At 66.5% G+C, this 111,697-nt stretch carries 109 protein-coding genes and 4 tRNA genes (2 of these 113 only partly in view); 63 read left to right on the plus strand and 50 right to left on the minus strand.

The annotated features are described in order from the left end of the window. The 14 genes from KVT32_RS15740 to KVT32_RS15805 all read left to right on the plus strand — a co-directional run. On the plus strand, nt 1-961 hold the final stretch of the coding sequence (locus KVT32_RS15740) for an acyl-CoA dehydrogenase (RefSeq protein ID WP_217618484.1). It extends 1,388 nt beyond the left edge of the window; the window shows 961 of its 2,349 coding nt (coding positions 1,389-2,349); its start codon lies beyond the left edge, outside the window; it ends in the stop codon at nt 959-961. A gap of 12 nt (nt 962-973) precedes the next feature. Then, nucleotides 974-2,266, plus strand: coding sequence for an acetyl-CoA C-acetyltransferase (locus KVT32_RS15745; RefSeq protein ID WP_175155902.1), 1,293 nt, complete (start codon nt 974-976; stop codon nt 2,264-2,266). Beyond that, nucleotides 2,263-4,230, plus strand: coding sequence for a 3-hydroxyacyl-CoA dehydrogenase NAD-binding domain-containing protein (locus KVT32_RS15750; RefSeq protein WP_217618485.1), 1,968 nt, complete (start codon nt 2,263-2,265; stop codon nt 4,228-4,230). Before KVT32_RS15745 ends, KVT32_RS15750 begins: the two co-directional genes overlap by 4 nt. Nucleotides 4,231-4,291: 61 nt before the next feature. Further along, the gene (locus KVT32_RS15755) at nt 4,292-5,614 is read left to right on the plus strand and encodes an OmpP1/FadL family transporter (RefSeq protein ID WP_152384976.1); all 1,323 of its coding nucleotides are present in this window, start codon (nt 4,292-4,294) and stop codon (nt 5,612-5,614) included. A gap of 52 nt (nt 5,615-5,666) precedes the next feature. Then, on the plus strand, nt 5,667-8,057 hold the full coding sequence (locus KVT32_RS15760) for a 3-hydroxyacyl-CoA dehydrogenase/enoyl-CoA hydratase family protein (RefSeq protein WP_152384977.1): 2,391 nt from the start codon (nt 5,667-5,669) through the stop codon (nt 8,055-8,057). A gap of 16 nt (nt 8,058-8,073) precedes the next feature. Beyond that, entirely contained in the window at nt 8,074-9,273 is a 1,200-nt protein-coding gene (locus KVT32_RS15765) for an acetyl-CoA C-acyltransferase (protein WP_152384978.1), read from the plus strand. Nucleotides 9,274-9,289: 16 nt separating this feature from the next. Further along, the gene (locus KVT32_RS15770; protein ID WP_056323642.1) at nt 9,290-9,835 is read left to right on the plus strand and encodes a DUF4442 domain-containing protein; all 546 of its coding nucleotides are present in this window, start codon (nt 9,290-9,292) and stop codon (nt 9,833-9,835) included. Continuing rightward, on the plus strand, nt 9,799-10,386 hold the full coding sequence (locus tag KVT32_RS15775) for a chalcone isomerase family protein (RefSeq protein ID WP_062839181.1): 588 nt from the start codon (nt 9,799-9,801) through the stop codon (nt 10,384-10,386). Before KVT32_RS15770 ends, KVT32_RS15775 begins: the two co-directional genes overlap by 37 nt. Nucleotides 10,387-10,415: 29 nt before the next feature. Next, the gene (locus KVT32_RS15780) at nt 10,416-12,179 is read left to right on the plus strand and encodes an AMP-binding protein (protein ID WP_254636893.1); all 1,764 of its coding nucleotides are present in this window, start codon (nt 10,416-10,418) and stop codon (nt 12,177-12,179) included. A 277-nt stretch (nt 12,180-12,456) separates the two neighbouring features. Then, nucleotides 12,457-14,574 carry a TonB-dependent siderophore receptor gene (locus tag KVT32_RS15785; protein ID WP_371825590.1) on the plus strand — a complete coding sequence of 706 codons (2,118 nt, stop codon included), beginning with the start codon at nt 12,457-12,459 and terminating at the stop codon, nt 14,572-14,574. Nucleotides 14,575-14,767: 193 nt separating this feature from the next. After that, complete coding sequence (locus tag KVT32_RS15790) at nt 14,768-15,754, plus strand: 2-keto-3-deoxygluconate permease (protein ID WP_056323637.1); 987 nt, start codon at nt 14,768-14,770, stop codon at nt 15,752-15,754. Continuing rightward, complete coding sequence (gene dtnK, locus KVT32_RS15795) at nt 15,751-16,968, plus strand: D-threonate kinase (protein ID WP_217618486.1); 1,218 nt, start codon at nt 15,751-15,753, stop codon at nt 16,966-16,968. The genes KVT32_RS15790 and dtnK overlap by 4 nt, the downstream gene beginning before the upstream one ends. Next, nucleotides 16,965-18,017, plus strand: coding sequence for a 4-hydroxythreonine-4-phosphate dehydrogenase PdxA (gene pdxA, locus KVT32_RS15800; RefSeq protein ID WP_152384981.1), 1,053 nt, complete (start codon nt 16,965-16,967; stop codon nt 18,015-18,017). Before dtnK ends, pdxA begins: the two co-directional genes overlap by 4 nt. Before the next feature lie 5 nt (nt 18,018-18,022). Beyond that, nucleotides 18,023-18,913, plus strand: a complete 891-nt coding sequence (locus KVT32_RS15805) for a GntR family transcriptional regulator (protein ID WP_175155906.1) — start codon at nt 18,023-18,025, stop codon at nt 18,911-18,913. A gap of 66 nt (nt 18,914-18,979) precedes the next feature. Here KVT32_RS15805 and gudD read toward each other — a convergent pair whose 3' ends face one another. Continuing rightward, nucleotides 18,980-20,326 carry a glucarate dehydratase gene (gudD, locus tag KVT32_RS15810; RefSeq protein ID WP_152384983.1) on the minus strand — a complete coding sequence of 449 codons (1,347 nt, stop codon included), beginning with the start codon at nt 20,324-20,326 and terminating at the stop codon, nt 18,980-18,982. Nucleotides 20,327-20,372: 46 nt separating this feature from the next. After that, nucleotides 20,373-21,344, minus strand: a complete 972-nt coding sequence (locus tag KVT32_RS15815; RefSeq protein WP_062839185.1) for a tripartite tricarboxylate transporter substrate binding protein — start codon at nt 21,342-21,344, stop codon at nt 20,373-20,375. 203 nt (nt 21,345-21,547) lie between these two features. Between KVT32_RS15815 and KVT32_RS15820 the strand changes: the two genes are divergently transcribed. The 4 genes from KVT32_RS15820 (at nt 21,548) to KVT32_RS15835 (ending at nt 25,889) form a co-directional block, all read left to right on the plus strand. Further along, nucleotides 21,548-22,588: a LacI family DNA-binding transcriptional regulator gene (locus KVT32_RS15820; RefSeq protein ID WP_254607143.1), complete on the plus strand. Its 1,041-nt coding sequence runs from the start codon at nt 21,548-21,550 to the stop codon at nt 22,586-22,588. A gap of 173 nt (nt 22,589-22,761) precedes the next feature. After that, the gene (locus KVT32_RS15825; RefSeq protein ID WP_175155908.1) at nt 22,762-23,637 is read left to right on the plus strand and encodes an RNA polymerase sigma-70 factor; all 876 of its coding nucleotides are present in this window, start codon (nt 22,762-22,764) and stop codon (nt 23,635-23,637) included. Nucleotides 23,638-24,303: 666 nt separating this feature from the next. Then, a complete protein-coding gene (locus KVT32_RS15830; RefSeq protein ID WP_175155909.1) occupies nt 24,304-24,738 on the plus strand; it encodes a cupin domain-containing protein in 435 nt (144 codons plus the stop codon). Nucleotides 24,739-24,884: 146 nt separating this feature from the next. Next, nucleotides 24,885-25,889, plus strand: coding sequence for a LysR family transcriptional regulator (locus KVT32_RS15835; RefSeq protein WP_175155910.1), 1,005 nt, complete (start codon nt 24,885-24,887; stop codon nt 25,887-25,889). 46 nt (nt 25,890-25,935) lie between these two features. On the opposite strand, the gene KVT32_RS15840 is transcribed toward KVT32_RS15835, so the two are convergent. From KVT32_RS15840 to KVT32_RS15850, 3 genes are read right to left on the minus strand one after another with little or no spacing between them, the layout of a single operon-like run. Further along, nucleotides 25,936-26,430: an Ohr family peroxiredoxin gene (locus KVT32_RS15840; RefSeq protein ID WP_175155911.1), complete on the minus strand. Its 495-nt coding sequence runs from the start codon at nt 26,428-26,430 to the stop codon at nt 25,936-25,938. A gap of 20 nt (nt 26,431-26,450) precedes the next feature. Beyond that, nucleotides 26,451-27,206, minus strand: a complete 756-nt coding sequence (locus tag KVT32_RS15845; RefSeq protein ID WP_217618487.1) for an SDR family oxidoreductase — start codon at nt 27,204-27,206, stop codon at nt 26,451-26,453. Between the two features lie 9 nt (nt 27,207-27,215). Continuing rightward, nucleotides 27,216-27,695: a carboxymuconolactone decarboxylase family protein gene (locus KVT32_RS15850; protein WP_056323593.1), complete on the minus strand. Its 480-nt coding sequence runs from the start codon at nt 27,693-27,695 to the stop codon at nt 27,216-27,218. A gap of 203 nt (nt 27,696-27,898) precedes the next feature. Here KVT32_RS15850 and KVT32_RS15855 point away from each other — a divergent pair, with 203 nt between their 5' ends. Then, nucleotides 27,899-28,786: a LysR family transcriptional regulator gene (locus tag KVT32_RS15855; protein WP_175155913.1), complete on the plus strand. Its 888-nt coding sequence runs from the start codon at nt 27,899-27,901 to the stop codon at nt 28,784-28,786. Between the two features lie 29 nt (nt 28,787-28,815). Here the strand turns inward: KVT32_RS15855 and KVT32_RS15860 are convergent, their stop codons facing one another. Next, on the minus strand, nt 28,816-29,484 hold the full coding sequence (locus KVT32_RS15860; protein ID WP_217618488.1) for a FadR/GntR family transcriptional regulator: 669 nt from the start codon (nt 29,482-29,484) through the stop codon (nt 28,816-28,818). 192 nt (nt 29,485-29,676) lie between these two features. Here KVT32_RS15860 and KVT32_RS15865 point away from each other — a divergent pair, with 192 nt between their 5' ends. Together KVT32_RS15865 and KVT32_RS15870 are read left to right on the plus strand one after the other, a co-directional pair. Next, on the plus strand, nt 29,677-30,546 hold the full coding sequence (locus tag KVT32_RS15865; RefSeq protein WP_152384990.1) for a fumarylacetoacetate hydrolase family protein: 870 nt from the start codon (nt 29,677-29,679) through the stop codon (nt 30,544-30,546). A gap of 70 nt (nt 30,547-30,616) precedes the next feature. Then, a complete protein-coding gene (locus tag KVT32_RS15870; RefSeq protein WP_152384991.1) occupies nt 30,617-31,597 on the plus strand; it encodes a tripartite tricarboxylate transporter substrate binding protein in 981 nt (326 codons plus the stop codon). A 44-nt stretch (nt 31,598-31,641) separates the two neighbouring features. Here KVT32_RS15870 and KVT32_RS15875 read toward each other — a convergent pair whose 3' ends face one another. Genes KVT32_RS15875 through KVT32_RS15895 form a run of 5 tightly spaced genes read right to left on the minus strand, consistent with a single transcriptional unit; the run spans nt 31,642 to nt 36,658 of the window. Then, on the minus strand, nt 31,642-33,135 hold the full coding sequence (locus KVT32_RS15875) for a class I adenylate-forming enzyme family protein (protein WP_217618489.1): 1,494 nt from the start codon (nt 33,133-33,135) through the stop codon (nt 31,642-31,644). A gap of 47 nt (nt 33,136-33,182) precedes the next feature. Then, complete coding sequence (locus KVT32_RS15880) at nt 33,183-33,917, minus strand: CoA-transferase subunit beta (RefSeq protein ID WP_056323575.1); 735 nt, start codon at nt 33,915-33,917, stop codon at nt 33,183-33,185. After that, the gene (locus KVT32_RS15885; protein WP_152384993.1) at nt 33,910-34,743 is read right to left on the minus strand and encodes a CoA transferase subunit A; all 834 of its coding nucleotides are present in this window, start codon (nt 34,741-34,743) and stop codon (nt 33,910-33,912) included. The genes KVT32_RS15880 and KVT32_RS15885 overlap by 8 nt, the downstream gene beginning before the upstream one ends. Nucleotides 34,744-34,772: 29 nt before the next feature. Continuing rightward, nucleotides 34,773-35,492, minus strand: coding sequence for an enoyl-CoA hydratase/isomerase family protein (locus KVT32_RS15890; protein WP_056323570.1), 720 nt, complete (start codon nt 35,490-35,492; stop codon nt 34,773-34,775). Beyond that, the gene (locus KVT32_RS15895) at nt 35,489-36,658 is read right to left on the minus strand and encodes a CaiB/BaiF CoA-transferase family protein (RefSeq protein ID WP_180098273.1); all 1,170 of its coding nucleotides are present in this window, start codon (nt 36,656-36,658) and stop codon (nt 35,489-35,491) included. Before KVT32_RS15895 ends, KVT32_RS15890 begins: the two co-directional genes overlap by 4 nt. A 311-nt stretch (nt 36,659-36,969) precedes the next feature. Between KVT32_RS15895 and KVT32_RS15900 the strand changes: the two genes are divergently transcribed. Together KVT32_RS15900 and KVT32_RS15905 are read left to right on the plus strand one after the other, a co-directional pair. Continuing rightward, nucleotides 36,970-37,938 (plus strand): tripartite tricarboxylate transporter substrate binding protein, encoded by a 969-nt coding sequence (locus KVT32_RS15900; protein WP_217618490.1) that lies wholly within the window; start codon nt 36,970-36,972, stop codon nt 37,936-37,938. After that, the gene (locus KVT32_RS15905) at nt 37,935-39,593 is read left to right on the plus strand and encodes an FAD/NAD(P)-binding protein (protein WP_217618491.1); all 1,659 of its coding nucleotides are present in this window, start codon (nt 37,935-37,937) and stop codon (nt 39,591-39,593) included. Before KVT32_RS15900 ends, KVT32_RS15905 begins: the two co-directional genes overlap by 4 nt. On the opposite strand, the gene KVT32_RS15910 is transcribed toward KVT32_RS15905, so the two are convergent. After that, nucleotides 39,502-40,266: an IclR family transcriptional regulator gene (locus tag KVT32_RS15910; RefSeq protein ID WP_175155920.1), complete on the minus strand. Its 765-nt coding sequence runs from the start codon at nt 40,264-40,266 to the stop codon at nt 39,502-39,504. The two genes, KVT32_RS15905 and KVT32_RS15910, sit on opposite strands and share 92 nt — an antisense overlap. Before the next feature lie 81 nt (nt 40,267-40,347). After that, nucleotides 40,348-40,962, minus strand: a complete 615-nt coding sequence (locus KVT32_RS15915) for a cysteine dioxygenase (RefSeq protein ID WP_175155921.1) — start codon at nt 40,960-40,962, stop codon at nt 40,348-40,350. Nucleotides 40,963-41,131: 169 nt separating this feature from the next. Between KVT32_RS15915 and KVT32_RS15920 the strand changes: the two genes are divergently transcribed. The 3 genes from KVT32_RS15920 to KVT32_RS15930 all read left to right on the plus strand — a co-directional run bounded on the left by KVT32_RS15920 (nt 41,132) and on the right by KVT32_RS15930 (nt 43,013). Continuing rightward, nucleotides 41,132-41,956: an NAD-dependent protein deacylase gene (locus KVT32_RS15920; RefSeq protein ID WP_217618492.1), complete on the plus strand. Its 825-nt coding sequence runs from the start codon at nt 41,132-41,134 to the stop codon at nt 41,954-41,956. Nucleotides 41,957-42,066: 110 nt separating this feature from the next. Then, nucleotides 42,067-42,669 carry a helix-turn-helix transcriptional regulator gene (locus KVT32_RS15925; protein WP_217618493.1) on the plus strand — a complete coding sequence of 201 codons (603 nt, stop codon included), beginning with the start codon at nt 42,067-42,069 and terminating at the stop codon, nt 42,667-42,669. A gap of 95 nt (nt 42,670-42,764) precedes the next feature. Next, nucleotides 42,765-43,013: a hypothetical protein gene (locus KVT32_RS15930; RefSeq protein WP_172802127.1), complete on the plus strand. Its 249-nt coding sequence runs from the start codon at nt 42,765-42,767 to the stop codon at nt 43,011-43,013. Between the two features lie 10 nt (nt 43,014-43,023). On the opposite strand, the gene KVT32_RS15935 is transcribed toward KVT32_RS15930, so the two are convergent. Next, entirely contained in the window at nt 43,024-43,908 is an 885-nt protein-coding gene (locus tag KVT32_RS15935) for a LysR family transcriptional regulator (protein ID WP_062839204.1), read from the minus strand. Nucleotides 43,909-44,039: 131 nt separating this feature from the next. Between KVT32_RS15935 and KVT32_RS15940 the strand changes: the two genes are divergently transcribed. Beyond that, nucleotides 44,040-44,636: a short chain dehydrogenase gene (locus tag KVT32_RS15940; protein WP_217618494.1), complete on the plus strand. Its 597-nt coding sequence runs from the start codon at nt 44,040-44,042 to the stop codon at nt 44,634-44,636. Between the two features lie 125 nt (nt 44,637-44,761). Here KVT32_RS15940 and KVT32_RS15945 read toward each other — a convergent pair. After that, nucleotides 44,762-44,838, minus strand: a tRNA-Arg gene (locus KVT32_RS15945). Nucleotides 44,839-45,002: 164 nt separating this feature from the next. Between KVT32_RS15945 and KVT32_RS15950 the strand changes: the two genes are divergently transcribed. Further along, entirely contained in the window at nt 45,003-45,236 is a 234-nt protein-coding gene (locus KVT32_RS15950; protein ID WP_217618495.1) for a DUF3079 domain-containing protein, read from the plus strand. Between the two features lie 247 nt (nt 45,237-45,483). On the opposite strand, the gene KVT32_RS15955 is transcribed toward KVT32_RS15950, so the two are convergent. Together KVT32_RS15955 and KVT32_RS15960 are read right to left on the minus strand one after the other, a co-directional pair. Next, a tRNA-Arg gene (locus KVT32_RS15955) sits at nt 45,484-45,560 on the minus strand. A gap of 136 nt (nt 45,561-45,696) precedes the next feature. Next, nucleotides 45,697-45,773 (minus strand) — tRNA-Arg (locus KVT32_RS15960). Between the two features lie 172 nt (nt 45,774-45,945). Here KVT32_RS15960 and mnmH point away from each other — a divergent pair. Further along, complete coding sequence (gene mnmH, locus KVT32_RS15965) at nt 45,946-46,992, plus strand: tRNA 2-selenouridine(34) synthase MnmH (RefSeq protein ID WP_180098268.1); 1,047 nt, start codon at nt 45,946-45,948, stop codon at nt 46,990-46,992. A gap of 138 nt (nt 46,993-47,130) precedes the next feature. On the opposite strand, the gene KVT32_RS15970 is transcribed toward mnmH, so the two are convergent. The 6 genes from KVT32_RS15970 to cysS all read right to left on the minus strand — a co-directional run bounded on the left by KVT32_RS15970 (nt 47,131) and on the right by cysS (nt 52,997). Continuing rightward, nucleotides 47,131-47,223: transfer RNA gene (locus KVT32_RS15970), tRNA-Ser, on the minus strand. A gap of 89 nt (nt 47,224-47,312) precedes the next feature. After that, nucleotides 47,313-48,578, minus strand: coding sequence for an aspartate kinase (locus tag KVT32_RS15975; RefSeq protein WP_056323526.1), 1,266 nt, complete (start codon nt 48,576-48,578; stop codon nt 47,313-47,315). A gap of 164 nt (nt 48,579-48,742) precedes the next feature. Next, nucleotides 48,743-49,729, minus strand: coding sequence for a tRNA lysidine(34) synthetase TilS (gene tilS, locus KVT32_RS15980; protein ID WP_371825593.1), 987 nt, complete (start codon nt 49,727-49,729; stop codon nt 48,743-48,745). Between the two features lie 146 nt (nt 49,730-49,875). Continuing rightward, on the minus strand, nt 49,876-50,841 hold the full coding sequence (locus KVT32_RS15985; RefSeq protein WP_056323524.1) for an acetyl-CoA carboxylase carboxyltransferase subunit alpha: 966 nt from the start codon (nt 50,839-50,841) through the stop codon (nt 49,876-49,878). A 36-nt stretch (nt 50,842-50,877) separates the two neighbouring features. Continuing rightward, nucleotides 50,878-51,522 (minus strand): DNA-3-methyladenine glycosylase, encoded by a 645-nt coding sequence (locus KVT32_RS15990; protein WP_056324588.1) that lies wholly within the window; start codon nt 51,520-51,522, stop codon nt 50,878-50,880. 20 nt (nt 51,523-51,542) lie between these two features. Next, complete coding sequence (gene cysS / locus KVT32_RS15995) at nt 51,543-52,997, minus strand: cysteine--tRNA ligase (protein ID WP_056323521.1); 1,455 nt, start codon at nt 52,995-52,997, stop codon at nt 51,543-51,545. Between the two features lie 343 nt (nt 52,998-53,340). Between cysS and KVT32_RS16000 the strand changes: the two genes are divergently transcribed. The 3 genes from KVT32_RS16000 (at nt 53,341) to KVT32_RS16010 (ending at nt 55,434) form a co-directional block, all read left to right on the plus strand. After that, nucleotides 53,341-54,024 (plus strand): tetratricopeptide repeat protein, encoded by a 684-nt coding sequence (locus KVT32_RS16000; RefSeq protein ID WP_142054351.1) that lies wholly within the window; start codon nt 53,341-53,343, stop codon nt 54,022-54,024. Between the two features lie 134 nt (nt 54,025-54,158). Beyond that, nucleotides 54,159-54,668, plus strand: a complete 510-nt coding sequence (locus tag KVT32_RS16005) for a peptidylprolyl isomerase (RefSeq protein ID WP_056324586.1) — start codon at nt 54,159-54,161, stop codon at nt 54,666-54,668. After that, nucleotides 54,661-55,434 (plus strand): UDP-2,3-diacylglucosamine diphosphatase, encoded by a 774-nt coding sequence (locus KVT32_RS16010; protein ID WP_056323515.1) that lies wholly within the window; start codon nt 54,661-54,663, stop codon nt 55,432-55,434. The genes KVT32_RS16005 and KVT32_RS16010 overlap by 8 nt, the downstream gene beginning before the upstream one ends. A gap of 88 nt (nt 55,435-55,522) precedes the next feature. On the opposite strand, the gene KVT32_RS16015 is transcribed toward KVT32_RS16010, so the two are convergent. The 3 genes from KVT32_RS16015 to azu form a co-directional block, all read right to left on the minus strand. Beyond that, on the minus strand, nt 55,523-56,386 hold the full coding sequence (locus KVT32_RS16015; RefSeq protein WP_056323512.1) for an undecaprenyl-diphosphate phosphatase: 864 nt from the start codon (nt 56,384-56,386) through the stop codon (nt 55,523-55,525). 19 nt (nt 56,387-56,405) lie between these two features. Beyond that, nucleotides 56,406-57,992, minus strand: a complete 1,587-nt coding sequence (locus KVT32_RS16020) for a TerC family protein (RefSeq protein WP_062839210.1) — start codon at nt 57,990-57,992, stop codon at nt 56,406-56,408. 204 nt (nt 57,993-58,196) lie between these two features. Further along, on the minus strand, nt 58,197-58,646 hold the full coding sequence (gene azu / locus KVT32_RS16025) for an azurin (protein WP_056323506.1): 450 nt from the start codon (nt 58,644-58,646) through the stop codon (nt 58,197-58,199). Between the two features lie 267 nt (nt 58,647-58,913). On the opposite strand from azu, the gene KVT32_RS16030 reads away from it, so the two are divergent. From KVT32_RS16030 to KVT32_RS16060, 7 genes are all read left to right on the plus strand, one after another. Beyond that, nucleotides 58,914-61,166 carry a NosR/NirI family protein gene (locus KVT32_RS16030; RefSeq protein ID WP_152385006.1) on the plus strand — a complete coding sequence of 751 codons (2,253 nt, stop codon included), beginning with the start codon at nt 58,914-58,916 and terminating at the stop codon, nt 61,164-61,166. A 53-nt stretch (nt 61,167-61,219) separates the two neighbouring features. After that, nucleotides 61,220-63,136, plus strand: a complete 1,917-nt coding sequence (gene nosZ, locus KVT32_RS16035; RefSeq protein ID WP_056323503.1) for a TAT-dependent nitrous-oxide reductase — start codon at nt 61,220-61,222, stop codon at nt 63,134-63,136. A 6-nt stretch (nt 63,137-63,142) separates the two neighbouring features. Then, the gene (locus KVT32_RS16040) at nt 63,143-64,456 is read left to right on the plus strand and encodes a nitrous oxide reductase family maturation protein NosD (protein WP_152385007.1); all 1,314 of its coding nucleotides are present in this window, start codon (nt 63,143-63,145) and stop codon (nt 64,454-64,456) included. Next, nucleotides 64,453-65,361, plus strand: coding sequence for an ABC transporter ATP-binding protein (locus KVT32_RS16045; protein ID WP_152385008.1), 909 nt, complete (start codon nt 64,453-64,455; stop codon nt 65,359-65,361). Before KVT32_RS16040 ends, KVT32_RS16045 begins: the two co-directional genes overlap by 4 nt. Then, complete coding sequence (locus KVT32_RS16050) at nt 65,358-66,188, plus strand: ABC transporter permease (protein WP_217618496.1); 831 nt, start codon at nt 65,358-65,360, stop codon at nt 66,186-66,188. Before KVT32_RS16045 ends, KVT32_RS16050 begins: the two co-directional genes overlap by 4 nt. Continuing rightward, complete coding sequence (locus tag KVT32_RS16055; RefSeq protein ID WP_217618497.1) at nt 66,185-66,694, plus strand: nitrous oxide reductase accessory protein NosL; 510 nt, start codon at nt 66,185-66,187, stop codon at nt 66,692-66,694. Before KVT32_RS16050 ends, KVT32_RS16055 begins: the two co-directional genes overlap by 4 nt. 63 nt (nt 66,695-66,757) lie before the next feature. Beyond that, nucleotides 66,758-67,756 carry an FAD:protein FMN transferase gene (locus tag KVT32_RS16060; RefSeq protein WP_217618498.1) on the plus strand — a complete coding sequence of 333 codons (999 nt, stop codon included), beginning with the start codon at nt 66,758-66,760 and terminating at the stop codon, nt 67,754-67,756. 61 nt (nt 67,757-67,817) lie between these two features. Here KVT32_RS16060 and KVT32_RS16065 read toward each other — a convergent pair whose 3' ends face one another. After that, nucleotides 67,818-68,603, minus strand: a complete 786-nt coding sequence (locus KVT32_RS16065) for an inositol monophosphatase family protein (RefSeq protein ID WP_056323489.1) — start codon at nt 68,601-68,603, stop codon at nt 67,818-67,820. 129 nt (nt 68,604-68,732) lie between these two features. On the opposite strand from KVT32_RS16065, the gene KVT32_RS16070 reads away from it, so the two are divergent. Beyond that, complete coding sequence (locus KVT32_RS16070; RefSeq protein WP_217618499.1) at nt 68,733-69,509, plus strand: RNA methyltransferase; 777 nt, start codon at nt 68,733-68,735, stop codon at nt 69,507-69,509. A 119-nt stretch (nt 69,510-69,628) separates the two neighbouring features. On the opposite strand, the gene KVT32_RS16075 is transcribed toward KVT32_RS16070, so the two are convergent. After that, nucleotides 69,629-70,618, minus strand: a complete 990-nt coding sequence (locus tag KVT32_RS16075; protein WP_056323484.1) for a tripartite tricarboxylate transporter substrate binding protein — start codon at nt 70,616-70,618, stop codon at nt 69,629-69,631. A gap of 161 nt (nt 70,619-70,779) precedes the next feature. Here KVT32_RS16075 and KVT32_RS16080 point away from each other — a divergent pair, with 161 nt between their 5' ends. Continuing rightward, entirely contained in the window at nt 70,780-71,541 is a 762-nt protein-coding gene (locus KVT32_RS16080; protein ID WP_056323481.1) for an IclR family transcriptional regulator, read from the plus strand. A 117-nt stretch (nt 71,542-71,658) separates the two neighbouring features. Here the strand turns inward: KVT32_RS16080 and KVT32_RS16085 are convergent, their stop codons facing one another. The 5 genes from KVT32_RS16085 to KVT32_RS16105 form a co-directional block, all read right to left on the minus strand. Continuing rightward, entirely contained in the window at nt 71,659-72,495 is an 837-nt protein-coding gene (locus KVT32_RS16085; RefSeq protein ID WP_056323479.1) for a mechanosensitive ion channel family protein, read from the minus strand. A gap of 148 nt (nt 72,496-72,643) precedes the next feature. Beyond that, nucleotides 72,644-73,753: a DUF1513 domain-containing protein gene (locus KVT32_RS16090; protein ID WP_175155999.1), complete on the minus strand. Its 1,110-nt coding sequence runs from the start codon at nt 73,751-73,753 to the stop codon at nt 72,644-72,646. Further along, entirely contained in the window at nt 73,743-74,843 is a 1,101-nt protein-coding gene (locus KVT32_RS16095) for an imelysin family protein (protein ID WP_152385014.1), read from the minus strand. The genes KVT32_RS16090 and KVT32_RS16095 overlap by 11 nt, the downstream gene beginning before the upstream one ends. Further along, complete coding sequence (locus KVT32_RS16100; protein ID WP_217618500.1) at nt 74,843-76,360, minus strand: di-heme oxidoredictase family protein; 1,518 nt, start codon at nt 76,358-76,360, stop codon at nt 74,843-74,845. Before KVT32_RS16100 ends, KVT32_RS16095 begins: the two co-directional genes overlap by 1 nt. Beyond that, on the minus strand, nt 76,357-77,655 hold the full coding sequence (locus tag KVT32_RS16105) for an imelysin family protein (protein WP_056323468.1): 1,299 nt from the start codon (nt 77,653-77,655) through the stop codon (nt 76,357-76,359). The genes KVT32_RS16100 and KVT32_RS16105 overlap by 4 nt, the downstream gene beginning before the upstream one ends. 201 nt (nt 77,656-77,856) lie before the next feature. Here KVT32_RS16105 and KVT32_RS16110 point away from each other — a divergent pair, with 201 nt between their 5' ends. The 3 genes from KVT32_RS16110 to KVT32_RS16120 all read left to right on the plus strand — a co-directional run bounded on the left by KVT32_RS16110 (nt 77,857) and on the right by KVT32_RS16120 (nt 80,730). Beyond that, a complete protein-coding gene (locus tag KVT32_RS16110) occupies nt 77,857-78,783 on the plus strand; it encodes a LysR family transcriptional regulator (RefSeq protein WP_152385017.1) in 927 nt (308 codons plus the stop codon). A gap of 106 nt (nt 78,784-78,889) precedes the next feature. Further along, complete coding sequence (locus tag KVT32_RS16115) at nt 78,890-79,690, plus strand: class II aldolase/adducin family protein (protein ID WP_056323463.1); 801 nt, start codon at nt 78,890-78,892, stop codon at nt 79,688-79,690. Between the two features lie 80 nt (nt 79,691-79,770). Continuing rightward, the gene (locus KVT32_RS16120) at nt 79,771-80,730 is read left to right on the plus strand and encodes a tripartite tricarboxylate transporter substrate binding protein (protein WP_056323460.1); all 960 of its coding nucleotides are present in this window, start codon (nt 79,771-79,773) and stop codon (nt 80,728-80,730) included. A 26-nt stretch (nt 80,731-80,756) separates the two neighbouring features. Here KVT32_RS16120 and KVT32_RS16125 read toward each other — a convergent pair whose 3' ends face one another. Continuing rightward, entirely contained in the window at nt 80,757-81,425 is a 669-nt protein-coding gene (locus KVT32_RS16125; RefSeq protein ID WP_217618501.1) for a DUF4286 family protein, read from the minus strand. Between the two features lie 112 nt (nt 81,426-81,537). After that, nucleotides 81,538-82,458, minus strand: coding sequence for a LysR family transcriptional regulator (locus KVT32_RS16130; protein ID WP_056323455.1), 921 nt, complete (start codon nt 82,456-82,458; stop codon nt 81,538-81,540). A gap of 242 nt (nt 82,459-82,700) precedes the next feature. Here KVT32_RS16130 and KVT32_RS16135 point away from each other — a divergent pair, with 242 nt between their 5' ends. From KVT32_RS16135 to KVT32_RS16160, 6 genes are read left to right on the plus strand one after another with little or no spacing between them, the layout of a single operon-like run. Then, nucleotides 82,701-83,708: an ABC transporter substrate-binding protein gene (locus KVT32_RS16135; protein WP_056323453.1), complete on the plus strand. Its 1,008-nt coding sequence runs from the start codon at nt 82,701-82,703 to the stop codon at nt 83,706-83,708. A 3-nt stretch (nt 83,709-83,711) separates the two neighbouring features. Further along, nucleotides 83,712-84,566 carry an ABC transporter permease gene (locus KVT32_RS16140; protein ID WP_371825591.1) on the plus strand — a complete coding sequence of 285 codons (855 nt, stop codon included), beginning with the start codon at nt 83,712-83,714 and terminating at the stop codon, nt 84,564-84,566. Beyond that, nucleotides 84,566-85,387, plus strand: a complete 822-nt coding sequence (locus KVT32_RS16145; RefSeq protein ID WP_056323449.1) for an ABC transporter ATP-binding protein — start codon at nt 84,566-84,568, stop codon at nt 85,385-85,387. Before KVT32_RS16140 ends, KVT32_RS16145 begins: the two co-directional genes overlap by 1 nt. Before the next feature lie 27 nt (nt 85,388-85,414). After that, complete coding sequence (locus KVT32_RS16150; protein WP_056323446.1) at nt 85,415-85,597, plus strand: DUF4089 domain-containing protein; 183 nt, start codon at nt 85,415-85,417, stop codon at nt 85,595-85,597. Continuing rightward, nucleotides 85,594-86,982 (plus strand): AtzE family amidohydrolase, encoded by a 1,389-nt coding sequence (locus KVT32_RS16155; RefSeq protein ID WP_217618502.1) that lies wholly within the window; start codon nt 85,594-85,596, stop codon nt 86,980-86,982. The genes KVT32_RS16150 and KVT32_RS16155 overlap by 4 nt, the downstream gene beginning before the upstream one ends. A 42-nt stretch (nt 86,983-87,024) precedes the next feature. Next, nucleotides 87,025-87,732, plus strand: coding sequence for a GntR family transcriptional regulator (locus tag KVT32_RS16160; protein WP_152385023.1), 708 nt, complete (start codon nt 87,025-87,027; stop codon nt 87,730-87,732). Between the two features lie 50 nt (nt 87,733-87,782). Here the strand turns inward: KVT32_RS16160 and KVT32_RS16165 are convergent, their stop codons facing one another. Beyond that, nucleotides 87,783-88,322 (minus strand): antibiotic biosynthesis monooxygenase, encoded by a 540-nt coding sequence (locus tag KVT32_RS16165; RefSeq protein ID WP_062839234.1) that lies wholly within the window; start codon nt 88,320-88,322, stop codon nt 87,783-87,785. A 201-nt stretch (nt 88,323-88,523) separates the two neighbouring features. On the opposite strand from KVT32_RS16165, the gene hpxZ reads away from it, so the two are divergent. Both hpxZ and KVT32_RS16175 read left to right on the plus strand, forming a co-directional pair. After that, entirely contained in the window at nt 88,524-88,898 is a 375-nt protein-coding gene (hpxZ, locus tag KVT32_RS16170; protein ID WP_217618503.1) for an oxalurate catabolism protein HpxZ, read from the plus strand. A gap of 156 nt (nt 88,899-89,054) precedes the next feature. Next, nucleotides 89,055-89,609 (plus strand): NADPH-dependent FMN reductase, encoded by a 555-nt coding sequence (locus KVT32_RS16175; RefSeq protein WP_056323434.1) that lies wholly within the window; start codon nt 89,055-89,057, stop codon nt 89,607-89,609. Between the two features lie 732 nt (nt 89,610-90,341). Here KVT32_RS16175 and KVT32_RS16180 read toward each other — a convergent pair. Continuing rightward, nucleotides 90,342-90,557: a dodecin gene (locus KVT32_RS16180; RefSeq protein ID WP_062842102.1), complete on the minus strand. Its 216-nt coding sequence runs from the start codon at nt 90,555-90,557 to the stop codon at nt 90,342-90,344. Between the two features lie 187 nt (nt 90,558-90,744). Between KVT32_RS16180 and KVT32_RS16185 the strand changes: the two genes are divergently transcribed. Then, nucleotides 90,745-91,263 (plus strand): DUF6496 domain-containing protein, encoded by a 519-nt coding sequence (locus KVT32_RS16185; protein ID WP_217618504.1) that lies wholly within the window; start codon nt 90,745-90,747, stop codon nt 91,261-91,263. Nucleotides 91,264-91,328: 65 nt separating this feature from the next. On the opposite strand, the gene KVT32_RS16190 is transcribed toward KVT32_RS16185, so the two are convergent. Then, nucleotides 91,329-92,231, minus strand: a complete 903-nt coding sequence (locus KVT32_RS16190) for a LysR family transcriptional regulator (protein ID WP_056323427.1) — start codon at nt 92,229-92,231, stop codon at nt 91,329-91,331. 113 nt (nt 92,232-92,344) lie between these two features. Between KVT32_RS16190 and KVT32_RS16195 the strand changes: the two genes are divergently transcribed. Next, nucleotides 92,345-93,139, plus strand: a complete 795-nt coding sequence (locus tag KVT32_RS16195; protein ID WP_217618505.1) for an SDR family NAD(P)-dependent oxidoreductase — start codon at nt 92,345-92,347, stop codon at nt 93,137-93,139. Nucleotides 93,140-93,166: 27 nt separating this feature from the next. Beyond that, nucleotides 93,167-94,180 (plus strand): zinc-binding alcohol dehydrogenase family protein, encoded by a 1,014-nt coding sequence (locus tag KVT32_RS16200; protein ID WP_056323421.1) that lies wholly within the window; start codon nt 93,167-93,169, stop codon nt 94,178-94,180. 64 nt (nt 94,181-94,244) lie between these two features. Here KVT32_RS16200 and KVT32_RS16205 read toward each other — a convergent pair whose 3' ends face one another. The 3 genes from KVT32_RS16205 to KVT32_RS16215 form a co-directional block, all read right to left on the minus strand. Then, a complete protein-coding gene (locus KVT32_RS16205; protein WP_056323418.1) occupies nt 94,245-94,601 on the minus strand; it encodes a hypothetical protein in 357 nt (118 codons plus the stop codon). Nucleotides 94,602-94,668: 67 nt separating this feature from the next. Beyond that, nucleotides 94,669-95,571 (minus strand): aldose 1-epimerase, encoded by a 903-nt coding sequence (locus KVT32_RS16210; protein ID WP_152385027.1) that lies wholly within the window; start codon nt 95,569-95,571, stop codon nt 94,669-94,671. Between the two features lie 123 nt (nt 95,572-95,694). Beyond that, the gene (locus KVT32_RS16215) at nt 95,695-96,159 is read right to left on the minus strand and encodes a hypothetical protein (RefSeq protein ID WP_254636894.1); all 465 of its coding nucleotides are present in this window, start codon (nt 96,157-96,159) and stop codon (nt 95,695-95,697) included. 258 nt (nt 96,160-96,417) lie between these two features. On the opposite strand from KVT32_RS16215, the gene mutS reads away from it, so the two are divergent. The 3 genes from mutS (at nt 96,418) to KVT32_RS16230 (ending at nt 100,702) form a co-directional block, all read left to right on the plus strand. After that, nucleotides 96,418-99,072, plus strand: coding sequence for a DNA mismatch repair protein MutS (gene mutS / locus KVT32_RS16220; protein WP_227741266.1), 2,655 nt, complete (start codon nt 96,418-96,420; stop codon nt 99,070-99,072). Next, complete coding sequence (locus KVT32_RS16225; RefSeq protein ID WP_217618506.1) at nt 99,069-100,262, plus strand: cupin domain-containing protein; 1,194 nt, start codon at nt 99,069-99,071, stop codon at nt 100,260-100,262. The genes mutS and KVT32_RS16225 overlap by 4 nt, the downstream gene beginning before the upstream one ends. Nucleotides 100,263-100,480: 218 nt before the next feature. Then, nucleotides 100,481-100,702 carry an endopeptidase gene (locus KVT32_RS16230; protein WP_081101139.1) on the plus strand — a complete coding sequence of 74 codons (222 nt, stop codon included), beginning with the start codon at nt 100,481-100,483 and terminating at the stop codon, nt 100,700-100,702. 186 nt (nt 100,703-100,888) lie between these two features. Here KVT32_RS16230 and bamC read toward each other — a convergent pair whose 3' ends face one another. The 4 genes from bamC to KVT32_RS16250 all read right to left on the minus strand — a co-directional run bounded on the left by bamC (nt 100,889) and on the right by KVT32_RS16250 (nt 104,368). Then, a complete protein-coding gene (bamC, locus tag KVT32_RS16235) occupies nt 100,889-102,013 on the minus strand; it encodes an outer membrane protein assembly factor BamC (protein WP_128828750.1) in 1,125 nt (374 codons plus the stop codon). A gap of 17 nt (nt 102,014-102,030) precedes the next feature. Further along, nucleotides 102,031-102,936, minus strand: a complete 906-nt coding sequence (gene dapA, locus KVT32_RS16240; RefSeq protein WP_056323399.1) for a 4-hydroxy-tetrahydrodipicolinate synthase — start codon at nt 102,934-102,936, stop codon at nt 102,031-102,033. 88 nt (nt 102,937-103,024) lie between these two features. Then, the gene (locus tag KVT32_RS16245) at nt 103,025-103,672 is read right to left on the minus strand and encodes a site-2 protease family protein (protein WP_056323397.1); all 648 of its coding nucleotides are present in this window, start codon (nt 103,670-103,672) and stop codon (nt 103,025-103,027) included. A 69-nt stretch (nt 103,673-103,741) separates the two neighbouring features. Next, on the minus strand, nt 103,742-104,368 hold the full coding sequence (locus KVT32_RS16250) for an L-threonylcarbamoyladenylate synthase (protein WP_056323394.1): 627 nt from the start codon (nt 104,366-104,368) through the stop codon (nt 103,742-103,744). Between the two features lie 84 nt (nt 104,369-104,452). Here KVT32_RS16250 and KVT32_RS16255 point away from each other — a divergent pair, with 84 nt between their 5' ends. From KVT32_RS16255 to KVT32_RS16265, 3 genes are all read left to right on the plus strand, one after another. After that, nucleotides 104,453-105,304, plus strand: coding sequence for a neutral zinc metallopeptidase (locus KVT32_RS16255; protein WP_128828751.1), 852 nt, complete (start codon nt 104,453-104,455; stop codon nt 105,302-105,304). A 215-nt stretch (nt 105,305-105,519) separates the two neighbouring features. Further along, on the plus strand, nt 105,520-106,056 hold the full coding sequence (locus tag KVT32_RS16260; RefSeq protein WP_056323388.1) for a hypothetical protein: 537 nt from the start codon (nt 105,520-105,522) through the stop codon (nt 106,054-106,056). Next, entirely contained in the window at nt 106,053-106,817 is a 765-nt protein-coding gene (locus KVT32_RS16265) for a DUF1828 domain-containing protein (protein WP_217618508.1), read from the plus strand. Before KVT32_RS16260 ends, KVT32_RS16265 begins: the two co-directional genes overlap by 4 nt. Nucleotides 106,818-106,822: 5 nt before the next feature. On the opposite strand, the gene KVT32_RS16270 is transcribed toward KVT32_RS16265, so the two are convergent. The 3 genes from KVT32_RS16270 to KVT32_RS16280 all read right to left on the minus strand — a co-directional run bounded on the left by KVT32_RS16270 (nt 106,823) and on the right by KVT32_RS16280 (nt 108,851). Continuing rightward, nucleotides 106,823-107,098: a hypothetical protein gene (locus tag KVT32_RS16270; protein ID WP_062842113.1), complete on the minus strand. Its 276-nt coding sequence runs from the start codon at nt 107,096-107,098 to the stop codon at nt 106,823-106,825. A 231-nt stretch (nt 107,099-107,329) separates the two neighbouring features. Further along, nucleotides 107,330-107,986, minus strand: coding sequence for an N-acetyltransferase (locus tag KVT32_RS16275; protein WP_233462065.1), 657 nt, complete (start codon nt 107,984-107,986; stop codon nt 107,330-107,332). A 136-nt stretch (nt 107,987-108,122) separates the two neighbouring features. Continuing rightward, nucleotides 108,123-108,851, minus strand: a complete 729-nt coding sequence (locus tag KVT32_RS16280; protein ID WP_217618509.1) for a helix-turn-helix transcriptional regulator — start codon at nt 108,849-108,851, stop codon at nt 108,123-108,125. A gap of 80 nt (nt 108,852-108,931) precedes the next feature. Between KVT32_RS16280 and KVT32_RS16285 the strand changes: the two genes are divergently transcribed. Beyond that, nucleotides 108,932-110,179: an MFS transporter gene (locus tag KVT32_RS16285; RefSeq protein ID WP_217618510.1), complete on the plus strand. Its 1,248-nt coding sequence runs from the start codon at nt 108,932-108,934 to the stop codon at nt 110,177-110,179. 4 nt (nt 110,180-110,183) lie between these two features. Here the strand turns inward: KVT32_RS16285 and KVT32_RS16290 are convergent, their stop codons facing one another. Then, nucleotides 110,184-110,813 carry an FMN-binding negative transcriptional regulator gene (locus KVT32_RS16290; RefSeq protein WP_056324574.1) on the minus strand — a complete coding sequence of 210 codons (630 nt, stop codon included), beginning with the start codon at nt 110,811-110,813 and terminating at the stop codon, nt 110,184-110,186. Nucleotides 110,814-110,948: 135 nt separating this feature from the next. Further along, nucleotides 110,949-111,143, minus strand: coding sequence for a hypothetical protein (locus KVT32_RS16295; protein ID WP_056323375.1), 195 nt, complete (start codon nt 111,141-111,143; stop codon nt 110,949-110,951). A 225-nt stretch (nt 111,144-111,368) separates the two neighbouring features. Here KVT32_RS16295 and KVT32_RS16300 point away from each other — a divergent pair, with 225 nt between their 5' ends. Next, on the plus strand, nt 111,369-111,697 hold the 5' portion of the coding sequence (locus KVT32_RS16300; protein ID WP_180100511.1) for a DUF3313 domain-containing protein. The gene runs 370 nt beyond the window's last position; 329 of the gene's 699 nt are visible here — the first part of the coding sequence; the start codon lies at nt 111,369-111,371; the stop codon falls past the right edge of the window.

Raw genomic sequence — 111,697 nt, forward strand, 5'->3', positions numbered from 1 at the left:
GACGCGCAGTCTCATCATCTTCGGCCAGGGCGCGATCCGCTGCCACCCCTACGTGCTTGCGGAAATGCAGGCTGCGCAATCGCCGGACCGCAAGCGGGGGCTGGATGATTTCGACGCCGCGTTCTGGGGCCACGCGGGCTTTGTGGTGCGCAACACCTTCCGTGCGCTGGGCACGTCGCTGACCGGCGCGCGGTTTGCCGCCGTGAACGCCGACGTCTCGCCCGCCATGAAGCGCTACTACCAGCTGCTGGGCCGTTATTCCGCGGCATTCGCGATGCTGGCCGACACCTCGATGCTGGTGCTGGGCGGCAGCCTGAAGCGGCGCGAGCGCCTGTCGGCGCGGCTGGGCGACGTGCTGTCGCAGATGTACCTGATCAGCGCCACGCTCAAGCGTTTCGAGGACGAAGGCCGGCAGGCCGCCGACGCGCCGCTGGCGCACTGGTCCATCCAGGACGCGTTGTGCAAATTGCAGGACGCCTTTGACGGCGTGCTGGACAACTTCCCGAACCGTGCGGTGGCCTGGATCATTCGCCGCATCGTGTTTCCGTGGGGCCACCGCCAGATCCCGCCGTCGGACCAGCTTGGCCAGGACGTGGCCCGGCTGCTCATCAGCCCCAGCGCCACGCGCGACCGCCTGACCGCCGGCTGCCATCTGCCCGCCACCGCGGACGAGCCCGTGGGCGCGATCGAGCAGGCGCTGGCCGCCACGCTGGACGCCGAGCCGATCGAAGCCAAGATCCGCGAACTGGAAAAGCGCGGCGTGCTGGACGGAAATCCGCAAGCGAATGTGCGCGACATCGCCGACGCGGCGGTGGCCATCGGCGGCATCACCGCGGAAGAGTACGCGGTGGTCAAGCGCCGCAACCGCTTGCGCGACACCGTGGTGAAAGTGGATGATTTCCCCTTTGACCTCGGCGCCGCCGACGCGGACCGGCCCACGGCCGAACGCAAGGTCGCCTGAGGGAGGTAGCGGATGGCATTCAAACCGGTTTACGTCGTCGACGGTTCACGCACGCCCTTTTTGAAGGCCCGCACGGGCCCGGGCCCCTTCTCCGCCGGGGATCTGGCGGTGCAGGCCGGCCGCGCCCTGCTCCTGCGCCAGCCCTACGCGCCCACCGACCTGGACGAGGTCATCGTGGGTTGCGCGGCGCCCTCGCCCGAAGAAGTCAACATCGGCCGCGTGATTTCGCTGCGGCTCGGTTGCGACGATCGGGTGCCCGGCTGGACCGTCATGCGCAACTGCGCATCGGGCATGCAGGCGCTGGATTCGGCCATTGCAAACATCCAGAACGGCCGGTCGCACCTGGTGCTGGCCGGCGGCACCGATGCGCTGTCGCGCGCGCCGGTGCTGTTTTCGGACGGCATGGTGCGCTGGCTGTCGCGCTGGTACGCCGCGCGCGGCGTGGGCGCCAAGCTCAAGGCGCTGGGCGGTTTCCGGCCCAAGCACCTGGCGCCCGTGATCGGCCTGCTCAAGGGCCTGACGGACCCGGTCGTGGGCCTGTCGATGGGTCAGACCGCCGAGAACGTCGCCACGCTGTTCAATATCGACCGCGCCGCCATGGATGCGTACGCGGCGCGCAGCCACCAGCGCGCGCTGGCGGCCCGCGCCGCCGGCATGCCCGAGGTCACACCGGTCATCGACATGCAGGGCACGCTGCACGCCGCGGACGACGGTGTACGCGAAGACTCCACGCCCGACAAGCTGGCCAAGCTCAAGCCGGTGTTTGACAAGCCGTGGGGCAACATCACCGCAGGCAACAGTTCGCAGGTCACCGACGGCGCGGCCATGCTGGTGCTGGCTTCGGAAGAGGCCGTGCGCAAATGGAACCTGCGTCCGCTGGGCCGCATCATCGATTCGCAATGGGCCGGGCTGGATCCCGCGATCATGGGCCTAGGTCCCGTGCATGCGGCCACGCCGATCCTGCAGCGCCATGGGCTGGGCTTGAATGACCTGGACTTGTGGGAGATCAACGAAGCCTTCGCGGCGCAAGTGCTAGGCTGCCTGGCCGCGTGGCGGGACGAGGCCTACTGCCAGGAAAACTTCGGCACGCCAGCCTGGGGTGAACTAGACCCCGCGCGGCTCAACGTCGACGGCGGGGCCATTGCCATCGGGCACCCGGTGGGCGCCTCGGGGGCACGCATCGTGCTGCATCTGCTGCATGCGCTCAAGCGCCGGGGCGCCCGGCGCGGCATGGCGGCCATCTGCATCGGCGGCGGCCAAGGCGGCGCGATGCTGGTCGAAACCCTGGACGAGGACCGCCCATGACGACATTGGATACGCTTTCCCACTGGCGCCTGGACCGCGACCCCGACGGGCTCGCCTGGCTGACCTTCGACCGCGCGGGCAGCGCGGTCAACGCCCTGTCGGCCGATACCATGACCGAACTCTCGGTGGTGCTTGACGCGCTAGACCGCGATCCGCCCCAGGGCCTCATCATCCAGTCCGGCAAGGCGACGGGCTTCATCGTGGGCGCCGACGTCAACGAATTCGCCACGCTGGACACGCCTGAGCAGGCCCGCGGGCTGGTGTCGCGCGGCTGGAATCTCATGAACCGCCTGGCTGGCGTGCGCTATCCGACGCTGGCGCTGATCCAGGGGCATTGCCTGGGCGGCGGCCTGGAACTGGCGCTGGCTTGCCGCTACCGGCTGGTGGCGGACCAGCCCGGCGCCTCCCTGGCGCTGCCCGAAGTCATGCTTGGCATCTTTCCAGGCTGGGGCGGCATGCTGCGCCTGCCGCAGGTGATCGGCGCGCCGGCCGCGCTGGACATGATGCTGAACGGCCGCGGCGCCGATGCCCGCCGCGCGGCCGCGTTGGGGCTGGTGGACGCGCGCGTGCCGCCACGCCTGCTGCTGGCCGCGGCGCGCCAGACGGTCCTGTCGCGCAAGCCCGCCCGGCGCGCGCGCGGCCTGGGCGCGTTGCTGAACCGCTGGCCGCTGAAAGCCATCGTTGCCAACCGCGCCCGCAAGCAGATTGCCGCCAAGGATCCGCTGGGCCATTACCCGGCCGCGCCCGCCATCGTGGAAATCTGGGAAAAGCATGGCGGCAATGCGCTCAAGGCGCCCGACCTCATCGACCGCATCATTTCGTCCGGCACGGCGCGCAACCTGCTTCGCGTGTTCCGCCTGCAAGAGCGTCTGAAGGCCAACGGCAAGCAGCCCGGCGTTGCGCCCGCGCGCCATGTGCACGTGGTGGGCGCCGGCGTAATGGGCGGCGACATCGCCGCCTGGTGCGCATACAAGGGCATGACCGTGACCCTGCAGGACCAGGAGATGTCCCGCATCGCGCCGGCAATCAAGCGCGCCGCAGCGCTTTATACGCGGCGTTTGAAGGACCCGCGCCTGGCGCGCGCCGCCTTTGACCGGCTGGTGCCCGATCCGGAAGGCAACGGCGTGCCGCTGGCAGACGTCATCATCGAGGCCATCAGCGAGCAGCCCGACGCCAAACGCGCGCTGTACCGGTCGCTGGAACCGCGCATGAAGCCGGATGCGCTGCTGGCCACCAACACGTCCAGCCTGTCGCTTGAAACGCTGCGCGAAGGCCTGGCGCGGCCGGAGCGCCTGGTGGGCATTCATTTCTTCAATCCCGTGGCCAAGATGCCGCTCGTGGAGGTCGTGCACGCGCAAGGCGGCGACCCCGACGCCCAGATCCGCGCCTGCGCCTTTGTCGGGCAGATCGACAAGCTGGCGCTGCCGGTCAAGAGCGCGCCCGGCTTCCTGGTGAATGCGGTGCTTGCGCCTTACATGCTGCAGGCCATGCGCAGCGTGGACGAAGGCGTCGCGCCGGAAACCGTGGACGCCGCGATGGTGGCCTTCGGCATGCCGATGGGGCCGCTGGAGCTGGCAGACACCGTAGGCCTGGACATCGCACGCGACGCCGGCGCGCAACTGGCCGGCGGCGCCGAGCCGCCACGTTGCCTGGCCGAGCGCCTGGCGCGCAACGAGCTGGGCAAAAAGAGCGGCAAGGGCTTTTACACCTGGCGCGATGGCAAGCCGGTCAAGCAGCGCGGCGCGGATCCCGCCGCCGCGCCCGCCGGCCTGGCCCAGCGCCTGATCCAGCCGCTCATCGACGCCACGCGTGAACGTGTCGCGGGCGGCATCGTGGCCGACGCCGATCTGGCCGATGCCGGCGTGATTTTTGGGACGGGCTTCGCGCCATTCACGGGAGGCCCCTTGCATTACGAAGCAGGCAGCACCAAGCAGGACCGCAGCACAGCGGCTCGCGCCGATTAGACCGGCGAAACCAGGCCGGCAGTGGAAGAGAGACACACATCCAACTCGAGGAGGCAGTACCATGCGCAGACGTCCATTGTCCCTGAGCACCCTGTCGGCCATCCTGGTCGGCCTGGGCGCATCCGCAACGTCCTACGGCGCCGGTTTTCAGCTCTTGGAGCAGAACGCCAGCGGCCTGGGCAACGCGTATGCGGGCTCGGCGGCAAACCCGGAGAATGCCAGCATCATGTATTTCAACCCGGCAGGCTTGACCTATCTGCCGGGCCTTAATTTCTCCGGCGGGGTAAACCTGATCAAACCGTCGTTCAAGTTTTCGGACAACGGCAACAGCCGCAACCCCAGCGCGCCGGGCATTGCCGGATCGGGCTTGAACGGTTCGGCTCCCACCGGCGGCAATGGCGGGGACGCGGGCCATCTGGGCGTCGTGCCCAACCTCTACGCCTCCTGGCAACTGAACGAGCAGTGGTACATCGGTCTGGGCGTGGGCGCACCGTTCGGCCTGATGACCGAATACGACGACGGCTGGGTCGGTCAATACCACTCGAACAAGTTCGACATCAAGACGATCAACGTCAACCCGTCCATCGCCTACAAGGTCAACGAGAAATTCTCGATGGGCTTCGGCGTGAACTGGCAACACATCGACGCCACCTACAAGAAAAAAACCGTGGTGCCCATCGCGGGGCTGCCGCTGGCCACCAATGGCGACGCCGACCTGAACCTGAAGGGCGATGCGTGGGGCTGGAACGTCGGCTTCATGCTGCAACCCACCGAAGACACGCGCATCGGCCTGTCGTACCGCTCGAAGATCAAGCACTCGGCCAAGGGCGACACCGACATCGACAACATCGGCCCCACCGGCCAGTCCGTGTCGTTCGACGCCAAGGCCAACGTCGACCTGCCCGATACGTTGATTCTTAGCGCCACGCACCAGCTCAACGAAAAGTGGGAACTGCTGGGCGACGTATCCTGGACCGGATGGAGCAGCATCCCCGAGCTGAAGATCAAGAATTCGGGCCCGGGCGCCCGCGACGATGAACTGCCGCTGAATTTCCGCGACTCATGGCGCGTCGCGGTGGGCGCGAACTACAAGTTCGCGCCGGCCTGGAAGTGGAAGTTCGGTCTGGCGTTCGACCAGTCGCCTGTGTACAAAGCCGCCGACCGCCCGACGTCCCTGCCCGACAACGATCGCTACTGGTTCTCCACCGGCTTGCAATGGGCCGCCACGAAGGACACCACGATCGACGTGGGCTATACCTATCTGTACCTGCGCAAGACGGACATCGACACCACGTCCGGCAGCGCAGCCACCAAGGGCCGCGTCGCGGGCACCTACGACAGCAACGGCCACATCTTCGGCCTGCAACTCTCGTCCCGCTTCTAGCCGTGAACGGGGGACGGCCGCGCGCCGTCCCCCGCTTTTTCAGGAGACTCCCTTGAGCAAGTTCGTCGTCAAAAACGTCGCCGTGCTGGGTGCCGGCGTCATGGGCGCGCAGATCGCCGCCCACCTGGCCAATGCCGGCGTGCCGGTCACGCTGTTCGACCTGGCCGCCCGCGAAGGCGACCGCAACGGCACCGTCAAGAAGGCGCTGGCCGGCCTGAAAAAACTGGAACCCGCGCCGCTGGCCGGCGCCTCGCGCCTGGCGCTCATCACGCCCGCCAATTACGATGACGACCTCGCCCGCCTGAGCGGCTGCGATCTCGTCATCGAAGCCATCGCCGAGCGCATGGATTGGAAGACGGCACTGTACGAGCGCATCGCGCCGCACGTGGCGCCCGGCGCCATCGTCGCATCCAATACCTCCGGCCTGTCCATCGACGCGCTGGCCAACGCGCTGCCCGCCGGGCTGCGCGACCGCTTCTGCGGCATCCATTTCTTCAATCCGCCGCGCTATATGCGCCTGGTGGAGATCATTGCCACCTCGCACACGCAACCGGACGTGCTGGACCAGCTGGAAACCTGGCTGACCTCCGCGCTGGGCAAGGGCGTGATCCGCGCGCTGGACACCCCGAACTTCGTTGCCAACCGCATCGGCGTGTTTTCGATCCTGGCCGCCATGCACCACACCGCGCGGCTGGGCCTGGCCTTCGACGAAGTCGACGCGCTGACCGGCCCCAAGATCGGCCGCCCCAAGAGCGCCACGTACCGCACCGCCGACGTGGTGGGGCTGGACACGCTGGCCCACGTGGTGGGCACCATGGAAAAGAACCTGCCCGACGATCCGTGGCACCGGTACTTCGCGCTGCCGGACTGGCTGTCGGCGCTGATCTCCAAGGGCGCGCTGGGCCAGAAGAGCGGCGCGGGCGTCTACCGCAAACAGGGCCGCGAGATCCAGGTGCTGGATCTGAAAAAGCAGGACTACGCGCCGGGCACGGGCAAGCTGGCCGATGAAGTCGCCGCGCTGCTCAAGGAACGCGACCCGGCCAAGCGCTTTGCCGCCCTGCGCGCCAGCGAGCATCCGCAGGCGCAATTCCTGTGGAGCCTGTTCCGCGACATCTTCCACTACAGCGCCGTGCAGCTCGAGCACGTGGCCGACAACGCGCGCGACCTGGACCTGGCCATGCGCTGGGGCTTCGGCTGGTTGCAAGGCCCGTTCGAAACCTGGCAGGCCGCGGGCTGGCAGGCCATCGCCGCCGCCGTGGCCGAGGACATCGCCGCCGGCCGCGCCATGAGCGACACGCCCCTGCCCGCCTGGGTGCTGGAACCGGACCGCCAGGGCGTGCATGCGCCGCAAGGCTCGTATTCCGCCCGCACGGGCAAGCTGCATCCGCGCTCGACGTTGCCGGTGTACGCGCGCCAGCTGTTTCCGGAACGCGTCGTGGGCGAAGCCGCCGACGACCGCGGCGTCACGGTCTGGGAAAACGAAGGCGTGCGCCTGTGGAATCTGCCGCAGGTCGACGCCGGCATCGCCATCCTGTCCGTCACGTCGCGCAACCACACGCTGGGCGCCGAGGTGCTGGAAGGCGTGCTGCAGGCGGTGGCCATGGCCGAACGTGAATTCGACGGCCTGGTCATCTGGCACGACGCGCCGTTTGCGGTGGGCGCCAACCTGCAGCAGGTGGTCGAAGCCTGCGCGGCGGGCCAGTGGGACATGCTGGAGGCCACGGTCGAAAAATTCCAGCGGGCTTCGCAGTCGTTCAAGTACGCGCAGATCCCGACCGTTGCCGCGGTGCAGGGCATGGCGCTGGGCGGCGGCTGCGAATTCCTGATGCACGCCTCGCACCGCGTGCTGGCGCTGGAAAGCTACATCGGGCTGGTCGAGGCCGGCGTCGGCCTCATTCCGGCGGGCGGCGGCAGCAAGGAGTTCGCCGCGCGCGCCGCGGCGCTGGCGGCCAAGACGGCCACGCCCGGCGAAGTCTTCCCCTACCTCCAACCGGTCTTCCAGACCATTGCCATGGCCCAGGTTGCCAAGAGCGCACTGGAAGCCATCGAGGCCGGCTTTGCCCGCGAGCACGACATCGTGCTGTTCCATCCCGGCGAACTGTTGTACGTGGCCATCGGCCAGGCGCGCGCCGCGGCGCAGGCCGGCTACACGCCGCCCGCCCGCCTGCAGAACGTCCCGGTGGCCGGCCGCAACGGCATCGCCAATTTCGAGATGGTGCTCGTCAACATGCGCGAAGGCGGCATGATCAGCGCGCACGACTACCGCGTGGCCCGCAGCGCCGCAGTCGCGCTGTGCGGCGGCGAGGTCGAGACCGGCACCAAGGTCGACGAAGAATGGCTGCTGGCCGTGGAGCGCAAGGAATTCGTGGCGCTGCTGCGCACGCCTGAGACCCAGGCGCGCATCCGCCACACCCTGGAAACCGGCAAACCCTTGCGGAACTAGCCTAAAGGAAATGGATATGAGCACGCAGATCCAAGACGCCTACATCGTTGCCGCCACGCGCCTGCCGGTGGGCAAGCGCAATGGCGCCTACATCACCACCCGGCCCGACGACATGCTGGCCGCCGCGCTGAACGGCGCGCTGGCGCAGGCGCCCGGGCTGGACGCCGCCCGCATCGACGACGTGATCGCCGGATGCGCCATGCCCGAGGCCGAACAGGGCATGAACGTGGCCCGCATCAGCCTGCTGCTGGCCGGCCTGCCGCAAAGCGTGGCGGGCGTCACCGTCAACCGCTTCTGCGCGTCGGGACTGCAGGCCGTGGCGGACGCCGCCGCCCGCATTCGGCTGGGCGAGGCCGACATCATGATCGGCGCGGGCACCGAATCCATGAGCGCCATGCCGCAGATCATGGGCAACAAGGTGTCCATGAACCCAGCCATCTTCGCTCACGAAGAAAACATCGGCATGGCATTTGGCATGGGCCTGACCGGCGAAAAGGTCGCCGAGCGCTGGAAGGTGTCGCGCGAGGATCAGGACGCCTTTGCGCTGGCCTCGCACCAGAAGGCCTGCGCGGCGATTGCCGCCGGCCACTTCCGCGCCGAGACCACGCCTTTTGAGGTCGTCACGCACCTGCCAGACGGCGCCAGCGGCGCGGTGCGCTTCGCGCGCCGCCTCGTCGAGGTTGACGAAGGCCCGCGTCCCGACAGCAGCCTGGAAGCGCTGGCGCGGCTCAAGCCGGTCTTCTCCACGCGCGGCAGCGTCACGGCGGGCAACAGCTCGCAGATGTCGGACGGCGCGGCGGCCGTGATCCTGGTGTCCGATCGCATCCTGCGCGAATTCAACCTGAGCCCGCTGGCCCGCTTCGTGGGCTTTGCCGTGGCCGGCGTGCCGCCCGAGGTCATGGGCATCGGCCCCGTCGCCGCCATCCCGAAGGTGCTGGAACGCGCCGGCATCAAGCAGGACGCGCTGGACTGGATCGAGCTCAACGAAGCGTTCGCGGCCCAGTCGCTGGCCGTGATCCGCGAGCTGAACCTGGATCCTGCCAAGGTCAATCCGCTAGGCGGCGCCATTGCGCTGGGCCACCCGCTGGGGGCCACGGGCGCGATCCGCACCGCGACGATCACGCACGGGCTGCGCCGCACCGGCGGCAAGTACGGGCTGGTCACGATGTGCATCGGCACCGGCATGGGCGCGGCCGGCCTGTTCGAGGCCATGTAGCCAAACGGCGGCCAGCGTGAAGCCCTACTGGTTCAAGAACCTGTCGCCCGAGTGGCGCGCGCGGCTGATGCGGGTGGGCTTCAACCTGCATCCGGCCTTTCGCGCCACCGGCGGCCGCGTGCTGCACGTGTCGCCGGACTTCCAGCACATCCGCATCAAGCTGCCGCTCTTGCGCCGCACCCGCAACATCGTGGGGTCGATGTACGGCGGCTCGCTCTTTGCGGTAACCGACGGCGCCCACCCGACAATGCTGATGTCGGCGTTGGGCCCGGATCACATCGTCTGGGACAAGGCGGCCAGCATCCGTTTCCGCAAGCCCGCCTACACCACGCTGTATGTCGACTTCCGGCTGCCGCCGGGCGAGATCGCCGAAATCCGGCGCTTGCTCGCCACGCACCACGAAACGACCCGCACCTACACGGTCGAACTGAAGGACAAGGACGACGTCGTGTACGCCGTCGTGGAACGCACGATCTACATCGCAGACAAGAAGTTCTACAAGCAGAAGAACACTGGAGGTGACAAATGCGTTTCAACCCCGGAGGGCGCACCGCCGCCCTGAGCCTGATTCTCGCGGCCTGCCTGGCGGGCGCGCCCGCCTTTGCCGACGTGGACGTTGCCGGCGTGCGCGTGCCCGAACAGCTTGCCGAAGGCAGCCAGGCGCTGACGCTGAACGGCGCGGGCCTGCGCACGCGTTTCGTCGTGAAGGTCTACGTGGCCGCGCTGTACGTCACCACGAAAAGCCACGACGCCGCGGCACTCATTGACAGCACGCAGCCGCGCCGCATGCGGCTGCGGATGCTGCGCGACGTGGACAGCAAAAGCCTGGACGGCGCGCTGCAGGACGGATTGCGAGACAATACGAGCTCGCAGGAACTTGCCGCGCTGAAAGCGCCCGCCGAGCGCCTGTCACGCTTGATGAGCGACATCGGCGCCGCCCGCGAGGGCGATGTCATCGATCTGGACTTCGATGCCCGCGGCGTCGCCATTGCCAGCAACGGCAAGCCGCGCGGCCGCATCGACGATCCCGCCTTCGCCCGCGCCCTGCTTCGCGTCTGGCTGGGCGACAGCCCCGCGCAGGCCTCCCTGAAGAAAGCCCTGCTGGGCAACTAGGGCCTTGCGCCCCAACGGAACCGCAAGACATGGAACGAATCTGGCACAAGAGCTATCCCTACGGTGTGCCCGCGGAGATCGGGACCGACAGCGCGACCACCCTGGTGACGATCATCCAGGAAAGCTTCCGGCGCTTTCCCGGCAAGACGGCCTACATCAGCATGGGCAAATCGATCACCTATGCCGAACTGGACGCGCTGACGCGACGCTTCGCCGCATGGCTGCACGCGAACGGCCTTGGCCGCGGCGACCGCGTCGCGCTGATGATGCCCAATCTGCTGCAGTATCCCGTCTGCCTCTTCGGCGCCCTGCGCGCCGGCTGCATCGTGGTGAACTGCAACCCGCTCTACACCGCGCACGAGCTTGAACACCAGCTTGCCGATGCGGGCGCGCGCGCCATCGTGGTCGCGGACAACTTTGCGGCCACACTGCAAAAGGCGTTGCCCGCCACGCAAATCGAACGCGTGCTGGTGACGTCCATCGGCGAGATGCTGGGTCCCATCAAGGGTCGTCTTGTGGACTTTGCCGTGCGGCGCGTCAAGCGCATGGTGCCGGCGTGGTCGCTGCCCGGATCGCAGAAACTGGGCGATGCGCTGCGCCAAGCCCGCGACCTGCCGTTCGCCGACGTGCCGCTCACGGCTGCCGACCTGGCGTTCCTGCAGTACACGGGCGGCACGACCGGCGTCGCCAAGGCCGCCATGCTGTCGCACGGCAACCTGGTGGCAAACGTCAGCCAGGCCTACGCCTGGGTCAGGCCCCTGGTGAAAGACGGCGAGGAATGCATCGTCACAGCCCTGCCGCTGTATCACATCTTTGCGCTGACGGCGAACTGCCTGACGTTCATGAAACTGGGCGCAAGCAACCTGCTCATCATCAATCCGCGCGATATTCCGGGGCTGATAAAAGAGATGGGCAAGGTGCCGTTCTCGGCGTTCACAGGCGTGAACACGCTCTTTAACGCGCTGCTCAACCACCCGGATTTTGCCCACCTGGATTTCTCGCGGCTGCGCTTGACGATGGGCGGCGGCATGGCGGTGCAGCGCTCGGTCGCAGACCGCTGGCGCGCCGCGACGGGCGTGTCGATCGCGCAGGCTTACGGGCTCACGGAAACGTCGCCCGCCGTCACCATCAATCCCCTGGACACCAAGATCTTCAACGGGTCCATAGGCTTGCCCGTGCCCTCCACCGACCTGTCGATCCGCGACGACGCCGGCCGTGAACTGGGCGTCGGGGAAACCGGCGAGATCTGCGTGCGCGGCCCGCAGGTCACAGAGGGCTATTGGAACCGGCCGGACGAGACGGCGCTGGTCATGTACCCGGACGGCTTCCTGCGCACGGGCGACATCGGCTACGTCGACGAGACGGGCTATGTCTATCTGGTCGACCGCAAGAAGGACATGATCCTGGTGTCGGGCTTTAACGTGTACCCGAACGAAGTCGAGGACGTGGCCGCGCTGCACCCGGGCGTGCGCGAGGTGGCGGCGGTGGGCGTGCCCGACGAGCGCTCCGGCGAAGCCGTCAAGCTCTACGTCATCCGCAAGGATCCCACGCTGGACGCGGACACGTTGATCGCGCATTGCCGCACGCAGCTCACGGGGTACAAGGTGCCTCGGTATATCGAATTCCGCGACGACCTGCCGCGAACCACCGTGGGCAAGATCCTGCGGCGCGAACTACGTCCGGACGCGCAAGACGCGGCGCCGGCCAATGCGCCCCACGCGGCGACCGACGCCACCGGCAACGCCCCCGCCCCCGCTCCTGCCTTCACCCGCCAGGCGACCGGCCAGGACTGATCCCCGCGGGCGCACCGCCTTTCCGCCCACGCGTCACTGTCGCACGCGGGCAACAGCGCCCGCGTCGGCCCCGGGCGCGGGCCTGCGCGTCAACCCGCTGAATTCGCAAGGCTTTTCTTCGGCAATTCCCAAAGCCCCGCGCTGCCGCAGGGCTTTTTTACATCTTCCCCGACGTCCGCTATTGGCCGCGCATATCAACACAATTAATAATAGTTATCGTTGTTGTTTCTATACGTAGCTGGCCGCATCCTTTTGCCGCGCCAGTGGGGAGATCCTTTTGAAACGCCATCACACTCCGGCCGCCCTGCGCGCGCGGCTGCGCCCCCGTGTTCCCGCCGCGGCCGCGCTGGCCGCCTGCCTGGGCGCGGGCGCCGCGCACGCGCAACCCGAGCAGCCCGCCACGCTGCCCGCCGTGCAGGTCCTCGGCACTGGCGAGACTGCCACTGGCCCCGTCGACGGCTACGTCGCCCGGCGCAGCGCCACCGGCACCAAGACCGACACGCCGCTATCCGAGACGCCGCAAGCGATCACCGTGATCCCGCGCGAGCAGATCATCGACCAGGGCTCGCAGAACGTGCAGGACACGATGAACTACGCGGCGGGCGTGCGTCCGAACGCCTACGGCGTGGACAACCGCGGCGATTACGTGCGCGTGCGCGGCGTGGAGCCCGTGCAGTATCTGGACGGCCTGCGCCAGTTCTTCAACTACAACAACCCGCGCACCGAGGTCTACGGCCTGGAACGCGTCGAGGTGCTGCGCGGCCCGGCGTCGATGCTGTACGGACAGGGCAGCACGGGCGGCATCGTCAACCTGGTCAGCAAGCGCCCGCAGGCAGAACAGCAGGGCGAAATCGGCGTGCAGCTGGGCAACTTCAACCGCCGCGAAATCCAGGCAGACATCACCGGCCCGCTGACCGAGGACGGCCAGTGGCTGTACCGCGTGGTGGCCCTGGGCCGCGACAGCGACACGCAGGTGCAGTACGCGCAGGACGACCGGATGTTCCTCGCCCCGTCGCTCACGTGGCAGCCCAGCGCGGCCACCTCGCTCACGCTGCTGGCCTCGTGGCAGAAGGACCGGTCCGGCACGACGCAGTCGTTCCTGCCCTGGAGCGGCACCGTCGACCACAATCCGAACGGCCGCATCCCCACGCGCCGCTTCGCCAGCGAGCCGGGCTTTGACGCCTACGACACCGAGCAATTCAACGTGGGCTGGCTGTTCGAACACCAGTTCAACGACACCTGGAAGGTCCGCCAGAGCTTTCGCAATACGGTCAGCAGCGTCGACTACAAGTCGCTCTATCCGAACGTCTATGGCGACCGCCGCGGCGATTCGTACATCGACGACGCGCAGACCACCGTCGACCGCTACTACTACATCAACAAGCCCCGCATGCGCACGCTGCTGGCCGACCAGAATCTGGAAGGCAAGCTGAACTGGGGCCGCACGCAGCACACCGTGATCGTGGGGATGGACTACACGCGCTACCGCGAAACCAGCCAGTCCGACAGCGGGCTGGGATCGCCGCTGAACCTGTACCACCCGGTATACGGCAACGCGCCGGACTACACGCTGACCGACACGCCCAAGCAGCGCCAGCAGCAAATAGGCTTCTACGCGCAGGACCAGATCAAGTTCGACAAGAACTGGATCCTGCTGGCGGGGATCCGCCGCGATCGCGTCGAAAGCACGACCGAGGGCCAGGACAAGGAAACCGACCAGGCCACCACCAAGCGCTTCGGCCTGATGTACGCGGCCGACAACGGCTGGTCGCCCTACGTGAGCTACAGCGAGTCCTTCACCCCCATCGCGGGCGCGGACTTCTACAACCAGCGCTGGAAGCCCATGCGCGGCAAGCAGTGGGAAGTGGGCCTGAAGTACATGCCGCCCGGCGCCGACCTGGAATTCACGGCGGCGGCGTACGACCTGCGCGAAAGCAACCGCCAGACCAACGATCCGGACAACCCCAACAACCAGATCCAGGCCGGCAAGACGCGCACGCGCGGCGTCGAACTGGAGATGCGCGGCCGCGTCACCCAGAACGTGGACGTGATCGCCAACTACATCTACACCGACATCGATCCGCAGCTTGAGGGCATGCCCAAGCACATGGCGTCGCTGTGGGGCAAATACCGCTTCACGCTTGCGGGCCAGCCCGGCTTCGCGGTCGGCGCCGGCACCCGGTTCCTGTCCAAGTTCCGCGACGGCGGCGCGCCGGAAACGCCGTCGGTGACGCTGTTCGATGCGATGGTCAGCTACACGAACGGACCGTGGCGCTACGCCCTGAACGTCAACAACATCGCGGACCGCACGTACGAAGTGGTGTGCCTGGACCGCGGAGACTGCTTCTACGGCGCGCGCCGCACGGTCATGTTGAGCGGCGCCTACCGCTTCTGACGTCCAAACCGTCCCCATATCCGGGACGTATACCGCGGGTCAACCTGTACGTACATGCTGTACGTACAGGTGTACACTACGATTTTTTCAACCGTCCGACAGACGCGCGCATGAACGTCTGCAACCCAGAAAAATCGTCCTGGAGACCCCGATAGTGTCGACCGCAACTACCCGCTCGCCCTTTTTTGGCACGATGCAGAAAATCCCCGGTGGATTGATGCTGGTGCCGCTGATCCTGGGTTCCCTGATCGGCACCTTTGCCCCCGAAGCGCTCGCCATCGGCGGCTTCACGACTGCTCTCTTCAAGAACAGCGCACTGCCGCTGATCGCGCTGCTGATCTTCGCCACCGGCACGCACGTCAACGCCCGCACGGGCGGTCCCATTCTGGCCACCGCCGGCACCATCCTGCTGATGAAGACGCTGGTGCCCGCCACCCTCATCATCATCCTGGGCAGCTACGTCGGTCTTGACGGCCTGTGGGGTGTGTCGATCCTGGCGATGCTCGCCGCCTTCGACAACAGCAACGGCGGCCTGTGGCTGGCCTACACCGGCCAGTACGGCGATGCCCGCGATCGCGGCGCCTACGTGGCCAGCGCGGTCAACGACGGCCCCTTCTTCAGCCTGCTGTTCCTGGGCGCGTCGGGCCTTGCCGACATTCCGATGATCGCCCTGGTCGCCGCGCTGGTGCCCTTCCTGCTGGGCGTGGTCGTGGGCAACCTGGACCCGAAGTGGCGCGACGTGCTCAAGCCCGTGCCGAATATCGTCATCCCGTTCTTCGCCTTTGCGCTGGGCACCGGCATCAATCTGGGCGCGGTCGTCAGCGGCGGCATCAGCGGTCTGATCCTGGGCCTGATCATCAGCCCCATCACCGGCGGTCTGGTCTACCTGGGCTATCGCCTGATCCTGCGCCGCGGCGGCAAGAGCGGCCTGGGCTTTGCGGCCGGCACCACCGCCGGCAACGCCATCGCCACGCCCGCCGTGGTCGCGGCCGCCGATCCCAACTTCCAGCAGTATGTGTCGGCCGCCACCGCGCAGGTCGCCGCGTGCGTGCTGATCAGTTCCATTCTGGCTCCGGTGCTGGCATCCTGGTTCCTCAAGCGCGCTGGTGAGCTCAAATCCGAGGACGCCGATGCCACCGTTGCCCCGCCCCTGACCGAAGCCCGCGGAGAGGCCTTGTGAAACCCGCCATCGCGATCGTCGCCGACGACCTGACCGGATCCGGCGACACCGCCGTGCAATTCGTGCGGGCTGGCTGGTGCACGCACCTGTCCATCGGCGGCGCGGACGAGGCCCTGGCCGGTCCCGCGCACGACGACGTCGAGGTGCTGGCCGTGACGACCAACAGCCGGGCGCTCAGCGCCGCCGATGCCGCCGACGTCATCGGCCGCAACGTGCGGCAATTGCGTGAAGCCGGCGTGTCGCGCCTGTACAAGAAGGTCGATTCGACCCTGCGCGGCGCCTTCAAGGCCGAGATCGACGCGGCGCGCGACGCCTGGCGCGACGACGCCATCGCGGTGGTCTGCCCCGCCTTTCCGGCCACGGGCCGCACGGTCGAGCAAGGCATTCTGTATGTGAACGGCAAGCCGGTCACCGAGACCTCGGCGGCTACCGACCCCGTGACGCCGGTAACCGAAAGCCATATTCCGACCTTGCTCGGCAGCGCCCACGTGGCGCCGCTGGCGCACGACACGCCTGAAACGCTGGCCGCGCGCATCGCGCAGGCCGGCGCCACCGTGGTGGTCGATGCCGCCACCGATGACGACCTGGAACGGCTGGCGCGCGCCGTCGGGCTGCTGGGCGAGCGCGCCCTGCCCGTGGGCGCGGGCGGACTGGCCGTGCCGCTTGCCCGCGTGTGGGCAGGCGCCGACCAGACCGCGCCTGTCGTGGTCGTGGTGACCTCGCAGCACAGCGCCGCGCGCGGCCAGGCCGCCGCGCTGCAGGCTGCGGGCGCGGACACCTGGAGCCCGTCGCTCGAGCAGCTGGCCGACGACGCGCAATGGCAGGCCTGGAGCCAGCCGCTGCTGCAGGCGCACGCGCAGGCCCCGCTGGAAGCCGGCACGATTCTGCTGCTGGCTCCCGAAGGCCAGCGCGCCGGCCTGGATTCCGACAAAGTCGCCGACCGGCTCGGCAGCCTGGCCGCGCAATTGATTACCGCCTCGCGCGCGGCCGGCGTGGTCGCCACCGGCGGCGACGGCGCGCGCAGCGTGCTGTTGGCGCTGCAAGCCAACGGCATCGCGCTGGTGGACGAAGTGATGGGCGGCGTGCCGCTGGGCACGCTGACCGGAGGCACGGCCGCAGGCCTGCCCGTGGTGACCAAGGCCGGCGGCTTTGGCACCGAAGACGTACTGGTTCGCGCGGTTCGCGCGATCCGCGACAGGAGATTCAAGCGATGACACAAACCCCTCCCGCGAAGCTGCCCCTCTTGGCTGTGACCTTGGGCGACGTAGCGGGCATCGGGCCGGAAATCACGGCCAAGATGCTCATGGGCCACGACGAACTGCGCCAGAAGGCGCGCCTCTTCGTGGTCGGCGATGCAGACGTCATGGCCAATGCGGTGCGCAATCTGGGCGCCGACCCTTCCATCGTGCGCAAGATCGAGCGCCCGGCCGATGCGACCAACACCCCGGGCCTGATCGAAGTGCTGCAGGCCGGCCCGTCGCTGGCGCACGTGAAGTTGGGCGAGATCAGCGCGGACGCCGGCGACGGCTCGGTCCGATTTGTCACGACGGCCTGCGCCTTGGCGCGCGCCGGCGAAATCGACGGCATCGTCACCGCCCCGCTGAACAAGGCCGCCATGCACGCCGCCGGCCACAAATGGCCCGGGCACACCGAACTGCTGGCGCATGAGTTCGGCGTCAAGACGTTCTCGCTGGTGCTGTCGGCCGGCGACCTCTACATCTTCCACGCCACGACGCACGTGTCGCTGCGCCAGGCCATCGAAGACGTGAACCCTGCCCGCATGCGCGCCGTGCTGCGGCTGGCCGGCTCGTTCGCCACCGCGCTGGGCCGTGCCGACGAACCCGTGGCGGTCGCGGGCCTGAACCCGCACGCCGGTGAGAACGGCATCTTCGGCAGCGAAGACGCCGACATCCTGGCGCCCGCCGTGGCCGAAGCCAACGCCGCCGGCATCCTGGCCGCGGGTCCCATCCCGGCCGACGCGCTGTTCCCGCAGGCCGTGCGCGGCAAGTGGAAGTTCGTGATCGCCTGTTACCACGACCAGGGCCACGCGCCCTTCAAGTCCGTGTACGGCGACGACGGCGTCAACATCACCGTGGGCCTGCCGGTCGTGCGCGTGTCCGTGGACCACGGCACCGCGTTCGACATTGCCGGCAAGGGCATCGCGCGCGAAGACAGCCTGATCCTGGCCGCCGAGCGCGCCGCGCATCTGGCCCCGGGCTGGACGCATGTATGGGAAACTGCGCGGGCACAAACCGGAGGTTGATTCCCATGGCGCCCGCCACGCACGACGCATTGCCTGATCTTGACCGCGCGGGAGACATCCCGCTGCACGCCCAGGTGGCGTCGCGGTTGCGCGGATATATCCGCACGAACAAGCTCGCGGCAGGCGCCGTGCTGCCCAGCGAGGCGGCGCTGTGCGACCGCTTCGGCGTGGCGCGCAGCGTGGTGCGCCAGGCCCTGGCGGCGCTGGCCGCCGAGGGTCTCATTCAACGCGAGACCGGCCGTCCCGCCACCGTGGCGGCGCCGCAGGAACACCGCCGCCTGGTGCAGCGGTCCACGGGTCTTTACGAACAGTTCGCCCAATCGGGTGTTGCGCTGCGCACGCGCGTGCTGGCGCTGGGCCCGGCCGAGCCGCCCGCCGACGTGGCCGAGTTCTTCGGCACCACCCGCCTGTTATTGCTGGAACGCCTGCGCCACGTGGCCGAAGCGCCGCTGGCCTACGTGCGCACCTGGCTGCCCGCCGACGCGGTGCCGGGCCTCGTCGCCGACCATCTGGCCGACGCCTCCCTGCACGGCGTGCTGACGCGGCAGTTCGGCCTGCGCCCCGGCGCGGGGCGCAACCAGATCCGCGCCGTCGCGGCCGACGACAAGCTCGCCAGGCTGCTCGACACACCGACCGGCACGCCGCTGCTGATGCTGCAAGGCCAGGGCATGGACCAGCACGGCAAGCCGCTGGAATGGTTCACCACCTGGCACCGCGCCGAACAACTGGTGTTCGACGTGGACGTCAGCATGGGACACGAAAGCGTGCAGCCCCGGCTGCATGACCCAGCCCCGGAACCGCAGCCGCCGGTCAACGGACACGATCCGCTGGCGCGCGCGCAGGCGCTGGTGGCGGAGCTGTCGGCGGAACTGGAACGCTTGCGCGGGCAGTCCTGAACCACGGAACGCGCGCTGGAAGCAAATCGGGGCGGCATATTGCCGCCCCGATTTTTTTTGATGCGCTCAGCGCACCATGCAAGGCCGCTTGTTGTCGAACTTCCAACCCGGCACCAGGTACTGCATCGCCGTGGCATCGTCGCGCGCGCCCAGGCCATGCTGCAGGTAGAGCTGATGCGCGCGTTCAATCGCGTCCATGTCCAGCTCGATGCCCAGTCCGCCGGTCTGCGGCAGTTCGACGTAGCCGTTGCGGATCTGCAGCGGGTTGCGGGTCAGATGCTGGCCGTCCTGCCAGATCCAGTGCGTGTCGATCGCGGTGACGCGGCCCGGCGCGGCGGCGCCCACATGCGTGAACATCGCCAGCGACACATCGAAGTGATTGTTGGAATGCGAACCCCACGTCAGGCCGAACGCCTGGCACGTCTGGGCCACACGCACCGAACCTTGCAGGGTCCAGAAATGCGGGTCGGCCAGCGGAATGTCGACCGACTGCAGCGACAGCGCATGCGCCATTTCGCGCCAGTCGGTGGCAACCATGTTGGTGGCGGTGGGCAGGCCCGTGGCGCGGCGGAACTCGGCCATGACCTCGCGGCCGGAAAACACGCCTTCGGCGCCGCACGGGTCTTCGGCATAGGCCATCACGCCGTGCAGGTCGCGGCACAGCCGCACGGCGTCCTTGAGCAGCCAGCCGCCGTTCGGGTCGAGCGTGACGCGCGCGTCGGGGAAGCGCTCGTGCAGGGCGCGGATGGCTTCGACCTCTTCCTCGCCGCGCAAGACGCCGCCCTTCAACTTGAAGTCCTGAAAGCCATAGCGGTCATGAGCGGCTTCGGCCAAGCGGACGATGGCCTCGGGCGTCATGGCCTTTTCGTGCCGCACGCGCAGCCAGCCGTCGGCGTCGGGCGCCGTCTGGTAAGGCAGCGGCGTAAGCGACGAGTCGCCCACGTAGAACAGGTATCCCAGCATCTGCACGGAGGTGCGCTGCACGCCTTCGCCCAGCAGCGCGGCCACGGGAACGCCCAGGTGCTGGCCCAGCAGGTCCAGCAACGCCGATTCCACCGCCGTCACGGCATGGATCGCCACGCGCAGGTCGAAGGTCTGGGCGCCGCGGCCCGCGCTATCCAGACCGGCGAAGGCCTGGCGCATCTGGTTCAGCGTGTGCTGGTAGTTGCCGATGGAGCTGCCCGCGATAAGGGCGCGCGCGTCTTCCAGCGTGGCGCGGATCTTTTCGCCGCCAGGCACTTCGCCGACGCCGGTGTTGCCCGCGCTGTCGGTCAGGATGACCAGGTTGCGCGTGAAATAAGGCGCGTGGGCGCCGCTCAGGTTGAGCAGCATGGAGTCCTGGCCGGCGACCGGCACGACGCGCATGCCGGTAATCGTGGGCGTCTGGGAGGCTTGCGATGCGTGAAGAGTCATGATTGCTTCTTGAAAATGCCCGGCCGGCGGGGCCGGGCGCGTTGCGTCATTGCACGGAGATGCCGCCGGTCTCGATGACCTGCTTCCAGCGGGCGCTTTCCTGCTGCTGGAACTTGGTGAACGCTTCGGGCGAGTTTGCGACGACCTCCAGGCCGATGTCAGTGAAGGGCTTGCTGAGCGCCGGATCCTTCAGCGCGGCGGTCAGGGCGGCGGACAGCTTGTCGCGCACGTCGGCGGGCAGGTTCTTGGGGGCCACGACGGCCTGCCAGGCATAGACGTCGACGCCGGGCACCGAGACTTCGGCGAACGTGGGCACGTCCGGCAGCACGGGCGAGCGCTTGGAACCGGTGACGGCGATGGCCTTGAGCTTACCGGACTTGATATGCGGCAGCACGGCGTTCACGTTCTGGAACGACATGTCCACCTGGTTGCCCAGCAGATCGGAAATGGCGGGCGCGCCGCCCTTGTAGGGCACATGCAGGCCCTTGGTGCCGGTCTTCTGCCAGAACAGTTCGGCGGTCAGGTGGTCGGACGAGCCCGCGCCGGAGGTCGCGAAACTGATCGCGCCCGGCTTGTCCTTCAGCAGCTTCAGCACGTCCTGCACGCTGTTGATCTGAGGCGCCAGCTTGGGGCTGACCACCAGCACATTGGGCGTCTGCACGGCCACGGTGAGATACGTGAAGTCCTTGGCCGGATCGTAGGTGATGCCCTTCATCAGGTGCGGGGCCACGACCAGCGGGGCCAGCGAGGTGACCATCAGGGTGTAGCCGTCCGGCGCGGCGCGGGCCACCTGCGACGCGCCGATGGTGCCGGTGGCGCCCGCCTTGTTTTCCACGACGAAGGATTGCTTGAGCTGTTCGCCCAGCTTGTTGGACAGCGCGCGCGCCACCGAGTCGGTTGCGCCGCCGGGCGGGAATGGGACGACGACGGTGACGGCCTTGTCAGGCCAGGCCTGCGCCGCGCCCGCGGCGGCCATCAGGGTCAATCCAAGCATCCACTTGCGCGCATTGGTCTTCATTACTGTCTCCGGATTGGGTTCTTTTAATTACGTTAACGTTAACATTTCTTTTGTTAACGTTAACATGACGGCTTTTTTAGAGTATTTCGGCGCGCAGACGGTTCGCCATCCGGACAAACCCTGACACCATCCGGCCCGCAAGGCGCGCGTCTGCGGTTAGGCTTGACGCCAATTGCACCCCGCCGTTTACGACTCCCTCTTTGATGCACCCGCCCCGCATGCCGTCCGCCGACTCCCCTTCCCGCTCCCCGGAGCGCGCCAACGTCACCGTGCGCGAGGTGGCGCAAGCGGCCGGGGTGTCGATGATTACCGTTTCGCGCGCCATCAACACGCCGCAGCAGGTCTCGCCCGCCACGCTGGACAAGGTCAACGCCGCAATCCAGGCGCTGGGCTATGTGCCCAACCTGATGGCCGGCAGCCTGCGCCTGTCGCGCAGCAACCTGGTGATGGTGCTGGTGCCCTCGATCGCCGGTTCGCTCTTTGGCGGGATGCTGACCGCGCTGACGCAGTCGCTCGAAGCCAAGGGCTTTCAGCTCATGGTGGGCCAGAGCGGCTACGACTCGCCCCGCGAGGACGCGCTGCTGCGCGCCATCATCGGACGGCGCCCGGACGGCATCGTGCTGACGGGCGTGATGCACTCGCCGCAGGGGCGGCAGCTGCTCAAGGCATCGGGCATCCCCATCGTCGAAACATGGGATGCCACGGACGCCCCCATCGACATGCTGCTCAGCCTGTCGCACGACGCCATCGGCACGGCCGTCAGCCACTACCTGCGCGACGCGGGCAAGACGCGGCAGGCGGTGCTGAGCGGCGACGATCACCGCGCCCGGCTGCGTGCCGAAAGCGTGGTTCGCGCGGCGCTGGAATCGGGCCTGCCCGAACCATTGGTGCACTACATGCCCGCGCCGACGACGCACGCGCAAGGCCGCGAAGGCCTGCGCGCCCTGCAGCGTTCGGGCCAAGGCATCGACGCGGTGTTTTGCAGTTCCGACATGATGGCGGCCGGCGTGCTGACCGAGGCCGCGGCGCAAGGGCTGGACGTGCCTGGGCAACTGGCGGTGATGGGCTTTGGCGACATGGACATCGCCGCGTCGATGTCTCCGGCCATCACGTCCGTGCACGTGGACGGCGCGGCGATCGGCGCGCAGGCGGCCGAGATGATCGGCTTGCGCGCCAACGGCCAGCGTCCCGCGCAGTCGGTGGTGGAAATCGGTTTTCGCATCGTGACGCGCGAGAGCGCGTAGGCGGCGCGCAGCAAGGCACGGCGGCCACGGACACGCAACCACCGATCAGGTTTGCGCCGGCGCACCGGGCAGGACATGAGAACCGCGCGCACGTCGCGCGCGCTTGTCGCAGCTTGGCCGCTACGGCAAAATGTTTGCCTTCCTTGCGCCTCGCCCCGGCGCTGGCCCTTTCCATGACCGACTCCGCCCTCTTCGACCAGCACCGTTCCCGCCTTTATGGCATTGCCTATCGCATGCTGGGGGCCGTGGCAGAGGCCGAAGACGTCGTGCAGGAAGCGTGGCTGCGCTGGCACGACGCTGACCGCGCGGTCATCCAGAATCCCGAAGCATGGCTTGTCACGGTGACCACGCGCCTGTCGATCGATCGCTTGCGCGCTGTGAAGGCTGAACGCGAACACTACGTTGGGGTCTGGCTGCCGGAACCCATGCTGATGGCGGCGCCCTCCACGCCGGAGCAGATCCATGAGCAGGCGGACGATGTGTCGGTGGCGTTTCTGTTCATGCTGGAACGCCTGTCGCCCGATGCCCGCGCGGCGTTTCTCATGCGCGACGTGTTCGATGCGGACTACGAAGACATCGCGCAAACGCTGGACAAGAACCCGGCGGCCGTGCGCCAGATGGTGCGGCGCGCGCGCCAGCAACTGCGCCAGGGCGCGCCGCGCGAGGCCGTGCCGCGCGCGACGCTGCAGCGCCTGTTGCAGGCGTTTGCCGACGCGATGCAGCGCAGCGATTTCAACGGACTGCTTGCGCTCCTGAGCGACGACGCCGAACTGATCGGCGACGGCGGCGACAAGGTGACCGCGTTTGCCAGTCTGGTGGGCGGCAAGCGGCTGGCGCAGCTCTTTTATGCGGGCAAGCGCCGGTATCGCGACGCGCTGGATGTCCGGGTGGTGCAGGTGAACGGGCAATGGACCCTCTTGCGCTTCATCGACGGCGATCTGGAATCCGTGCAGTCTTACGAGACCGATGGCGAACGGCTGACGCGGGTGCTGGTGCAGCGAAATCCGGACAAGCTTGCGGGCGTTGCCGCGGCGCTCAAGCGCTCGTGATGCGCGCGGGTGGCGTGTCGTTGGAAGGGGGATTGCGCTGCATCGGGTTTGGGAGTGGGTGGGTTTGCATGGGATTCGGCTGGGTTCTTTAGGCGCCCGGTGCGGCGTGGGCCTGGGGCGGGCGGGGCTCCGATTGCGGTCCGGAGCCTTCGCTCCGGACTGCCCCGCGCTCAACCTCGTCCGCCTTCGGCTCCCTTCGGTTTCCGCCGGGCGCATCTAAACGCCCCGCCCACCCCAGGCCCACGCCACACCGGGCTCTGCCGTTGAATCTTTACGGGTGCCGGGGCGAGTCGGGTTCTTGAGGTTCTTGCACGCAGTCGTTTGGAAGAGAAGCGTCTTGCGGGGCCCGCCCCCGGGCGGCCGCGCGGGCGGCCTTCGTGGGCTTACGCGGCGTCTTGCGTCGTCGCGATGGCGCTTCGCGTGTGGCTGCTTCTGCTCTCGGTGTCTGACACCCTGGGGAGACTCCCGTCATACCAAGAGCGTCTCCCTAGGGTGTCAGACACCGGCTACCGACCGGCTACCGTCGCCCTGGCTACGCGCCGCCGCTGGCGGCCTGATGCGTTGGTGCCTGGCAGGCAACACGGTGATCCCTTGTGCGTGCCTACCGCCTCGCGGGCCGCGCTTCTACGATGGACCTGTCATCACTCACACACGCAAGGACAGGCCATGTCTAAGACCACCAAGTTCGGATTGCCCTTCATCGCCGCGGCGGCGCTGCTCGGCCAGCCCGCTTACGCCGCCTCCCATCACGCATCGTCCGGCGCCACGGCCGCCGATCCCATCGTCACCGAACTGATGACCAAGGCCCTGCCGGACATTCCCGGCAAGGACGCGCTGATGCTCATCGTCGACTATCCGCCCGGCGGGGCCGATCCCATTCACCGCCATGATGCGTATGGTTTTGTCTATGTGCTGGAAGGCAGCATCGTCATGCAGGTCAAGGGCGGCAAGGAAGTCACGTTGACGCCCGGGCAAACCTTCTATGAAGGGCCGGACGACGTTCACACGGTGGGGCGCAATGCCAGCCAGACCCAGCCGGCCAAGTTCCTGGTCGTCCTCATCAAGAAGCAAGGCGCGCCCGCCCTGACCCCGGTCAAATAAGTTTGCCCGGCACGCGGCGGGGGCCTTTCGTCGGCCCGCCAGGCCTTCCCCTCGGGGCAGGGCCTTTTTTTTTTGCGCGTGATGTCACAAGATTGCAGGCTGCGCCGTCTTAGCTGTAGGATCAACCCACTTGCGGCGCCGCCACCATGTCGACACCCTACCCTGCCCCTTCGGATACCCCTGCTTCGGCCGGACCGGATTCCCTGGCCGACAGCTTTGCCACCAGCTATGCCGGTGTCATGGCCTTTATCGCGGTCGCCGCTGAAGGCAATTTCGCCAAGGCGGGCGACCGGCTTGGCATCGGCCGCTCGGCCGTCAGCCGCAGCGTGCAGAAGCTTGAAGATCAGCTCGGCACGCGACTGTTCGTGCGCACCACGCGCAGCACGTCGCTCACGCCCGAGGGCCAGCGCTTCTACGAGCAATGCCACCCGGGCGTTGAACGCATCATCCAGGCGCTGGACGACATGCGCGACCTTCGCGAGGGCCCGCCGTCGGGCCAGTTACGCGTGTGCGCCACCGTGGGCTTCGGCCGCAAGATCGTCGCGCCGCTGTTGAAGGGATTTCGCGAAGCCAATCCGGGCATCTCGGTGGAGTTGCTGCTGGACGACGGACCTACCGACTTCACGACCGACCGCGTGGACGTGTCCTTTCGCAACGGGCGCATGGAAGACAGCCAGGTGATTGCCAAGAAGGTGATCCCGATGCAGATGATGCTGTGCGCGTCGCCGGCCTATGCCGCACGCCACGGACTGCCCGCCAGCGTCGAGGACATCGCGGACCATGCTTGCGTGAATTTCAAGCTGGCGTCCGGCCGCGTGTTCGAATGGGAGTTCAAGGTGGGCGGACAGATGCGTAAGGTGGCGCCGCCCGGCATGCTGACCTTCAACGACGCGGACCTGGTGCTGCAATCGGTGCTGGACGGACACGGCATCGCGCAGATGGCGGCCTATCAGGTCTGCGACCATCTGCGGGCGGGCCGGCTGGTGGCCTGCCTGCCGCAATATGCGCCGGACGACCGCGGGCATTACCTGTGCTTTCTCAGCCGCCAGCACCTGCCGGCGCGCATGCGCGTGTTCATCGATTACATGACGGAGAACATCCGCGCGATGGACCTGCAGATACTGGACAGCCTGCTGGTCAAGCCGGCGTGAAGCGCAAGGCAGCAAGGCGCGTGGAAAGGCGCCCCGGCAAGCGGCGCTACTGCGTCAGTGCGACGACGCTTTCGATGCCGCCCTGCGCCATCTTGGAATAAGGACAGAGGCGCTCGGTGTTGCGCACCAGTTCTTCGGCAATGGCTTTGTCCAGGCCGGGCAGGTGAATGTTGACGTCCGCCTTCAGCGCAAACAGGCCATCGATGGGGTCGCGTCCGAACGCGACCGTGGCGGTGACCGAGGCGTCGGGAATGGACAGCCCGGACCGCTGGGCCAGCATGCTGAGCGCGCCGTGGAAACACGCTGCGTAACCGGCGGCAAAGAGCTGCTCGGGGTTGGTTCCGCCGCCCGTGCCGCCCAGTTCGACGGGCAACCGTAATTCCACAAGCAGTTCGCCGTCGTCCGAGATGGCGATGCCCGAGGCGCGGCCATGCGCGGCCTCCCCGCCCCGCACTGTCACGCTGGTGGTATACAGGGGACGGAAGTCGCCGCCCCGGTACTTGTCCAGGAGGCTTTGGGGAGGAGGCCGCAGTTTGCTCATGTAGGTCCTTGTGACCGCCGCTACTTTCTTGCACCCGAACGGCTGAACCAGGTGTCAAAGTCGATCTTGCCCAGGCGCGGGCTGGTTCCCGGCACCAGTGTGCTGTCGTCCAGCAGCGCGCCGAAATAGCGCACGCCGGCATCCGCGTGCACGGTGCGGGTGTCCCCGATTCTACGCATGTAGCGTTGGGCCAGTTCGGACAACCTGACCTTTTCCGGACCGGCGATCTCGACAATGCCGTTCACGGGCGCGCCCAACGTGGCGTCAGCCATGGCCAGCGCCACGTCGTCCGAGGCGATGGGCTGCACGTAGGCGGAGGACAGCCGCACCTCGTCGCCCTGCGTGCCGGACTGCACGATGCCGCCCAGGAACTCGAAGAACTGCGTGCTGTGCACGATGGTGTACGGAATGCCGGCGGCTTCGATCAGGTCTTCCTGCGCGATCTTGCCGCGGAAGTAGCCGCTTTCGGCGAGGCGGCGGGTGCCCACCACCGACAGCGCGACATGATGGCGCACGCCCGCGCGCTTTTCGGCGGCCAGCAGGTTGCGGCCGGAGGTCTGGAAGAATTCCAGGACGGCCTTGTCTTCGAAGGACGGCGAGTTGGCCACGTCGACCACGACGTCGACCCCGTCCAGGGCCGCGTCCAGGCCTTCGCCGGTGATCGTGTTCACGCCGGTGGCGGGCGAGGCGGCGATGGCCTCATGGCCGCGTTCGGCAAGCAGTTTGACGAGCTTGGAGCCGATCAGGCCCGTGCCGCCGATGACGAGGATTTTCATGATCGATCCTTAGTTGAATTGGGCTTTGTCCAGCCCATACGCCTTGTCGGCCGAGCCGGGCACGGTCTGGAATCCCACGTTCAGCCGGTTCCAGCCATTGATGGCCATGACGGCAAAGCTGAGGTCCGAGATTTCCTTTTCGGACAGTTCGCCGCGCACGCGCTCGTACACTTCGGTCGGCACGCCATGCACGCCCAGCGTGGTCAGCGCTTCGGTCCAGGCCAGGCAGGCGCGCTCGCGCGCCGAGAATTGATTGGATTCGCGCCAGATGGCGACATGGTGCAGGCGCAGTTCGCGCTCGCCGGCAAGCTTGGCCTGCTTGATGTGCATGTCCAGGCAGAAGCCGCAGCCGTTGATCTGCGAGGCGCGGATGTCGACCAGGTCAAGGATCGACTTTTCGATGGTGCCGGATTTGGCCAGCATGGTGAACTCGACAAACTTCTTGAACAGTTCCGGCGATTGGGCAAAGGCGTTGAGACGTTGGCTCATGATGGCTCCTGGGTGGATTGGGCGCTTCCCGGTCGGGTTGCCGGGCGCGGCGCTTGCTTGTTCGACGCCCAAATCGTAGGCCTGCCCGCCGGACCGCAGTAGCCCCGGCGCGGGGACCATGATGTTGCCGCAATGGCAACAATCGGCAGGCGCGGTCACGCCGACAATAGGCAGGCAATCAAGGCTCGCGCCCGGAACTCATCATGAACAGAAACGATATCTCGATGCAGGACATCCATTACTTCGTCGAAGTCGCCAAGCGTGGAAAGCTGTCCGCCACCGCCGCCGCGCTCGGCATCCCCGTCGCCACGTTGTCGCGGCGGCTCACGCAGCTGGAACAGGCGCTGGGCTACAAGCTCCTGAACCGCACGACGCGCAGCGTCAGTCTGACGGCCATCGGACAGCAGTACTTCGATCATTGCGCGGAACACGTCGAAGGCGCCCTGTCGGCGCACGAAATCATCAACTCACGGCTGAACCACCTGGCGGGCACGCTGCGCGTGTCGGTCATGCCCGGCCTGACGACGATCCTGCCGGCGGTGCTGAAAGAGCTGCGCGAAACCTATCCGCAGATCTCGTTCGAGGTGGAGCTTGGCTTGGCCGACACGGGCCGCAATGGCCAGCACTTCGACCTGATGCTGCGCACGGGCGAGCTGGCGGATTCGGCGTTCATCCAGAAGCACGTCGCGCAGGTGCAGTGGGTGCTGGTGGCGGCCAGCAGCTACCTGGACCGATTCGGCCGGCCGACCTGCCCGGAAGACCTGGGCCTGCACGAGCGCATCATTACCGGCGACCTGCAGGACTGGACTCTGGGGGAAGGCGAGAGCCTGTTGAACGTCCGCGGCCCCACCCACATCGGTACCAACAGCTCGGCGCTGGGCGTGCAGCTTGCCATCGCCGGGCTGGGCATTGCCTGGATGCCCAGCCACCTGGCGCTGTCGCAAACATTGCGGGAACTGGATCTGGAACAGATCCTGCCAGACTGGAAACTGCCCCCGGCAACCATCTACGCGCTCTCCGACAACCGCGTGACGCCGGCACGGGCGAAGGTGTTTCTGGATACGCTGCAACGGCATCTGCGCGCGAACTAGGCGCCTGCATCCCGGGCGCACGCCCTGGGTCACCCCAGCAAGTTCTCCCTGACGTGCACCAGATGCCGGCGCACCGCCGCCATGGCGCGGTCTGCGTCGCGGTCATGTAGCGCCTCGACGATCTCGCGGTGTTCAGCCTGGTAGGCCGCGCGCCGTTCAGGGGTGAGGCTCTTGCGCTTGAGCGCCCCCCAGGTAGCCTGCGAGCGCGCCGCAGTCATCAGCGCGAAGACCTTTTCGATGAAGAGATTGTGCGTGGCCGTGGCCATCAGCTCGTGCAGTTTCGCATCCCACACCTCGAACGCTTCAAAGCTGGCGGCGGCCTCCGCCTCGTCGCACGCATGCTGCATGGCGGTGAAATCGGCCGGCGTGCCGTGCTGCACCACCAACGCCGCAATGGCCGGTTCCAGCACCAGGCGCGCGGCCATCAGTTCGGCCGGGCTGGTGGAGAGCACCTCGCCACGCAAGAACGCCTCGGTCTGCGCCAGCGTCGACGGCGGGTTGGCGTAGGTGCCGCTGCCCACGCGCTGCGAGATCAGTCCGTCGTCCTTCAACTGCGCCAGCGTGCGGCGCACGGTAGACCGGCTGAGGCCGAATTCCTCGCTCAACGCGCGCTCGGTCGGCAGGCGATGGCCGGCGGGCCAGACGCCCGACTGCAGGTTTTCGATGATGACCGCCCGCATGGCGGAGGCTTTGTCCATGAGGACTCCCGGATGAATGCCGCGATGATACCAAATCAGTCCAATAAATTCCTGCTTATCCGGAAATAAACGGATTCGCCTGTGGAGAATTTTGGTTTATCCTGCCGAACAGCACCAATTGGGCCTAAATTATCCAAATTGGTATTTTTTGGTATCTCATCAACGGGCGGCGTAAGCCCCGTAGGAGCAAGCATGAAAATCGCGGTATTTCGAGTCAATGGTGAACGGCGCGTGGGCGTGGTCGCGGACGACGGCAGCACGGTTACCGCGCTGGATTTCGCGCCCGAACTGGCCGCGGCCGGCGCACTGACGGCGGTGCGGTGGCTGGCAGAGGGCCGCGCCCTGCCCGCCCAGACGGGACCGTCCTACCGCTGGGATCAGGTCGAGCACGAAGCGCCCCTGCCGGCGCAGCCGCGCAACCTGTTCTGCGTGGGCCGCAACTATCACGCCCATGCCAAGGAACTGCGCGACTCCGTCTTCAAGGACAACGACGCCAACCCGGAATCCTGGCCCATCGTCTTCACCAAGGTGCCGCAAACCGTGGTGGGCCCCTGGTCCGACGTGACGCTGCCCACGGGCATCTCCGACAAGATCGACTACGAAGCCGAACTGGCGGTGGTGATCGGCAAGGGCGGTCGCAACATCTCCCGCGCCGAAGCCATGAGCCACGTCATCGCCTACACCGTGGTCAATGACGTCACCGCACGCGACGTACAGATGCGCCACCAGCAATGGGACCTGGGCAAATCCTTCGACACCTTCTGCCCGATGGGTCCGTGGCTGGTCACCGCCGACGAGCTGGACGGACGCAACACGCGCGTGCGCTGCTGGGTGAACGGCGAGCTTCGCCAGGACGGCAACACGGAAGACCTGATCTTCGACATTCCCACGCTCATCGAAACCTGCTCGCGCGGCATCACGCTGTACCCCGGCGACGTCATTGCCACCGGCACGCCCGCTGGCGTCGGCCAGGGCCTGAATCCGCCCCAGTTCCTCAAGAGCGGGGACACCGTCCGCATTGAAATCGACGGCATTGGAAGGATCGAGAACCGATTCGTCTGACGCCCGCGCCAATGAGCGCCGGTCAATGAAACCGGCGCCGCGCAGCACGCAAGCCCATAAGGAGTGAGACATGAAACTGCGCTGCAAACAGGTGGCCGCGGCTGCCTTGCTATGCCTGAGTGCGACGGCCACGATGACCGTGCTGGCCGCCGGCTATCCCGAACGCCCCGTCACGCTGGTGGTGCCCTTCCCGCCCGGCGGCGTGGCCGACACCATCGCCCGCCCCATTGCCCAGGCCTTGGGGGACAAGCTGGGCCAACCCATCGTCATCGAAAACAAGGGCGGCGCGGGCGGGGCCATCGGCATCGGCCAGGCGGGCCGCGCCAAGCCCGATGGCTACACGTTGCTGATGAGCCTGTCGTCGATTTCCATCCTGCCCGCAGCCGACCGGCTGCTGGAGCGCAAACCCGCCTATCAGCTGGACCAGTTCGTGCCGATCGCCCGTATCACGGCCGATCCCACCGTGCTGGTGGTGCGCGCGGACGCGCCCTACAAGACGCTGGACGAATTCCTTGAGGCGGCCAGGAAACAGGGCGGCAAGCTGAGCTACGGCAGCTCGGGCATCTACGGCACGATGCACGTGCCGATGGAAATGCTGCAGAGCGCCGCCGGCATCAAGATGATGCACGTGCCCTTCACCGGCGCGGGTCCTGCGGTGCAGGCGCTGGTCGGCGGGCAGGTCGACGCCCTGGCCACCGGCCCGTCCAGCGTCATGCAGCTCATTCAAGCTGGACGTGTCCGCCCACTGGCGCATTGGGGCGATGGCAAGCTGGAGAGCCTGCCGCAGGTGCCATCGCTCAAGTCCAAGGGGTTTGACGCCAGCTTCGTGCAGTGGTCCGGCATCTTCGCGCTGGCCGGCACGCCGCCCGCCGTCATCGCCAAGCTGCGCGATGCCGTCAAGCAGATCGCGGACGATCCCGCGGTGCAGGCGCGCATCGCCGGCACCGGCAGCCCGGTGCAGTACCTGGACGCGCCGGCGTTCGACGACTACTGGAAAAAGGACTCCGCGTCGCTGGAAGTGGCGGTCAAGCGGATCGGCAAGGTCGAATGACGAACTAAACCGTAGCGTCTATCGGGGGCTTCGCGCCCCCTTTTTCATTGCACCGTTTCGCGCCCCGCCGCCTGCCGGGCCAGCGCCTTGCGGTCCACCTTGCCCACCGCGTTCTCCGGCAACCGGTCGATCCAGATCACGTCGCGCGGCACATAGATCCGGCCCAGCCGCGCCAGCACCTCGGCCTGTATCGCGGCCGCGTCGGGCGCGGCGTCGCCATTGCCCTGCACGAAGATCACCGGCGTCTCGCCCAGATCCTCGTCCGGCGCCCCCACCACGCAGCAGGCGGCGACGCCGGGCATGCCCGTCACCACGCCTTCGATGAGCGCGGGCGAAATGTTCTCGCCGCCGCGGATGATGACGTCCTTGATGCGGCCGGTGATCATCAGATAACCCTGTGCGTCGAAGCGGCCCAGGTCGCCCGTGCGCAGCAGCCGCGGCGCGCCCGCGTCCGCACTGTCCACGCCCAGATAGCCCAGCATCAGGCTGTCGCCCGCGATGCAGATCTCGCCTTCGGCGCCTGCCGGCGCCAGGCTGCCGTCGGGCAGACGCAGACTCACGTCCTGCCCTTGAAGCACCGTGCCCACCGATCCCACGCGCCGCGCCGCGGGCGGATTCATGGTGGACGTGCACGTGGCCTCCGACAGGCCATAGGACACGACCAGCGGACACCCGAGGAAGGCTTCGATCCGGCGGTGCAAGGCCTCGGTGATGGGCGCCGAGCCGCAACGGGCAAAGCGCAGGCCGGCCAGGCTGTCCGGATCGAACGTCAATTCCAGCATCCGCGCATACATGGTCGGCACGCCGGTGATGATCGTGGGCCGGAAGGCGGCCAGCAGACCCGGCATGTCCTGCGCGCGGAACCGGCCAGCCAGCGCCACGCTCGCCCCCGCCAGCAGCGGCGTGAAGATCTGATTGTTGAGCGCGTTGGTGTGGTGCAGCGGCATGACGTGCAGCAGGCGATCGCCGGGCGTCAGACCCGTATGCGCCAGAACGCCGCGCGCGTTGTTCACGAGCCCCCGATGGCTGAGCAGCACGCCCTTCGGATTGCCGGTGCTGCCGGACGTAAAAAGCAGCAGCCCCGGGGCCTCTGGCGCGACATCCGCGCCGGACCAGTCCTGCCCGCCCTGCGCGATCTTTGCCGCATCGAGCACGCGCGCCGCCGGCAGGCCGCAGCCGCGCGCGGTGGCGGCGTTGTCGCTATCGGCCAGCATCCACGTCAGCCCCACAGCCGCCACGCGCCGCGCGGTTTCCTCAACCGACAGCCGCGGCTCCAGCGGGCACGGGCAAGCACCCGCCGCCATGACGCCCAGAATGGCCAGCACCTGCGCCAGCGAGCGCTCCATCGCCACGCCAACGTAGTCGCCGGGCGCGACGCCGGCAGCGCGCAGGCCGCCCGCGGCCTGCCCCACCCGGCGGCGCAGGTCCGCGTAGGTGACGCTTTCCTCGGCGGTCACGAGCGCGTGGCGCGCGGCCCATTCCGGCTGGTCCCACAAGCGTGCAAACGCCGCCACGACCGTGGCATCGGCAATCGACATGACTGATTCCCCCTGTACCGGGCTCGATGTGATGGGTGGATGCGCGATCAGCGCAGCGTGACGGCGGCGTCGCGTTCGAATTGCCCGTCCGCGTCCAGTTCGCGCAAGGCAAGGGCTTCGCGCTCGGTCGGCGGTTCGGTCGGGCCCGCGCCGGCGGCGTCGAACTCAAAGCCCGTGCGCTCGCGCACCTCGGACAGGCTGGATTCTGGATGCCACGATTGCAGCGCCAGCCGGCCGTCGCGTTTGATGAACACGGCGATCGGCGTGACCACTCCGTGAAAGCCGCCCCACGACGTCATGAAGTCCAGCTTGGGCACGAACGTGCGGCGCGAATGCTCGGTGCGCCAGGTGCAGGCGCGCCGCGCCGTGGGCAGCATCACCGCGCCGCCGCCGCCGCCGGGCAGGCGGACCTTGGGTTCGTGCCAGTCGCCAATGCACGAGTTGTTGGCGCAGCCCGCGCCGTCGATCTGCGCGGCGCCCAGAAACGTCAGGTCCATGCGGCCGCGCGTGCACAGGTCGTAGAAGTCTTCGTTCGAGAAGATCGACGCCGTGTGCTCGGCCAGCACCGGATCGGAGCTGGACAACGGAATGTGCGAAGGCCGCGGGTTCACGCCGCCGGCCACATTGATATAGACGAAGTCCCAGTCATACGCGCGCTTGGCCAGCAGGCAGGCCAGCATGGGCATCGTGGAATTGACGCCGCTGAACGTAATTTCATCGGGGCGGATGAAGCGCGCCAGGTTGGTGACGATGTACGAAAAGCCCGACCATTGCTCAGCCATGATTTCCCTCCCGCGCTTCGGGCGCCGCAGCCAGGTGCGCGCGCAGATCGCTGTTCTTGTCCATGTAGGTTTCCACCGCCGGATAGTCGATGGCGTAATCGGGCCAGCACGATCCCGGCCACGCGCCCCGCGGCACGACCGCATAGGCCTGCACCATGAAATACGGCACCAGCGTGGATTCGGGCTGCGCCTCGAACACCGCGCTATCCACCTGCTTTTCGGCCACCACCAGCACGCTGCCGGCGGCACGCGACATGATCCGGTCCCAATGCGCGGTGCCATGCACGCGCACATTGCCCTGCGCATCCACCTCCGACGCCTGGATCACTGCGAAGTCCGGCCGGATCGCGGGCACCACCCAGGTCTTCTCGCCGCTGCCGTACGGGTCTTCCAGGCATTTCCAGCCGTTCAGTTCCGGCAGGCCGCTGCCGTGCAGGCCGCCGCAGGGCTGAAACGGCACGCCGAAGGCCGCCGCGCGCAGGCCGGCAGTCAGGCTGGCGCAGGCATGTTCCTCCAGCTCGATCTCGTGGCGTTCCACGGCGCGCCGGTACCAGGGCGCCAGACCAAAGTTGCCCTCCATCGCGACGATGCCCGCGCGCACGCGGCGCAGCACGCCCGCCCGGCACAGGATGTCGACGTCGTAGCCCGGCGACTGCTTGATGAGTTCGAGATCGCGCTTTTCCTGGCGGATCAGTTCACGCACGAACGCGAACGGACCGCGATGCAGGAAGCTGCCGCCCAGCGCGATCGATGCCCCGTTAGGCACCAGCGCCGCCAGTTCCTGCAAGCTGCACTGCTTGTTCTTCTGATTGAATCCTGAAGCCATTGTCTTCCTCCCTGCTTGATGGGGCGCGCCTAGCGCGCCTGCAGATATGCCGCCACGCGGTCCTTCAGCCCCGGCGCCGATGCCGAGCGCACCAGCCGTGCCAGGTCCGTGTCCGGCGTCTCCTGCGACAGCGCGGCGTAAAGCTGCACGCGGCTGTCGTCCGTGAGCGCGCCGGCGGTTTCCAGCGCCTCGTCGCCGATCCGCGTCCAGTCGGCCGGCGCCGCAAGCCGGCTGGCAAAGCCGTCGCGCAAGGCGTCTTCGGCATTGAACGTGGCGGCCTGTTCAAGCACCGTGCGCGCGCGCTCGGCGCCCACCAGCGACGCAAACCGCCGCGTGCCCAGCACCAGTCCAAACTTCAGGCCGGGCATCCGGAACGTGGCGTCCGGCGCGCTGACGCGCCATTTGCAAGCCCCGAACACATCCACGCCCGCGCCGAAATTGCGCCCGTGCGCCAGCGCGACGGTCAGGCACGGCGAGGCCGCCAGCCGCTGCAGCAGGGTTTCGATCCGCACGAAGCGCAGCAGCAGATCGCCTTCGCTCTGCGTCTGCCAATCGCCGAAGTCAAAGCCCGCGCTGAAATTCTTGCCTTCGCCTTGCAGCACGATGACCTTGGCGCCCTGGCCTTCGGCCTCGTCAAGCGCCGCGATCAGCGCCTCGACCAGGTCGGCCGACAGCGCATTCATCTTTTCGGGGCGCGCCAGCGTCAGCACGTGGCGCGGCCCTTGTCTGTCGATACGCAGGACGCTCATGCCGCGCTCCCTTTGCCGCCCGCACGCAGCGGCCCCAGCACTTCGTCGTTGTGTTCGCCCAGCGCCGGGGGCCTGCGCCGCAGCGCCGTCGTCTCGCCGTCGAACCGCACCGGCAGCCCGAACGTGCGCGTCTGCACGCCGTTGGGCAGCTCAAGCGGCTGGACCCAGCCCATGTGCGCGACCTGCGGATCGTCCAGCACCTCGGAATACGTGTTGATGGGCGCGCACGGCACGCCGGCCGCGCGGAAACGCGCCAGCCATTCCTGCGCCTCGTGTTCCGCAAAGATCGCTTCCAGGATGTCGCGCAGCGCGGTCTGGTTGCGCGCGCGTGCGCTGGTGTCGGTAAAGCGCGGATCGGCCAGCAGGTCGTCGCGCCCCACCGTGGCGCACACGGCTTTCCACAGCGCCTGGTTGCCGGCGGCCATGCCGAAATACCCGTTCTTGCAGCGAAATGCCTGATACGGCGCGTTGCGCGGGTGCGCCGACCCCAGCTTGACGGGATCCTTGCCGCTGCCGAAGAACTCGGACGTCTGCAACGCAGCAATGCCCAGCGTCGCGCCCAGCATCGGCACGTCGATGTGCGTGCCCTGCCCGCTTGCCTGCGCCGCGCGCAGCGCAGACGCGATGGCGAACGCGCCATACAGCCCGGCCGAAAAGTCGGCCAGCGGCACGCCGCATTTGACGGGTTCGCCGCCGGCCTCGCCCGTCACGCTCATGATCCCGCTCATGGCCTGGATGGTGAGGTCAAAGCCGCCTTCCTGCGAGCGCGGTCCGGACTGGCCATAGGCGGAGATCGAGCAATAGACCAGGCGCGGATTGGCCTCGCGCAGCTGCATGTATCCCAGGCCCAACCGATCCATCACGCCCGGCCGGTTGTTTTCGATGAGCACGTCGGCGCGCAGCGCCAGCTCGCGCGCCAAGGCCACGTCGCCGGGATCCTTCAGGTTCAGCGTCACCGAGCGCTTGTTGCGGTTGAGCGAAGCGAAGTTCTCGCTGTAGCCATCGGAGATGGGCGGCCAGCTGCGCAGCGTATCGCCGCCTTCGGGGTGCTCCACCTTGATGACGTCCGCGCCCATGTCCGCCAACAACATGCCGCAAAAAGGTCCCGCCGCGACGTTGCAAATCTCCAGCACTGTGATGCCGGTTAGCGCCGAACTGGGTGTCATGTCTGACCTCTCGTTATGAAAATTCAATATTTGGGATAAGAAAAACAGTATAAGACGCGGCTTTCAACGGTGGCATCATCCAGTCCGACAAAGACGGGAAGTCGTTGATTTCCTGGCTAAGCCTAGTGCAATCCCTAGGTGTCGCGGTTAATTGTTGACCAGCATAGCACCGTGTGGAATTCTACGTAAACCATTTATTGGAACGTCGATCCTATATTTTAGGATTTAGTAAAAGAGGACTGCAGCGGTCAAGTCGCCGGCGATACGCACGGCGCCTGTCGCATGCTGGCCCATCCACCGAGGAGACTTGCATGAGACTGTTGTGGCGTATTGCCTTGGCCAGCACGGTGCTGGCGCTGTCGGCCAATCCCGCTTCCGCGGACAACTGGCCAACGAAACCCGTGCGCATGGTGGTGCCGTTTCCGCCGGGTGGTGCAACGGACGCCGCCGCGCGCATCTATGCGCAGCATCTGGGAGACTTTCTCGGCCAGAGCGTGGTCGTGGAAAACAAGGCGGGCGCGGGTGGCGAGATCGGCGCGGAGTTCGTCGCCAAGTCCGCGGGCGACGGCTACACGCTGCTGATGGGCGCCGTGGGCAGCCACGCCATCCACGCGGCCATGCCCGACAAGCCGGGCTACGATTTCGGCACGGCCTTCGTCGGCGTGTCGATGGCCACCAGCATGCCGATGGCGGTGGCGGTCAACAGCAGCAAGATCTCCGCCAAGAACGTGCAGGAACTGATCGCGCTGGCAAAAAGCAAACCCGGCACGATCACGTTCGGATCGGCCGGCCCGGGCACCTCGCAGCACATGGCGGGCGAACTCTTCCAGGCGGTGACCGGCACGCGGCTGATGCACGTGCCTTACCGCGGCAGCGGGCCGGCCATCACGGATCTGTTGGGCGGCCAGATCGACCTGGTCATCGAAACCCTGCCCGCCCTCTTGCCGCAGGTTGCCAGCGGCAAGATCCGCCTTTTGGGCGTCACGACCGCCAAGCGCGCCACGGCCCTGCCCGACCTGCCGACACTGATGGAACAGGGAGTGAAGGACTATTCGGTCGCCACCACGTACGCCCTGCTCGCGCCGGCGGGCACGCCGCCCGCGGTCGTCGAGAAGCTGTCGGACGGGATGCGCCGCGCCGCCGCGATGCCCTCCGTGCAGCAGGCCGCCTTGAAGCTCGGCGCCGACGCCATCGCCACGACCCCGGCCGACACCAGCCGGATGCTCAAGCAGGAAACCTCGCGCTGGGCCGACGTGGTGCGCCTGTCGGTGGCGAAATGACGCACGCCCCCGCATCGGGCCGGCCGGCCGCAATCGACCTGGCCATCGTCGGCGGCGGCTCGGTCGGCGTCAGCTTCCTGTATCAGTTCCTGCTGGCGCTGCAGGCCGCGCCCCCCGTGCGGGAGGCGCGGCCGCCGGTGATCCATCTGTTCGAACCGCAGGCTGTGCCCGGCCCGGGCGGCGCATACCAGGACGACCTGCGCAGCAACCTGCTCAACATCCCCGCCGGCAACATGTCGGCGCGCGCCGACCATCGGCTGGACTTTGTCGACTGGCTGCGCGCTCAGGATGCCGGCTGGCTCGGCGGCTACGGCGTCACCGCGATCGATCCGGCCGACTTTCTGCCGCGTCCGCTCTTCGGCGCCTACATGGGCGCGGTCTACGAACGCTGCCGCCAGCTCGCCCGGTCCCTTGGCGTGACGCTGGAACACGTGCGCAGCCGCGTGCACCGCGTGGCGCCCCAGCCGGACGGCGGCGCGATCATCCAGCTCGCACACGGCCCGCTGCGCCACGCGCGCCACGCCGTGCTGTGCAACGGCAACCTGCCCTCGCAGGCGTTTCCCTCGCTGGTAGGCGTGGCCGGTTACTTCAACAGCCCGTATCCGGTATCGGCGCTGGCGCAGGACATCGCACCCGATGCGTCCGTGTGCATCGTCGGCACCAGCCTGAGCGCGGTGGACGCCGTGGCCGCACTGCAACAGGCCGGACACCAAGGCCCGATCCTGTGCGTGTCGCGCAACGGCCGCTTGCCGTCCGTGCGCAGCCCGCACAACCGTCCCCCGGACACGCTGCAACGCCTGAGCCGAGACGGCGCCCTCGCCCTGGCCGCTCAGCACGGCGGGGCGCTGACGCTGGACATCATCTGGCAAGCCCTGCGCGATGAAGTGCTGGCGTTGCAGGGTTCTCTGGACCCCGACGAGGTGCTGGGCATGGACAGCGACGCGCGATCCGCGCTGGAAGACGAGATCCGCCGGTCGTCCGCCGCCCCACGTCCGTGGCAGGCGGTGGCCGCAGCCACCAACGCGGCGGTGGATCAGATCTGGCACTTGCTGCCCGATACCGAACGGCGCCGCTTCCAGTCGCAATGGCGATCGCTATGGATGGCCCGCCGCGCAACCTTCCCCATGCGCAACGCCTTGAAGCTGCAGGCATTGTTCGGCGCGAATCAGCTCAGCGTTGCGGCGGGCTTTGCCGGCTGCGAACACGATCCGGCCAGGGGCCTGTTCCGCACGCGGCTGCGCACGGCGGACGGCCAGATCGAACACCTGAGCCATCATCTGATCAACGCCACGAGCTTCTCGGTGGACGCAGCGCGCACGGACGATCCGCTGGTGTCTGAACTGCTGCGCGAGGGCCACGCGCAGGCCGATCCGCACGGCGGACTCACGCTGGACTACGACACGGGCTGCCTGATAAATGGCGCCGGCCAGCACGTGGCTGGCGTCTCGGTGCTGGGAAGCCTGGCCGGAGGCACCTACTTCTGGACCACGTCCATGGACGTCAATGCCCGCCTGGCGGGCGATCAGGCCGAGCGGATCGCGGCCACCCTGCGCGCCACGCCCCTCACTGATCCAGAAACCCGCGGCGATAGCCCATTCCCTGAGAGATGGACTGCGCACAGGCCGCCACATCCGGCGCAAGCTGCTTCATCCTAGCGGCGCTCAGGCGATCCAGGGGGCCAGAGATGCCCACCGCGGCCACGGGCTGGTCCAGACTGTTGAACACCGTCACCGCCAGCCCGCCCACCCCTTCGCGCCACTCTCCGCGGTTCACCGCGTAACCGGCGCGCGCGATCTTGCGCAGCTCGTCTTTCAAAAGCGGCATGGACACGATGGTGGACGGGGTGTGCCGCAACATCTGCTCCGCGTAGCGTTCGACGTAACCCTCGGGCTGATACGCAAGCAGCGCCTTGCCGGTCGCCACCGCATAGGCAGGCGCGCGGCCGCCCACCATCGAGTACGCGCGAATGGGTTGCGGGCTGTCGATCTTGTCCACATACACCACGTCAAAGCCATCCAGCACCGACAGGTGCACGGTCTCGCCCGTCTGGTCCGCCAGCGTGCGCATGTGGGGCGCGGCCAGTTTGCGCACGTCCAGTTGCGCCAGTTGCCGCGCCGCCAGTTCGAAAAGGCGCACGGCCCCGCGGTAACCGCCGCCGTCGTCGTCCTTGATCACGTAGCCGGCGTGTATCAGCGTCTGCAAGGTGCGATGCGTATTGCTGCGGGTCAGACCCACGCGGGCCGCCAGCGCGTCGATGGTGCGCGGCGGATTGTCCACATCGGTCACGGCTTCCAACACCATCAGCCCTTTGAGCAGCGTCTTGTCCATTCGTGATTTTTCCTAATATTTAGGACGGGAACATAGCACGGGACGCGGTGCGGGAACAGCAAATTCCGCCCGGTGGATACGCTAGCCCAGCGTGGCGCGCACGGCGGCAGACCGATCCCACAGATTGGGCAGGCTGGGCGACGAATAGCCCGATACGAACGGCTTGGCCTGGCCGGTATCGGGGTCATACACGTGACGCGACACCGCGCCGATATTGCCGCCATACAGGTGCACGCTGATGGACACCCTATCGGGATAGGCATTGGACACGCGATGGATGTCGCCCTCGGCCGGCGACAGGCGCTCGACGTCGCCCGGCCGAAGCGTCGTCGCCTCGCCCGCCAACGCCAACCGGCCGTCCGCATTACGCGTGAACCGCTGATTGATCTCCGCGCCGCGCAGCATGCCCACATAGCCCCAGACCTCGTGATCGTGCACGGGCGTGGACTGGCCCGGCCCCCAGACGAAGCTCACCAGCGAGAAACGCTCCAGCGGATCGCAATGCAGCAGGTATTGCTGGTAGAACTGCGGATGCGGGGCGGTACAGGCGTCGGGCAGCCAATCGTCGTGGCCCACCAGGTCCGCGAACGCCGCCGCCAGCTCGGGGCTCTGGTCCAGCGCCTGCGGCGAAGCTAGCCGCGTCGCAGTGGCAATAAAGCGGCGCAGCCGTTCCAGGCCGGTGTTCGATTCAGGCATTCTCAGCTCTCCAAGGCGGGATGAAATCCCAGATTGAAAAAACAGTATCCACGATTCGGGACGCGGACGCACGCGCGTCCCGCTTGCTGGCCCGCGCAGCGCCGTGTGCCCGCCCTTGACAGCGCCTTGCCGGCGCGTGCAGCGTATCGAACTGTCTGCAAGGTTGGAAATGAAAAACACGCATCACGATATTCCGCCCGCGCTGGCGCAGGCCCTGCGCAGCGCGCGCCGCGTCGTCGTATTCACGGGCGCCGGGGTGTCCGCCGAAAGCGGCATCGCCACGTTCCGCGATGCCCTGACCGGGCTCTGGTCGCGCTTTGACGCCCAGGCGCTGGCCACGCCCGAAGCATTCCGCGAACATCCCCACCTGGTATGGGGCTGGTACGAATGGCGGCGCGCGCAGGTCCTGCGCGCCGCGCCCAACGCCGCACACCACGCCATTGCGGCGCTGGCGCGCCATGTCCCGGCGTTGGCCGTCATCACGCAGAACGTGGACGATCTGCACGAGCGTGCTGGCAGCCGCGCGGTCACGCATCTGCACGGCAGCCTGCATGCGCCGCGTTGTTCGCGCTGCGGCGCTCCGCAAGCGTTTGCCACCGGCCTGCCGCAAGAGCCCGACGCCGGCCGGCGCCTGGCGCCGCCCGCGTGCACGGAATGCGGCGCGCCGGTGCGCCCCGGCGTCGTCTGGTTCGGCGAAAGCCTGCCCGCGCAGGCCTGGCGTGACGCCACCCTCGCCGTGCAGCAGTGCGACCTGCTTTTCAGCATCGGCACCTCATCCCTCGTGTATCCCGCAGCCGAACTGCCGCGGCTGGCCGTCGCGGCCGGCGCGACGGTCGTGCAGGTCAACCCGGCCGCAACGCCGCTGGACGCGATCGCCCATCACAACCTGCGCGGCGCCGCGGCCCAGATCATGCCCGCCGTGCTGGCGGCGGCGCAATTTGCCCCAGGCCTGCCGGCCACGCCGGCAACACCGGGCGGCCGCGAGGTTTTGTGAGCATCCGTGGCGTCCAACCACACGCCTATGACACTTGCGCGACACTTCCAGGAAAACCCTCAAATTCACCATTACATCCGCGCTATACAGTGGTGTAATGGACTTCGTTTGTGGAGGTGATCATTCCGTTTTCCTGGAGACTTCCTGACGTCTTCGTACGTTCGCCGGACGGTGTGCTGCACCGTGTGGTGCGCCACGCCACGACCACGGAAACCATCGCCAAGCTCGAAGGCATGCCCAGCAATACCCACCTGGATTGCGAATGCAAGCTCGACAACGGCGAAACGCTGTGCTGGATGGGCAACGACAAGTATCGCCAACTGAACGGCGGCGCCATCTTTCTTGCCGTCACGGCACACACCACACCCCGGGGCGAGTCGCGGCACAGCGGCGCGGTCCCGGGCGATGAAAAGGCGGCATCCGCGCCGCGCGCCTCTCGCAAGAAAGTTGCAGGGGCCAAGGCGCGCCTTCCGCCAGCTGTAGTCAATCTAAAAACCGGCAACGATTGGAGCTTGATACGCGCCTGGCGCGAGCATCTGAACATCAGTACTGCTGAGATGGCTGCCCGGCTTGGCGTCGATCACTCCATCTATATCGAGTTGGAACGGCCGCGCCCGCGGCCCCGGCAGGTCATTCTTGACCGCGTATCGGAGGCCCTGGGCGTATCGCCAGACCAACTCGATGATTCATTGTTAGGAGGACAGTTTCATTAGCGTCGCGCGCAAGGCATTGCCTCGCGCTCCCGCCGTGAATTGTTCAGACGACTTTGGCGCCGACACCTGACGGCCCGCGCATGGAGGTATTGAATATGCTCGGCACCGCAAGACGATTGACCGATGTGCTCGCCACATCGCCGGATGGCACGTTGTATCGCATCGAACGTTTCGTTTCCGATCCCGATGCGTATTCCGCGCTGGGCACGCCACGCTTTGACCCAAAGACGCATTGCGTCTGCCGCACCAGCTCCGGTGAAAAGGTCGCGTGGCTGGGCGGCCAGACCTATCAGCTTCTCAAAAGCGGCACATCCCTGACGGCGGTGGACCGACGACGCGCCTGATGCCCTGCCGCTACCGCGCAAACCGCGTCACCACAAAATCCACGAAGGTCGTGAGTTTGGGCGGCGCCTGGCGATCCTTCGCATACAGCAGCGTGATGGGCCGGGCGACCGGCCAATAAGGCTGCAGAATCGGCACCAGGCGGCCGGCGCGCACGTCGTCAGTCAGCAGCAGTTCGGGCTGCAACACGATGCCAAAGCCGGCCAGCGCCGCCTGCCGCAGCGCCTGCCCATTGTTCGACACGAACCGCCCCGTGGGATACCCCATTTCCCCGCCCTCATCCGTGCCCAGCCGCCAGCCCGTGCGCCGGCTCCAATGCGAAAAATCCAGGCACTGATGCCGGGCCAGATCGCCAGGCGTGGCGGGCGTGCCGTAGCGGGCCAGATACGCCGGCGCGGCGCAGACGATCATCTGATAAAGCCCTATGCGCCGCGCCACCAGACCCGAATCCGCGGGCTCGCCAATGCGCAGCGCCACGTCAAAGCGCGACGCCACCACGTCTTCCACGCTATCGCTCAATGACAGTTCCACGCTCACGTCCGGATAGATCGACAGGTAATCGGCGATCACCGGCGCCAGCGCGAATGACCCGAACGACACCGACGATGTGATGCGCAGATGGCCGCGCGGGGCCGATCGCAGCGCCTCGGCGCCCTGCTCCGCATCGCGAATGTCCGCCAGGATGGCCTTGCAGCGCGCAAAGTAGGCCTGGCCTGCCTCGGTCAGGCTCTGGCGGCGCGTCGTGCGGTTCATCAGCCGCAGTCCCAGCCGGTCTTCCAGCCCCTTGACGTGCTTGGCGGCCATCGCGGGCGACATGTCCAGCTGCGCCGCGGCGGCCGTCAGGCTGCCCAGCTCGACCACCGCCACGAAGACTTCCATGCTAAGCAGGCGATCCATGGATTCCGTACCCTGAGTGTTGACTGATCCGACAATTCTAGGATTTTTCTTGCGGAATGCGACGCGCAGAATGCATTCATGCGCTGGCGGACCCGCCGGCGCCACCCCAACGGCATTCCACGGAGAACTCCATGAAGATCATCCTCATTGGCGCAAATGGCACGCTCGGCAGCGCGGTCGCCCGCGAACTCGGCCAACGTCACGACATCATCGCGGTGGGCAAGCGCCGCGGCCAATATCAGGTCGACATGACCCGCAGCGACAGCATTCGCGACCTCTTCGAACGGGTTGGCAAGGTCGACGCCATCGTGTCCGCCGCTGGCAGCCTGCACTTCGGCCCGTTGGCCGACATGACGGCGGAACAGTTCAAGATTGGCCTGCATGACAAATTGCTGGGACAGGTCGACTTGGCCCTCATCGGCCAGCACTACGTCAACGCGGGCGGCTCGATCACCCTGACCAGCGGCATCCTGAGCGACGAGCCCATCCGCTATGGCGCCAACGCCGCCGCCGTGAACAGCGCCATCGATGGCTTCGTGCGCGGCGCGGCAGTCGAAATGCAAGGGATCCGCATCAACGCCGTCAGCCCTACCGTGCTGCAGGAGTCGCTGGACAGCTACGGCCCCTACTTCCAGGGCTTCGAGGCGGCCCCGGCCAGCCGCGTGGCGCTGGCCTTCAGCCGCAGCGTCGAAGGCGCGCAGACGGGGCGCGTGTACCGCGTGTGGTGAGCCGCGCCAGTGATCCGCGCCACGAAAAAAAAGCGGCTTGATGAATTCATCAAGCCGCTTTTCGCGTCCGCATTGCTGCGGTTTTCCTGCGGAAACCACGCTGTGCAGCATGATCTCGAATAAGTTGGCGCGCCCGGCAGGATTCGAACCTACGACCCCCTGGTTCGTAGCCAGGTACTCTATCCAGCTGAGCTACGGGCGCCCCGAAAGAGGCGTGTTTATAACACGAAAGAATCACACCATGCAAATCGACCCCGTTTAAACCGGGACTCGGCACACGTGGCGACCCCGCATTTGCGCGATGTCAATGAATCGCAGGCCCCGGCAGCAGTACGCTGAGTTCAACAAGAACATCAGGCAGACAGCATGGCCAAGAAGTTTCCCCTCCACCCCAAGCACCCCGAACGCATCTGCTGGGGCTGCGACCGCTACTGTTCCACCGACTCCATGGCCTGCGGCAACGGCTCTGGCCGCACCATGCACCCGGCGGAATCGCTGGGCGAAGATTGGTATCTGTTCGGAGATTGGGGCTTCGACGACGCGGACGAAAAATCGAAGGATGCAGAGAAAGAAAACGCGGAAGAAAGCGCCGCGCATTGATCGGCATTGATCGGGCAGGAAGCCCGGCACTGCCGCCCTGCACGTTTGCGATGTTGCCGTGCGGGGCAAGTAGCAAGCACAAGCATTATCGGCAACCGGCACTACCGACCCACGCATAAAAAACCGCGCACCAAAACAAAAAGGCCTTCGATGCAAGATCAAAGGCCTTTCCATTTTGTTTACTGCACTTTCTTTACTGCTATTTTCTTTGCCGCATTCACATCGCGATGTTTAAACCGTGATGGTTTGGCGCGCCCGGCAGGATTCGAACCTACGACCCCCTGGTTCGTAGCCAGGTACTCTATCCAGCTGAGCTACGGGCGCTCCGGCAAAGAGGCAAAATTATATCAGAATAATCGTGCCATGTTTGTAGTGACGCATAACTTCTCTTCACTACAGACCCTGCTTTTTCATCGGTCTCGCAGACATTGCGCATAGCGCAAACAATCGCGAAATAACTTGGCGCGCCCGGCAGGATTCGAACCTACGACCCCCTGGTTCGTAGCCAGGTACTCTATCCAGCTGAGCTACGGGCGCTTGAAAAAGCAAGCCTTGAATAATAGCGTTGTTTCGAAGGTTGCGCAAGTCGGATGGCACGCTGGCCTGTCTATCCCGAGTCCGCTTGTCTGTGCACCTTCAGTTGCCCTCCAACCCATCGCCCACGCACCGCGTGCGAAAATCTTCCGATTCTTCCACCGAGGCGGTCTTCGTGAAACACCTGCTTGTCAGCCTGGAAAGGCTGCATGATTTCGACGAAATCATCGATGTGCGCACGCCGCTTGAATACGCCGACGACCACATTCCTGGCGCCTGCAACGCACCGGTGCTGAACAACGAAGAACGCGCGCTGATCGGCACGATGTACAAGCAGGTTTCGCCGTTCGAAGCCTCCCGCGCAGGCGCGGCCCTCGTCGCGCGCAACATCGCCCGCCATCTGGAGACCACCTTCGCGGACCGCCCGCAAGGATGGCGTCCGCTCGTGTATTGCTGGCGCGGCGGCAAGCGTTCGGGATCGATGACGCTGATGTTCAATATGATCGGCTGGCGCGCCCGGCAACTGGACGGCGGCTACAAGACCTACCGCCGCGCCACGCTGGACGACCTGCAAACGCTGCCGCAACCACTGCGCCTTGTCGTGCTGACCGGCCCCACCGGCAGCGGCAAGACGCGGCTATTGCACGCCTTGCGCGAAGCAGGCGCGCAGACCTTGGATCTGGAAGCGCTTGCCTCGCACCGCGGCTCGCTGCTGGGCGCATGGCCGCACGCTGAGCAGCCCACGCAAAAGCGCTTCGACACGCTGCTTGCGGTGCGACTGCGCGAACTCGATGCCAGCCAGCCGGTGTTCATCGAAGCCGAAAGCCGCAAGATCGGCGCGGTGGAAATTCCCGCATCGCTGCTGCGTGCCATGCATCACGGCCAATGCATTGACGTACGCGCCAGCCGCGAAGACCGCGCGCGCTTCCTGCAACAGGATTATGCGCAGCTCTTTGACACGCCGGATTGGCTCAAGGCGCAATTGCAGCGCATGGTCGGACTGCACAGCCGCGACACCATCAAGGGCTGGATGACATTGGTGGACGAAGGCCGCCGCGAAGACCTCGCGCGCGAACTCATCGACCGCCACTACGACCCGGCATACGCGCGCAGCTCGCAGTCGCACTTCGTGAATCTGCCACGGGCCCAGCGGCTGGATTTCCGGCCAAATGACGCCGATGTGATCGAGCAGGCACAAACGCTGATCGACCGGCTGGGGTGAATCGCAGCGCGCCTTGCTTCAAGTCGGCACAACTGCGGCCCGCAGTGGACCGCAGTGGACCGCACAAAACAAAAAACCCGCAGAGCAATAAGCTATGCGGGTCTTGAGGCAACCTTGTGTCACTGGTGCAAGTGTCTTTGGCGGAGACGGTGGGATTCGAACCCACGATGCAGTTTTTAGCCACATACTCCCTTAGCAGGGGAGCCCCTTCAGCCTCTCGGGCACGTCTCCGAAAAGAGAACGAGATTCTAGCACGATTTTTTTGGCTCTCGCCCGCGTTTCAGGCATTCACGCAAAAAAATCGTGCCGGACCTGATTCGTCAGACCTTGGTGGCGGGCGCCTGGTCCAGACCGAAGGCCTTGTGCAGCGCGCGCACGCCCAGTTCCATGTACTTGTCGTCGATGATGACCGAGGTCTTGATTTCGCTCGTGCTGATCATCTGGATGTTGATGCCCTCTTGCGAGAGCGTCTGGAACATCAGGCTGGCAACGCCGACGTGCGAGCGCATGCCGATGCCGACGATGGAGACCTTGGCGACCTTTTCGTCGGTGGACAGTTCACGCGCGCCCACGGCGGGGATGACTTCGCGCTTGAGCAGGTCCACGGCGCGCGCAAACTCGTTGCGGTTCACGGTGAACGAGAAGTCGGTCGTGCCGGCCACGGACTGGTTCTGCACGATCATGTCGACGTCGATGTTGGCGGCGGCGACGGGGCCCAGGATGGAGAATGCGATGCCGGGTTTGTCGGGAACGCCCAGCAGGGTGATTTTGGCTTCGTCGCGGCTGAAGGCGATGCCGGAGACAACGGCGGCTTCCATTTTTTCGTCTTCCTCAAAAGTAATCAGCGTGCCCGAGACCATTTCTTCCTCGAGCGGGATAAGGGGGTCGGTCAGCGAGGACAGGACCCGGACCGGAACACGATACTTGCCGGCGAATTCGACCGAGCGGATCTGCAGGACCTTGGAGCCCAGCGAAGCCATTTCCAGCATTTCCTCGAAGGAAACGACGGCCATGCGGCGCGCTTCGGGCACCACGCGCGGATCGGTCGTGTAGACGCCGTCCACGTCGGTGTAGATCAGGCATTCGTCGGCCTTGATGGCAGCCGCCACGGCCACGGCCGAGGTGTCGGAGCCGCCGCGGCCCAGCGTGGTGATGTGGCCGTCGGGGTCGATGCCCTGAAAGCCCGTCACGATGACCACGCGGCCGGCGTCCAGGTCGGCGCGCACGCGGGCGTCGTCGATGGACGTGATGCGGGCTTTCGTGAACGACGAATCGGTGCGCACGGGCACTTGCCAACCGGCATAGCTGCGCGCGGGCACGCCTTCGGCCTGCAACGCAATGGCCAGAAGGCCGCTGCTGGCTTGCTCGCCGGTGGCGGCAATCATGTCGAGCTCGCGGCCGTCGGGCTGGGGCGAAATCTCGCGCGCCAGACCCAGCAGACGATTGGTCTCGCCCGCCATGGCGGACGGGACAACAACAACTTGGTGGCCGGCGGCGTGCCACTTTGCGACGCGACGCGCCACGTTTCTGATGCGCTCGACCGAGCCCATCGAAGTACCGCCATATTTGTGAACGATCAGGGACATCTCGTACTCTGGCTGGACACCCGCCGCAAGTGTTGACGGGCAAAACCATATATTCTAGCGCGACGGTAAAAATTTGCGCAGATTGCGCAAATTTATGTCCATTCCGCGCGCAAAATCGCTGGCAGGCACGTTAAAACCGGCGATACCGCATCGCCGCGCCCCGATTACGAATCCGAACCGTCCCGGGGCTCGACCCACACGCGGCCGCGATGGCACCGGACCACATGGCCGGCCTGCTCCACCCGCAACTGGCGGTCGTGGCCCAGGCTGTGCAGCCCCCGCAACTGCCGCAACAGATCGGCCATGCGCGCATCGGTCGGCATGCGGGCGCCGTTGCGCGCCAGCCAATGGCGCAGCACGTGCGCCTGCCGGGCGGGCGACAGACCGCGCCATGCCTGTAGCGAAAAGCTCACGCCATCAGGGCTGGGGTCCAGCCGCGCAAAATCCTCGGCCGCGACTTCGTCCAGGATCTCGGCCGCCTCGGCCATGTGCCGCGCATGGCGCGCGACGATGGCGCGCCAGCCGGGCCAGCGCGCATCCAGCACGGGCGCCAGCAATTCGCGCAGCGCGGCGCGGGTGTAGCGCGGATCGGCGTTGGTGGGGTCCTGCACGGCGCGCCAGCCGATGGCGGCTTCGAGGTCGTTCGCCGCGCCCAGGATCTCGCTGCGATCCCGCTCCAGCCACGGCCGTAAATAAGTCACGCCATCGCGCTGCGCTACCGGCGCCATGGCGGCCATGCCGGCCAGTCCGGTGCCGCGCAGCAGGCGAAGCAGCACGGTTTCAGCCTGGTCGTTGCGGTGGTGGGCAAGGAGGATGTGATGGACTTCGTGCTGACGCGCCAACCCGGCCAGTGCGGCATAGCGCGCGTCGCGTGCGGCGGCTTCGATGCCCTTGCCGGCGGCCGGCTCCACCTGGACGCGCGCTTCATGCAGCGGCAGCGCAAGCCGTGCGGCCAGGTCCTGGCCATGCCGCGCCCATGCGTCCGCCTGCGCCTGCAGGCCGTGATGCACATGGAATAGCAGCACCTCGATGCCAAGCGCCGGCGCAACCGCGGCTGCATGCACGGCAAGCATGGCCGAGTCCGCCCCGCCGCTGAAGGCGACGGCGATGCGGCGCGGACGCTCGGGCAATGCCGTGAGCGCCTGACGCAACGCCGCGGCAAGCGCGGCGCAAAGAGGCAAGGAGAAGCTGCCGCCCGCGTCGGCCCGAGGGGAGATGCCGGGCGGCGGGACGTCGGTCATGGCAGAGGGCGCGGGGGCCGCGGCGCCGGCACTGGGGGGCCGGCGCCCTGCCCGCTTTACGCGCGCACTTCCTGGAAGGCGCCGTACGAGAGCACGCGCTGCACGCGCTGCTCGACGAGCTGTTCGGGCGTCAGGCCCTGAAGCTGGCGCAGGGCGTCGCCGAGCGCGCGGCGCAAGAGGCGCGCCATGACGCGGGGGTCGCGGTGGGCGCCGCCCACGGGTTCGTTGACGACGCGATCCACCAGGCCCAGGTCCTTGAGGCGCGGTGCGATGATGGCCAGCGCATCGGCGGCCTCGGGGGCCTTGTCGGCGCTACGCCAGAGGATCGAGGCGCAGCCTTCGGGCGAAATCACGGCATAGGTGGCGTATTGCAGCATCAGCACGGCATTGCCCACGGCAATGGCCAGCGCGCCGCCCGAACCGCCTTCGCCGATGATCGTGCAGATCACCGGCACCTTGAGTTCAGCCATGGCGTACAGGTTGTGGCCGATGGCTTCGGACTGGCCGCGCTCTTCGGCGCCGATGCCGGGGTAGGCGCCGGGGGTGTCCACGAACGTGAAGACGGGAATGCCGAATTTTTCGGCCAGGCGCATCAGGCGCAGGGCTTTGCGATAGCCCTCGGGACGCGGCATGCCGAAGTTGCGCGCGGCGCGCTCTTTGGTGTCGCGGCCCTTCTGGTGGCCGATGACCATGCAAGGCGTGCCGTTAAAGCGCGCCAGGCCGCCCACGATGGACTGGTCGTCGGCATACATGCGATCGCCATGCAGTTCATGGAAGTCGGTGAACATTTCGCGCACGTAGTCCAGCGTGTAGGGACGCTGGGGGTGGCGCGCGACCAGCGCCGTCTGCCAGGGCGTGAGCTTGGCGTAGATCTCCTTGGCGAGCGTCTGGCTCTTCTGCTGCAGACGTCCGATTTCATCGGAGATGTCTACCGCCGAATCGGCCTGCACATAGCGCAGCTGCTCGATCTTGTTCTCAAGCTCGGCGAGCGGCTGTTCAAATTCCAGAAATGTATTGCGCATGTAGTGTGGTTCCGTAGATGGGCTGCCTGGTTTGCGTCAGTATTGGACCGGCGTCGGTTCCAGACTGCGCCACAGATACCAGGTTGCCACGGTACGCCAGGGTTGCCACGCCAACGAGACTTCGCGAGCCTCGAAGCGAGAGACAGGCTCGCCGCTGAAATAGTGTAGCGAGATTGCCTTGAGCAACCCAGGATCATCCAGCGGCAGGACATCAGGCCGCTGTAGATTGAAAATCAAAAACATCTCCGCCGTCCAGCGTCCAATGCCGCGGATGGCGACCAGTTCAGAAATGACGGCCTCGTCGTCCATGGCCGCCCATTTCTCGGGATGGACCCGGCGTTCGCCGAAATGCACGGCCAGGTCGAGCACGTATTCGGCCTTGCGTTGGGACAGTCCGGCCTTGCGCAGGCCGTCCACGCCCACGCGCAGCACGGCGACGGGCGTGGGGCGCTTGCCCACGGCGTCGATGAACTTGGTCCAGACGGCATCGGCCGCCTTGGGGGAAATCTGCTGCCCGATGATCGCCCGCGCCAGCGTGATGAACGGCGTGCCCCGCGAGGTCAGCCAGACCTCGGGGTGCTGAGGGATGATCTTTTTCAGGATGCGGTCGCGGCGCATCAAGTGCGCGACGGCGGCTTCCCAATATTCAGGCTTGGGAATGTCGAGATCTGCGGTGGACATGGCCGGCGTATCCTGCTTGGTCACGCGCGGCGCCATTGCGTGAGGCCACCCGGTTTGTCGTCCAGCTCGATGCCGGCATCGCGCAGTTCAGCGCGGATGCGGTCGGCCTCGGCAAAGTTGCGGGCGGCCTTGGCGGCCGCGCGCGCGTCGATCAGGGCCTGGATGGCGTCGGCGTCGAGCGTGCTGCGCGCGCCCTGCTCCATGGCGGCCGCCGAGTAGCGGGTGGCGGACTGGAAGTAGGCGGCCGGGGCTTGCTGCAGCAGCCCCAGCAGCGAGGCAAGCGCCTTCATCTGCCCGGCGCTGCGCGCGCTCTTGGTACGGTTGGCCTCGGAGGCCAGTTCGAATAGCGCAGCCACGGCGCCCGAGCTGTTGAAGTCGTCGTCCATGGCCGCCTTGAAGGCTTGCGCCTGCGGCTCGTTCCAGTCGATGCCCTGGTCGTCGGCCGGCACGTTCTGCAAGGCCTGGTACAGGCGATCCAGCGCGTTCTGCGCGTCGACGAGGTTATCCGGCGTGTAGTTCTGCGGGCTGCGGTAGTGGTTGCGCACGATGAAAAAGCGCACCATTTCGGCTTCGCGCGGGTTCACCGCGTAATCGGACTGGTCGGCTGCCGGATCGCTTTGGGCAATGGTCTGGCGGATGGTCCGGAAGTTGCCGAGCGACTTGGACATCTTGTCCGAATCGACCATGAGCGGGCCGCAGTGCATCCAGATGTTGGCCAGCGTGCCGCCGAACGCGCCTTCGGTCTGCGCGATCTCGTTTTCATGGTGCGGGAATTTCAGGTCCGGACCGCCGCCGTGGATATCCAGGGGCAGGCCCAGCAGCGACTTGCTCATGGCCGAGCACTCGATGTGCCAGCCCGGCCGGCCCAGGCCGTAGGGCGATTCCCATTTGGTGTCGGCCGGTTCCTCGGCCTTGGCGGACTTCCAGAGGACGAAATCCAACGGGTCGCGCTTACCGGAGCCGACGGCCACGCGCTCGCCGGCGCGCAGGTCATCCAGCGTCTTGCCGGACAGCTTGCCGTAGCCGGCAAACCCGCGCACGGCGTAGTTCACATCGCCGTCTTCGGCTTGATAGGCCAGGCCGTTTTGTTCGAGCTTGCCGATGATGTCGAGCATCTCGCCCACGTATTGCGTGGCGCGCGGCTCGCGGTCGGGGGATTCGACGCCCAGCGCGCGCTCGTCGGCGTGCATCGCGTCGATATAGAACTCGGTGACTTCGCCAATGCGGCGGCCGGTCTCGACCGCGCGGCGGATGATCTTGTCGTCGATGTCCGTGATGTTGCGCACGTAGTCGACAGCCAGGCCGCTGGCGCGCAGCCAGCGCTGCACGACGTCGAACGACACCAGCATGCGAGCGTGGCCCAGATGGCAGAAGTCGTAGACGGTCATGCCACACACGTACATGCGCACCTGGCCGGCCTGGGCCGGTTTGAACGGTTCTTTGGTACGCGATAACGTGTTGTAGATTTGCAGCATGGCGCGATAGGCTTCGATTAGTGTTCCGTGGCGGTTCGGAAAATTGCAATCGGCGGAAGATCCGCCGACGCGTGCCGCCCCATTTACAGTGCCGACCCGTTTGCAGGGGGCTTCCCTTGTTCAGGGTCGTCCCATTGCACTTTGTTCAGGGTCGTCCCATTGCACTTCGGCAGGCGGGTTCGCGTAAAAAGAATGACTTCGCGACCTGCTTTCCCTTCCTGCCCTGAACGCGATGGTCGAGCCAAAACCCAACCGGGGCTAAAATGGTGGTCGTCAAGTATAGCAAGCGGCCCGGTCGAGCGCGTAAGCGCCGGCCGGCCAAGACTTTTAACGGAACCCACACGTGACTATCAAGCCGCGTTTTTGCGTTGCCCTGCTCGCCCTGGCCCTGGCCAGCTCGCCCGCGGGCGTCGCCATCGCCCAGTCGATGAGCGGTGGCGCGGGCGAAAACCCCAACGCCACTCGCACCACCCTGGACCCCATCCCGCCCGAAGGCGGCTGGGACGCCCTGGCCAAGCTGCTGGAGGCCGCCAAGCCCAGCGTGGATACGCGCCTGACCCCGTCCGCCTCCCAGATCACGACGCACATCGAGCTTCTCTTGAACCGCGGCGATAACGAGAAGGCGCTGGCGATGATCGAAAAGCGCGAGGCCGAGATCAAGGACCAGCGCGGCACCGATGTCCAGCTCATGTTCCAGCATGCGCGCGCCCTGGCGGCGCTCAAGCGCACGAACGAAGCCATCGACATCTACAACGACATGACGACGCGGTTCCCCGAATTGCCGGAACCCTGGAACAACCTGGCGGCTCTATATGCAAGCCGCGGTGAACTCGACCGGGCGCAGGATGCCTTGCAGATGGCCCTGCGCGCCGACCCGAACTACGCGGCAGCCCGCGCCAACCTGGGCGACCTGCAGTTGCTGCAGGCCCTGCGCACCTACAAGGAAGCCGCCGGCGACGGCGTGCCCGGCATGCGCGAAAAGGTCCGCGAAGTTGAAACAATGTTGAAGGATAAACAAGGCAAATGATGTCCCGTTACTCCCCTCTACACCTGCTGCGCCTGACGGCGTGCTCGTTCGCGCTGGCTGCATTCGCACCGGCGCTGGTCAGCGCCGCCCCGGCAGCCTCTTCTTCCCCCTCCACCTCCGAAGGCACCAAAACCATGAGCACCAATCCCCGCGTCAAGCTTCAAACGAACCAAGGCGACATGGTCATCACCCTGGACGCCGCCAAGGCGCCCAAGTCCGTCGAAAACTTCCTGACCTACGTCAAGGAAGGCTTCTACAACGGCACGGTGTTCCATCGCGTGATCGACGGCTTCATGATCCAGGGCGGCGGCTTCGAGCCCGGCATGAAGCAAAAGCAAACCCACGCCCCGATCGAAAACGAGGCCAACAACGGCCTGAAGAACGACAAGTACACCCTGGCCATGGCCCGCACCAGCGACCCGCACTCGGCCACCGCCCAGTTCTTCATCAACGTGTCCAACAACGACTTCCTGAACTTCACGTCGCCCACGCCGAACGGCTGGGGCTATGCCGTGTTCGGCGCCGTCACCGAAGGCCAGGACGTGGTCGACAAGATCAAGGGCGTGAAGACCGGCAACAAGGGCTTCCACCAGAACGTGCCGAACGAAGACGTCATCATCGAGAAGGCCGAAGTTCTTGAATAAGATCACGCTGCCCGGCCCGGTCTGGCTGGCATCGGACCTGCACCTGGGGCCGGCCACGCCGGCCACCTCGGAGGCCTTCCTGGCCTTTCTGCAGGTTGCGCAAGAAGAGGCGGCAGCCCTGCTGCTGCCCGGCGACATCTTCGACGCCTGGATCGGCGACGACGTGATCCGCGCCGCCCCGCCGTGGCTTGCCACGGTGCTGGCGGCGTTGAAGACCACGGCAGCCCGCATCCCGGTCTGGCTGGGACGCGGCAACCGCGATTTCCTCATCGGCGAGGAACTGGCAAAGGCCGTAGGCGCGCAACTGCTGCCCGAGCCGGCGCTGCTGGAAACCGATTTCGGCTCGATCCTGCTGACGCACGGCGACGAATTCTGTACGGACGACGCCGCCTATCAGCAATTCCGCCAGATGGTCCGCAATCCGCAATGGCAGGCCGAATTTTTGGCCAAGACCATCCCCGAGCGGCTGGCCATGGCGCAGCAGGCGCGCGGCGAAAGCCAGGCGGCCAACCAGACGAAGTCCATGGAGATCATGGACGTCAACGCGGGCGCCATCGAATCGATCTTCCGCGAATCGGGCGTGCGCGTGCTGGTGCATGGCCACACGCATCGCCCCGCGCGCCACGTGCTGGAGGTCGACGGCGAAAAACGCGAACGCTGGGTGCTGCCCGACTGGGACTGCGACCACGTGTCGCCCCCGCGCGGCGGCTGGCTGGTCATCGACCGAGACGGATTGCAGTTCTATGATCTGGAAACAGAAGCGTAGCCGCTGCCGTACCGCGCAAGTCAAACACAAGGGCCGCTTGAAAAAGCGGCCCTTGTGTATTCTGCGCCCCGCCGTGGCGGGGAAGGCATCAACGTGTGAAGATCCAGGCGGCCACGACGCCGCCGAAGATGATCCGGTACCAGGCGAAGACGCGGTACGTGTGGTTGGCCACGAACCGCAACACGGCGCGCACCACCACCATCGCGCTCAGGAATGCGGCGACGAAGCCCACGGCGATGCCGGACAGGTCGTGCTGGGTCAGCAGGCCGAAGTTCTTGTACATGTCGTAGGCCGCCGCGCCCAGCATGGTCGGCATGGCCAGGAAGAACGAGAACTCGGTGGCCGTCTTGCGCTGGATGCCCGCGATCATGCCGCCGATGATGGTGGCGCCCGAGCGCGAGGTGCCGGGAATCATGGCGAAGCACTGGGCCACGCCCACGCCCAGCGCCTGCTTCCAGGTGATCTGCTCCAGCGTGTGGGCCGATGCGCGTTCGTCGGACGCGGTGTCGTCCGCCGCGCCCGGCGCGTCGCCCGGCGTATGGCGCGTGCGGCGTTCGACGTACAGCATGATCAGCCCGCCCAGCACGAGCGTCACCACCACCACTGCCGGGTGGTAGAACACCGATTTGATGGTCTTGATGAAGATCGCGCCGATCACCGCAGCGGGCAGGAAGGCCAGGATCAGGTTGCGGGTGAAGGCCACCTCGCTGGGCACGCCGGTCAGCGTGCCGCGAATGAGCTGGAGCAGTCGGGCCCGGAAGACCCACATCACGGCAAGGATGGATCCCAGCTGGATGACCACCTCGAACACCTTGCCGTCGCCCGAATCGAAATTCAGCCAGTCGCCGACCAGGATGAGGTGGCCCGTGCTGGACACGGGAATGAATTCCGTCAGGCCTTCCAGGATGCCCAGGATGAATGCTTTGATCAGATAGAGCGTGTTCTCGGTCACGGGCTGGGGTCTCTTTCTGTTAGTCGTTGGCTAGGGAGGATTCGTCAGGGAAATGCTCTTGCGGGCGCTTTTCGACGCGCACGAGCGCGATGCGGCGGCCGTCCATTTCCAGGACTTCGAAACGGAAATGCTGGTGGTGGATCTGGTATTCGCAGACGTCGCCCGGCTTGGGCAGATGTCCGAAGCGCGAGAGCAGGTAGCCCGCAAGCGTGGAGAAGTCCTGGGCGTCGTCGACCAGGCCTTCGGTTTCCAGCACCTGTTCGACGTGGTGCAGGTCGGCCGCCCCATCGATCTTCCAGGTGTTTTCGCCATCCGCCACGATGTCGGGCAGTTCGTCCTCGTCGGGGAATTCGCCGGCAATGGCCTCGAAGACGTCGATGGGCGTCACCAAGCCTTCGATGGCGCCGAATTCGTCGGCCACCAGCACGAGCTGGCCGCGCGAGCGCTTGAGGGTGTCCATGAGACGCAGGATGCCGATCGACTCGTGCACGATGATGGGATCGCGCAGGCGGTTGCGGCGCACCCTGCCCTCGGTGATCAGGTCGGCGATCAGGTCCTTGGCGCGGCCGATGCCCAGCACTTCGTCGAACGAGCCGCGGCACACCGGGAAAAAGCTGTGGGGCGCCTCGGTGAGCTGGCGGCGGATGTTCTCGGGATCGTCGTCGATGTTGATCCAGGACACGTCGGTGCGCGGCGTCATGATGGACCGGATGGAGCGCTCGGCCAGGGTCAGTACCCCGCTGACCATGTTGCGTTCCTCGACCCCGAACGCCTGGACGGACGGGCCGTCGGCGTGCGGCAGATCGGGTTCGTCGCTGGCGGGCGGCCGCTTGCCCAGCATGCGCAGCACGGCCGACGCCGTGCGTTCGCGCATCGGACGGCGCGCATCCAGCTTGAGCAGATTGCGGCGGGCGACCTGGTTCAGCGCCTCGATGGCGACCGAAAAGCCGATGGCCGCGTACAAATACCCCTTGGGCACCTTGAAGCCGAAGGCTTCGGCCAGGAGCGAAAAGCCGATCATCAGCAAAAAGCCCAGGCACAGCACCACCACCGTGGGGTGGGCGTTGACAAAGCGCGTCAGCGGCTTGGACGCGATCAGCATGATGCCGATGGCGATGATGACCGCGATCATCATGATGGCCAGGTGATCCACCATGCCGACGGCGGTAATGACCGAGTCCAGCGAGAACACCGCATCCAGCACCACGATCTGCGTGACGATCACCCAGAAGCTGGCATAGACGCGCGGGCCGGAAGCGCCAGCGTGCCCGCTGCCTTCCAGGCGCTCGTGCAGTTCCATGGTGCCTTTGAACAACAGGAACAGGCCGCCCACCATCAGGATCAGGTCGCGCCCCGAGGGCGACAGGGGACCAATATTGAACAGCGGGGTGGTCAGGGTGACCAGCCAGGACATGACGGACAGCAGGCCCAGGCGCATGATCAGCGCGAGGCTCAGGCCCATGATGCGTGCGCGATCGCGCTGCGCGGGCGGCAGCTTGTCCGCCAGGATGGCGATGAAAATCAGGTTATCAATGCCCAGGACGATCTCTAGGACGACCAGGGTAAGCAAGCCGACCCACGCAGCGGGGTCCAGCAGCCACTCCATCAGGAGCTCCAGAAGTTACACGACCGGTAATCGTACATGGAAAATCCGTGACATGCCGGTGACGTATCCCCTCCGTAAGCCTGATGGACAGAGGCTTTGGCCCGAAAGGACTAAGGCTTGCAAGCGCCTGAACGGAGCGGCCCGGCAATGAAAAAGCCGGCCCCCCGGCCGGCTCTTGCTTGTCTCAACAGACCCGTCGGCGTATCAGCCGCCGACTTTCAGCGTGCCCTTCATCATGGCCCAGTGGCCGGGGAAGGAGCAGAAGAATGCGTAGTTTTCGCCCGCGGCGAGCTTGGAGACGTCGATCTTGACGGAGTCGGATTCGCCGCCGCCGATGACCTTGGTGTGGGCGATGACGCGGGTGTCGCCCGCCTTGACGTAATCCTGTGCGAGGCCGGCGCCCATTCCGTCGGTGGCGACGCCCTGCTTGTCGGCTTCCTTGGTGAGCACCCAGTTGTGGCCCATGGCGACCTTGGCCATCTTGCCGACGTGCTTGAGGGTGACCGTGAATTCCTTGCAGCTCTTGTCGACGACGATTTCCTTGACGTTGAACTGCATGGCGTCGTTGCTTTCGACGGTGGCTTCACATTGCGCGGCCAGCACGGGCAGGCTGGTGGCGGAAAGAAGGATGGCGAGGGTGGCTTTTGCCAGCATGAAATTCTCCGATGACACAGCGGTCGATGCACGTACGCCAGCCATATGCAGACGCCGTTGCCGCCGCGGACCAGTGTAGGACCGCCTTCCCATCGATCGCTTGACATCCATCAAGCCCTACCCCGCATACCCCCCAAAACTAAGGAACTTCCCCTACATTTCGTAGGGCTATTAAGCATTCAAAGGGCCAAATTGACAAACCGCAATCCGGTGCCGGGTGCATGTTCGTAGGATGCCTGTAAGCAAACACGACGAATAGAGTTCAGCATGCGCGGCAGTACCGAAGTTCACCACCGGGTCGCACGATACGTTCAAGCCGCGTTGATTGCATTTTGGCTTTCCTGTCTGTTCCTGGCGCCAGCGGCGCAGGCGCAACGCCTGCCTGAATTCCTGGCCGCCACGCCCATCACCGATATCTTTCCCGGCGCCGACCGCACCGGGCCCGTCGAAGGCAAGCCCGCCGTCGCCCGCGTCTATGCGGGCGGCAAACAACTGGGTCTGGTCTATCTCACCACCGACGTAGTCAACACCCGCGGATACTCCAGCAAGCCGATCGACGTGCTGGTGGGGCTTTCGGACAACGGCCGCATCATGGGCGCAAAGCTCGTCGAGCACCACGAGCCCATCGTGCTGATCGGCATTCCCCAGTCCAAGGTCGACCACTTCATCCAGGGCTACGTCGGCCTGAACTTCGTCGAGTCCCCGCCCCGCCACGGCGCGCCGCCGCCCGTGGACATCGTCAGCGGCGCCACCGTCACGCTGATGGTGATCGGCGACACCATCACCCGATCGGCCATCGCGGTGGCGCGCGCGCACGGCATCGACAAGTCCGGCGCGGCGCGCCCGGCGGCGCAACCGGCCGCCACGCGCGTCCTGGACGAGGACAAGGACACGGTGCAGAGCTGGCAGGAACTGCTCGACGCGGGCGCCGTGAAGAACCTGCGCCTGACGCCCGACGACGTCAATCGGGCGTTCCTGCGATCCGGCCGCAAAGACGCCGCCGAACACGGCGAAGGCGGCCCCGACGACACCTTCATCGATCTGTATGCGGCGCTGGTCAGCGCGCCGTCCATCGGCCGCAGCCTGCTGGGCGACATCGGCTGGCAGCGCCTGAAAGAACGCTTGAAGCCCGGCCAGCAGGCCGTGCTGGTGGCGGGCAACGGCCTGTATTCCTTCAAGGGATCGGGCTACGTGCGCGGCGGCATCTTCGACCGCATCGAAGTCATCCAGGACGAAAGCGCCTTTCGCTTTCGCGACCGCAACCACCAGCGTCTGGCCGACGTCAACGCCAAGGGCGCGCCGGCGCTGCGCGAAGTCGCCCTCTTTGTGGTGCCTGAAGACGCGTCCCTCGACCCAGTCAAGCCGTGGCGCCTGCAACTGATGGTGCAGCGCGTGCTCAGCGTGTCGGACAAGGCATTTGTCACGTTCGATCTGCCCTACGAACTGCCCCAGGCCTACACCCGCTCCGTCGCGCCCCCGGCCGCCTCCGCGCCCAGCCCGGCGCAAGCTTCGCCCGCGACCGCGCCCGAGGCCGATTCCGCGCCCGCGCTGTGGAAGCAGATCTGGCAGGGCAAGGCCGGCCAGATCGCCATCCTGACCGTTGCCCTGACGGTGCTCGTCGGCATCTTCTTCTTCCAGGACCAGCTCACGTCGCGCCCGCTGCTGCACGACCGCCTGCGCCTGGCGTTCCTTGCCTTCGCGCTGTTCTGGATCGGCTGGTACGGCCAGGCGCAGCTGTCTATCGTGAACGTGCTGACGTTCTTCTCTGCCCTGCGCACCGATTTCCGCTGGGAATACTTCCTGATGGACCCGCTGGTGTTCATCCTGTGGTGCGCCACCGCCATCTCCATGGTGTTCTGGAACCGCGGCGCGTTCTGCGGCTGGCTGTGCCCGTTTGGCGCGCTGCAGGAACTGACCAACCGCATCGCGCGGCGGCTGGGCGTGCGTCAGCTGAAGATCCGCCACGGTGTGGCGCAGCGGCTGTCCACGTTCAAGTATGTGATCTTCCTACTGCTTTTCGGCTTCTCGCTGTATGACCTGGCGGTCGCCGAGCAGCTCGCCGAAGTCGAGCCCTTCAAGACCGCGATCATCCTGCACTTCGTGCGTCATTGGCCCTTCGTGCTGTTCGCCGTGGCGCTGCTTGTCGCGGGCCTGTTCATCGAGCGCTTCTTCTGCCGCTACCTGTGCCCGCTGGGCGCCGCCCTGGCCATCCCCGCCCGGCTGCGCATCTTCAACTGGCTCAAGCGCTACCGCGACTGCGGCAACCCCTGTCAGCGCTGCAACATCGAATGCCCCGTCCAGGCCATCGACCCCTCCGGCGAAATCAACCCGAACGAGTGCATCCAGTGCCTGCATTGCCAGATGCTGTACCACCACAAGCAGAAGTGCCCTCACCTGATCCAGAAGCAGGCCAAGCGCGAACGGCGCCCGGCGCCGCCCCCGGAGCCGGCGGTGCACGAAGTCGTTCTGCACCGCATGCCCAGCCCCACCCCGGCGAATCGCCCCAACCCGGAATCGTGAAACACGATTTTCGTACCGCGGCGCACCGCGCCGCCACTACCTAGGAGTTATCCATGTCCGACAAGACCCCCGAAAAAGCCGGCCTTACCCGCCGCAGCTTCCTGGGCACCGCAGCCATCACCGGCGCGGCCGGCCTCGTTGCCGGGGCGCAGATGTCCACCGCGCACGGCAAGGACGCCAAGTCCGGCAACGGCGGCGTGCTCGGGCACGTCGCGCCGGGTGAACTGGACGAATACTACGCGTTCAACTCCAGCGGCCAGTCGGGCGAAGTCCGCGTGCTGGGCCTGCCGTCGATGCGCGAACTGGTGCGCATCCCCGTCTTCAATCAATGCAGCGCCACGGGCTGGGGCCGCACCAACGAAAGCCGCAAGATCCTGACCGACGGCCTCACGCCCGAAACCCGCGAGTTCCTGAAGGACAAGGGCGGCGTGTTCCCCAACGGCGACGCCCACCACCCGCACCTGTCGTTCACCGACCAGACCTACGACGGCCGCTACCTCTTCATCAACGACAAGGCCAACAACCGCGTCGCGCGCATCCGCCTTGACGTGATGAAGACCGACAAGATCACCGAGCTGCCCAACGTATCGGGCGTGCACGGCCTGCGTCCGCAGCGCTATCCGCGCACCGGTTACGTGTTTGCCAACGGCGAGCACATCATTCCCCTGCCCAACGACGGCAAGGTGCTGGACGACCCGAAGAAGAACTTCTTCTCCGTCTACACGGCGCTGGACGGCGACACCATGAAGGTGGCGTGGCAGGTGCTGGTCGACGGCAACCTGGACAACGGCGATGCCGACTACCAGGGCAAGTATTCGTTTGCCACCTGCTACAACTCCGAGAAAGGCGTCACCGTCGAAGAGATGTCGGCCAACGAGCAGGACTGGGTCGTGGTCTTCAACATCAAGCGCATCGAGCAGGCCGTCAAGGACGGCGACTTCAAGACGATGGGCGGCGTGCCGGTCGTCGATGGCCGGCACGGTTCCAAGTACACGCGCTACATCCCGGTGCCCAACTCGCCCCACGGCTGCAACGCCGCGCCCGACGGCATCCACCTCATGCTGAACGGCAAGCTGTCGCCCACCGTGACGGTGATCGACGTGCGCAAGCTGGACGATCTGTTCGCCGACAAGATCAAGCCGCGCGACTGCGTCGTGGCCGAACCGCAGCTTGGCCTGGGCCCGCTGCACACCGCGTTCGACGGCCGCGGCAATGCCTACACCACGCTGTTCATCGACAGCCAGATGGTCAAGTGGAACATCGACAAGGCCAAGCGCGCCTACAAGGGCGAAAAGGTCGACCCGATCATCCAGAAGCTGGACGTGCACTACCAGCCCGGCCACAACCACTCGACCATGGGCGAAACCAAGGAAGCCGACGGCAAGTGGCTGGTGTCGCTGAACAAGTTCTCCAAGGACCGGTTCCTGAACGTGGGCCCGCTCAAGCCCGAGAACGACCAGCTCATCGACATTTCCGGCGACGAAATGAAGCTTGTGCATGACGGCCCCAGCTTTGCCGAGCCGCACGACATGTGCCTGGTGCACCGCTCCAAGATCAACCCGATCAGCGTCTGGAAGCGCGACGACCCCATGTGGGAAGACGCCCGCCAGATCGCCAAGAAGGACGGCGTGTCGCTGGAGGACGCCGCCAAGGTGGTGCGCGACGGCAACAAGGTGCGCGTGTACATGATGGCGGTCGCGCCCATGTTCAGCCTGAAGCAGTTCGAGGTCAACCAGGGCGACGAAGTCACGGTGTTCGTGACCAACATGGAAGTGATCGAAGACCTGACGCACGGCTTCACGCTGGAAGGCCACGGCATCGCAATGGAAATCGGACCCCAGGCCACGTCGTCCGTGACGTTCAAGGCAGACCGCCCAGGCATCTACTGGTACTACTGCCAGTGGTTCTGCCACGCGCTGCACATGGAAATGTCCGGCCAGATGATCGTGCACCCCAAGAAGTCCGCGTAACGATCCATGGCTGCCATCGCAACCTTGCGACTCGCGGCATGGGCCGCGGCCGGCATCGTGCTGGCCGGCTTCGGCCCGGCCCTGCACGGGGCCGCCGCGGCCGCCACGCTGGACGTGGCGGCGGGCGCGGACCTGGCGCAGGCCGTCGCCGAGGCGCAACCGGGCGACACGCTGCGTCTGGCGCCGGGGTCCTACGCGGGCGCCGTCGTCATCGACAAGCCGCTCACCCTTGAAGGACCGCAGGACCGATCCGCCATCATCGCCGGCACGCGCCAAGGACGCACGCTGTGGGTCAAGGCCGCGGACGTATCGTTGCGCCATCTGACCGTCACGCGCTCGGGGCTGGATCTGCCCGCCATGGACGCGGGCATCTTCCTGGACCGCACCGCGCATCGCGCCGTGGTGGAACACAACGACATCCTGGACAACCTGTTCGGCGTGTATGTGTGGGGTCCGCAGGATGCGATGGTGCGGGGCAACCGCATCGTGGGCAACCAGGAACTGCGCGTGGCCGAGCGTGGCAACGGGGTGTCCCTGTGGAACACGCCCGGCAGCGCGGTGGTGGACAACGACATTTCCGCCGGCCGCGACGGCATCTTCGTGAACACCAGCAAGCAGAACCGCTTCACCGGCAACCGCTTCCACGACCTGCGCTACGGCGTGCACTACATGTACACGAACGACAGCGAGATCAGCGGCAACGTGTCCACCGGCAACGACATCGGCTTTGCCATCATGTATTCGCACCGCCTGATCGTCACCGGCAACGAGGCCGTGAACAACGTCGAGCAGGGCCTGATGATGAACTACGCCAACGACTCGGACATCTCGGGCAACACCGTCGATGGCTCGGCCAAGTGCGTGTTCATCTACAACGCCAACAAGAACCGCTTTGCGGACAACCATTTTTCCAACTGCGGCATCGGCATCCATTTCACCGCGGGCTCCGAAGGCAACCGCATCTCGGGCAACGCCTTCATCAACAACCGCAACCAGGTCAAGTACGTGGGCACGCGGGTGATGGAATGGTCGGACGGTGGCCGCGGCAACTACTGGAGCGACAACACCGCCTTCGACCTGGACGGCGACGGCATCGCCGACACGGCCTACCGCCCTAACGACGTGGTGGACCAGCTGCTGTGGCGCGCCCCGGCCGCGCGCATCCTGCTCAACAGCCCCGCCATCTCGGTGGTGCGCTGGGCGCAATCGCAGTTTCCCGCGATCCTGCCGGGCGGCGTGATCGATAGCGCGCCGCTGATGAAGCCCGCCAGGCCGCGCGGCGCAAAAACCGGCGCGAAACGCGCCGAGGACATCCAATGAGCACTCCACTGGTGACGCTTTCGGGCGTCAGCAAACACTATGGCGACCACCGGGCCATCAGCGTCCTGGACCTGGACCTGCGCGAAGGCGAATGCGTGGCGCTGGCCGGTCACAACGGCGCAGGCAAAAGCACGCTGATCAAGCTGATCCTGGGCCTGATCCGCCCCACGCACGGGCGCGTCACGCTGTTTGGCCAGGACGCGCACAGCCCGGCTGCCGCGCGACTGCGGGACCGGATCGGCTACCTGCCTGAAACCGTGGCGCTGCATCCCGCGATGACGGGCGCCGAAACCCTGGCGTTCTATGCGCGCCTGAAGCGCCAACCACTGAAGCGCAACGCGGAACTGCTTGAAAAGGTGGGCATTTCCGGCGCGGCGCACCGCCGCGTGGGCGGCTATTCCAAAGGCATGCGCCAACGGCTGGCGCTGGCGCAGGCGCTGCTGGGCGAACCGCGCATCCTGCTGTTCGACGAGCCCACCACCGGTCTGGACCCCGCGTCGCGGCTCAAGTTCTACGAGATCGTGCATGAATTGCGCGCCAGCGGCGCGACCATCCTGCTCAGCACGCACGCCTTGTCGGAACTGGCTGGCCATGCCGACCGCATCGTCGTCATGAAGGCGGGCGTGAAGATCGCCGACGGCGGCATGTCCGCGTTGCGGCGCGATACCGGCCTGCCGATCCGCATCAGCGTGACGCTTGGGCCGGACGATGCGGCCGCCCCGCCGCCCTCCTCGGCCTGGCGGCAGATCGAGGCCGGCCGCTATGAGCGGCTGTGCCACGAATCGGACAAAGTCGAGGCCATCCGCAGCATCGGCGCCATCCGGGCGCCCATCGGCGACCTGGACATCCAGGTTCCCGGGCTGGACGACATCTACGCCCACCTGCTTGAACGGGAAGACGCATGAACGCCGTAAGCACAATCATCGGCAAGGAAATCCGCGACGGCCTGCGCAACCGCTGGGTCCTTGCCACCTCTGTCCTCCTGGCCGCGTTGGCACTGGCGCTGGGCCTCTTGGGCAGCGCTCCCACTGGCGCAGTCAAGGTCGATCCCCTGACCGTGACGGTGGTCAGCCTGTCCAGTCTTTCCATCTTGCTGGTGCCGCTCATCGCCATGCTGCTGGCCTATGACGCGATCGTCGGCGAGGTCGACCGCGGCACCATGGCCCTGCTGCTCAGCTATCCGGTGTCGCGATGGCAGGTCATCATGGGCAAGTTCATCGGCCACCTGGCCATCCTGGCCATTGCCACCGGCGCGGGCTACGGGTCGGCAGGACTGGCGCTGCAATGGGTCTATGGCGGCATGGATGCCGGCGCGTGGCGGCCCTTTGCCATGCTGATCGGGGCCAGCGTGCTGCTGGGCGCGAGCTTTCTGGCGATGGGCTACCTCATCAGCACGCTGGTGCGAGAACGCGCGACGGCGGCGGGCATCGCGCTGGGCGTGTGGCTGTTCTTTGTCGTCATCTACGACATGGGCCTGCTGGGCGTGCTGGCGGCGGACCAGGGCCGTCACGTCACGCCGGGCATGCTCAACGCGCTGCTGCTGGCCAACCCGTCCGACGTGTACCGCCTGCTGAACCTGACGGGCTTCGAGAACATCTCCATGTACGCCGGCATGGCGGGCGTCAGCGACCAGGCCCAGATGCCCGTGCCGTTGCTGGTGGCGGCGCAATTGCTGTGGATCGCGGTGCCGTTCCTTCTGGCGGCCTTCTGCTTCCGGAGGAAACAACTATGACGCTGCAACGTTGGGCCGCAATAACGGCCTTCTCGGCCATCATGCTGGCGATTTCAGCCTGCGGCGGCGACGAACCCGCCGCGCCGCCGCCCGCGCCCCAGGCGGTGTCCGCCGACGCCGTCGGCCACTACTGCGGGATGATGCTCAAGGACCATGCGGGGCCGAAAGGCCAGATATTCGTCAAGGGCCGCGCGGCGCCGGTGTGGTTCTCTTCGATCAAACAGGTCTTTGCCTACACCCGGCTGCCCGAGGAACCCAAGGGGCTTGCCGCTATCTACGTCAACGACATGGCGGCCGCGGGGCCCGACGGCGCCGCCGACCCGAAAGCCTGGGTGGACGCCCGCGAGGCGTTCTATGTCATTGGTTCCAGCTTTCTTGGCGGCATGGGCGCCGAAGACGCCATGCCGTTTTCGGATCAAACCCGGGCGATTGCCTTCGCCCAGGCCCACGGCGGCCGCGTCGTGCGCTTTGCCGACGTGCCCGAGGACTACGTGTTTGCCCAATAGCGATCGGCCGCCGCCCTGCCTCGAAGCCTCCCTGCCCCTCGCGCCCTTTCAGTAGATAACGCCATGAACCGTCCCACCCGCCGCCGCTTCCTCGGTATCGTCGCCGCGTCATCCGCGCTGGCCCTCGCCCCCAGCTTATGGCGCCGCGCGCAAGCGGCCATCGCCCCCACGCGCTGGCAAGGCGTGGCGCTGGGCGCCGATGCGGAACTGCGGCTGTACCATCCCGACCGCCAGGCGGCCGAACGGCTGATCGAACAGGCGCGGCAAGAACTTCGGCGGCTGGAAGGGGTATTCAGCCTGTATCGCGACGACAGCGCGCTGTCGGTCCTGAACCGCCAGGGGTATCTGGCCGATCCGCCGTCCGATCTTGTCCGGCTGCTGAGCGAAAGCCAGCACTACGCCGAACTGACCGGCGGCCTCTTCGATCCCTCCGTGCAGCCGTTGTGGCGTGTGTACGCCGATCACTTCGCGCGGCCGGGGGCATCGGCGGCCGGGCCGGCGAAGGCCGACATTGCCGCGGCCCTGCAGCGCGTGTCTTACCAAGGCATCGAGGTCGACCCGCAACGCATCCGCCTGCAGCCAGGCATGGCGCTTACGCTGAACGGCATCGCCCAGGGCTACATCACGGACCGTGTGACGGACCTGCTTCGCCATGCCGGGCTGGAGCGCGCGCTGGTCGATATGGGCGAAATCCGCGGCCTGGATGAATCGGCCGGCGCAACGGGCTGGCGCGTCGGGCTGGCCGACCCGTTGTCACCGGACCAGATCCTGACGCAGGTGCCGGTCAGCAACCAGGCGCTTGCCACGTCCGGCGGCTACGGCACGCCGTTCGACGCCGAGGGGCGGTATTCGCATCTCTTCGATCCGCACAGCGGCCAGGCGCGGCCGCTGTACCGCAGCGTGTCGGTCATGGCGTCCACGGCAACCGCGGCCGATGCGTTGTCGACCGCGTTCTCGAACATGCCGCTAGATCGCACCGCGCAGCTGGTGCGACGCCTGGGTGTGCAAGCGTGGATGGTGCTGCCCGACGGGCAATTGATTACGCAGACCGGCGACGCCTGATCCACCCGTCTGATAAAAGAAAACCGGCCACGAGGGCCGGTTTTTCATTGCGCCGCGCCGATCAGGCGGCAGACGGCGGGTTCAGCGTGGCAAGCATCTGCGTGAAGATCTTGGGGCTGGCGGCCAGCACGTTGCCGCTGTCCATCCAGCCTTGTTCGCCGTCGAAATCGGCGACCAGGCCGCCGGCTTCCAGGACCATCAAGCTGCCCGCAGCCAGGTCCCAGGGCTTCAGACCCACGCCGCAGAAACCGTCCAGGCGGCCGGTGGCCACGTAGGCCAGATCCAGCACGGTGGAACCCAGGCGGCGCACGCCCGTGGCGCCTTCGGCCATCTGGCGGAAACGCTGCGAACCCTGTTCGGGGTCGCCGGCGTTGGGCCAGTGCGCGCCCAAGAGCGCATCGTGGTAGCGGGTACGGCCCGACACGCGCACGCGGCGGTCGTTCAGGAACGTGCCGCTGCCGCGGCTGGCCGTGAAGAGTTCGTTGCGCGAGGGATCATAGATGACCGCTTGCGTGACCTGCCCGCGCTGCGTCAGCGCGATCGACACGGCATAGTTGGGCAGGCCGTGGATGAAGTTCGTGGTGCCGTCCAGCGGATCGATGATCCATTGGAATTCCGCCTGGTCAGGACCCTGCAGGCCGAACTCCTCGCCTAGAACGGCGTGGTCCGGATAGGCCGCGTGCAGCGTTTCGACGATGGACTCTTCGGCGGCCCGATCGACTTCCGTGACATAATCGCGCGGACCCTTGCGAGCCACGCTGAGTCGTTCCAAATCCATGCTGGCACGGTTGATAATGGTGCCGGCACGCCGGGCCGCCTTGATGGCGATGTTGAGCATCGGGTGCATAAAATTCCGTACGTATGCGATGAGTTGGCTTGATGATAGGCCGCTTGCCGCCCCCCGCCGCGCCGTCGCCCCCACGGGGAAATCGACCCAAAAAACCAGGAAGGCACGAAGCCAAACGTGCCATTTTAAATGACTCAAGCATTTTCACGTGTTCGCTTCGTAATGGTGAACCCCAGCCACCCCGGAAACGTCGGTTCCGCGGCCCGCGCAATCAAGACAATGGGCTTCTCGGAACTGGTCCTGGTGGACCCCAAATTCCCGGATGTAACAAGTCAGCCGGAGGCCGTGGCGCTGGCCAGCGGCGCGCTGGACGTGCTTGAAAACGCCCGCATCTATCCGACGCTGGAAGAAGCCCTGGCGCCCGTCACGCTGGCGTTTGCGCTGACTGCCCGGGTCCGGGACCTGGGCCCTCCGCCTTGCGACATCCGGCAGGCGGCCGACCTGGCCTGCGCGCATCTGGCGGACACGGCCGAGGGCGTGGCCGCCGTGGTGCTGGGCACCGAGCGCGCCGGCCTGACGAACGCGCAGATCGCGCTGTGCCACCGTATCTGCCATATCCCGGCCAATCCCGAGTACAGCTCGCTGAACGTTGCCCAGGCGCTGCAATTGGCCGCCTGGGAGCTGCGTTACGCCCTGCTGGTGGACCAAGGAGCCGAGCTGCTGCCCCGCTCGACCGCCCAGGAGCCCTCGCGCGGCGCGGCTCCGGCTTCCAGCGAGGCGGTGCAGGCCTTTCTTGCCCACTGGGAAGAAGCGTTGGTCGGCGTGCAATTCCTGGACCCCGCCCACCCCAAGAAGCTGATGCCGCGCATGCGCCATCTGTATTCGCGCCTGTCGCTCACCCGCGACGAGGTGGACATGATGCGTGGCGTCTGCACGGCGATGCTGAACGCGGCCAAGAAGAAATAGCGGCCGAAACCGGCAGGCCGGCAACGGCATTGCCAAACGCACGAATACAAAAGGGACGGGCATTGCCCGTCCCTTCTTGTTTGGCCCGTCCGCCGGCAGATCGCCGGCGGACATGCCGATCAGTCCACCTTGGCGCCCGAGGCCTTGACCACGGGGGCCCAGCCGTCGACTTCCGACTTGATGAACTGGCCGAATTCGGCCGGCGTGGTCTTCACGCCCACGGCGCCCAGCTTTTCAAAGCTGGTCTGCACAGAGGGCTTGTCCAGCGCCTGCTGCATGGCGGCGTTGAGCTTGTTGATCACTTCCGGCGGCGTGCCGGCCGGGGCCAGCAGGCCGAACCAGGACGACACGTCGAAGTCCGCAAAGCCCGATTCCTGCATGGTCGGCAGGTCCGGCGCGCTCTTGGAGCGCTCACGGGTGGTCACGGCCAGCGCGTTCAGCTTGCCCGACTGGGCGTGCGGCCAGGCCGACGGCATGTTGTCGAACATGAATTGCACCTGGCCGCCGATCAGGTCGGTCATGGCCGGGGCGCTGCCCTTGTACGGCACGTGCAGGACGTCGATGCCCGCCTTCATCTTGAACAGCTCGCCCGCCATGTGGATGGAGGTGCCGCTGCCGGACGAGGCGAAAGCCAGCTTGCCCGGGTTCTTCTTGGCGTAGTCGACCAATTCCTTCACGGACTTGACCGGCACCTGGGGATTGACCACCAGGATGTTCGGCACCTTGGCGCCCAGGGCGACCGGTGCGAAGTCCTTCGTCAGGTCGAACGAAACGTTCTTGTACAGGGTCTGGTTGATCGCGCTGGTCACCGCCACGAACAGCAGCGTGTAGCCGTCGGGCGTGGCGCGCATGACCTGGTCGGTGGCGATATTGCTGCCGGCGCCCGGCTTGTTTTCAACCACGAACGACTGGCCGAGGGACTCGGTCAGTTCCTTGGCCATGATCCGGGCGATCACGTCGGTGGTGCCGCCGGCCGAGAAACCGACCACGATACGGACGGGCTTGTCGGGATAGGCAGCGTGGGCGGAACCCATTGCAAATGCGCTTGCGGCGGTGGCCAGAAGGGTGGCGGCCAGACGCCGCATGCCAGGCTTGTGACCTGTAGTCATAGTGTCTCCGTGCAGGTACTGTCCATTAGATGGACGATTTGAATTATTGGATGAACGCATTCTGCGCTATACATGCGGATGGCATCAAGGTAGAGTCCACCCTACGGACAATGGTTTTCCCTCGTCCGTTCGTTGATAACCCTTAGTTTTCAGAGATTTGCATGCAAGACAGCGATGCCGCGTCCGCCGGCCCACGCACGCTACGCCGTGGGTTGGCCGTGCTGGCCGCCCTGCGTGACCAAGGCCCGGACGGCCTGAGCGTGACCGACATTGCCCGGTTGACCGGCATTCAGCGTCCCACCATCTATCGGTTGCTGGCAGCGCTGCTGGACGCCGGCCTGGTGTTGCCGGTCACGGGCACCAAGAAGTACCGCGCTCAGCTCGCCGTGGACCCGGACACGCGTTCGCGCGACCCGCGCGTGCGCCAGCTGCTGCCCGTGCTGCGCCGCCTGGCCGACCGCACCGGCGACGCCGTGTTCCTGGTGGTGCGCGAAGAAGACGATTCCATCAGCCTGCATCGCGAGATCGGCAGCTATCCCGTACAGATCCTGGCCACGTACGCGGGCAAGCGCCAGCCGCTGGGCGTGGGATCGGGCGGCATGGCGCTGCTGGCGGCCCTGCCCGACGACGTGGCGCGCGGCATCGTCGAGCGCAACTCCGGCAGGCTGGACGAGTACGGCGGCATGACGCCGCAAGAGATGTTCCGCCTCATAGAAAACACCCGTGCGCGCGGCTATTCCGTGGTGGGCAACCATGCGGTACGCGGCGCCCTGGGCGTGGGTTGCGCGCTGCTGGACGCGCAGGGCGCGCCCCTGTTGGCGGTCAGCGTCACGGCCATCATCGACCGCATGCCCGCGCAGCGCCAGCGCGAGATCGCAGGCTGGATCAAGACGGAACTGGCCCGGCTGGCAATGCCGGCCTGAACCGGGGATCGGCCGCGTCGCATTCATGCAATGAAAAAAGCCACGAAGCCGAGACGTAAAAAAAATGGGAGCCCCGCGAGGCTCCCATTTTCATGCCTGACGCCCTGCGCGCCTCGTTCAGGAAGCCGCGGCGCCGGTTTTGGGATTCTGGATCTCGCGCAGCGGGATCGGGGCCTGGAAACCGGCCTCTTCGAGCGCGCGGCGGATTTCCTGGTACAGGCTCCAGCGCAATTCCCAGTACTTGCCCGACTCGGCCCACACGCGCACGTTCACGGTGACGCCGTTTTCCTTGTAGTCGAACACCTTGACCTGAGGCGCCGGATCCTTCAACGCATCGGGACGCGCATCCACGATCTGCTGCAGCTTGGCGACCACCGCATCCAGATCGTCGCCATAACGCACCGGCACGGGGATATCCAGACGGCGCGTCTTGTTGCGGCTGTAGTTGGTGATGGTGGCGTTCCATACCGTGCTGTTGGGCAGCGTGAGATGAATGCCATCGCCCTGCACGAGACGCGTGAGAAACAGGCCCACCTCCTCGACCGTGCCGTCGGCGCCCGAACTGAGGGCGATGTATTCGCCGGCGCGGATGGGACGCAGGATCAGCAGCATGATGCCGGCCGCGATGTTCTGCAGCGTGCCCTGCAAGGCCAGGCCGACGGCAAGACCGGCGGCGCCCAGCACCGCGATCAGGCTGGCCGTCTGCACGCCAAAGCGCGCCAGCACCGCGATCACCGTGAAGATGCGTACCGCCCAGATCACGGTCGTGGAGAACATGGGAACGATCGTGGGATCGATCTTGGGCGACCGCGTGGCGGCCCGGCGGACCCAACCGCCCAGCAACGAAGACACCCACCAGCCGATGCCCAGGATAAGCAAGGCAACCAGCAGATTGATGCCCATGTCCATCAGCCTGGGCGCCCACAGATAGAACTCTTTTACGGCCTCATCCATGGAGGAACCTCCTGCGAAAAAAAATCGACGGAAGAATGTATCAGAAGCGGCTTGCGCAAAACGGCGCGGCGCCTGGCGGGAGTGTCAGGCTTTGTAAAGAGAACCGACCTGCAGCATAGGTCTTCCGGCGCCGGCAGGCAAAGCCGCGTTACGCAGGCACGATGCGAAAGTGGTTGTCCCAGGAGACATCGCGCGACGGCGGCAGGACCGGCTTTTCCCTGCCTTGAGCGTCGGTGCGGATCATCGCGCCCAAACCGCTCGTGACCAGAAAGCCGTCTTGCGCGGCGGGCGCGACGCCGCAGCCGTCGGCAAGCGCGGTGGTCCCCAGGCATTTGCCGCTGGCGGCATCCCAGTAGATCACCTGCCCGCCAACCGGGCTGGACGTGGCCACGATGCCGCCTGCGGCATCGACCGCGACGGAGCCGACGTAGTTGCGCATGTTGCGCAGCGTCTCGGGCGGTCCTTCGAACAGTTCAAGCGCCGCGCCGCGGCGGTGCCGTCCGACCAGCGCGGGCCGGTCGGCCGCCGGCCCCATGTATTGGCAACCGAACCACACCGCGCCATCGGCCGCCTGCGCAAGATGCCGGATCGACAGCCGATGCAGCGATGGCGCGAGCTCCACCTTTTCCAGCAGCTGGCCGGTGGCCGCGTCGATATACGCGAGCGACGGCCGCATGGTGTCCAGGTTCAATTCCAGCTTGCCGTAGTCTGGATGCGTCAGGATGCCGCCATTGGCCACGCATAGCGTCTTGCCGTCAGGCAGCAGCACGACTTCGTGCGGACCGATGCCGCCGGCGTCGAACTCGCCCACGCGCCGGTAATCGCCGCCCGGCGTGGCGTCGTACAGACCCAGCACGCCGCGCCCGGCCTCGAAGTCGTTTTCCGTGGCGGCCAGAAGCCGCCCGCCTTGCACGAACGCGCCGTGGCCGAAGAAGTGACGGTCGTCGGGCAGCGCCAGCGCCACCGGCTCGCCTCCGGTCAGCGAAAACCCCAGCGCGAAAAAGCCCGGCTGGCGGCCGAACACGACCGCGCGCCCAGCGGCGCCATCGATCGCAAAACTGTGCCCGCGGGCAGGCATCGGGATGGCCAGGCGGTCGCGGCCGGTCTCGTCCAGCACCACGGCCTCGTCGCGCCCGCCGCGCTTGCGCGCGGTCAGGTACAGCGGCCCGCCATCGGCTGGCATTGCGGCGCGCGCGGCGGCGGGCGGCAAGCCCAGCGCGGCGGCCAGCGCCAGGAACCGGCGCCGGTCAATCACCATCGAGCGCATTGAACCCAATGGTCACGCCCAGCGCAGGCGCCAGGTTCTCGTCAACGATGGCCTTGGCGTTCTTGAGCGTCAGCGATGCCAGCATGAGCAGACGGCGTCCCTCTTCACTGGCCAGCGCCGCATCCAGCGGCACCGGCACCTCGCGCAGCGTCTGCGCCGCGCTGGACAACTCGCTCCGCACCGACGCATCCATCCAGCCCTCGCCCGCCGGCAGCGGGTACGCGCCCGCCACATAGAACGCCTTGAGCGCATCCACGTTGGCGGCCAAGAGGCTGGTCGACAGATTGCTGCGCCAGAACGCCGCCCGCTTGGGCCGAGCGGCCTGCGGCGAATCGCCCAGCACCGGTACGATCTTGACGTCGCGCGCGAACTGCAGGCCGGTCGACAAGGCCTTCATGGCCTCGGCCGCCACCTCCTGCGAACTGCGGTACAGGTCGTTGCCCGGCTTGGGCGCGGCGAACTGGCGGCCGAACGCGCCCTGCGGGCTCCAGGCCTCGCCCACATCGCGCGAGATGCTCGCCACGTTGGACGCGATGGCCGTGGCATAGCCGCAGGCGTAGGCAAAACCAGGCGCGCCGGTCTGCTTGAGCAGATCCGGTTCGCCATAGAGCACATATTCCAGCGCGGGCAGGCCTTGCACCGCCACGCTGCGTCCGGCCAGCGCGCCGGGCTGGAGCAGCGCGTCGTCCTGGGCCGCGATCAGCGCCTGCACCTGGCGGGGCATCACGCCACGCGTATCGGGCCAGAACGCCAGCCGTTCGAAGCGGTTGGCCTGCACCAGCGGGCCGAAGCGCAGGATCTCGACACCGGACCACGCGTGCGCCAGCGTGCCGAAGGCATCGCCGACGCGCTTGGCGCCTGCCGCGTCAGGCTTGGAGCACCAGCCGCCCAGCGCCCCTTCCAGGGCCGCGGCGGCATCCGTCATCTTGGCCACCGCGGGCCGCGCGTAATCGCGCGCCAGGCGTTCACCCAGGTCGGCGGGCAAGGCGGCCTGCGCGGCAATCGGCGCAGACAGCGGTGCCGCCAGCATCAGCGCCACGGCCGCGGCGCGCTTGAACGGAAGGCGGACAGAACGGGCCATCACAGCGACTCCAGGAAGCGGATCAGGTCCGCGCGTTCGTCGGGCGTCATGTTCACGACGCGGTCGCGCGCGGGCTTAGCCGCGCCGCCGTGCCACAGCACGGCTTCCAGCAGCGTGCGGGCGCGCCCGTCATGCAGCCAGGTGGCGTTGGGATTGACGGTCTTGGTCAGGCCGATGCCCCACAGCGGCGGCGTGCGCCATTCTCGGCCGGTGGCCATGCCGTCGCTCACGCCGTCGGCAAGGTCGTCGCCCATGTCGTGCACCAGCATGTCGGTGTACGGCCAGATGAGCTGGAAGCGGTGTTCCGGCTGCTTGGCATTGCGGCTGGTCACGTACTTGGGCACGTGGCAGGCCACACAATTGGCCTCATAGAAGAGTTTCTTGCCGGCCAGCACGCGCGCGTCGTCCGCATCGCGCCGCTGCGGCACCGCCAGGTTCGTCGAATAGGTGGTGATGAAGTCCATCAGCTTGGCCGGCACTTCCTCCGGGCCGAAGCGCGGCTGCGCGCCATGCGGCATGTCCAGGCATTGCGGCTGCGCGGCGGTGCAGTCGCCGGAATGCTTGGGGAACATCGGCGTGGACAGGCCCATGTCATTGGAGAACGCCGCGGCGCTTTGCTGCTCGACCGTCGGCTGTCCGGCTTTCAGGTTGAAGCGGCCTAGCGCCCGCGCGCCGGTGCGCGCGTCGGTGACCCAGTTGGCCTTGCCGACGATGCCGTCGCGCTTGTCCGCGCCGATGTTCGCCAGGATGTCGGCCTCGTGGATCGATTCCAGCAGGCCCAGGCCGATCATCGGCGGCGCCAGCCGCGGCGAGATCTGCGTGTCCGCGCGCATGGGCCCGTAGCCCAGGTTCTCGATGCGGTAGGTGGGCTTCATCAGCGTGGCGGTCTCGCCGCCGCGCAGCGCGACCGGCACGGGTTCGTACTCGATCTCCATGCGGCCCTCGGCGGGCAGGCCCGCGACCGCGAAATTCTGAAGCTGCACGCCGTAGACGGGTTCCGGCAAGGCCGCGATCTCGCTGGCGCCCAGCTTGGGATGTCCCCGGTCCGCGCCGTGCGGCACGGCCAGGCGCAGCAGCAAGGCGACGGCGTCGGTGCGTTCCAGCGGATCGAAGCCCGGCACCGTGCCGCGGCCGTCCTTGGTGTGACAGGCCTGACAGGAGCGCGCATTGAAGAGCGGTCCCAGCCCGTCGGACGCCTGCGTGGACGCGGGCGCGGACACCCAGTCCTTGCGGAACAGGCCGTTGCCGACCTGGAATTCCTGGCGGCCTTCAAAGCTTATGTTGGCCGACGGCTGCGAAAAGATGTCGGCGTTGATGAGCTTGTTGGTGGTGGCGGCGCCCGCCTGCATGGTCTCGAACGTTTCGATCTTCGAGAAATCCTGCGTGGGCGCCGTGATGGCGGTGACGCGCTTCTGGTCTTCGGGCGTCAGGTCGTCACGCCCGCCGGAGGCGGCGGGCGCGGCGGCGGCGCCGGCATGGGCCGACGCCGCCAGTACGGCGGCTAATACGAGTTTCACTTGAATACGGCGTCAGGTTTGTCCAGGCTGTCGGAACCTTCGATGGCAACCTTGCCCAGTTCCAGCAACGTAATCACGCGCTCCAGGCTGCGCGTCTGCGCCACCAGGCTGTCGATGGCTGCCTGCACCACCGCGTTGCCCTCCTTGTTGCCGTCCGCGATCATCTGGTCATAGGTCTCGACCGTCTCGGCGCGGGTCTTCATGGCCTGCATGGCCGCGACCGTGGCGTCCAGCTTGGCGCGCACCTCGGCGTCCAGCTTGGGATCCTTGGCCTTGACCAGTTCCGACAGGCTCGCGCCCGACACGGTCTTGCCGTCGATGCGGGTGTACGAACCCAGATAGACATTGCGGATGCCGATCTGGTCGTAATAGTGCGAGTTGTGCGTGTTGTCCGAGAAGCAATCGTGCTCTTCCTCGGGATCGTGCAGCATCAGGCCCAGCTTCATGCGCTCGCCCGCCAGTTCGCCGTACGACAGGCTGCCCAGCCCGGTCAGCATGGCGATCAGGCCCGCCTTCGGATCCTCTTCTACGGCCTTGCGCGCGGCGCCGTCCTTCTTCCAGTTGCCCACCATTTCTTCCAGGTCGGTCACCAGCAGGTCCGTCACGGCCTTCAGGAATTCGATGCGGCGTTCGCAGTGGCCGCCGGTGCACTGCTTGGGATCGAAGTCGGTGTGCGGGCGGTTGCCGGAATGGCGCTCCTGCGGCGTGCCCTTGCGATCCTTGGGCGCGGCGCCGGTGCCGTTCAGGTCCTGGCCCCACAGCAGGAATTCGATCGCGTGATAACCCGTAGCCACGTTGGCTTCGTTGCCGTCAGCCTCGTGCAGCACTTCGGACAGCAGTTCGGGCGTGATCTTGCTGACGTCGACCGTCTTGCCGCCCACCGAGATCTTGGAATTGGCGATGACGTTGACGGCGTAGAAGGCGTTCTCGTCGTTTTCGGTGCCGTAAGACGCGTCGACATAGTCGATCAGGCCTTCATCCAGCGGCCATGCGTTCACGCGGCCTTCCCAGTCATCGACGATGGGATTACCGAAACGGTAGGCCTCGGTCTGCTGGTAGGGCACGCGCGCCACGATCCACGCTTCGCGCGCGGCCTTCAGGGTGTCGGCGCTGGGCTTGGCGACCAGCGCATTGATGGCCTCGCGCAGCTTCTTGGCTGCCGTCAGCGAATCCTCGTAGCCGGCCAGCGCCAGATCGGAGTACGTGGCGACCACGGCCTTGGGTTCGACGGCGGCCATTGCCGTTCCGCCATACACCGCAGCAGCCAGCACCGCCCCCAAAAGCAACTTGCGCATCGAATCTCTCCCGTCATCCGGACGGCTCGCCCCCGCGGCGAACCGTTCCGGCTTGAATTTTGTGGATGCGAGTGTAAACAATTTTCGTTTGTTATTCAGGCCCTGTTCAGATAGCTGACAACTTTTTGAACAAAAAAAGTATGCTGCGGCAGGCCGCAAATGGTCTTGCCGGCCCTGCTTTTTCACTCTGGAATTCGCCCCATGGAATTGCGCCAACTCCGTTACTTCGTCCGCGTCGCCGAACTGGGCAGCATTGGCCGGGCCGCGCGAGACCTGGGCGTGGTGGCCTCCGCGCTCAGCCAGCAGATCAGCCGGCTGGAAAGCGAGCTGGCCACGCGGCTGCTCACGCGCAGCACCACCGGCGTGACCACCACGCCCGCCGGCGCGGCCTTCCTGCGGCAGGCGCAGCTGACGCTGCGGCACGCGGAAAGCGCCGTCGCCGCTGCTCGCGAGGCGCGGTTGGCCGGCACGGTCAGCATCGGTTTCGCGCCCACCACCGCGTCGCTGCTGGCGCGTCCGTTCTATGCCGCCATGACCGAGCGCTATCCCAACGTGCGCCTGCATCTGGTCGAGGGCCTGTCGGGCAACCTGGGCGACCTGCTCAACGCCCGCCGGCTGGATCTGGCCGTCCTGTTTCAGAACGACAGCGCGCAAGGCCGCAGCGTGGTGCCGGTGCTGGACGAACGCCTGTTCCTGCTGGCCCCGCGCGGCATGATGGAGCGCCCCGATGGCGAGCCCGTCCGCATGGCCGATCTGGCGGGGCTGCCGCTTGCCGTCACCAGCAAGGCGCACGGGCTGCGCGCGTGGGTCGAGGCGGCTTTCGAGCGGGCCGGCATCGAGCCCTGGATCGGCGTCGAGGTCGACGGCCTGACGACGCTGATGGACCTGGTCCAGGCCCATCCGATCGCGACGATCCAGCCCGGCGCGGCCGTGGCCCGCGTCGAAACCGGGCTGCTCAGCATGCACCCCATCGATGACCCATATCTCTTTCGCCGCAATCAGATCTACTGCATCAGCGACGACGAGCTCTCGCCGGCCGCCCTGGCCGCGCGCGTGGTGTTGCTGGACGCCATGCGCGCCCTGGTCCGGCACGGCGGCTGGCCAGGCGCCACCCTTCTCGATTCGTGATGCCCCCATACGCTTAGGATCCCTAGGCGGTCGGTTTTCCAGAAGATAAATTGATCCACATCAAGTCGCGGCAGCGTGCCGCGGCCATTTACCTTCACGAAATCCGATGACCACTACTCCGAATCGCCCCGGCCGGCTGGGCATTTCCTCCATGCGCCCCCACTGCTCCGACGCCGAATGGCAAGCCCGCGTGGACCTGGCGGCCTGTTACCGGCTGGTCGAGCTCTACGGCATGGCCGACATGATGGCCAACCACATCTCGGCCCGCGTGCCCGGCGAGGACAACGCGTTCCTCATCAACCCCTACGGCATGATGTACGAGGAGATCACGGCGTCCAGCCTCATCAAGGTCGACCTGGACGGCACCATCCTGTCCAAGCCCGACTTCGGCGATCTGAACTACGGCATCAACAAGGCCGGCTATGTGATCCACAGCGCGGTGCATGCCCACCGCCACGAGGTGGACTGCGTCATCCACACCCACAGTTGGGCGTCGATGGCCGTGTCGTCGCTGGAATGCGGCCTGTTGCCGCTGACGCAGACCGCCATGCGCTTTCTGAAGATCGGCTACCACGATTACCAGGGCGTGGTGCTGGGCACCGACGAGCAGGCCTCGCTGCTGGCCGATCTGGGCCAGGGCGAGGCGCTGATCCTGCGCAATCACGGCGCGCTGACCGTGGGCCGCACCGTGGGCGAGGCCTTCAACTGGATGCACCGCCTGGAACTGGCCTGCCGTTCGCAACTGGCGGCCATGGCAACGGGCGCTCGGCTTCAGCCCGTGCCGCAACCGGTGCTGGAAGAAACCTGGAACAACTACCAGCCTGGCACCCGGCGCCCCTACGGCGTCATGGAGTGGCCCGCGCTCTTGCGCAAGCTGGACCGGATCGATCCCGGTTACCGCGACTGACCATCCGATTTTTCAGCGTCCCGGCCGGCGTGGCGGCACGGGGCCCTCATCACACGACAACGACCACGCGAGGAGACATCATGAAAACTGCCCAAGCCCTGCTCGCTTGCGCGGCGCTGGCGGGCGCCTGTACCGCGCCCGCCGCCATCGCCGCCGGCTATCCCGACCGGCCGGTCAAGGTCATCGTGGCCTTCTCGCCCGGCGGCACCACCGACACGCTCACCCGCAGCGTCACGAACACGCTCACGCAGAAGCTGGGCCAGCCCTTCGTCGTGGAAAACAAACCCGGCGCGGGCGGCAACATCGGCACCGAGTACGTGGTGCGCGCCGCGCCCGACGGCCACACGCTGATCGTGAACTCGGTCGGTCCCATCGCCGTCAATCCGTCGCTGAACAAGCTGTCCTACGATCCGCTCACCGACCTGGTGCCGATGGTGCAGATCGCGACCGTGCCCAACGTGCTGGTCGTGCCGCCGTCCTCGCCCGCCAAGGACATCCAGGGCTTTCTGAAATACGTGAAGTCCGCGCGCGATCTGAACTACAGCTCCACCGGCGTGGGCACGTCGTCGCACCTGTCCAGCTACATGCTGATGGACGAACTGAAGGTCAACGCCACCCACGTGCCGTACAAGGGCGCGGACGCCGTGAACGACCTGCTGGCCGGCCGCATCGACTTCATGTTCGCGACCATTCCGTCCGTGATCGGGCACATTCGCGCCGGCAAGCTGCGCGCGCTGGCGGTCAGCACGCAGCAACGGTCCGCCACCCTGCCCGAGCTGCCGACCATCGCCGAATCCGGTTATCCGGGTTTTGACGCGGGTTCGTGGTTTGGCTTCTTCGCCCCCAAGGGCACGCCGCAGCAGGTGGTCGATCTGGTCAACCGCGAAGTCAACGCGACGCTGCCCGCCTTGAACGAGCAGATGCTGCGTGAAGGCGCCGAGCCGGTCGGCGGCACGCCGGCGCAGTTCGCCACCTTCATCAAGAGCGAACACGACAAGTGGGCCGTGCTGGTCAAGAAGTTCGATCCGCAGGCGCATTGACGCGCTGGGCCGCAAGCGGCAAGCCGCTAGGCGAGGTCCGCCGCCTCCAGCTTCCACCCCAGCGCGTACCACCACGCTGCGGCGGGATCGGCATCAAACGCCGCGGCGGCGCCATCGCGCAAGGTTCGCGCCGCGGCCGGCGTGCTGGCCTCGACAACAAACAGAGGAGACAGCACGCGGCCGCTGGCGGACTCTCGCGGCAGCGGGGTGCTGAGCGCCGCGTCGGGCACCAGCAGACAAGACCGCACGAAGCCGTCGACCTCCCGCAATTCGGCGCCGGCATTACGCGCCCGTGCCACCGGCGCACCCGCACTGCCCACCGGCAAGGGCAGCACCACAAGCTGGCTGCCGCTGCCCGCGCCGGTCACCGCTTCCACCGCGCACACGCGGCGCATCGGATCGCGCATGCGGTCCAGGTTGGTCACCGACCAAGCGGTCTGGCGCTCGAACGCGGCGCGGTAATCCGCCGTGGTGAACGCGCCCAGCGACTGGGTGCGGTACAGGCCCAGATACTTGCGCCCACCCTGCACGGACACATAGCGCGCGCCCGACAGGAAGCCGGGAATACGCACGCGTTCCTCGACATGCTCGCGGTCGTACCAGCGGTTGAAATCGGGTTCATCGGCGGGATCGACGTCGGTTGCGACGAAAAGCAGCCCGTTGGGCACAAGCGGGAATTCGGAATCAGGCGTCATGGCGTCAGAGGGTCGGGATGAGCAAGGCCTCATCTTCGGGCGCAGGCCGCCGCGCGGCAAACCAATAAATCTTGCGCCCGGCAACAGAATTACTGAAAGCGATCCGGGGTTTTCACCCTTGCCAACGGGCCGGTTCGGCCTGCGGGGCCACCACCGCGGCCGTGAACTGATCCGACGCGCGGCAGGCCAGCTCGGCAACCAGCCGGATGGCGTCGGACCCGCCGCTTTCCAGGTAGCTCACCACCAGCAGCTGCGGCGGCGCCGGCAGATCGGTGCGGATCACCTGGATCTCGCCGCGCGCGACGTATTCGTAGATGGGCGGCAACGGCACAAGCGCGCGGCCGAACCCGCTGCGCACCAGCCGCGCCAGCGCCGAGATCGAGCTGACGAAATGCACCTTGCCTTGCGGCATGCCCACCTCGCGGTACAGCGCCTTGAGCGCCTCGTGCGGCTGCGAGCCCGGGCTCATCGTCAAAACCGGCTCGCCCAGCAGGTCATGCACCGTCATGGCGTCTTCACCCCCCGCCGGCCCGACCCAGCCCATTTCCATGGGCAGGCACGGCATGCTGATGATGCCCGTGTCGTTCAGCACATCCGTCTGGAACGCGATGTCCAGCGTGCCTTCGCGCAGGCCGCGATGCAGGGCGCGCGTGGTTTCCGACGTGAGCTGCACCTCGATGCCCGGATACGTCGATCGCAGGTTCGTCAGAAAACCGATCAGCCACGTATGCACGACGGTTTCGATCGCACCGATGCGCACCAGACCGGCGACCTCGTCGCCCCGCTTGCCCAGCGACAGGATCTGCTGGCGGATCTCGAGCAGGCGCTCGCCGTAGTCCAGCAGCCGTGTGCCGACCGCGGTCAGCTTCAGCTCCTTGGCGTCGCGTTCGAACAGGCGCGCGCCGATGTCTTCTTCCAGCGACGCGACGCGGTTTGCCACCGCCGCCTGCGTGATGTGCAGGCGGTCGCTGGCGGCGCGGAAACTGCCCAGCCGGGCGGACCACAGAAAGGCTTCGACAAAACGCGTGTTCATGGGCCAGATGCTACTGCCATCCCGGCGGGCGCGCGCATGTCCGCCCGCGCGGCAAGCCGCTATGTCCCCTTATGTGGTGCGCCTTGCACCATCTTGGTTCACGGCGGGCACCAGCCTGAAGCGGCAAGCGGGCGCGCCACGGGGCAAACCTTCCGGCGCACAACCTGGCACGGGTATTGCTTGATGACTGGTATGCAAGCTTGTCTACAAGCGCCCCCTCTCAAGCAGCCCAGGAGCCCCACATGATCGATCGCAACGCACCCTACGCCTTCAACGCCACCCGCCGCCGCCTGATCCAGGGCGCCGCCATGGGTGCCGCGGCGCTCGCCGCCCCGGCGCTGGTGCGCGCGCAATCGGGCCCGGTCATTCGCATCGGCTTCTGGCCCGTGGCCGCCGGCCTGCCGTTCTACGCCGCCATCGAGAAAGGCTACTTCAAGGAAGCGGGCCTGAACGTCGAGGCGCTGAAGTTCGCCGGCGCGCAGCAGGTCATGGAAGCCATGCTCGCGGGCCGTGCCGACGGCAGCGCCAACGGCACGGGTTCGGCCAACCTGGCCATCGGCGAGATCGCCTCGCCCGGCCTGTTCAAGATTTTTGCGTCCAACCCCAGCAACGTAAAGAACGTGCTGGACGAGTTCATCGTCGCGAAAGACAGTCCCATCAAATCCATCGCAGACCTCAAGGGGAAAAAGGTCGGTTCTGGTCCCGGCATCCAGAATTCCACGCTGGCCAAGGCAGTACTGGAGCGCGCCGGCGCAACCGGAGCAACCGTGGTCGAGTTGGCGATCAGCCAGCACGTCGCCGCGGTTGCCGCCGGCCAGTTGGATGCGTGCTACACGCTTGAACCCACGGGCACGGTGGGCCGCCTGAACGGCACGACCCGCGTGCTGGAAACGGGCGTGATCGCCAAATACGTGCTGGGCGATCCCATGGCGCCGTGGTTCGGCGGCTCGGCCTCGCTCACCACCGCCTTCCTGAAAAAGCATCCCGAGGAAAGCAAGAAATTCATCGCCGCGTACGCGCGCGGCATCGAACTGATCCGCACCAACCCCGCCGAGGCGCGCCCCTTCCTGAAGGGCTACACCGCCATCGAAGGTCCGATGACCGAGGAAGTGCCGCTGGCCGCCTACACGCTGCATAACGAGTTCACGCCCAGCGACGTGCAGTACTTCCAGAAGTTCTTCGACCTCTTCACCGACAAGGGCATCTTCGCGCAAAAGGTCGACGTCTCGACCATGCTTTACAAGGGCTGATCCATGACCGCGACCACGGCTACGGGCGCCACGCCCGCCCCTTCCACGGCCTCCAGCACCGCGCCGCCCAAGGCGCAGCCGGGCATGTCCAAACCGCCGCGCAAGTTCAACAGCGCGCGCCTGCTTCCCCTGATCGGCCCGCTTGCGCTGTTCATCGTGTGGGACCTGGTGGTACGGCTGCAGCTGGTCAGCCCCGTGCTGCTGCCCACGCCCAGCGCCACCATCGTGGCGCTGGTCAAGGGCATGGCGGGCGGCCCGCTGCTGGCCGACTTCCTGTCCTCGCTGAACCGCACGGTCCAGGCCTTTCTGATCGCCGGCGTGATTGGCGTGCCGCTGGGCGTGCTGCTGGGCAGCAATGAAAAGGCCTACCGCAGCGTCGAGTTCCTGGTGGACTTCTTCCGCTCCACACCGTCCTCCGCGCTGATCCCGCTGTTCCTGATGATCTTCGGCGTGACCGACATGAACAAGATCGCCATCGCCGCCTTCGCGGCCGTGCTGGTGATCCTGTTCAACAGCGCCTACGGCGTCATCAACGCCCGCAAGCAGCGGGTGATGGCCGCGCGCGTGATGGGCGCATCGCGCTGGCAGATCTTCAAGGACGTGCTGATCTGGGAAAGCCTGCAGCCCACCTTCGTCGGCCTGCGCAGCGGCGTGTCGATGGCGCTGGTCATCGTGATCGTGGCCGAGATGTTCATCGGCTCGGACAGCGGCCTGGGCAACCGGATCATCAATGCGCAGCAGGTGCTGAACGTGCGCGAGATGTACGCCGCGATCCTGGCGGCCGGCGCGCTGGGCTATGTGCTCAACATTCTCTTTCTCGTGCTGGAAAAGCGCGTGGTTCACTGGAGCGGCCGATAATGTCCACCGTCATCAATCCCGCCATCGCCCCCGGACCGGCCGCCGCGCCTTTTCAACCGGGCCCGCTGGGCACGCACATCACCATCCGCGGGCTGACCAAGTATTTCGCCGGCTGGCCGCTATATGAAGACTTCAACCTGGACATTCCCAAGGGCAAGATCGTATCGGTCTTCGGTCCCAACGGCTGCGGCAAGTCCACGCTGATCAACATGATCGCGGGCCTCATCCCCATCGATGCCGGCGAGATCCTGTTCGACGGCAAATCGCTGGCGCAGACCAAGATCGGCTACGTGTTCCAGAACTACCGTGAAGCCATGTTCCCGTGGCTGCGCACCATCGACAACATCGCCTATCCGCTGCGGCTGGAGGGCCGCAGCAAGGCCCAGGTCGACGCGCGCGTCGAGGAACTGGTGGCCTCGTTCGACGTGAAGTTCGATCTGAACCGCTATCCCTACGAACTTTCCGGCGGCCAGCAGCAGACCGCCTCGATCATGCGCGCGCTGGCGCCCGGGCCCGAGGTGCTGTTCCTGGACGAACCGTTTTCGGCGCTCGACTTCGAGATGACGCTGTTCATCCGCGAGAAGCTGCAGGAAGTCTTCTTGCAGACCGGCACCACCATGCTGCTGGTCTCGCATGACCTGGAGGAAGCCGTGTACCTGGCCGACCAGGTGCTGCTCCTGACCAAGCGCCCCACGCGGGTCGCCGAGATCCTGGACTACACGGATGCGCGCCCTCGCACGGTCGAGACGCTGTCCGAGCCCAGCTTCATCCAGATGAAGAAACTGAGCCTGGAGATCTTCCAGCGCGAAGTGCGCAAGTAACCCACGCCATCACCGGGAGCATCCGCCATGACACAGGAAACCATCGACCAATACGTGCGCAGCGCGCTGGCGCTGTCGGGGTATGCGCTGCGCGAGTCCGCCACCGAGCAGGTGGCACAGCAGTTCGCCCGCATCCACGACATCGCCGCCGCGTTTGCCGACGAGCCGCTGCCGGTGGAACTGGAATCGGCCTCGGTGTTCCGCCCGTGACCGGCCCCGCTCACGATATCGCCCGCCAGGTGCGCAGCGGCGAACGCAGCGCCGTGGCGGTGCTGGACGCCACCCTCGCCCGCGTGCGCGAGCGCGATCCCCGCTACAACTGCTTCACGGCCCTGACGGAAAGCCGCGCGCGGCAGGAAGCGCTGGCCATCGATGCGCGCCGGGCGCGCGGCGACACGCTGCCGCCGCTGGCCGGGGTGCCTTACGCCGTGAAGAACCTCTTTGATGTCGCCGACGAGGTCACGCTGGCCGGCGGACGCGTCAACGCGTCCAATCCCCCTGCCAGCCGCGATGCGGTGCTGGTGGCGCGGATGCGCGAGGCGGGCGCCGTGCTGATCGGCGCGCTCAACATGGATGAGCACGCCTACGGCTTCACCACGGAAAACACGCATTACGGCGCGTGCCGCAACCCGCACGACACGGCCCGCATCGCGGGCGGCTCGTCCGGCGGCAGCGCCGCCGCGGTGGCCGGCGGTCTGGTGCCGCTGACCCTGGGGTCCGACACCAACGGTTCGATCCGCGTGCCCGCCTCGCTGTGCGGCGTCTTCGGCCTGAAGCCCACCTTCGGCCGCCTGCCGCGCACCGGTTCCTTCCCCTTCGTCGGCAGCCTGGATCACCTGGGGCCCTTCGCGGCCAGCGTCAGCGATCTGGCCGCGGCCTACGACGCGTTGCAAGGCCCGGACGAGTCCGACGTCGCCTGCGCGCAGCGCCCCGCCACGCCCGCGTTGCCGGCCCTCTCCGAGAGCGCGGGCGAGCTGCGCGTCGGAGTGCTGGGCGGCTATTTTTCGGAATGGGCGGGGCCACAGGCGCGCCGCGCCGTTGAGATTGCCGCGCGCGCGCTGGGCGCCACCGATGAGGTCGACTTTGCCGCCGCGGCGCAGGCCCGCGCCGCCGCCTTCGTCATCACCGCGGCCGAAGGCGGAGCGCTGCACCGCCGCCGGCTCGTCACGCACTACGACTACTACGAACCGCATTCGCGCGACCGCCTGGTGGCCGGCAGCCTCATCCCTGCGGCCTGGGTGCAACAGGCGCAGCGCGTGCGCCATCGCGCCTATCTCGAAGCGCTGGCGCTTTTCAAACACTACGACGTCCTCATCGCCCCGGCCACGCCCGTCAGCGCCACGCCCATCGGCGCGGACTGGCTGACGCTGGCGGGCAAGCAACTGCCGGCCCGCGCCAGCATGGGCCTGCTGACGCAACCGATTTCCGCCATCGGCCTGCCGGTCTGCACCGCGCCCACATGGCCGGAGCAGGACGAGGACGGCCATCTGCCGCTGGGTGTGCAGCTTATCGCCGCCCCGTGGCGCGAGATCGACTGCCTGCGCGCAGCCCATGCGCTGGAACAAGCCGGCGCAGCTCGCGTCCGGCCAGTCTGACGCCCATTCCGCCCCACCACCCGCAACGCCTGGAGCCTCGACATGGACACCGCCTTCGCCGCCATCGACATGCCGCGCACGCTGGCCGACTCCGCGTACACCACGCTCAAGCGCGACATCCTGGATTTCCGCCTGGCCCCGGGCGACCGCTTCACCGAGACCGAGATCGCCGACCGCCTGCAGGTCAGCCGCACGCCCGTGCGCGAGGCGTTGTTCCGGCTGGAGCGGGAAGGCTATCTAGAGGTGCGCCAGCGCAATGGATGGCTGGTCAAGCCGCTGGATTTCGAAACGCTGGATCATTTCTATGAGCTGCGCAGCGTGCTGGAAGCGGCCGCGGTGCATGCGCTGTGCGCGCCGGACCAGTCGCCCGATCCGCTGCTGGCGCTGCGCCCGCTTGCCGAGACGTGGCTGGTGGACGAAAGCGAGCGTTCGAGCGATTGCGAATGGCTGGCGGATCTGGATGAGCGCTTTCACGTCGAGCTGGTGGCGGCCGCCGGCAACCCGGAGATCGCGCGCGTGCACCGCGCCGCCACCGAGCGAATCCGCATCGTGCGGCGGCTGGATTTCACCCAGCCCGACCGCATCGGCACCACGTACCGGGAACACGCCGCGATCTTGTCGGCCATCCTGGCGCGCGATGCCGCAGGCGCGGCAGACCTGTTGCGCGCGCATATCCAGGACAGCCAGAACGCCGTGCGCAAGATCACGCTGCACCGGCTGTACTCGACCCGCCGCGCCAAGGCCGCGTGAAGCTGAAGAACGCCGCCGCGCCCGGCGCACGGCTCAGCGCCCCCGCAGCCTCAGCCGGCGCGCAGCCAGCGATGCAGCACGCGCGAGATGAATGGAATACAGAAGAACACCATGATGGGCGTAAGTATCACGCTCGTGATCAGAACGCGCCAGAACACCGGCAGGATGTTCAAGTGTTCGCTCACCAGCATCGAGAACACCAGCAGCACCGGAAAGTAGGCCAGCCAGATGCTGATCGCCTGCTTCCAGCGCGGCGGCGTGCTGGCCTTGGGCGCAAACCAGCCTTCCGTGCCCTTCACGCGATGCTCGTGGCTCGCCCGCACCAGGCTCGCGCCGCGCTCCAGCCACATGCGGCGTGGCAGGGATTTCTCCCACCGGTTCAGGCTCGCCTCGTCCGTGAAGCGCAGCAAGATCTGATATTCGTCGCCACCTTCGGGCGGCTGCAGCACGCCAGATCCCAGAAACCCCGGGAAGCCCGCCGCCAGGATTTCGCCCTGGCGCATCCAGGACAGGAAATCGCTATAGCGTTCGGGCGCGATGTGCCGCGTCACCATCATGGTGACCGGAACGGAAACGGCGGATGCGGACATGGTGATACTCCTGGGGCAGCGTGCAGCGTGTTATGCACGTTAACCCTAGCAAACGGCGTGCCAGCCTTGCAGCGCAGCAATCCCGCCTTGCGAGGGCTTCCGCGGTCTGGCGCGTGGATATTTGCGCACCGCAACACACCCCATATTGGTGATTACCCCTACCTCACGCACCAAGCTGGTGCGTACCGGAGACAAGCAGCAATGGACATCAATCTTCCCGACGTCGTGGCCGAGGTCACCGCGGTTGTCGAACGCTATGAAGCCGCGCTGGTTTCCAACGACGTGGAGGTGCTGGACACCCTTTTTTGGAACAGCCCGCATACCCTGCGTTACGGCGCCGGCGAAAACCTCTACGGTTACGACGAGATTCGCGCCTTCCGCGCACAGCGTTCGCCGCAAGGCCTGGCAAGACAGGTCCTGCGCACCACCATCACCACCTATGGCCGGGACTTCGCCACCGCCAACCTGGAATTCCAGCGCGACGGCAGCGCGCGCACCGGCCGCCAGAGCCAGACGTGGATGCGAACGTCCGAAGGCTGGCGCGTCGTCGCCGCCCATGTCAGCCTGATGACGTGACATCGTCAATCGCCCGCGCACCGTCAAGGCGCGTGGGCCCTGCGGGCATCAGGCCGACATTGCCGAACGCCATGTGAATATTCGCAAACGGCATTGAGCCCGGACTTCTGCAGGTCTACACTGGCCGTTCCCTTTTCCTTGTTGGAGCCCCTGCTCATGAGCACATACAAGATTGCGGTTTTCGTCGGAAGCCTGCGCGCCGCCTCGATCAATCTGCGCGTGGCGCGTGCGCTGGAAAAGCTGGTTCCGGCCGACTTCAAGTTCGAGTATGTGAGCCTGGGCGACATCCCGCTCTACAACCAGGACAACGAAAACAACCTGCCCGCCCCCGCCGCCAAGCTCAAGCAGCAGATCGCCGACGCGCAGGGCATCCTGTTCGTGTCTCCTGAGCACAACCGCTCGGTCCCGGCCGCCATCAAGAACGCCATCGACTGGGGTTCGCGTCCGTGGGGCCAGAACTCGTGGACCGGCAAGGCCGTCGGCATCCTGGGCGCATCGCCCAGCGCGGCGGGCACGGCCATGATGCAGCAACACCTGCGCAACATCCTGGCCGCCGAAGGCGCCAACGCGCTCACCACACCGGAAGTCTTCCTGCAGTATTCCGAAGGCCTCGTCGACGACCAGTTCACCATCACCAACGAAGGCACCCGCAAGTTCCTGCAGGGCTGGGTGGACCGCTACGTCGACTGGATCAAGAAAATGAACGCCTGATCTGCCGCCGACGCCGGCCACGCCCCGCGCGTGCCGGCGCCGATCGCCCGATCTACCTCCGGGCGATCAAGCCCCTCGATGCGTCGAGGGGCTTTTTTATGGTTGGGTGCCAGCCACCATCGCATCTTCCGGCTCGCCCCCACTTATCCCCTCCAACTGTGGAGAAAGGTGAGGACAGCCTTGGGGCAGATCAAAAATTCCCTGTCTCGCCAAGCACTTGCGATGCGCGATCAATAAATGCGCAATCATCCTTATGGACGATTTCTGGCGGAGTTATCCCCGGTTTTCGGCGCTGTGGGGACCGTCATGGCGACGGCGCACGCCCCAGTGTGGATTTGTCCCCGCCTTCTGTGGACAAGGATGAGGACAGTATGAGGGCAGGTGGAAAATCCTGTTTCATATCAATGCCCTGCAGAGCGTGGTCAAGAAAGGCCCAAACGCGGTTTAACCGTGCCGGGGTTGTCCCCGCCAAATGTGGATAAGCCTGAGGACAGTCTGCGGGTACTCTGCCAAAAGCCTTGCAGATCATCGACTTGCAGGGTGCGGGCAAGAATCGCTCACCGTGCCGCCGCCGCAGCGCGCGGGATGAGGATGAGATGGGACGGTGGACAAGCGGACAGGCTTGTCCCCATGGAATGTGGACAAGCCTATGAACAGTCGCACAACAAGTACAGAAACTCGTTATGCGACAGTGACTTGCGAGGCGTGGTCAAGCAATGACCAGCGGCGGGATCAGGAATCGCCTTCCAGCCGCATGCCGATCTTCAACCCTACCTGCCAGTGCGCCACCTTGCCGTCCTTGATGTGGCCGCGCACTTCGGTCACCTCGAACCAATCCAGGTTGCGCAAGGTTTCGGACGCGCGCTCGATGGCTTTCGCGATCGCATCGTCGGTGGACTTGGTGGAAGAGCCCACCAACTCGATCTGCTTGTAGACATGATTCGACATAGCTCGTCTCCGCATAGGGGTGAGTCGTGAATCGTCGGTGCTTTCGCCGTGTTCCGGCGCTTACGACCGGCAATCCATTCGAACACACAGGATACCTGCGCAGCGATAGAGTGGTGTTACGAGTTCCGTCGCGCGGTCTCGACCGGCGACGGAATCGCTTTTGCAATGCGAAGCAAAGGAGATCACCATGCCTGAACGAAAGACCATCGAGCGCGCGAAGCGGGACAAGCGCGAAGGCAAATCAGCATCGGCGCAAGCCGGCGAATTCGTGCGCGAGGAAATCGACAATGTGCGCGAGGGCAAGCATGGCGTGCGATCCAGCAAGCAGGCGATCGCAATCGGCCTGTCCAAGGCGCGCCGCGCCGGGGTGAAGCTGGGTACGCCCAAGAACGCCAGCGCCGAGACCAAACGCAAGGCAGCGCAGGACACCCGCGCGGCGCACGACGGCCATGCCAAGTCGAGCACGCGCTCCAAGGTTACGACCAAAGCCCTGCAGAAGGAAAGCACCAAGCCCGCGTCGAAGTCCGCGCTGTCACGCAACGCGACCAAGACGGCCGGCAAGCGCACGGCTGCGGACCGCTCGGCCGCCGCGCGCAAGGCAGCAGCGACCAAGGGTGCGGCTGGCCGCTCAGCCGCTGCCAAGAAGGCGGCACGCACGCGGGCGGCGAACAAGCAGGCCGCAGGCGGGCATCATGCGGCGCATTGATATGGCGGACTGACAAGGCGAACTGATGCGGCGTGGCGATACCGCAGCAATTCTTGAACGCGCGGCTAGCCCGCCTCGAATGCCTTGAACCGTTCCTGCAGAAATTCCCGCAAGCGCCGCACCGCGGGCGATAGCAGCATGCGGTGCACGCACAGCAGATAGAGCGGCGACGGCTCGCTGCCATAGCCGGCCAGCAGTTCGACCAGCCGGCCCGCGCGCAAGTCGCTCAGCACGTCGTAGCGCGATTTGTACGCGATGCCGTGCCCAGCCAGCGCCCAACGCCGCACCAGGTCACCGTCGTCGCCCACGCGATCGCCTTTGACCGGAATGGTGAGGCTGGTCCCCTCATGCTCGAAGGTCCAGCGGTCGTGCAGCGTTTCACCCAGCACGAACGACAGGCAGTTGTGGCGGCGCAGGTCCGCCGGCGTTTGCGGCACCCCATGCCGCGCAAGGTACGCGGGCGCCGCGCATACGACACGCCGGTTGTGTTCGGATAGCGGCAGTGCGACCAGGCTGGAATCGTTCGGCGTGCCGTAACGCACGGCGATGTCGACCGGTTGCCGGTACAGGTCCGCCAGCCGGTCGCTGATGCGTAGCTGGAAGTTGACGCGCGGGTGCTGGCGCTGGAACTCGTCCAGCCACGGCAGCAGCACGTGGCGGCCCAGGTCGGACGGGATCGATACCGACAAGGTGCCGGCAATGTCCGTCTTGTCGCGCGCCATTGCGTTCTTGCCGGCTTCCAGGGTGGATAGCGCCGAGCGCGCATATTCCAGGTAGCGTTCGCCATCGCTGGTCAAACGCAGGCTACGTGTCGAGCGCACGAAAAGCCGCGTTTCCAACGCCTCTTCCAGCCGCTTGAGCGCGGCGCTGGCCACCGCTGGCGTGAGGTCGAGCTCACGCGCGGCGGCGGAAAAGCTGCCCAGATCCGACGCGGCGACAAAGATCTTCAAATCCTCGAATCGGACCAATTCGGCCTCATTTTCAAAAATTTATTGAAACTGCCTGCGATGCTAGCCCGTTTTTCACCGGTGCGGAGTGGGTAATCATGCATTCATTCCCCCGACACGCAAGGAGTCCCCGCATGAAAATCGAACTGATCGGCAAGAAGGCGCTTGTCACCGGATCGTCCGGTGGCATTGGGCTGGCGATTGCCATTGGACTGGCCGAGGCCGGCGCGCACGTCGTCCTTCATGGCCGAAACGCAACCAAGCTTGCGCAGGCCGCCCAGGCCGTCGCGCAGCAAGTTGCAGGCGCCCAGGTCACGACCGTGCAGGCGGACCTGGCCACCGCGGACGGCGCCGCCTCGGTATGCGCCGCGCATCCCGACGTGGACATCCTGGTCAACAATGCCGGCACCTTCACGCCCAAGTCCTTCACCGAAATCACCGACGACGACTGGCAGTCCATGATGGACACCAACGTCATGAGCGGCATCCGGCTGTCGCGCTACTACCTGCCGCGCATGCTGGCCGCCAACTGGGGCCGAATCGTGTTCATTTCCAGCGAATCCGCCGTGCAGATCCCGGCCGAGATGATCCACTACGGCGTCAGCAAGACCGCCCAGCTCGCGGTCTCGCGCGGCCTGGCCGAGCTGACCGCCGGCACCAACGTCACCGTCAACGCCGTGCTGCCCGGCCCCACGCGTTCCGACGGGGTCGCCGACTTCTTCGCGCAAATGGCCAAGGAGCAAGGCGTCTCGCAAGCGCAGATGGAGCAGGACTTCATCGCCCAGCATCGCCCCACCTCGCTGCTGCGCCGGCTGGCCACCGTGCAAGAAGTGGCCAACATGGTCGTCTACGCCTGCTCGACCCAAGCGTCGGCCACCAACGGCGCGGCCCTGCGCGTGGACGGCGGCGTGGTCCGCTCCATCATCTGAACCCCTGAACCGCCGGACGCTCCCGCCATGAAAGCCATTGCCTACTTCAAGAACCTGCCCGCCGACAACGCCGATGCCCTGCAGGACATCACCGCCCCCGAACCCGTGCCGGGCGACCACGACCTGCTGGTGGACGTGCATGCCATCTCGGTCAACCCCGTGGACGTCAAGATCCGCGCCAACCGCAAGCCCAAGGACGGCCAGCCCGAAATCATCGGCTGGGACGCCGCCGGCATCGTGCGCGCGGTCGGCGCGCGCACCAGCCTCTTCAAGCCGGGCGACCGCGTCTGGTATGCCGGCGCCCTGACCCGTCCGGGCGCCAACAGCGAACGCCATGTCGTGGACGAGCGCATCGTCGGCCACATGCCCAAGAGCCTGGATTTTGCGCAGGCGGCCGCCCTGCCCCTGACCACGATCACCGCCTGGGAACTGTTGTTCGACCGCCTGCGGGTGCTGGACAACGCCGCGCCCAGCCAGCGCAGCCTGCTCGTCATCGGGGCGGCAGGCGGGGTTGGCTCGATCCTGGTGCAGTTGGCGCGACAGCTCACGGGCCTGACCGTGATCGGCACGGCTTCGCGACCCGAGACCCAGGCTTGGGTACGCGACCTGGGCGCGCATCACGTCATCGATCACACCCAACCGCTGGCCGGCGAACTCAAGCGCATCGGCTTTGACAATGTGAGCTATATCGCCGGCCTGACGCACACGGACACGCATTTCCCGCAGATGGCCGAAGCGATTGCGCCGCAGGGCAAGATTGCCCTGATCGACGACCCGGCCGCGATCGATGTGCGGCTGCTCAAGGGCAAGTCAGCCTCGCTGCATTGGGAATTCATGTTTGCCCGGCCGCTGCACAACACGCCCGACCTCATCGCGCAGCACGAGTTGCTGAACCAGGCTGCCCGCCTGATCGACAACGGCACGCTGCGCACCACGCTGGGCGAGCACTACGGCAAGATCAACGCCGAAAACCTGCGCCGCGCCCACGCCTTCATCGAAAGCGGCAAGGCGCGCGGCAAGATCGTGCTGGAGGGGTTCTAGAAACGCGGCGATCCCGAACGGGATCGCGTGCGCCGGCGCGCCGCGCCGGGCGCGATCAGGCCAATCAGCCTCGGCCTTCGCGCTTGGCGCGCGCGTGCGGGTCGTTGATTTCGGCTTCCAGTTCGGCGATCAGCCACTGGAACCAGCCGTTTTCCGTGCGGGCATAGACGGCGGCCGCCGGCGTCTTGCCTTCGCGCCAGCCCGGCTGGTGCGTGTCCATCCAGGCCGACAGGCTCTTGTGCGGCGCCAGCAGGCCGGACAGCCAGGACCACACATAATCGGGCACGTTGCGGCGAAAACCCTTGGCGCTGGCGTAGATGGTGGGCTCAAGCGGCAGGTTGCCGGCGCGAGCCAGCTTGGCCTGCGTCCGGCGAAGCGTCTCGACCGCAGCCTGCAATTGTTCGGTGCTGAGCTTTTTCACGTAACGACTCCTGATTCTGGTTTGAGCGGATTATCGCCGCAGGGTGCGGCGCTTACCAAGCTGCCATTCACTTTTTCCGCGCTGGCGCAAGCCCCAGCAGAAGCGTGGCGGCAAAACGCTCTCCAGGTTCCAGCACCTGCATGCCGGTTCGGGTCTCGCCCGCCGCCGCCAGATTGAACGCATCGGCCACGTTGCTGACCGGTTCCACGCAAAGAAAATCCGCACCCGGGGCCGTGTACACCACCAGATGCGCGAACGCCGGGTCGGCATGCAGCGCCAGTTCGTGGCCGTCGGGCCAGTGCAGCGTCGCGCGGCCCTGCCATTGCGACAGGTACGTGTCGCAGCCTTCGGCGGACTGGCGCAGCTCTCGCACCGTCGTCGTCTTGCTGCCCGTGGGCAAGCCTTTCTCGTCCGACGGCCAGATGCGCCGGGCGTGCAGCGTGACGCGCTGCGCCGTGAAATACGGATGGATGCCCATCCCGCACGGCATGGGCGTGTCGCCTCGATTGGTGATGGCCATCTTCAGGCTCAGCCCGCGGCTGTCCAGCCGCCAGCGCTGCACGCATTCAAACGGCCAGGGCCAGCCCAGCACGCCGGCCGGCTGATCCAGCACCAGATCGACACTGTCGGGCGTCAGATTGCGGACCAGCCAGGACTGGAACAGCCCCGAGCCATGAATCGCCTGCGGCCGGTTGGGCACGGATTGCAATGCGTAGCGGGCGCCATTGAACGTGAAGACGCCGTCGCGGATCCTGTTGGAATACGGCGCCAGCGGATAGGATCCGGCACGCGGCCATCGGCCCGCCGGCCATTCGGTGGCGGTCAGCGGCACGATCCAGTCGTGTCCGCCGGTGGAGAGCCGCGTCAGCCGGCCGCCCCCGCCGGGCGCGAACTCGGCCTGGTGGTCGCCGCTGGAAATGGACACGCGCTCGCTGGCATCCAGCACGTCAGGAACGGCAATATCGGGCATGGCGTTGAAACTCCCGCGGCGTCCACACGCGCCACGTCGGGACGATTGTGCCCGGCGGCGCGTTGGGGCTGCAAGTTGGCGCGGTCGTGCGACCGGTCAAGCCCCCGCGCGGCCCACCCCAGATCAGCGGGCGCCCGCCGGCCTGCGCGTGTCGGCCTTACTGTCCTTGCTGCGCCGGGAATTCGTGTCCAGCGCGCCGTTGTAGTTTTTCCGGCTGGAAGACGATGAGCCATCGCTATAGCGGGTGTCGTAACCGCCCGTGTAGTTTTTCCGGCTTGAAGAGGAAGAGCCGTCGCTGTAACGGGTATCGTAGCCGCCGGTGTAGTTTGACCGGCTGGTGGAGTTGCTGCCATCGCTGTAGCGGGTATCAAAACCGCCAGTGTAGTTTTTCCGGCTGGTGGAGGTCCTGCCATCGCTATAGGTCGTATCGAAGCCGCCTTGGTAGTTGGAGCGGCTCGACGACGTGGTGCCATCGTCGTACCGGCAATCTTCCCCGCCCTGGTAATTGGCTCGGCAGCTGTCTGCCTGGGCGCCCGCGGCGGCGAGCAAGGAAAGCACGACGAAAGACAGCAGGGATTTGACTTTCATTTTGTTCCCGATGGCGTGGAGGTCGATGTCATCTCACCGCGTTGTTATGCGGCCAGGCAACTACGATAGCGACATTTGCCGCGGGCGGCTGCGCGTCCATTTTCAAATGGCTATTTCAGCCGGTTTCGGCGCGATTCAGCCGGTTTCGTATGCGCACCATTCGTCCAGGTGAGCTGTCATGCGAAAAATCGCAACCCACCGCCAAATCGCCACGCCTCGGCTCGGCGGGGACTTGCCCGCCCCGATACAATCACGGGCATGAATTCTGCACTGCAAAATACCGCCGCCGACGCCCACGCGGGCCACACCCCCATGATGCAGCAATACCTGCGCCTCAAAGCCGAGGCCGGGCCGTTGCTGTTGTTCTATCGCATGGGCGACTTCTATGAAATGTTCTACGAAGACGCCGAGCGCGGCGCGCGGCTGCTCAATCTGACACTGACCAAGCGGGGCTCGTCCAACGGCGTGCCCATCCCCATGGCTGGCCTGCCGGTGCATGCCATGGAGCAATACCTGGCCCGGCTCGTGGCGATGGGCGAATCCGTCGCCATCTGCGAGCAGATCGGCGATCCGGCCGCCTCGAAGGGGCCGGTCGAGCGCCGCATCGTGCGCATCGTGACGCCCGGCACCTTGACCGACGACGCCCTGCTGCCCGCCAAGGCGGATCGCGCGCTGGCGGCCATCTGCATCAGCGGCAGCGCTCGCGCGCCGCGCGCGGGGCTGGCGTGGCTGAATCTGGCCAGCGGCGAATTCCGGGTGACCGAATGCGCGCCCGCGCAGCTGGAATCGGAATTGCACCGCATTGCGCCGGCGGAGATCGTTTGCGCCGACACCGCGGAGTTCGACTTTCCGTTCGAAGGCGCCCGCTCCCGCGTGCCGGACTGGCACTTCGAAAGCGACGGCGCGCGAGCGCACCTGCTGGCGCATTTCAAGACGGACACGCTGGCGGGCTTTGACATCGAAGACATGCCGGCCGGCATCTGCGCGGCCGGCGCCTTGCTGCGCTATGCCGCGCGCACGCAGTCGCAGGCACTGGCGCACGTGCAAAGCCTGTCGGCCGAGCGGCCCGGGCAGTTCGTGCTGCTGGATCCGGTCACACGGCGCAACCTGGAACTGACGCAGACGCTGTCGGGCGAAGACTCGCCCACGCTGTTCTCGCTGCTGGACGGCTGCCGCACGCCGATGGGCAGCCGCCTCTTGCGCCGGTGGCTGCATCACCCCTTGCGCGAAAACGATCAGGCGCTGGCGCGCCAGCAGGCCATTTCGGCGCTGCTGGCCGGGCGCATGGACGTGGAGCAGACCTTTGGCTCGGCTGGTCTGCTGGAAGCGCTGCGCGCCGCCCTGAATGCCTTTCCCGACATCGAGCGCATTGCCGCGCGCCTGGCGCTTCGGTCGGTGCGCCCGCGCGAGCTCGCCAGCCTGCGCGACGCGCTGCAGGCCTTGCCCGCGCTGGCCGACCTGGTCGAACCGATGTCCGCCTCGCCGCGCATCGGCGAACTGATCTCGCATCTGTCCGTGGATCCTGCCCTGGCCGCCCTGCTGGTGCGCGCCATCGCGCCTGAGCCTGCCGTGGCCATCCGCGATGGCGGCGTGCTGGCAGCCGGCTTTGACGCCGAACTCGACGAGCTGCGCGCATTGGCCGCCGACGGCGGAGACTTCCTTGTCCAGCTCGAAGCGCGCGAGCGCGAGCGCACCGGCATCAGCAACCTGCGCGTGGAGTTCAACCGCGTGCATGGCTTCTATATCGAAGTCACCAAGGGCCAGACAGCGAAGGTCCCCGAAGACTACCGCCGCCGCCAGACGCTCAAGAATGCCGAGCGCTACATCACGCCCGAGCTCAAGACCTGGGAGGACAAGGTGCTGTCCGCGCAGGACCGCTCGCTGGCCCGCGAAAAATGGCTGTTCGAGCAATTGCTGGACGTATTGGCCGAGCACGTGCGTCCGCTGTCCGACTGCGCCGCGGCGCTGGCCGAGCTGGATACGCTGGCCGCGCTGGCCGAACACGCGCAGCGCCACGACTGGATCGCGCCCGAGCTGTCCGAGCAGGCCGACATCGACATCGAGGCCGGCCGCCATCCGGTGGTGGAACGCGCCATCGAACGCTTCACCCCCAACGGCTGCCGTCTGGATCCCGCGCGGCGCATGCTGCTCATCACCGGCCCGAACATGGGCGGTAAGTCGACGTATATGCGGCAGGTGGCGCTGATCGTGCTGCTGGCGCGCATTGGCAGCTTCGTGCCGGCCTCGCGCGCCCGGATCGGCAAGATCGACCGCATCTTCACCCGCATCGGCGCGGCCGACGACCTGGCGGGCGGGCGCTCGACCTTCATGATGGAAATGACGGAGGCCGCGGCCATCCTGTCGGCCAGCACGCCCAACAGCCTGGTGCTGATGGACGAAATCGGGCGCGGCACGTCCACGTATGACGGCCTGGCGCTTGCGTGGGCCATTGCGTGCCGCCTGCTGTCGCACAACCGCGCGCTGACGCTGTTTGCCACGCACTACTTTGAGCTGACCCGCCTGCCCGCCGAGCAGCCCACGGCCGCCAACGTCCACTTGGCCGCGGCCGAGTCGGCGGGCGGCATCGTCTTCCTGCACGAAGTGCGCGAAGGCCCCGCCAGCCGCAGCTACGGCATTCAGGTGGCCCAGCGCGCCGGCGTGCCCGCCGCCGTCATCCGGCAGGCGACGCGCGAACTTGAACGCCTGGAAGCGCAAGGCGCCCCCACGCCGCAGCTGGGGTTGTTCTCGGCTGCTGCCGAGGCCGACGCCCAGGCGTATGCGCAGGCCGAACGTGCAGACACCATCGAGGCGCTCGACTCCCTGCGCGAGGAGCTTTCCGCCATCGACCCCGACAGCCTCACCCCGCGCGAAGCGCTGGATGCCCTTTACCGCTTGAAGAAGCACCTCCAATGAACCTCGATCATCCGCTTGCGCTCCTGGGCAATCAAAGCCCCAACGACTTCATGCGCCGTTACTGGCAGAAGAAGCCGCTGCTGATCCGCCAGGCCATTCCGGCGTTCAAGCCGCCCGTCACCATCGCGGCCATCAAGAAACTCGCACGCCGCGACGACGTGGAGTCGCGCCTCATCTGGCGCGAGAACGGCGAATGGCAGATGGAAAACGGCCCGTTTGCGCGTCTGCCCAAGGACAACGAAGGCGACTGGACGCTGTTGGTGCAGAGCGTGGACCTGCATAGCGATGCGGCCGCCGAGCTGATGGCCCAGTTCCGGTTCATTCCGGACGCCCGCCTGGACGACGTGATGATCAGCATCGCCAGCCACGGCGGCGGCGTCGGCCCGCATTTCGACAGCTACGACGTATTCCTGCTGCAGGCGGCGGGCGAGCGCGAATGGCGCTATGGCCGCCAGAAGGACCTGTCGCTGGAACCGGGCTTGCCGCTCAAGATCCTGAGCAACTTCCAGCCCGAGGAAAAGGCGGTGCTGGCGCCCGGCGACATGCTGTACCTGCCGCCGCAGGCCGCCCACGACGGCATTGCCATGGGCGATGGCTGCATGACGATCTCCATCGGTTTCCGGGCGCCGACGCAGGCGACGCTGGCGCGTGGCCTGCTGGAAGCGGCCGCGGACCAGGTCATGGCCCGCGTGGGCCTTCTGGGTGGTCCCTACGGCGAACCCGCCCTGCCCGGCCCGAAGCTGTCGGCCGTCTACCGCGATCCGGCACAGCCGGCCGTGGACACGCCCGCGGCGCTGCCCGACGCACTGGTGGCCGCCACGCTGGAAACGGTGGAAAAGCTGCGCTTTGACGACGCGCTGGCGTCGCGCTTTCTGGGGTGCTGGCTGACCGAGCCCAGCAACCTCAGCGTGTTTGACGCGCCCGAGGGGATGGACGTCGATCTGGAGGAAGACTGGCCCACGTCGGGACGTCTGGTGCTGGACCGCCGCAGCCGCATGCTCTATCGCGGCAGACAGCTGTTCATCAACGGAGAAACCGCCATGACGCCCGCAGATGCGGCGTTGCGCCTGCTGGCCGATTCACGTAGCCTGGATTGTGCGCATCCCGCCTGCGCCCGTCTTTCCGACGAAGCACGGGCATGTTTGGCCGATTGGCTGGACTCGGGCTGGATTCATTACCGAGCCGAGTAGTATCTGGAAACGTTCGCGTATCCGTGTCACACAGAAAGAAATCAGGTCTGTAAACCGGGTCACATCAAGAAAGACATAACACCAAGCTGAAAGGTTTGTTGCCGTTGGGATGCGAACGATTTAACTTTCCTACGCGATCGGCCTGAACCTTCCTGTAGCCTGAGTTCTGGTTTCCCCTAACGGGGTTTCAAGAGTCGTCATCTACAGGAGTTCAAATAATGATGAGCAAAACCTTGATTATTGCCTCGGTGCTGGCCGTCGCGCTCAGCGCTTGCAACAAGAAGGAAGATGCCCCGGCGCCGGCGACCAGCCCGACTCCCGGCGCCACCACGCCCGCACCTGGCGGCACGCCCCCGGCCTCGCCCGCACCGGCGGCCCCGGGCACGACGCCCGGTTCCGGTTCGACCACCCCGGGCGGCTCGACCACCCCCGCGTCGTAATCCTTCAGGCACGAACCCCCGCACTGAAGACGCAAAAAAAACCCTGGCATGTGATGCCAGGGTTTTTTTGTGCCTTGCCGGAACGTAAGCGACGGAAGTCCGCGCTTGCCGCCGGCCGGGCATGGGGCCCCACCCGGGGGCCCTGCCGGCGGCCGCTGCGCGTGAGCGCGCGGCCCGGCGGTTCTATTACATCTTGTCCTTCAGGACGCTCAGCAGGCGCTGCGCGGTCGGGCTGCTGTCCGGCGTACCGTTGGCGTCCAAGACCGAGACGGTCGTCTGTTCGCCGTTGCCCACCAGGTGGATGCGGTACTGAGCTGCCTGCGCCTTCTTGTCGCCAGAGAACATGCGGCTGAAGAAGCCAGGCTGTTCCATCTTTTCGCCGGTGTCGGTGTCGACATAGCGGACGAAGTAGTCGCCGGAGGAACGATCGCGGTCATCGACTGCGAAGCCGCCGCCATCGAGCGCCACGCCGACACGACGCCAGGCGCGGTCGAAGGATTCGCTGACGATGAGCGACGCGCCCTGGGCACGAACGTCCTGCTGCACGGCGGGACGCTGCGGCGAGGCCTCGGCCTGCTGCACCAGCTTGCGGGCGTTGTCGACGTCGGTACCCAGGAAGACCATCATGCGCGCCAGCATGGCGGCGTTCAGGCCCGGGTCTTCCTTGCCGTTCTGCCACTGCACCTGGCCGCCGTCGGAACCGACACGCTTTTCGAGCATCTGGCGGTGGCTGACGTAGATTTCGGTGTGACCGTTGACGCGTTCGACGCGGGTGCGGAATTTCTCGCGCTCGCCGCTATCCCACGCCGATTCCAGCACCGCCCCCAGCGCCTGGCGCAGCCAGCTTTCGGGGATCTTGGCGCGGTTCTCGGCCCAGTCGGTTTCGATCAGGCCGGCACCGGGATTGTTGGTGGCGACGGTAAAGCCGCTTTCGGTCCAGAAGTCGATCAGGCGGGGGAAAACCTGCTCGGGCGGACGGTCCACGACGAGCCAGCGCAGATCGCCGTCGCGTTCGACGCGCATGTCCGAACGGTTGGGAAGCACGTTGCTGGTCTTCGGGGCGCTGGCCTGGGCCACACCCTGTTGCTGGAATTCAGAGAAGGTGGTGGAACCCGAGGCCGGCGCGCGGTAGCGGGGATCGCTATTGGCCTGCGTCAGGTCGGGCGGAATGCTGAGAGGCTCTCCACGCTGGTTTACCGCGCTCTTGTAGTCGACCGATTCTTCATTGCCCAGGAATTGGTTGACCTCGGAGCACCCGGCCAGCAACACCAGAGACATCAATGCCGACAAACCGGCATGACGTTTGTTCATACGTTTCCTCACGATATTTAGAGCAGTCCCGTTTCCTGGAGCGCATTGCGCACCGTTGCGTGATGCTGCGCGCTCAGTTCGACCAGCGGCAGCCGGTAGCCCAGCGCGCTGCGGCCCATTTGGGCCAACGCCCACTTGACGGGGATGGGGTTGGCTTCGACGAACAAAACCTTGTTCAGACGCGCCAGGAACGCGTTAAGTTCACGGACCTTGGGCACATCGCCCGCGAGGGCGGCGGCACAGAGGTCGCGCATGAGCTTGGGCGCCACGTTGGCCGTGACGGAAATGTTGCCGCGCGCGCCCAGCAGGATCAGGGCCGCAGCGGTGGGATCGTCGCCGCTGAAGACCTGGAAGCTGGCAGGCGCTTCGCGCAGCAAGAGGCCGCCGCGGGCGATGTCGCCGGTGGCGTCCTTGATGCCGATGATGCCCGGCACCTGCGCCAGGCGCAGGATCGTCTCGTTGCTCATGTCGGCAACGGTGCGGCCCGGCACGTTGTAAAGAATGGTGGGCAGGTCGACGGCTTCGGCGATGGTGCGGAAGTGGCGGTACAGGCCTTCCTGCGACGGCTTGTTGTAGTACGGAACGACCGACAGGCCAGCCTGCGCGCCCACTGCCTTGGCGTGGCGGGTCAGGTGGATGGCTTCGTCGGTGGAGTTGGCGCCCACGCCGGCAATGACCGGAATGCGGCCTGCAGCATGTTCGACGGCAACGCGGATGAGTTCCGCGTGTTCTTCCATGGAGACCGTGGGCGACTCCCCGGTGGTGCCCACCACCACCAGCGCGTCGGTGCCTTCCTGGACATGCCAGTCGATCAGCGACCGGTAGGCAGCGTAGTCCAGGCTGCCATCGGGTTGCATTGGGGTGACCAAGGCCACCATGCTGCCCTGGAAATTAACGCCTGCGGCGGTAGCAGGGGATGCCATAGATGTCGGGCTCCAAAACCCCGCGGCGGGATTGCCCCAGGGCCTGATTCAGTGAAACCGCTGAGTTTAACGGATATTGGGTGGAATCTTACAGAAACCACTGGACGATTGTCGTTCCCAGCCCGAGCACCGGTTGCATCAATAACCAGAGCACATCGGTGACCAGCAAGACGATGACGATGATCAATCCATACGGCTCGATTTTCGAGTATTGCCAGGCCAGGCGATTGGGCAGCAGGCTGAAGAGAACGCGTCCGCCGTCCAGCGGCAGGATGGGCAGCAGGTTCAGCGCCATCAGCACCAGGTTGACGTTGACGCCCGCCACCGCCATTTCGAACCAGAAGCTTTCGTGCAGGCCGCTTTCCATGAAGAGACGCAGCGACAGCGCCCACAAAATGGCCATGAACAGGTTGGCGGCCGGTCCGGCCAGCGCGACCCAGGCCATGTCCTTCTTGGGACGGCGCAGGCGGCCGAAGTCCACGGGCACCGGCTTGGCCCAACCGAAGAGCAAGCCGGGACTGCCCATGAGCTTGGAGGCCAGCAGGATGGCGACCGGCACCAGCAGCGTGCCGACGGGGTCGATGTGGCGTGCGGGATTCAGGCTGACCCGTCCGGCCTGGTAGGCGGTCGGATCGCCCAGCATACGCGCCACGTAGCCGTGCGCCGCCTCATGCAGGGTGATGGCGAAGATAACCGGTATCGCGTAGACCGCAATGGTTTGGATGATGTCATTCATGGCGAACCGGATTGTAGATGAGCCGCGCGCCAGCGCGGCGCGTCTCGTGCATCGAGGCGAGGGGGAATATCAGACAAGTCCGAGGGTAGCGGGATCGCCGCGGCCCAGGCGCACGACGACCGGCTCGTCGCCGGTCAGGTCGATCACGGTGGTGGGCGCTTGCGGGCAGGCGCCCGCATCGATGATGGCGGCCAGATCGTGGTCGTAGCGCTCGCGGATTTCCTCGGCGTCGTTCAGCGCCTCGGTTTCATCCTTGGGGATGAGCGTGGTGGACAGCAGCGGCGAACCCGCCTGTTCCAGCAAGCCCAAGAGGACGGCGTGATCCGGCACGCGGATGCCGATGGTCTTGCGCGAGGGATGCGACACGCGCCGCGGCACTTCCTTGGTGGCTTCGAGAATGAAGGTCCACGGGCCGGGCGTCGCGGCTTTCAGCAGTCGGTATTGCTTGTTGTCGACGCGGGCGAAGTGGCCGATTTCGGCCAGGTCGCGGCACAGGAGGGTGAGGTGATGACGTTCGTCCAGTCCGCGCAGGCGGCGCAGCCCGTCGGCGGCGCTTTTGTCGTCCAGGCGGGCGACGACGGCGTAACTGGAGTCGGTGGGCACTGCCACCAGGCCCCCGTCATTGAGCCATTGCGCGGCTTGCTTGAGCAGCCGCGGCTGGGGATTTGCGGGGTGGACAGAGAAATACAAAGCCATGGGTTTATCCTAACATCCTTGACGGCCGCCCAATAGCGCGGCGATGCAAAATGGCGGTAATGACGATCCGCCCGGAGAACCAGTATGCGCCTCGATAATTCGCGCCAGAGCGACAATGTGGAAGACCGCCGTTCCAGCGGCCCACGAATCGGCGGCCGCGGGACCATTGGCATAGGCACGATAGTACTTGCCTTGGTGGCGATGTACTTCGGCGTCGATCCGCGCGTGGTCCTGGACATGGCGGAAGGCCCGGCCGTGCAGGAGCAGGCGCCCGCCTCGGCCCCGCCGGCCAACGATCCCCAGGCCGTCTTCGTGTCCAAGGTCCTGGGCGAAACCGAAGACGTGTGGACCGGCATCTTCCAGAAGGAACTGAACCGCCAGTACGTCGAGCCCAAGCTGGTGCTGTTTCGCGGCGCCACGCCCACGGCCTGCGGCACCGGCCAATCCGCCATGGGGCCCTTCTACTGTCCGGGCGACAGCAAGGTCTATATAGACCTGTCGTTCTTCGACGAACTGCAGAACCGGTTCAAGGCCCCCGGCGATTTCGCGCAGGCGTACGTGATTGCGCATGAAGTCGGCCATCATGTGCAGCACCTGCTGGGCATCTCGGACCAGGTGGACCAACTGCGCCGGCGCAACCCCTCGCAGGCCAATGCATTGTCAGTTCGGCTGGAACTGCAGGCGGATTGCTTTGCCGGCCTCTGGGCGCAGCGCGCGGATGCCGCGCGCAACATCCTGGAAGGCGGCGACGTCGAAGAAGCGCTGGCGGCCGCCACCGCGATCGGCGATGACCGCCTGCAGAAGCAGAGCCAGGGATACGTCGTGCCCGATGCCTTCACGCACGGCAGCTCCGCGCAGCGTGTGCGCTGGTTCAAGCGCGGCCTGGAAAGCGGCAGCATCAAGCAGTGCGACACGTTTGGCGCGACGTCTCTGTGACGCGCGGCGCTGCGCGGCCCTCACCCGCTCCGGGCCGCACAGCGCCAACACCTGTATATCCATCCAGGCCGAATACCCCCGCCGTCTTCATCTTGTAAGATTACGCCCCCTCGCAATGCTGCGCGCGCGTGTTTTCACCGCGGCGCGGCGGGGCGCAGCGCATGCCGCATGCACGTTTTGCTTCGCGCGCGCCCCCAGACCCTAGATTCGTTTCCATGGCCAACAAGTTCGAACCGCTAATCACCGTTGATGAGGTGCAAGAGATTCTTGCCGAACCCAAGGAAACCGCCAAGCCGATCCTCTGGCTGCCGAAACCCGCCGCGGGCAATGCCCAGTGGATGGAATTCAGCTGTCCATGCAAGATCAAGGGCGAGGTGCGCGAAGACGTGATCTTCCGCGTCATGTACCGGGGCGCCCGCACGGCAGTGCATGGGCAGGCCACCATCTTCCTGACCGAGGCGTTCTGCGCCAGTCTCTTCGTGGGCCCGCACCGGGTGTATGGCGTCGATACCGACGATTCGTTCCACACCAGCCTGGTGGGCGCGGACCGGCCGCAATACCGCAAGCCGCTTGCCGACCGCAGCCATGAACACATCTGGGTCGAAGAAGGCGAAGGCTATGCCGAGCCGATCGTGCCCGCGCTGGACACCATCGGCGCGCTGATGCAGTATTTCCTGCCGCGAGCGAACCTGACGCTGGCCGGCGGCTTTGCGCATCCCCTCAAAGGCCGCCAAATCGAACTGATCCTATGAGCAATTTTCTGGAAGCCTCCGGCTGGACCGTCCTGCCGGCGGGCGAACACGCCGTTCGCGCCGTCTCTCCCATGACGTTGGGCCTGGACGGCCAGCACGCCGCCTTTTTCATCGCGCATCCCGATGAGCCGTCGTTCTACCTGACCGACGCCTGTGAGACCGCCATGCATGCGTCCAGCTTTGGCATCGACGTGGCGGCCAAGCGCATCGACATCCTGAACGAAACGCCGGGCGTCACGCTCGCCCATTTCGACCGGTCCGGCGCCATCGTGGCCGAAGGTCCGATCGAGCAGTTGCAGGAAGCGCTGTGGGACGCGGTGAAGCTGGCGATGGCCTTGTCGTTCCAATGCGCGAAATGGATGCCGCGGTTCAGCCAGCTGCGATTCCGCGCGCAGGTGGGCCGCGCGCTGGCCGAAGGCGTGGGCGTGAACCGCATGGTCAAGGGCGCGCGCGCCAAGGGCAGCAGCGGTCACACGGCGGACTTTGCGTACGCGGTGCGCGCGGCGGGCAGCACCGCCCTCACCTACATCGAGCCGATCGCGCTGAAAGCGGGCAAGAAGATGGACTGGACGCAGGTCTACCAGACCCACGGCAAGATGTCGGATGTGAAGATGGCCGATGCGCGCAACTCGCGCATGGTGATTCTGGAAGACGGCGCATCGGCCGAGGAATTCAAGAAGGCCGTGACGATCCTGGAGCAGTCCGCCACCGTGCAGACGCTGGCCAAGACCCGTGACTGGCGAGAGGTGTTTTCGGCCTAGCCGTCTCAGGACGGCGTGTTGGTCAGGCCGTCGACGATTTCGCGGCCGTGCACGATGGCCGCATGCACGGCCTCGCGCGGACTGTAGACGAAGCCGCCGCCCGCAAACTGGGGCACGGGGTATTCGTCGCCGCCTTCGAGTATGGCGCCTGCCTGGACAACCATCACCGAGGCAGTGAAGACAGGGCCGCTGGCTTCGGGCGGGGGCTCGATGGCGCCGCCGCCCCGGGACACCTTGGCCGTGAGGCGGTATCCCTTGTAGATCAAGTTGTTCTGATGCACTTCGGTAGTCCTCTATCTGCCGTCGAGCATACTCCGTGATTTCATGACAATCCGGATAAGTTTTGTAACTCAAGCAGAAAATAGAAACACTGTTGCGCCAACGCAGGCGCGTCCCCATTTCTCAAATATTGAGAAGCGCATCCGCTTTCAAGCCTGAAAGGTAGCGCCGGCGCGGCTTGCGAGCCGGCGCCGGCGCTGCACGTACCGGCGCCCACCGCCAATTCCGGGGGATTACCCTAGGGTCTGTTGCGAAAGCGCATCCTCGGACATATTCATCCCTGTCACGCGCATGTAGTCGTCCAACCGCCAGCCCTTGCCGAGCAGGATCATGCGGGTATGCAGGTCATCGCGCACGCGGGGCGCCACCTCGCGCCCCAGATAGGTGAGCTGCTTGCAGCGCAGGTCCACGTAACCCAGCGCGTAGTGGCGCGACAGTCCCATCCACAGGCGGTGCGCCCCGACGGACTGGCGGGCGCCGCTAAGAATGCACAGGCCCGCGTCCAGCGCCCACCGGTACACCGCGGTGGCCAGGCCCATGCCTTGGTAGGGCGCTGCGTACTTCGAATGCGGCGCGCGCACGTAGGGATCGGCGCGCCGGCCCACTTCGATCAGCCGGTTGAACACCGTATAGCCCGCCAACCGGTTCCGCCGCACGTCCACCACATACACGTAATACTCGCCGTCGGCCTCGCGATAGCGAAGCACGATGCCAGGAATGTCGGTCTTGACCTCCGGCAATCCATGCAAGCGGTCCATCGGACGATTCATGCGGTTGTGAATGGCATCGAGCTCCTTGTCCACTTCCTGGGGACTATGGTTAACGTCGATGCGCAATTCCGTCACGATCGACATGACGTGACGGAACGCGTGCAAGGCCAGCGTAGGCAAGGCCACCTCCTGTACAGGGTTGAAGAACGGTCCGCGAGGGACGGGAGACGTAAAAAAAGCCGCATCCGCGGCTTGAAAAGTTGTGTGCGGGTGCACCGCCGGTCAGGGCGGTGAATGGGGCCAGGCGAGGAATCGATCACGCGGCTGCATGCGCGTGCCTTTGGGCTGCGGGCTGGTCGCCCGCCAGGCCAAAAAATGCCGGGAATTGCCGCTCGCCCTTGGCTGTGATGCCCAATGCGCGCGAGTCCAGGTCCTTTGCGACCCAGCCGCGCGCGAGCAGCGCGTCGAGCAGCGCCGCGCCCAAGGCGCCGCCCAGATGGGAACGCCGTTCGCTCCAGTCCAGGCAAGCGCAAGCGAAGCGGCGGCGGCGCTGGCGCGCCTGGGCCACGTCGACGCCGACTTGCGCGAGCGACGCTTCGCCCAGCGGCGTGAGTACATAGTCGCGCCCGTCCGGCGTCAGCCAATGCCGGCCCAGCATCGCGTCATGGATGCGCACGGCCAGCGTGCCGGCCATGTGGTCGTAGCAGGTGCGGCTGTCGCGCAGCGCGGACGGCGTGGTCGGCTTGAACGGCGCGCGCTCGGCGCCCGCCACCACCAGCAGCGCCTCCAGCGCGTGGCCGACCTCGCCGCTGGCCAGGCGGTAGTAGCGGTGCTTGCCCTGCACGGCCATTTCCACCAGGCCCTGATCGCGCAGGCGCTGGAAATGGCTGCTGGCCGTGGAGGCGCCGATGTCGGCGGCCGCAGCCAGTTCCGTGGCGGTGCGCGCGCGGCCGTCCAGCAACAGGCACAGCATGCGTGCGCGCGCGGGATCGGCGATGGCGCCTGCCACGGCGGACAGGTTGATGTCGGCGAACTCGGAATCCATGATTCGATATCGGCCAAAGTGTTGTGTGTAGGCCGTAAGCATACTTCGCCGCATCGAAACTCGCATCAATCGCCCAGACCATGTCCGCCTCCCCTCCCTTTTTTGGCTGGAAAGTCCTTTGCGCCACCTTCGTGCTCGCCGTCTTCGGTTGGGGCGTGGGTTTTTACGGTCCGCCGGTATTCCTGCACGCCGTCGTCCAGCGCACCGGCTGGAGCGTCGCGCTGGTATCGGGCGCGGTCACGCTGCACTTTTTGGCCGGCACAGTGGTGGTGGCCAACCTGCCGCGCCTGTACCGCCGCATCGGCGTCGCCCGCACGACCGCCGGCGGCGCTGCGCTGCTGGCCGTGGGCGTGGCCGGATGGGCGGTGGCGCAGACGCCCGCGCAACTGTATGCCGCCGCGGCGTGCAGCGGGATGGGCTGGGTGACGTTGGGCGCCGCCGCCGTTAACGCCCTGATCGCCCCCTGGTTCGTGCGGCGGCGTCCGGCCGCCCTGGGCATGGCCTACAACGGCGCCAGCGTCGGCGGCGTCGTCTTTTCGCCGCTATGGGTGTTCCTGATCGCGCACGCCGGCTTTGCGCAGGCGGCGTTGTGGGTCGGGCTGGCGATGGTCGTTGTCATCGGCGTGCTGTCGCGCAAGGTGTTTTCAGTGACGCCGCGACAGCTTGGCCAGGCCCCGGACGGCGACGCGGGGGGCAAGCCGCCCACCGCCACCCAGACCGCGCCGGCGGCCGCCGGCCAGCTGCGCCGCGACCGCGCGTTCGTGACGCTGGCCGCCGGCATGGCGCTGGGCCTGTTCGCCCAGATCGGCCTGATCGCGCACCTGCTGTCGCTGCTGGCGCCGCTGCTGGGCGCGCAGACGGCGGGACTGGCAATGGGACTTGCCACCGCCAGCGCCATCGCCGGACGCTCGCTCGTCGGCTGGCTGATGCCTCCGGCGGCCGACCGCCGCCGGATCGCCTGCGCGGCCTATGCCGTACAGATCGCCGGGTCGCTGGTGCTGATGTTGGCCGGGGACCACACATGGGCGGTGTGGGCGGGCGTGGTGCTGTTCGGGTCGGGCATCGGCAACGCCACGTCCCTGCCGCCCCTGATCGCGCAGGCGGAATTCGCGCGCGAGGACGCGGCCCGGGTGGTGCCCCTGATCGTGGCACTGTCGCAAGGCGCCTATGCCTTTGCACCGGCCGCCTTCGGGGCGCTGCGGACCCTGTTGCAGCCGACGGGGCTGGCGCTGCCGGGTTTCCTGGCCGCCGCCGCCGTATTGCAGCTGGCCGCCATCCTGTGCTTTGCCGCGGGTCGTGGCGCCCACGCCAGGCGCGGCGCGCTCTGACGCCTCAGGCGCCGCCGCGCCGCGCCACCAGGCCGGCCATGACCGCGTCGCCGCGTTCGTTGACCAGCCCCTCGGCCACGCCCTCGCGATCGGCCGCGTTGCGGTTCTGGCTGACCTTCCACTTGCCTTCGATGCGCGCGATGGGGATTTCCACGCCGATGATGGCGCGCATCTGCGCGGCGATGAAATCGGCGGGCGCCTCGTCCACGCGCCACGGCTGGGCGCGCGCACGCTCCTGGCTGTCGGTCAGCGCCTCCAGCTGGGCACGCAGCCACGCCGGATCGTCCTGGATGACAGGCGTGCCCCACACGTGGACAGCCACGAAATTCCAGGTGGGCACCACCTTGTGCGTCTCCGCCTTGGTCGCGTACCAGGACGGCGTGATGTAGGCCTGCGCGCCGTGGAAGGCCACCAGGCACTCGCGTCCCGAAGCCAGCTCGGCAAGCTGCGGATTGGCGCGCGCCACGTGCAGGCGCAGGACGCCATGCGGGCCTTCGGGATAAAGCAGACAGGGAATGTGATTGGCCATCAGCCCGCCGTCGCCGCTGGTGCAGACGACGCCCAGCGGATGGGCGCGGATGAACTCGTGCTGGATATCCAGCGAATCTTCGCGAAAGGCGGACGGCAGGTACATGATGGCGGCGCGATGAAAAGGTCAGGAAAGCGACAACATACCGCGCGCGTGGCCCCACTGAAAGAGCCACACCTTCCGCGTTTCATGGAGCCAAGCACCTCGTGCGCCAACTGGCGCCGCCAATGCGTCTCGCTGCTATCGTCGGGATCGCGCGTAGGCGGCGTTCATGCGTTCGCGGGCCTCGGTTTCATGCGCAAAGGCGCGGTCGTAGTTTTCAAGGCAGCCGGGCGTGGGACTGGGCCATTGGATCGCGGCGATCGCTTCGGTCAGTTCATCGCGGGCCCGCTGCCATTCCTTGACGGCGGCATACCATTCGTTGGCGGTGTCCATAGATGTCTCCTTCTATGTGCACATGCCCATCGTAGCGCTGGCCACAGCCGGCAAGACAGCGTTTTCGCATGGCCAGAAGGATGATGCGGCCAGGCGCGCAGCCGATGCCCGCAGCCAAAAAAATAGCCGCGGCAGCGCGAGTTTCGGGCAGATAATTGCCAGCATGAATCGTGCCGGTCGTGTGTCCGCCACCGCGGACGCCGTAGTCTGAAAAGGAAAGCCCCCATGAAGCCCAACCTCGCACTGTGCGCGGCCTGCTGCGCACTCATCGGACTGGCCGGTTGCACCAATCTGCCCAAGGCCAAGGACTATTCCACCGCGCTTGGCGAACCCCAGAGCCAGCTCCAGCAGGACCCAAACTGGAGCGGCGGCCGCATCTGGGTCCGGCCGGGACCGCCGATCGGCAGCCAGTTCGACAAGAAGCTGCTCTTGGAGAATGTGACCTACATTCCCGGCGACCGGCCTGACGAGTTGGACTTTCGCGACAATGCCGAACTGCGGCAGCGCGTGCTGGACTACATGAACGCCGCCTTGCGCCGGGAGTTTTCGCAGGC

The organism is Achromobacter sp. GbtcB20, assembly GCF_019091095.1.
GTDB lineage: Bacteria > Pseudomonadota > Gammaproteobacteria > Burkholderiales > Burkholderiaceae_B > Achromobacter > Achromobacter mucicolens.

Bases quoted from the DNA above. Each gene is read 5' to 3' on its own strand.
- KVT32_RS15745 (WP_175155902.1), top strand. From the start codon at position 974: ATGGCATTCAAACCGGTTTACGTCGTCGACGGTTCACGCACGCCCTTT.
- KVT32_RS15750 (WP_217618485.1), top strand. From the start codon at position 2,263: ATGACGACATTGGATACGCTTTCCCACTGGCGCCTGGACCGCGACCCC.
- KVT32_RS15755 (WP_152384976.1), top strand. From the start codon at position 4,292: ATGCGCAGACGTCCATTGTCCCTGAGCACCCTGTCGGCCATCCTGGTC.
- KVT32_RS15765 (WP_152384978.1), top strand. From the start codon at position 8,074: ATGAGCACGCAGATCCAAGACGCCTACATCGTTGCCGCCACGCGCCTG.
- KVT32_RS15775 (WP_062839181.1), top strand. From the start codon at position 9,799: ATGCGTTTCAACCCCGGAGGGCGCACCGCCGCCCTGAGCCTGATTCTC.
- KVT32_RS15780 (WP_254636893.1), top strand. From the start codon at position 10,416: ATGGAACGAATCTGGCACAAGAGCTATCCCTACGGTGTGCCCGCGGAG.
- KVT32_RS15790 (WP_056323637.1), top strand. From the start codon at position 14,768: ATGCAGAAAATCCCCGGTGGATTGATGCTGGTGCCGCTGATCCTGGGT.
- pdxA (WP_152384981.1), top strand. From the start codon at position 16,965: ATGACACAAACCCCTCCCGCGAAGCTGCCCCTCTTGGCTGTGACCTTG.
- KVT32_RS15805 (WP_175155906.1), top strand. From the start codon at position 18,023: ATGGCGCCCGCCACGCACGACGCATTGCCTGATCTTGACCGCGCGGGA.
- gudD (WP_152384983.1), bottom strand. From the start codon at position 20,326: ATGACTCTTCACGCATCGCAAGCCTCCCAGACGCCCACGATTACCGGC.
- KVT32_RS15815 (WP_062839185.1), bottom strand. From the start codon at position 21,344: ATGAAGACCAATGCGCGCAAGTGGATGCTTGGATTGACCCTGATGGCC.
- KVT32_RS15820 (WP_254607143.1), top strand. From the start codon at position 21,548: ATGCACCCGCCCCGCATGCCGTCCGCCGACTCCCCTTCCCGCTCCCCG.
- KVT32_RS15825 (WP_175155908.1), top strand. From the start codon at position 22,762: ATGACCGACTCCGCCCTCTTCGACCAGCACCGTTCCCGCCTTTATGGC.
- KVT32_RS15830 (WP_175155909.1), top strand. From the start codon at position 24,304: ATGTCTAAGACCACCAAGTTCGGATTGCCCTTCATCGCCGCGGCGGCG.
- KVT32_RS15835 (WP_175155910.1), top strand. From the start codon at position 24,885: ATGTCGACACCCTACCCTGCCCCTTCGGATACCCCTGCTTCGGCCGGA.
- KVT32_RS15840 (WP_175155911.1), bottom strand. From the start codon at position 26,430: ATGAGCAAACTGCGGCCTCCTCCCCAAAGCCTCCTGGACAAGTACCGG.
- KVT32_RS15845 (WP_217618487.1), bottom strand. From the start codon at position 27,206: ATGAAAATCCTCGTCATCGGCGGCACGGGCCTGATCGGCTCCAAGCTC.
- KVT32_RS15850 (WP_056323593.1), bottom strand. From the start codon at position 27,695: ATGAGCCAACGTCTCAACGCCTTTGCCCAATCGCCGGAACTGTTCAAG.
- KVT32_RS15855 (WP_175155913.1), top strand. From the start codon at position 27,899: ATGAACAGAAACGATATCTCGATGCAGGACATCCATTACTTCGTCGAA.
- KVT32_RS15860 (WP_217618488.1), bottom strand. From the start codon at position 29,484: ATGGACAAAGCCTCCGCCATGCGGGCGGTCATCATCGAAAACCTGCAG.
- KVT32_RS15865 (WP_152384990.1), top strand. From the start codon at position 29,677: ATGAAAATCGCGGTATTTCGAGTCAATGGTGAACGGCGCGTGGGCGTG.
- KVT32_RS15870 (WP_152384991.1), top strand. From the start codon at position 30,617: ATGAAACTGCGCTGCAAACAGGTGGCCGCGGCTGCCTTGCTATGCCTG.
- KVT32_RS15875 (WP_217618489.1), bottom strand. From the start codon at position 33,135: ATGTCGATTGCCGATGCCACGGTCGTGGCGGCGTTTGCACGCTTGTGG.
- KVT32_RS15880 (WP_056323575.1), bottom strand. From the start codon at position 33,917: ATGGCTGAGCAATGGTCGGGCTTTTCGTACATCGTCACCAACCTGGCG.
- KVT32_RS15885 (WP_152384993.1), bottom strand. From the start codon at position 34,743: ATGGCTTCAGGATTCAATCAGAAGAACAAGCAGTGCAGCTTGCAGGAA.
- KVT32_RS15890 (WP_056323570.1), bottom strand. From the start codon at position 35,492: ATGAGCGTCCTGCGTATCGACAGACAAGGGCCGCGCCACGTGCTGACG.
- KVT32_RS15895 (WP_180098273.1), bottom strand. From the start codon at position 36,658: ATGACACCCAGTTCGGCGCTAACCGGCATCACAGTGCTGGAGATTTGC.
- KVT32_RS15900 (WP_217618490.1), top strand. From the start codon at position 36,970: ATGAGACTGTTGTGGCGTATTGCCTTGGCCAGCACGGTGCTGGCGCTG.
- KVT32_RS15905 (WP_217618491.1), top strand. From the start codon at position 37,935: ATGACGCACGCCCCCGCATCGGGCCGGCCGGCCGCAATCGACCTGGCC.
- KVT32_RS15910 (WP_175155920.1), bottom strand. From the start codon at position 40,266: ATGGACAAGACGCTGCTCAAAGGGCTGATGGTGTTGGAAGCCGTGACC.
- KVT32_RS15915 (WP_175155921.1), bottom strand. From the start codon at position 40,962: ATGCCTGAATCGAACACCGGCCTGGAACGGCTGCGCCGCTTTATTGCC.
- KVT32_RS15920 (WP_217618492.1), top strand. From the start codon at position 41,132: ATGAAAAACACGCATCACGATATTCCGCCCGCGCTGGCGCAGGCCCTG.
- KVT32_RS15930 (WP_172802127.1), top strand. From the start codon at position 42,765: ATGCTCGGCACCGCAAGACGATTGACCGATGTGCTCGCCACATCGCCG.
- KVT32_RS15935 (WP_062839204.1), bottom strand. From the start codon at position 43,908: ATGGATCGCCTGCTTAGCATGGAAGTCTTCGTGGCGGTGGTCGAGCTG.
- KVT32_RS15940 (WP_217618494.1), top strand. From the start codon at position 44,040: ATGAAGATCATCCTCATTGGCGCAAATGGCACGCTCGGCAGCGCGGTC.
- KVT32_RS15950 (WP_217618495.1), top strand. From the start codon at position 45,003: ATGGCCAAGAAGTTTCCCCTCCACCCCAAGCACCCCGAACGCATCTGC.
- KVT32_RS15975 (WP_056323526.1), bottom strand. From the start codon at position 48,578: ATGTCCCTGATCGTTCACAAATATGGCGGTACTTCGATGGGCTCGGTC.
- KVT32_RS15985 (WP_056323524.1), bottom strand. From the start codon at position 50,841: ATGCGCAATACATTTCTGGAATTTGAACAGCCGCTCGCCGAGCTTGAG.
- KVT32_RS15990 (WP_056324588.1), bottom strand. From the start codon at position 51,522: ATGTCCACCGCAGATCTCGACATTCCCAAGCCTGAATATTGGGAAGCC.
- cysS (WP_056323521.1), bottom strand. From the start codon at position 52,997: ATGCTGCAAATCTACAACACGTTATCGCGTACCAAAGAACCGTTCAAA.
- KVT32_RS16005 (WP_056324586.1), top strand. From the start codon at position 54,159: ATGAGCACCAATCCCCGCGTCAAGCTTCAAACGAACCAAGGCGACATG.
- KVT32_RS16020 (WP_062839210.1), bottom strand. From the start codon at position 57,992: ATGGAGTGGCTGCTGGACCCCGCTGCGTGGGTCGGCTTGCTTACCCTG.
- azu (WP_056323506.1), bottom strand. From the start codon at position 58,646: ATGCTGGCAAAAGCCACCCTCGCCATCCTTCTTTCCGCCACCAGCCTG.
- KVT32_RS16030 (WP_152385006.1), top strand. From the start codon at position 58,914: ATGCGCGGCAGTACCGAAGTTCACCACCGGGTCGCACGATACGTTCAA.
- nosZ (WP_056323503.1), top strand. From the start codon at position 61,220: ATGTCCGACAAGACCCCCGAAAAAGCCGGCCTTACCCGCCGCAGCTTC.
- KVT32_RS16040 (WP_152385007.1), top strand. From the start codon at position 63,143: ATGGCTGCCATCGCAACCTTGCGACTCGCGGCATGGGCCGCGGCCGGC.
- KVT32_RS16045 (WP_152385008.1), top strand. From the start codon at position 64,453: ATGAGCACTCCACTGGTGACGCTTTCGGGCGTCAGCAAACACTATGGC.
- KVT32_RS16050 (WP_217618496.1), top strand. From the start codon at position 65,358: ATGAACGCCGTAAGCACAATCATCGGCAAGGAAATCCGCGACGGCCTG.
- KVT32_RS16055 (WP_217618497.1), top strand. From the start codon at position 66,185: ATGACGCTGCAACGTTGGGCCGCAATAACGGCCTTCTCGGCCATCATG.
- KVT32_RS16060 (WP_217618498.1), top strand. From the start codon at position 66,758: ATGAACCGTCCCACCCGCCGCCGCTTCCTCGGTATCGTCGCCGCGTCA.
- KVT32_RS16065 (WP_056323489.1), bottom strand. From the start codon at position 68,603: ATGCACCCGATGCTCAACATCGCCATCAAGGCGGCCCGGCGTGCCGGC.
- KVT32_RS16070 (WP_217618499.1), top strand. From the start codon at position 68,733: ATGACTCAAGCATTTTCACGTGTTCGCTTCGTAATGGTGAACCCCAGC.
- KVT32_RS16075 (WP_056323484.1), bottom strand. From the start codon at position 70,618: ATGACTACAGGTCACAAGCCTGGCATGCGGCGTCTGGCCGCCACCCTT.
- KVT32_RS16080 (WP_056323481.1), top strand. From the start codon at position 70,780: ATGCAAGACAGCGATGCCGCGTCCGCCGGCCCACGCACGCTACGCCGT.
- KVT32_RS16085 (WP_056323479.1), bottom strand. From the start codon at position 72,495: ATGGATGAGGCCGTAAAAGAGTTCTATCTGTGGGCGCCCAGGCTGATG.
- KVT32_RS16090 (WP_175155999.1), bottom strand. From the start codon at position 73,753: ATGGTGATTGACCGGCGCCGGTTCCTGGCGCTGGCCGCCGCGCTGGGC.
- KVT32_RS16095 (WP_152385014.1), bottom strand. From the start codon at position 74,843: ATGGCCCGTTCTGTCCGCCTTCCGTTCAAGCGCGCCGCGGCCGTGGCG.
- KVT32_RS16105 (WP_056323468.1), bottom strand. From the start codon at position 77,655: ATGCGCAAGTTGCTTTTGGGGGCGGTGCTGGCTGCTGCGGTGTATGGC.
- KVT32_RS16110 (WP_152385017.1), top strand. From the start codon at position 77,857: ATGGAATTGCGCCAACTCCGTTACTTCGTCCGCGTCGCCGAACTGGGC.
- KVT32_RS16115 (WP_056323463.1), top strand. From the start codon at position 78,890: ATGACCACTACTCCGAATCGCCCCGGCCGGCTGGGCATTTCCTCCATG.
- KVT32_RS16120 (WP_056323460.1), top strand. From the start codon at position 79,771: ATGAAAACTGCCCAAGCCCTGCTCGCTTGCGCGGCGCTGGCGGGCGCC.
- KVT32_RS16125 (WP_217618501.1), bottom strand. From the start codon at position 81,425: ATGACGCCTGATTCCGAATTCCCGCTTGTGCCCAACGGGCTGCTTTTC.
- KVT32_RS16130 (WP_056323455.1), bottom strand. From the start codon at position 82,458: ATGAACACGCGTTTTGTCGAAGCCTTTCTGTGGTCCGCCCGGCTGGGC.
- KVT32_RS16135 (WP_056323453.1), top strand. From the start codon at position 82,701: ATGATCGATCGCAACGCACCCTACGCCTTCAACGCCACCCGCCGCCGC.
- KVT32_RS16140 (WP_371825591.1), top strand. From the start codon at position 83,712: ATGACCGCGACCACGGCTACGGGCGCCACGCCCGCCCCTTCCACGGCC.
- KVT32_RS16145 (WP_056323449.1), top strand. From the start codon at position 84,566: ATGTCCACCGTCATCAATCCCGCCATCGCCCCCGGACCGGCCGCCGCG.
- KVT32_RS16150 (WP_056323446.1), top strand. From the start codon at position 85,415: ATGACACAGGAAACCATCGACCAATACGTGCGCAGCGCGCTGGCGCTG.
- KVT32_RS16160 (WP_152385023.1), top strand. From the start codon at position 87,025: ATGGACACCGCCTTCGCCGCCATCGACATGCCGCGCACGCTGGCCGAC.
- KVT32_RS16165 (WP_062839234.1), bottom strand. From the start codon at position 88,322: ATGTCCGCATCCGCCGTTTCCGTTCCGGTCACCATGATGGTGACGCGG.
- hpxZ (WP_217618503.1), top strand. From the start codon at position 88,524: ATGGACATCAATCTTCCCGACGTCGTGGCCGAGGTCACCGCGGTTGTC.
- KVT32_RS16175 (WP_056323434.1), top strand. From the start codon at position 89,055: ATGAGCACATACAAGATTGCGGTTTTCGTCGGAAGCCTGCGCGCCGCC.
- KVT32_RS16180 (WP_062842102.1), bottom strand. From the start codon at position 90,557: ATGTCGAATCATGTCTACAAGCAGATCGAGTTGGTGGGCTCTTCCACC.
- KVT32_RS16185 (WP_217618504.1), top strand. From the start codon at position 90,745: ATGCCTGAACGAAAGACCATCGAGCGCGCGAAGCGGGACAAGCGCGAA.
- KVT32_RS16195 (WP_217618505.1), top strand. From the start codon at position 92,345: ATGAAAATCGAACTGATCGGCAAGAAGGCGCTTGTCACCGGATCGTCC.
- KVT32_RS16200 (WP_056323421.1), top strand. From the start codon at position 93,167: ATGAAAGCCATTGCCTACTTCAAGAACCTGCCCGCCGACAACGCCGAT.
- KVT32_RS16210 (WP_152385027.1), bottom strand. From the start codon at position 95,571: ATGCCCGATATTGCCGTTCCTGACGTGCTGGATGCCAGCGAGCGCGTG.
- KVT32_RS16215 (WP_254636894.1), bottom strand. From the start codon at position 96,159: ATGAAAGTCAAATCCCTGCTGTCTTTCGTCGTGCTTTCCTTGCTCGCC.
- mutS (WP_227741266.1), top strand. From the start codon at position 96,418: ATGAATTCTGCACTGCAAAATACCGCCGCCGACGCCCACGCGGGCCAC.
- KVT32_RS16225 (WP_217618506.1), top strand. From the start codon at position 99,069: ATGAACCTCGATCATCCGCTTGCGCTCCTGGGCAATCAAAGCCCCAAC.
- KVT32_RS16230 (WP_081101139.1), top strand. From the start codon at position 100,481: ATGATGAGCAAAACCTTGATTATTGCCTCGGTGCTGGCCGTCGCGCTC.
- bamC (WP_128828750.1), bottom strand. From the start codon at position 102,013: ATGAACAAACGTCATGCCGGTTTGTCGGCATTGATGTCTCTGGTGTTG.
- dapA (WP_056323399.1), bottom strand. From the start codon at position 102,936: ATGGCATCCCCTGCTACCGCCGCAGGCGTTAATTTCCAGGGCAGCATG.
- KVT32_RS16245 (WP_056323397.1), bottom strand. From the start codon at position 103,672: ATGAATGACATCATCCAAACCATTGCGGTCTACGCGATACCGGTTATC.
- KVT32_RS16250 (WP_056323394.1), bottom strand. From the start codon at position 104,368: ATGGCTTTGTATTTCTCTGTCCACCCCGCAAATCCCCAGCCGCGGCTG.
- KVT32_RS16255 (WP_128828751.1), top strand. From the start codon at position 104,453: ATGCGCCTCGATAATTCGCGCCAGAGCGACAATGTGGAAGACCGCCGT.
- KVT32_RS16260 (WP_056323388.1), top strand. From the start codon at position 105,520: ATGGCCAACAAGTTCGAACCGCTAATCACCGTTGATGAGGTGCAAGAG.
- KVT32_RS16265 (WP_217618508.1), top strand. From the start codon at position 106,053: ATGAGCAATTTTCTGGAAGCCTCCGGCTGGACCGTCCTGCCGGCGGGC.
- KVT32_RS16280 (WP_217618509.1), bottom strand. From the start codon at position 108,851: ATGGATTCCGAGTTCGCCGACATCAACCTGTCCGCCGTGGCAGGCGCC.
- KVT32_RS16285 (WP_217618510.1), top strand. From the start codon at position 108,932: ATGTCCGCCTCCCCTCCCTTTTTTGGCTGGAAAGTCCTTTGCGCCACC.
- KVT32_RS16290 (WP_056324574.1), bottom strand. From the start codon at position 110,813: ATGTACCTGCCGTCCGCCTTTCGCGAAGATTCGCTGGATATCCAGCAC.
- KVT32_RS16295 (WP_056323375.1), bottom strand. From the start codon at position 111,143: ATGGACACCGCCAACGAATGGTATGCCGCCGTCAAGGAATGGCAGCGG.